Below are 114,856 nucleotides of genomic sequence, written 5' to 3'. Positions count from 1 at the left end.
GGCGTCTCTGCACACCGCCTCTACAAGTGGCTACGGGCTATCAAACCTGATAACAGCGAGCAGCATGCCCGGGATTTACTGGAAGCTAAAAGCGAGATCCTGAAACTCCGGGCGCAGCTAAAACGCACCGAAGAAGAACGGGATATCCTGAAAAAGGCCGCGCGGTACTTTGCAAAGGAGCCCGACTGAAGTACCGCTTTATCAATGAGCACCGAACTGTATGGGGTGTGATGACGATGTGTCGGGTACTGAATGTCGCCCGGGCCGGGTTCTATGCGTGGCTGCATAACCCTGTCTCGGCGCGTGATAAAGATAACCAGCGCCTGCTGATGCTTATCCGCGACTCATATTCCCTGAGCGGAGGCGTATACGGTTACCGGCGGGTTCATGGCGATCTGAACGAAATCGGGGAAACCTGTGGTAGAAACCGGGTGGGTCGGATCATGCAACTGGACCGGATTAAAGCTGTGCGCGGCTATAAAGCGCCACGTCGTATCGCTGGCAGGCCTTCAGTCGTTGCTCCTAATCTCGTGCAGCGGCAGTTCACCGTTGTCCGGGCCACCCAGGTCTGGGTCACCGATATTACTTATAGTGTGCCCGGAGTTCAGGGCGGGCATGGATGCTTAAATGAACCGCGAGTCTGTCTGGAATATTGAACCGGTAACTCACGATGAGAAACCCAACAATCCCACCGGGTGTGACGGTGGAGAACCTGAGCGGCAGTGACCTGCGGCATGCCCGCAGGGTGATGTAACCCGCTGACAACGGGGATTGAGGCGAGATCACTAAGCCGAGATGATCCTCAAGGTTAAGTACTGAAAGGCTGAAGAACATGAACCCGTTAATCCGCCTCTGTGGGTTGAAAACGTCACCACGGCCTACGTGATCTGACAGGCCGTGCAGGAGGAACTGGCAGTGATACGTAAGCACTGCCGGTCGAAGGTGTTTTGACATGTATGCGAAACACCGGGGCAGCAGCGTCTATCACGCTTGCGTTGCTGACTTCTGCCAACTTGCGGCAAGCAAGGATAAAGAGTGCGACGGGCAGCCTCCTCAGTATGCCTGAGTCCAGGCAGGTAAACCGGGGAAGGTCAGCGACGGATGTTAAGGGGGCATGGCTCCGATGACGCGCTGGCTGGCGGAGCTTCCGTAGTAGTCCGCGATGGGGAAAGCCCATTACATGGCGAAGGGAAGCAGTTTGAATGTGTTTGCGACGTGAATTAACTGACCTAACGAGGTGAAGACCTTTGATAATCAGCGAAATGCAACGCAAGCTTGCCACATGGGCAGCCACCGATCCGTCCCTACGGATTCAACGGCTGCTGCGTCTGATAACACAACCAGAATGGCTGGCTGAAGCGGCGCGGATCACGCTTTCATCAAAGGGGGCCCATACCCCCGGCGTTGATGGCGTGAACAAAACAATGCTACAGGCCAGACTGGCTGTTGAGCTGCAAATCCTCAGGGATGAATTACTCTCAGGCCACTACCAGCCCTTGCCCGCCAGACGGGTTTACATCCCTAAAAGCAACGGCAAACTGCGACCACTGGGTATCCCCGCGTTGCGGGATCGTATTGTTCAGCGGGCCATGCTGATGGCGATGGAGCCGATATGGGAGAGTGATTTTCATACGCTCTCATATGGCTTCCGGCCTGAGCGCAGTGTCCACCACGCGATCCGCACGGTGAAATTACAGCTCACAGACTGTGGTGAAACCCGGGGACGCTGGGTGATTGAAGGCGACCTGTCCAGTTACTTCGACACCGTACATCATCGACTGCTGATGAAGGCTGTACGCCGCAGGATCAGTGACGCACGTTTCATGACTCTGCTGTGGAAAACCATCAAGGCGGGACATATCGATGTCGGTCTCTTTCGGGCGGCCAGTGAAGGTGTACCACAGGGCGGTGTTATATCGCCGCTATTATCGAACATCATGCTGAATGAGTTCGATCAATACCTGCATGAGCGCTACCTGAGCGGGAAAGCCAGAAAAGATCGGTGGTACTGGAATAACAGTATCCAACGGGGCCGAAGTACGGCGGTCAGAGAAAACTGGCAGTGGAAACCCGCGGTGGCGTACTGCCGCTATGCCGATGATTTTGTCCTCATCGTCAAAGGCACCAAAGCACAGGCGGAAGCCATCAGGGAGGAGTGTCGGGGTGTGCTCGAAGGCAGTCTGAAACTCAGGCTGAACATGGATAAGACTAAAATCACCCATGTTAATGACGGCTTTATCTTTCTGGGGCACAGGATCATTCGCAAACGCAGTCGTTATGGCGAGATGCGAGTGGTCTCAACGATCCCGCAGGAGAAAGCCAGAAACTTCGCCGCATCGCTGACAGCACTGTTATCAGGCAACTACAGTGAAAGCAAAGTCGATATGGCTGAACAACTCAACCGAAAACTGAAAGGCTGGGCCATGTTCTATCAGTTCGTTGATTTTAAGGCCAAAGTCTTCAGTTATATCGACCGTGTCGTGTTCTGGAAGCTGGCTCACTGGCTGGCCCGCAAATACCGTACAGGTATCGCTTCCCTGATGAGGTGGTGGTGTAAATCACCGAAACCGGGTCAGAGCAAAACGTGGGTTTTATTTGGTAAAACCAATCACGGCAAGCTCAGCGGCGAAATACTGTACCGGTTGGTGGGGCAAGGCAAGAAGCTGTTCCGCTGGCGGCTACCCGAAGGTAATCCCTATCTGAGGACGGAGACCAGAAACACGTATACATCGCGCTTTACAGAAGTGGCAATGGCGTTCGCCAGCATTTAAATGGAGAGCCGGATGCGCTGAAAGGTGCACGTCCGGTTCGGGGAGGAGAGGCAGGGAAATAGTCCGACTACGCCCTGCCTCTTACTCTACTCAGGACCCACGAAGGCTGGCTGTATCTTGCCGTGGTTGTTGATCTGTTCTCACGCAAAATTATCGGCTGGTCCATGCAATCCCGGATGACAAAGGACATTGTCCTGAACGCACTGCTGATGGCTGTATGGCGGCGTAATCCCCAAAAACAGGTGCTGGTTCATTCGGATCAGGGCAGTCAGTACACAAGCCATGAGTGGCAGTCGTTCCTGAAATCACACGGCCTGGAGGGCAGCATGAGCCGTCGCGGTAACTGCCATGATAATGCGGTTGCAGAAAGCTTTTTCCAGTTGTTGAAACGCGAACGGATAAAGAAAAAGATCTACGGAACGCGGGAAGAAGCCCGCAGCGATATTTTTGATTACATCGAAATGTTTTATAACAGTAAGCGTCGGCATGGTTCTAGCGATCAGATGTCACCGACAGAATATGAAAACCAGTATTATCAACGGCTCGGAAGTGTCTAGATTATCCGTGGCGATTCACCCCTAGAAGAGGGTACGTGCTGCAACGTACAGAAAAGTGGCTAGTGATGAGACACAGTGTAGTTGGGAAATTCAACGAAAAACAAAATCATAAGGACTTACGTTCATGTTACATACTGCGAATAAAATGACTGTCATTGAAATCTCTGAGCCTGGCGGGCCAGAGGTTTTAACGCCCGTTCAGACAACGATTCCGGTGCCAAAGGCTGGGGAAATTTTGGTTCGCGTCAAGGCCGCAGGTGTTAATCGTCCTGACGTCATTCAACGCCAGGGTCATTACCCTATGCCTGACGACGTAACCCCTATTCCTGGTCTTGAGGTCGCTGGAACGGTTTCATCAATTGGTGAAGGCGTCACGGGCGTAAAGATTGGTGACCGAGTCTGTGCTCTGACGAATGGCGGTGGTTATGGTGAGTATTGCATCGTGCCGGAAAGCCAGACACTGCCGGTGCCAGACAGCATGTCAATGATAGCAGCGGCGGCACTTCCTGAGACTCTGTTCACCGTCTGGGCAAACTTGTTCAAGATTGGTGGCGCAACACAGGGTCAGAGTGTTCTGATTCATGGGGGAACAAGTGGTATCGGCACAACCGCGTTGATGCTATGCCGCGAAATCGGTATCGAGGCATATGCGACGGCTGGATCAGATGATAAATGCGATGTGATCGCAGAGCTTGGCGCTACGCCAGTCAACTACCGGACAACTGATTTTTCTGATTTCATTTTGAAGCAAACGGATGGCCGTGGCGTTGATATCATTCTCGATATAATGGGTGCATCCTATTTCTCCCGAAATATGAGGAGTTTAGGAATGGATGGCCGGCTGGTAATCATTGGCTTCCTTGGCGGAGCTTTCGCAGAACAAGTGGATCTGCAAGAACTCGCGTTGAAGCGAGCGGTTGTCACGGGTTCAACGATGCGAGCACGAACTTCGGTCGAAAAAGCCGAAATTGCCAACGACTTGCTTAAAAATATCTGGCCGATTCTCAATGCAGGTCGTTGCCATCCCATGATTCACAGCACATTCCCGTTACGCGAAGCAGCACGCGCGCATGCATTGATGGAGTCCGGCAAGCATGTTGGGAAAATTGTTCTTACGGTGAATTAGCTTTAAGCCCGACACAACTCCCACGTTAGGTCATCAGGAATATGACCATTTAAATATCCACCAATGTTGAGCCAGCATTTATTAATACGCTTATCGGGTGATAGTAATCAAATATCACAGGACACGATATGTGGCGACTAAAATATCTGATTTCGTTTTCTGGCTTTTCTATGGTGGACACAGTCTAACACATTCGCGGTAATGACTCCAACTTATTGATGGTGTTTTATGTTCAGATAATGCCCGATGACTTTGTCATGCAGCTCCACCGATTTTGAGAACGACAGCGACTTCCGTCCCAGCCGTGCCAGGTGCTGCCTCAGATTCAGGTTATGCCGCTCAATTCGCTGCGTATATCGCTTGCTGATTACGTGCAGCTTTCCCTTCAGGCGGGATTCATACAGCGGCCAGCCATCCGTCATCCATACCACGACCTCAAAGGCCGACAGCAGGCTCAGAAGACGCTCCAGTGTGGCCAGAGTGCGTTCACCGAATACGTGCGCCACAACCGTCTTCCGGAGCCTGTCATACGCGTAAAACAGCCAGCGCTGGCGCGATTTAGCCCCGACGTATCCCCACTGTTCGTCCATTTCCGCGCAGACGATGACGTCACTGCCCGGCTGTATGCGCGAGGTTACCGACTGCGGCCTGAGTTTTTTAAATGGCGGAAAATCGTGTTGAGGCCAACGCCCATAATGCGGGCGGTTGCCCGGCATCCAACGCCATTCATGGCCATATCAATGATTTTCTGGTGCGTACCGGGTTGAGAAGCGGTGTAAGTGAACTGCAGTTGCCATGTTTTACGGCAGTGAGAGCAGAGATAGCGCTGATGTCCGGCGGTGCTTTTGCCGTTACGCACCACCCCGTCAGTAGCTGAACAGGAGGGACAGCTGATAGAAACAGAAGCCACTGGAGCACCTCAAAAACACCATCATACACTAAATCAGTAAGTTGGCAGCATCACCCGGGATATGAACAAGCCAGAACCGCACTTTTCTAGCCTGTATCTCCATCGATGACTCATCGCTTTTTTACTGGATTGTGCCCGACTGAGAAGCTGCTAACTGGGGGCCGGTCGGAATGCTGTGGCGCTCAGTGCGGGTGTGAACGGCATTTATCTCTTACGAGCCAATCTCTATGTCGCTTTACAGATAAATCCGTTGACAGCGTGTCTGACGGGGGAATGTGGCGAGGTGATGAAGCTGTTTAATCGCTGTGGCTGGCTGAACTTGAGTCTGGTGACTCCCTGCCCCACCAGTATTCGCTGATGACCAGACAGGGAGTGCCAGGAAAGGGTGATTAGTGGCGGATCTGCGCCAGGTCGTCTTCAGTCAGACCAGTCATTTTTATGACGGTATTGCGGTCAATGCCGTTCTGGAGCATGGTTCGTGCAATTTTAAGGGTGGCTTCGCGCTCGCCTTTTTCAATGCCGCGTTGTTCACCGAGCTGAATCCCCTTCTCGATGCCCTTCTGTTCAAGCTGTTGTGCGATGGTCATAAGTGCGTCTCCGTGTTGCGGCACACGCTGTGCCAGTTCGCGTACAAAGGCTTCGGCGTCGGATGTTTCGCCTGCCTGCACTATATAGTGTACCAGCGATATCACCTGCGATGAAGACAAGTATCCCGCCAGCAAGATGGGTGCCAGCCGGTCGACCAGTTCTGCCAGGTCCCGCTGGTGAATATGCTTTTGCAGTAAAGTCAGGGCGGCCATGCTGCGATGGCCAGCGATTTCATCATCCGGAATGATCGTAACGTCTACCAGCGGGAAAGCGTTGCTGTAGAGTTTGCCTGCCAGCTCGGGAGCGTCAAATTCATCCAGCCAACGAGTAGAGTACGGATACGGGCTGCGCTTACCCGTATAGAACAGCACCGGTATCACCAGTGGCAGTTTTTTATGCCCTGCCTCCAGGTGGCGCTGCATGGCGGCTACCGCATAGCGTATGAGGCGGAAAGCCATATGTTTGTCCGGCGTTGACTGGTGCTCGACCAGAACATGAATATAGCCGTCGCCGGCTGTAGTTTTCAGGCTATAGAGGACGTCGCTGAAATACTGGCGGAGATCATCCTCAACGAACGAGCCTGATTCCAGTTTCAGCGTGCTGAGATCGCAGACTGCTCGCAGCTCTGCAGGCAGGTGGATTTCCATGAAATCCCGGGCAATATCCGGTTGCGTCAGGAACTGCCTGAACGTGGCATCGTGAGGAGTGGGTGTGCTGTTTTTCTTCTTCATCTGCCCTGGCTCTGAAAAATGACCCGGAGATGTTATCACAGCCTGGAAAAAGCTAATATTGGCGGTGAACGGAATTGCCATTCCTTCAGGGGGCCGTTCCGGGGTGGTTCGGTCCCCTCCCTAAACCATCTTTACTCATCATCAATTAGGCTTTGTTGAATAAATAAGATTTCTTGCGAACGACCCTGTAGCTGGCTGGATTTTCAGGCAATACGCACGCTTTCTGGCATCCCAGCCTTTGTCATCCTGTTCAACGCACGCACCATGGCCATAGCTTCCGCTACCTGACCATCGTAGTCACGCAGCGTCAGTGAATCTCCCAACAACTGCTTCATTCTGTACATTGCCGTTTCCGCTATCGAGCGACGGTTATATTCCGTTGTCCATTTCCACCGTGCATTGCTTCCGCTCAGCCGCTGATTAGCAACGGCACGGTTGCGGTCTGCGTACTCACCGGGCCAGTAACCTGCTCCTTTTCGGGGAGGAATAAGCGCGCTGATTTTTTTGCGGCGCAGTTCATCGTGACAGAGCCGGGTATCGTAAGCCCCGTCTGCCGCGGCTGCCCTGATTTTTCTGTGAGTCTGCCGGATAAGGCCCGGGAAGGCTTCTGAGTCCGTGACGTTATTCAGCGACAGGTCTGCACAGACAACTTCATGTGTGTTGCTGTCAACAGCAAGATGCAACTTTCGCCAGATACGACGGCGCTCTTTGCCGTGCTTTCTGACTTTCCATTCGCCTTCACCAAAGACCTTCAGCCCGGTGGAATCAATCACCAGGTGTGCGATTTCACCCCGGGTGGACGTTTTGAAACTGACATTAACCGACTTTGCCCGCTTACTGACACTGGTGTAATCCGGGCAGCGCAACGGAACGTTCATCAGGGCAAAAATGGAATCAATAAAACCCTGCGCAGCCCGCAGGGTCAGCCGGAATACGCGTTTAATCACCAGAACGGTGGTGATGGCGAGATCAGAATAGCGCTGGGGCCTTCCTCGTGATGAAGGCGTTGCCGACTCATACCAGGCCTGAATCGCCTCATCATCCAGCCAGAAAGTGAGGGAGCCACGGTTGATGAGAGCTTTGTTGTAGGTGGACCAGTTGGTGATTCTGAACTTTTGCTTTGCCACGGAATGGTCTGTGTTGTCGGGAGGATGCGTGATCTGATCCTTCAACTCAGCAAAAGTTCGATTTATTCAACAAAGCCATGTATATATTAGGTGATATGTTTCTAATCGAAAAAAACTGTGCACTGATAATAAAAGCTAATGTGCATATAGTGATATTGGACTACTATGAATTCGGTATATCTGAAACGAGTTCAAAGAGAGAAACGATGAGTACAGAACATAAAGTAGCTGTTGTTACTGGTGCGGGGCAGGGAATTGGTAAAGCAATCGCTCTCCGTCTGGCGAAAGATGGATTTCGTATCGGTAGTCTGGACTTCAATGGCGAAACGGCACATGAAACGGTGAGGCTTATTGAAGAAATGGGTGGCGAGGCACTGGCAGTAGCTGCGGATGTCGCAGATCGCGAACAAGTTTTTGCAGCAGTGGATAAAGTCGTTGCAAAGTTTGGCCGCCTGGATGTTATGGTTAATAATGCCGGTCTTGGCCCAACGACACCAATTGAGGAAATTACTCCAGAAATTTACCGTAAAGTCTTTGATGTTAACGTAGGAGGTGTGTACTGGGGTATTCAGGCCGCTGTGAAGTACTTTAAGCAGCGTACTCCGGCAAAAACGGGGGACATTATCGGTAAGATAATCAACGCCTCATCGCAGGCAGGCCAAGTGGGTAACCCTGATCTGGCCGTCTACGGCGCTACAAAGTTTGCTGTTCGCGGTATAACTCAGACAGCTGCAAAAGATCTGGCGAAATTTGGGATTACTGTGAACGCGTATTGCCCGGGAATTGTTCGCACCCCTATGATGAATGGTATCGCACAAAAAGTCGCAGATGAAAATGGCCAGTCTCTGGAATGGGGCCTTCAGCAGTGGGCGAAAAATGTTGCCCTCGGACGCATTTCTGAATCAGAGGATGTTGCGGCATGTGTTTCCTATCTGGCCGGTGTGGATTCAGATTATATGACAGGTCAGGCACTCATTATTGATGGTGGGATGGTATTTAACTGATCAGCATCTATACGCCCTGGTTGATTGGAATATCATAGTGTGCTTTTAGAAGCACACTTACTCTTTCGGTCAGTACAGACTTCAGAAACCAGAGGAGTGTTTTTATAAAAGTACACTGACAATTACTGCTCATCCCCAGAACAATCCTCAGCCTCATCGAGCATACTATTCAGAAAACGCCTTTGTTCTTCTGTCAGTTCCAGTGCGGCTTTGTTGAATAAATAAGATTTCTTGCGAACGACCCTGTAGCTGGCTGGATTTTCAGGCAATACGCACGCTTTCTGGCATCCCAGCCTTTGTCATCCTGTTCAACGCACGCACCATGGCCATAGCTTCCGCTACCTGACCATCGTAGTCACGCAGCGTCAGTGAATCTCCCAACAACTGCTTCATTCTGTACATTGCCGTTTCCGCTATCGAGCGACGGTTATATTCCGTTGTCCATTTCCACCGTGCATTGCTTCCGCTCAGCCGCTGATTAGCAACGGCACGGTTGCGGTCTGCGTACTCACCGGGCCAGTAACCTGCTCCTTTTCGGGGAGGAATAAGCGTGCTGATTTTTTTGCGGCGCAGTTCATCGTGACAGAGCCGGGTATCGTAAGCCCCGTCTGCCGCGGCTGCCCTGATTTTTCTGTGAGTCTGCCGGATAAGGCCCGGGAAGGCTTCTGAGTCCGTGACGTTATTCAGCGACAGGTCTGCACAGACAACTTCATGTGTGTTGCTGTCAACAGCAAGATGCAACTTTCGCCAGATACGACGGCGCTCTTTGCCGTGCTTTCTGACTTTCCATTCGCCTTCACCAAAGACCTTCAGCCCGGTGGAATCAATCACCAGGTGTGCGATTTCACCCCGGGTGGACGTTTTGAAACTGACATTAACCGACTTTGCCCGCTTACTGACACTGGTGTAATCCGGGCAGCGCAACGGAACGTTCATCAGGGCAAAAATGGAATCAATAAAACCCTGCGCAGCCCGCAGGGTCAGCCGGAATACGCGTTTAATCACCAGAACGGTGGTGATGGCGAGATCAGAATAGCGCTGGGGCCTTCCTCGTGATGAAGGCGTTGCCGACTCATACCAGGCCTGAATCGCCTCATCATCCAGCCAGAAAGTGAGGGAGCCACGGTTGATGAGAGCTTTGTTGTAGGTGGACCAGTTGGTGATTCTGAACTTTTGCTTTGCCACGGAATGGTCTGTGTTGTCGGGAGGATGCGTGATCTGATCCTTCAACTCAGCAAAAGTTCGATTTATTCAACAAAGCCCTGTGGCGATAAAAGACCCGGCCAGGTGCTCGGGTCTTTATCGAACTAAATATGCTTCAAGCGCGATCAGAAGGGAGCGTTGATATCCACCACGTTGATCAACTTGTGGTTGACGAACTCTTTCAGGCCTAAGTCGATCAGTTCACGACCATAGCCGGAGCGGCGGATGCCGCCAAAGGGCAAATCAGCCTTAACCATGGTGGGGTGGTTGACGAACATCATCCCGGTAGAGACTTGCTTGGCTACCGCCAGACCGCGCTGTTCATCGGCGGTGAACACAGAGCCACCGAGGCCGAAGGGCGAATCGTTGGCAATGGCAATCGCTTCCTGTTCATCCTTTGCCTTGAGGATCATGGAGACAGGGCCGAAGAACTCCCAATAGTAAGCCGGGTTGTCCGGGGTCACATTGGTAAGTATGGTCGGCTGTACAAAAGCGCCTTGCTCCGGCACTTTGGGACCAACTTCGGTAGCTGTGGCACCATGCTCAACCGCTTCACGAATTTTCTGCTTCACTTCATCGGCAGCACCCTGGGAAGACAGGGGCGCCAGAGTCGTGTTCGGATCCATAGGGTCACCGGCTTTAAGCGCGGCTACGCCTTTGGTATAGCCTTCCATAAACTTGTCATAAATGGCTTCCACCAGGATCATCCGTTTGGATGAAACACATACCTGACCGGCATTCCAGTGACGGCCGAATACCGCCCAATCTATGGTTTTCTCAAGCTCGGCATCTTCCAGCACGATAAAGGCGTCAGAGCCGCCCAGCTCCAGAGTGGATTTTTTCAGCGCCTTACCGGCCTGAGAGGCAATAACGGCGCCTGCACCTTCAGAGCCGGTCAGAGCCACGCCATGTACCTTGGGTGAGTTGATGATCTGCTCGACTTGATCCCGGGTAGCATACAGGTTCTGGAAGGCGCCCTGTGGCAGTCCGGCATCCCGCATCAGGCTCTCAAAAGCGGCGGCGCACTGAGGCACATTGGAAGCGTGTTTCAGCAGCAGGGTGTTGCCGGCAGAAAGTTGCGGAGCCAAGATCCTGGCTATCTGGTAATAGGGGAAGTTCCAGGGTTCAATGGCCAGCAAGACCCCAAGAGGTTCATTGACCAGCAGCGCTTCCCCTTCGGCGGGATCGGCCACAGGCAGTTTCTGCGGTGCCAGCAGTCTCTCGGCATGCTCGGCATAGTATTCGAGGATCTGCGCCGACAGTTCTACTTCGGCCTCGGCCTCTCCAATGACTTTACCCATCTCTAGGGTCAGCAGCTCTGCATAGCGGCGCTTGCTGTCTCTGAGCAGGGCTGCAGCCCGATTGAGTATTTCAGCCTTGTTGGCAAAAGAGGTATTGCGCCAACTCAAAAAGGCCTGGTGGGCCGATTCAATTGCCTCTGTGACTTCGGCATCAGTGGCATTGGGAAATTCTTTGATGAGCTCTCCCGTGAAGGGATTGATCGTTGCATATGTCATGTGTTCCTCCCAGCGTTGCAAGTAATAGGGTATTGATGCCAACTCCTGGCATCGGGTGAAAATGTTTGAAGTTATCGTGGGTTTTGCCCCCCAGAGGCGAGTGGCAAGAAAAAGCTCAAACCTTTCTACGCTTTAAATGGCGACATTTGTGTGATCTTGATCGCGGCAGCCGTCTCGGTGATTTTTAATCCTTTTTTGTTAATTCTTTGTTTTTAAAAAACTTAAAAACAGCATTGACCAACAAAAATGTAACTTATCGTTTTGATCTTGCGCAAGGGAAGATGCAACCCCTCGCTTTCGGGAGAGAGGTTGCATCCTTTGTATCTTGTCAGTTCTGGTGGCTATAGCGTTCGGCCATGGCATTGGCTGCGATCATTGCCTGATAGACATCATCGGCACTGACCGCCATAGGCATATTGCCCATGGTATCGCCTTCGGCGCAGGCGATTTCGGCAACTTTACGCCACTCCTCCTCACGGAATTGTTTCAGCCCCATATCTGCCAGAGTCAGCGGCAAACCCGCGGTTTTAATGATGCGGACAACATGGGGTCAGTTTGGATATAGAGAATTATTGTACTATAAGGGCTTCCCCGAACAGTCAACGCCGGTTTTTAATTTCTGTCTGTTCATCAATGAAAGGCAAGGGATAAGACTGCGCTACTATAAACGGTCATGCTGAATCGCTAGTGATTCGGACCCTGATGAAAGACGCTCGTGAGATCCTCCTTCGTTAATCGGATAGTGATATCCAGTAGGATATGCAGATACTTCTCACGGGGGTCTAACCCTTTACCATCAACAATTTACAGTTCAGTTACTACTCAGTTAAATTTTTCATGTTGTTGAATACAGTCTGAAGTCATCGCCGTAATGTAATGATGCCCAGCACAACCTCGCATTCTTGGCGGCGATTGCAACGACAGCACGCCAGTATCCCCGCCTACCAATCAACGAGCAGACCCAACGGCTAAACGGGTCCGTTCTATTCTCTGCCCCTACCATTACAGAACGGGCTCCCTGGACCAGTAGGGTTCGCAGATAGGCATCACCCGCTTTTGTTATCCTGCCAAGCTTTGATTTTCCGCCACTACTGTATTGTGATGGCGTTAGCCCCAACCAGGCTGCCAGTTGGCGCCCGTTCTTAAAATCATGGGCATTGCCAATACTGGCGACCAGCGCACTCGCTGTGGTGGGCCCAACACCTTTCAGTTCCATTAACTGCTGGCTGCGATGATCTGTTTTGGCCACACGAGATAATACCCTGTCATATTCGGCGATTTTCTCTTCAATATTAGTGACATGTGTCAATAGATCATCAATGTACAGCCTAACCTGTACTGGCAGAGTTTCCTTCTGGTCAGAAACAACATGACGCAGAGCATCAGTGCTTTGTGGGGCAATAACCCCGAATTCAGATATCAGGCCCCGAAGACGGTTATACGTTGCTGTTCTTTCCTGGATAAATCCCTGTCTTGTCCGATGTAAGCATTGCATTGCCTGCTGGCTTTCGTCTTTGACTGGTACAAAGCGCATATGCGGCCGCTGCACTGCCTCACAAATAGCTATTGCATCAGCTGCATCATTTTTCCCGGTCTTACCCGCCATGCGATAGGGTGAGACAAATTTCGGAGCCATCAACCGGACATCATGGCCATACTGCCTGAATAATCTTGCCCAATAGTGGGCACCCGAGCAGGCTTCCATTCCAATGACACAGGGAGGTAAACCTGCGATGAGTTCAGAAAGTGCTGCACGCGACACCTTGGGTTTAACCAGAACAGCTTTACCATTTTGGTCAATGCAGTGAACAGCAAACACATTTTTAGCAAGATCGATACCGACAGTGGTGATGGTCATAACGAATCCCTCTGGGTCAATGTTTATCCTATGATTGCACGAAAGTTAATCAGGCGCATATCCAGGGGAAGTCCCTTCCATTCGTTAAGCGTTTTAAGCGGCACTGTTGCAAATAGTCGGTGGTGATAAACTTATCATCCCCTTTTGCTGATGGAGCTGCACATGAACCCATTCAAAGGCCGGCATTTTCAGCGTGACATCATTCTGTGGGCCGTACGCTGGTACTGCAAATACGGCATCAGTTACCGTGAGCTGCAGGAGATGCTGGCTGAACGCGGAGTGAATGTCGATCACTCCACGATTTACCGCTGGGTTCAGCGTTATGCGCCTGAAATGGAAAAACGGCTGCGCTGGTACTGGCGTAACCCTTCCGATCTTTGCCCGTGGCACATGGATGAAACCTACGTGAAGGTCAATGGCCGCTGGGCGTATCTGTACCGGGCCGTCGACAGCCGGGGCCGCACTGTCGATTTTTATCTCTCCTCCCGTCGTAACAGCAAAGCTGCATACCGGTTTCTGGGTAAAATCCTCAACAACGTGAAGAAGTGGCAGATCCCGCGATTCATCAACACGGATAAAGCGCCCGCCTATGGTCGCGCGCTTGCTCTGCTCAAACGCGAAGGCCGGTGCCCGTCTGACGTTGAACACCGACAGATTAAGTACCGGAACAACGTGATTGAATGCGATCATGGCAAACTGAAACGGATAATCGGCGCCACGCTGGGATTTAAATCCATGAAGACGGCTTACGCCACCATCAAAGGTATTGAGGTGATGCGTGCACTACGCAAAGGCCAGGCCTCAGCATTTTATTATGGTGATCCCCTGGGCGAAATGCGCCTGGTAAGCAGAGTTTTTGAAATGTAAGGCCTTTGAATAAGACAAAAGGCTGCCTCATCGCTAACTTTGCAACAGTGCCTTTCGCCCTCATCCGGTTCATGACGGTCGGGCAGGGAGGCAATCTGAATATGGCGATACTGGCCGGCATATTCGGTAATAAGATGGCTTAAATTGCCGTCCACCTTCTGCGCGTGAAACAGATCTAACTGCACCGCCAGGTTCGGCCTGTCGACCCGTTTCACCATCGCCAGCGTCTGATATTGACTGTGGTAGAGATAGCCCGGTTTGGTCTGCGGATTCAGCGCTTCGATGAGTATCCGCTTGTCGTGGCGGGCAAAGCACTCCGCCGCGTAGCGCAGATTATCGATAAGCACGGCCTCGCAGGCTGCGCGATCCGCTCCCGGCGGCACCACGCCGGCCATGATATGCACCTGCGGGCAACCGAGCTGGCAGGCATACTCCAGCGCCAGCTCAATATCGCGTCGGGCCTCCGCGCTTCTCCCGGGGATGGCGGCGAGCCCCCATTCTCCGGCGTTGACGTCGCCGGGTGGGGTATTGAACAGCACCAGCTGCAGCTGGTTCTCCTGCAGGCGCTGTCTGATTTCCCCGGCGGCATACTCATAGGGAAACAGAAACTCAACGGCTTCAAATCCCGCCCGGGCAGCGGCGGCAAAGCGTTCCAGGAACGGCAGTTCGGTAAACAGCATGGATAAATTTGCAGCGAATTTTGGCATGGTTTTATCTCAGTTCTTTTACTTCGTCAGCGGTCAGGTAGCGGATCTCGCGGTTGCCGAGGGTAAATATCAGCCGTGCGGTCTCTTCCAGTTCCTCGGTATTGTTGGTGGCTTCGCGCAGCGATGAGCCAGTAACCACCGGTCCGTGGTTGGCCAGTAAAAAGGCGTTATAGCGGGGCGCCAGCCCGGCCAGCGCCTGGGCAATACGGTCATCGCCCGGCCGGTAGTAGGGAACCACCGGGACGTCGCCGACGCGCATCACCACATAGGGGGTAAAGGGGCGGATACAGTTGTGCGGATCGAGCCCCTGCAGGCAGGAGAGCGCGGTCAGATAGTGGCTGTGCAAGTGGACGATCGCCTTGCAGGCCGGGTTGTGCAAATAGACTGCCCGGTGAAAAGTGACCTCTTTCGACGGTTTGTCGCCGGAGATCCATTCTCCTTGCAGCGTCACCACCGACAACCGCTGAGCCTGCAGTTCGCCGAGGCAGGCGCCGGTCGGCGTCGCCAGCAGGTTGCCGTCCGGCAGCAGCAGCGACAGATTGCCAGCGGAGCCGGTGGCATAGCCGCGGCTAAATAACGAGGCGCCAATCTGCACCATTTCCTCTCGCAGTTGTTGCTCAGTCATGACGAAACTCCTGCTGGGCACGGGCAAAGAACTGGATATCGCCGAAGTTACCTGACTTCAGCGCCAGGGAGAGCGGCTGGCGGGTGTCACGCACCCAGGGCACGCCAGGGGAGATGGTCGGCCCAATATGGAACGCCTCAACCCCCAGGGTCTGCGCCACAATGCTCGACGTTTCCCCTCCGGCCACAATAAAGCGGGTAAATCCTTTCGCCTTCAGGGCGGCGGCAAGAGCGGCAAACAGCTGTTCCACCCGTTCGCTGCTGGCCTTGTCGCCATACTGCGCCTGGATCCGCTGCAGCGTTTGCGGCTCGGTGGTGGCATAGATCATCGGCGCCAGCGGCGCATCGCGCTGCGCGTCCACCCAGTCAGTCAGCGTCCTGACGTAGCTCTCCAGATCGGTAAAGCAGGCGCTTAAGTCGACGGCGCGGGCGGGGGCCTGTTGACGATAGGCCGCCACCTGGCTGTTGGTCATCACCGAGCAGGAGCCCGAGAGCACCACCGCCGGGCCGACCAGCGGCATGCCGGCCTGAGCGCTTTCACCCCGGGCGCCATGGCGCTGCGCCAAGTCGCGGGCGAGGCCGATGGCGAGGCCGGAACCGCCGGAGACCAGCTTCATCTCCCGCAGCGCCACGCCCTGGGTGAGCAGATCCTGTTCGCTGAGGGCGTCGAGCACCACATAGCGCACCGCCGGATCGTTGACTGCCGCCAGCGCGGCGGCGACCGCCTCCGGCCCCCGGTCGACAATCGGCCAGGCAATCAGCGCGGCTTTTCCGCGCCCCTGGCGCTCAATTAAGCGGCCCAGGTGCGCATCCTCCATCGGCGTCACCGGATGGTGGCGCATCCCGGACTCATTCAGCAGTTGCTCGCCGACGAACAGATATCCCTGATAGACCGTGCGGCCGTTAACCGGCAGCGCCGGGGAAATCACCGTCCGCGTCTCACCCAGCTCGGCCAGCAGGGCATCCAGCACCGGGCCAATGTTGCCCTGCGCGGTGCTGTCGAAAGTGGAACAGTACTTGAAATAAAACTGCTGACAGCCCTGGGCCTGCAGCCAGCGCAGGGCCGCCAGCGACTGGCTGACGGCCATTTCCGCCGGGCAGGAGCGAGTTTTCAGGCTGATGACCACCGCCTCGCTGGTCAGCGGAAGATCGCGGGTCGGCACGCCATTCAGTTGCACCGTCGGCATGCCGTTGCGCACGAGGAAGCTGGCAATATCCGTGGCGCCGGTGAAGTCATCGGCAATGACACCAAGCTGCATGTTGTCTCTCCTCACTGTTTATGGCCCGGCAGGGTGATGCCGTTGAAAATCTTGATCACCGCGCTGTCATCTTCCCGACCGAATCCGGCATTACTGGCGGAGGTGAACATATTCAGCGCGGTGGTAGCGAGCGGCAGCGGGAAGGTCAGCGCCCGGGCAGTGTCATTCACCAGCCCGAGATCTTTGACAAAAATATCGACAGCGGATTTTGGCGAGTAATCGCCATCCAGGACGTGCTGCATGCGATTCTCAAACATCCATGAATTACCCGCCGCGTGGGTGACCACGTCATACATCGTTTCGAGTGGGATCCCGGCGCGGGCGGCAAGCGCCATCGCTTCGGCGGCAACGGCGATGTGCACCCCGGCCAGCAGCTGATGGATAATTTTTACCGTCGAGCCAAGACCAATGTCGCTCCCTATGCGGTAGACTTTGCCGGCCACGGCGTCCAGCACCGGCGCGAGGCGGGCAAAGGCGGCATCGCTCCCGGAGGCCATCACCGTCATGTCGCCGGCGGCCGCTTTCACGGCGCCGCCCGATACCGGCGCGTCGAGCATCAATAGCTGGTACTCCGCCAGCGCCTCGGCAATGGCCTGAGCATCGGCGGAAGCGATGGTGGACGACACCATCACGACGGTGCCCGGCTTCAGATGGGCGGCGAGGCCGCTCTCGCCGAACAGGATCCCCCGCACCTGGGCGGCATTGACCACCAGCAGCACAACTGCATCCAGTTCCGCGGCGAACGGCACCGCGCTGGGGCCCGCGCCATTGGCGCCCGCCGCCAGCAGTGCGCGACAGTTGTCGGGATTGATGTCAACGCCCCAGGTGTTCAGGCCCGCCTGCAGGCAGGCGCGGGCGGCGCCCATGCCCATTGAACCCAGTCCAATCACGCAGACGTTAGTGTGTGCAGCCATGCTGGTCTCCTTGTGAACATTAGTTAATTAATGTGATTTAATGATAGAATAAAGCGTTATCATGTGAATTTATGTGAGAGTTATCACGAATAACCCACATGAATATAAAAAATTCACAGGCGGAAAGAGGCTGCACAACGGCGATTCTTGCCCTAAAATAGCCTAAAAACAGCGGCAAAGCGCGATAACAACACCGGGTGTCGCCAGGGCCGTAGCCTGGGTGGTGACGCCTGGTGTGAAAAAATGGTAAGGGGAGAGCGGTGATTCCAATAGAACGACATCAGCGTATTTTAGCCCTGGTGGAGCAGCGTGGGGCGGTAAGCATTAACGAGCTGACGGAGATCCTCGGCGTGTCCCATATGACCATCCGTCGGGACGTCAGTAAACTGGAGGAGCAGGGGCTGCTGGTCAGCGTCTCGGGCGGCGTGCGCGCCGTCAGCCGGCTGGCTGCGGAACCCAGTCATCTGGTGAAAAGCACGCTGCAGAGTGAGGAGAAACAGGCGATCGGCGCGCTGGCGGCGAGTCATATCGCTAAAAACAGTTGCATCTATCTGGATGCCGGGACTACCACCCTGGCGCTGGCGCGGGCGATCCTCGACCGGAACGATCTCCAGGTGGTCACCAATGATTTTGAGATAACCCAGCTGCTGATCGATGCCAGCCAGTGCGGCGTGATCCACACCGGCGGCACTCTGTGCCGGGAGAACCGCTCCTGCGTGGGCGAATCGGCGGCGCGTACGTTACGCCACCTGGCTATCGATACGGCCTTTATCTCCGCCAGCGGCTGGGACAGTCGCGGGATATTCACCCCTGATGAGAACAAGGTTACCGTCAAGGAGACCGTCAGCCAGGTCAGCGCGAGAAGCATCCTGCTGTGCGACAGTTCGAAATACAATCAGGTGGCCACGTTTATGGCGTTACCTTTGACCCGGTTCACCACCATCATTACCGACCGGCATCTTTCCGATGCCGCCGCCAGTCATATCGCCCGGCACGCCTGCGAGGTGCTGCGGGCCGGATAACGCGCGCGGCCACCGCCGGGTTAGCGTTGCCAGTGCTCGATCAGCGCCGCGCCGATCCCGGCGATTTGCTGATTTCGCTCGGCCATGCTCGCCGGGGTATCCCGCAGATAAATCACCACAATGCGCTCTGCTTTGTTATTCGGGCCAAGCAGGGCGACAATCCCGCGCGCACCCCGCTTGCTAGCTCCGGTCTTATCGGCGATAAACCAGCCCGCCGGCAGCACGGAGCGGATCAACGGTCCGGCGACCCGATCGTCCACCATCCACTGCAGCAGCTGCCGTTGCGAACGGGCGCTCAGACGCTGGCTGGTCAGCAGCTTGCGCAGGGTCGCGGCCATGCTGGCCGGGGTAGTGGTGTCGCGGGCGTCGCCGGGAAGCGCCTCATTCAGTTCCGTTTCCCAGCGGTCAAGGCGGGTGACGTTGTCGCCGATCTGGCGCAAAAAGGCAGTCAATCCTGCGGGGCCGCCGACGGTGGCCAGTAGCAGATTGGCGGCGCTGTTATCGCTCATGGTAATGGCGGCGGCGCAGAGTTCGCCGACCGTCATGCCGTCGGCAAGGTGTTTTTCGCTGACCGGCGAGTAGTCCACCAGATCCTGCTGGCGATAGTGGATCTTTCGCTCCAGCTGTTCGTCACCGGCATCCACCCGCGCCAGCACTGCGCCGCAGAGCACTACTTTAAAGGTGCTCATCATGGGAAAGCGTTCATCGGCGCGCCAGGCGGTCAGCGTGCGGCCGCTGGCCAGATCCATTTCTATCATGCCTACGCGGCCCGACAGCTGGCTTTCGCTTAGTTTAATTTGCTCAAGCGGCTGCGGGCTGGCGTGTACCGCCAGCGGCAGGGTGGCTAACAGGGAGATAATACACAGGCGAATATAACGCATAACCACAATACATCCTTGAGTGAGGGCCGATAAAGGCGAGTAAAGAAGCGACAAATAAGAATAACCCGGCGTTTTGCTGATTCACAATTCCTCTTTTTTCCTTCATCATTTTTCATCTTTTATTTCGAATAATCAATATCTAGCCCTGCCTAAGCACGCTATTTTTTGACTCAAGGCCGTGATGAACTATAAGAAAGTACTAAATACCGCACTCTGTCGGGCGTCGCTGTTTGCCGATCACCACGCCCGCCGGTCCCTGCGGTTCGCCAACGCTATATGCCATCCCGGGAGGAACTGGTGCACCCGATAATTAAGGTCATGCTGGTGGGCGGTAAGGCGGACGGGCTGTTGGTCAGCGTCGCCGATGACGCGACCGAAGTCTCGGTGACGCCTGCGCAGTACGGTGCGCTATCCGGGCAATCGTTGAGCTACCGAATTGTTAGCCAAACCATTGACGATGAACGCTATTTTTTTGGCGTTTTCAGCGACGCCCATCAGGATAGCGATAAGCTGACGCGGGTCGCCCTGACCCGTGGAATGAAAAAAATGTTCTGTTAAACCCTGCCCGAAAGGGGGCGTAAGAGGGTATGCCGGGCGCCGCTGTGCTACTGTGGCAGCCTTCTATTTCCAGGGCCGGACGCATAATGATTCAGTACATTCGTATTCAAAATTTTCGCTCAGTAAAGGATATCGCGCTGGAGCTCGGGCCGCTGAACATTGTCTTCGGCCCTAACGGCTGCGGTAAATCCAATATTTATAACGCCATCCACCTGCTGACCGCTGCCGCTGAGGGCAGGCTTTCGGGGTTTATCAGCGAAGAGGGCGGTCTGGAGAATATGATGTGGTCCGGGGAGCGTTCGCCCCTCGATCGTCACCCCCGCCGGCTGCAAATCGCCTGCCGGACCGACAGCTTCGATTATGAACTGCAGATAGGCTTCCCTGAAAAATTGCCCTATCCGACGCAATTCATGCTCGATCCTATCGTTAAAGAAGAGAATATCTGGCTGGCCGGCTACTCCCGCCGGCCTTCCTCCCGCGTACTGCAGCGCAAGAATCAGGCGGCGTTTCTCGTCGATGTCACCGGGGAGAAAAGTACTTTCACCGAGAGTATTTATGAAAATGAGTCGGTGTTCGGTCAGCTTGGCGAGCCGCACCGTTTTCCCGAAGTATCGCGAGTGCGGGAGACGCTGCGCCGTTGGCGGTTTTATCATGAATTCGCGATTGGCCGTCATTCGCCACTGCGTCAGCCGGCCGTGGGTTACCGTTCGCCAGTCCTCGACAGCGATGGCCAGAATCTCGCCGCCGCCTTTCAGACCATTGTCGAGATCGGCGCGGAGGAGATTTTGCATGAAATCCTTGCCGACGCCTTTCCCGGCTGCCAGTTTTATTGTGAAAACGAGCACTCGCGTTTCGCTCTGAAAATGCGTCGCGAAGGGATCCGCCGCCCGCTGCTGGCGGCGGAGATGTCCGACGGTACGCTGCGCTTTTTGTGCCTCGCCGTCGCGCTGCTCAGTCCGCGCCCGCCGGCGTTTCTGGCGATCAATGAACCGGAGAACAGCCTGCATCGCGACATGTTGCCCGCGCTGGCCCGGCTGATTATCGAGGCCTCGCGCTACAGCCAGATCTGGCTGACCAGCCACTCGGCGGAGCTGGCGGAGCTTATCGCCGCCGGGGCGCCTTGTCAGCGCTATGCGCTGGAGAATCGCGGCGGGGAGACGCGGATTGTCGAGTGAAGCCCGTCATCCCTGACGGGGGCGCTGGAGTCAGGCGGGGCTCTGCGTCTCTGCGGTCGGCAGCAGACGGTTGCCGCCGCGTAGGGTGACGAACGAGAGCAGGGTGAAGCTCAGGGTTATGCAGCCGAGGATCAGATAGGCCTGATGGAAGCCGACGGTGTCGTACATCCGGCCCACCCAGGCGGAAAGCACCACCCCGGACAGCTGTTTTGACAGATTAAAACCGATCAGGAACAGGGTGGCCGAGAGGCGCGGGTTAAAGGCGGAAGAGATATATTTAAAAGTTCCCACCAGCAGGAAGGGGATCTCAAACATATGCAGCATCTTGAGGATCACCACCTCGACTGCCGATGAGGCGAAGGACGACCCGAGAATACGCACCGACATGATCATCCCCGCGGTCAGCAGGGCGTTTTTGGCGCCGATGCGGTTAACGATGGCCGGCGCGCAGAACATGATCAGCGCGTTGAGCAACTCGCCGCCGGTGGTGACGAAGCCAAACACTTCGGTACCGCGCTGCGGACTGGCGAAAAAGCTTTTGAAAAAGTTGGCGAACTGCTGGTCAAACACGTCGTAGACGCTGGCGACACCCACCACATAGACGATAAAGCCCCAGAAGCGCGGCATACGCAGCAGCTCTGCCGCCGTACGCAGCGAAAAGGCCTGGCGATTGGCGCCCAGCGCCTCGATAACCTGGGCGCTGTTGCTGCTTTCCGGCCGCGACAGCCAGAGCAGCAGACCGAGCACCAGCGCAAAGCCGGAGGCGATCCAGAAGGTGATATTGGGATCGATGCCGAACAGCACGCCGGTTATCGAGGCGCATAGCGCCCAGCCGACGCAGCCTGCGACCCGCACTTTGCCATATTCAAAGCGGTTGGCCCGGCTGACGCGTTCGATATAAGCTTCCACGGCACTGTTGCAAATAGTCGGTGGTGATAAACTTATCATCCCCTTTTGCTGATGGAGCTGCACATGAACCCATTCAAAGGCCGGCATTTTCAGCGTGACATCATTCTGTGGGCCGTACGCTGGTACTGCAAATACGGCATCAGTTACCGTGAGCTGCAGGAGATGCTGGCTGAACGCGGAGTGAATGTCGATCACTCCACGATTTACCGCTGGGTTCAGCGTTATGCGCCTGAAATGGAAAAACGGCTGCGCTGGTACTGGCGTAACCCTTCCGATCTTTGCCCGTGGCACATGGATGAAACCTACGTGAAGGTCAATGGCCGCTGGGCGTATCTGTACCGGGCCGTCGACAGCCGGGGCCGCACTGTCGATTTTTATCTCTCCTCCCGTCGTAACAGCAAAGCTGCATACCGGTTTCTGGGTAAAATCCTCAACAACGTGAAGAAGTGGCAGATCCCGCGATTCATCAACACGGATAAAGCGCCCGCCTATGGTCGCGCGCTTGCTCTGCTCAAACGCGAAGGCCGGTGCCCGTCTGACGTTGAACACCGACAGATTAAGTACCGGAACAACGTGATTGAATGCGATCATGGCAAACTGAAACGGATAATCGGCGCCACGCTGGGATTTAAATCCATGAAGACGGCTTACGCCACCATCAAAGGTATTGAGGTGATGCGTGCACTACGCAAAGGCCAGGCCTCAGCATTTTATTATGGTGATCCCCTGGGCGAAATGCGCCTGGTAAGCAGAGTTTTTGAAATGTAAGGCCTTTGAATAAGACAAAAGGCTGCCTCATCGCTAACTTTGCAACAGTGCCGGGAGGACTTTCCGCAACCGGCCGTTCGATGCGGCACCGATGGCCTTCGCGCAGGGGTAGTGAATCCGCCAGGATTGACTTGCGCTGCCCTACCTCTCACTAGTGAGGGGCGGCAGCGCATCAAGCGGTGAGCGCACTCCGGCACCGCCAACTTTCAGCACATGCGTGTAAATCATCGTCGTAGAGACGTCGGAATGGCCGAGCAGATCCTGCACGGTTCGAATGTCGTAACCGCTGCGGAGCAAGGCCGTCGCGAACGAGTGGCGGAGGGTGTGCGGTGTGGCGGGCTTCGTGATGCCTGCTTGTTCTACGGCACGTTTGAAGGCGCGCTGAAAGGTCTGGTCATACATGTGATGGCGACGCACGACACCGCTCCGTGGATCGGTCGAATGCGTGTGCTGCGCAAAAACCCAGAACCACGGCCAGGAATGCCCGGCGCGCGGATACTTCCGCTCAAGGGCGTCGGGAAGCGCAACGCCGCTGCGGCCCTCGGCCTGGTCCTTCAGCCACCATGCCCGTGCACGCGACAGCTGCTCGCGCAGGCTGGGTGCCAAGCTCTCGGGTAACATCAAGGCCCGATCCTTGGAGCCCTTGCCCTCCCGCACGATGATCGTGCCGTGATCGAAATCCAGATCCTTGACCCGCAGTTGCAAACCCTCACTGATCCGCATGCCCGTTCCATACAGAAGCTGGGCGAACAAACGATGCTCGCCTTCCAGAAAACCGAGGATGCGAACCACTTCATCCGGGGTCAGCACCACCGGCAAGCGCCGCGACGGCCGAGGTCTTCCGATCTCCTGAAGCCAGGGCAGATCCGTGCACAGCACCTTGCCGTAGAAGAACAGCAAGGCCGCCAATGCCTGACGATGCGTGGAGACCGAAACCTTGCGCTCGTTCGCCAGCCAGGACAGAAATGCCTCGACTTCGCTGCTGCCCAAGGTTGCCGGGTGACGCACACCGTGGAAACGGATGAAGGCACGAACCCAGTTGACATAAGCCTGTTCGGTTCGTAAACTGTAATGCAAGTAGCGTATGCGCTCACGCAACTGGTCCAGAACCTTGACCGAACGCAGCGGTGGTAACGGCGCAGTGGCGGTTTTCATGGCTTGTTATGACTGTTTTTTTGTACAGTCTATGCCTCGGGCATCCAAGCAGCAAGCGCGTTACGCCGTGGGTCGATGTTTGATGTTATGGAGCAGCAACGATGTTACGCAGCAGGGCAGTCGCCCTAAAACAAAGTTAGGCATCACAAAGTACAGCATCGTGACCAACAGCAACGATTCCGTCACACTGCGCCTCATGACTGAGCATGACCTTGCGATGCTCTATGAGTGGCTAAATCGATCTCATATCGTCGAGTGGTGGGGCGGAGAAGAAGCACGCCCGACACTTGCTGACGTACAGGAACAGTACTTGCCAAGCGTTTTAGCGCAAGAGTCCGTCACTCCATACATTGCAATGCTGAATGGAGAGCCGATTGGGTATGCCCAGTCGTACGTTGCTCTTGGAAGCGGGGACGGATGGTGGGAAGAAGAAACCGATCCAGGAGTACGCGGAATAGACCAGTTACTGGCGAATGCATCACAACTGGGCAAAGGCTTGGGAACCAAGCTGGTTCGAGCTCTGGTTGAGTTGCTGTTCAATGATCCCGAGGTCACCAAGATCCAAACGGACCCGTCGCCGAGCAACTTGCGAGCGATCCGATGCTACGAGAAAGCGGGGTTTGAGAGGCAAGGTACCGTAACCACCCCAGATGGTCCAGCCGTGTACATGGTTCAAACACGCCAGGCATTCGAGCGAACACGCAGTGATGCCTAACCCTTCCATCGAGGGGGACGTCCAAGGGCTGGCGCCCTTGGCCGCCCCTCATGTCAAACGTTAGGTGGCTCAAGTATGGGCATCATTCGCACATGTAGGCTCGGCCCTGACCAAGTCAAATCCATGAGGGCTGCTCTTGATCTTTTCGGTCGTGAGTTCGGAGACGTAGCCACCTACTCCCAACATCAGCCGGACTCCGATTACCTCGGGAACTTGCTCCGTAGTAAGACATTCATCGCGCTTGCTGCCTTCGACCAAGAAGCGGTTGTTGGCGCTCTCGCGGCTTACGTTCTGCCAAAGTTTGAGCAGGCGCGTAGTGAGATCTATATCTATGATCTCGCAGTCTCCGGCGAGCACCGGAGGCAAGGCATTGCCACCGCGCTCATCAATCTCCTCAAGCATGAGGCCAACGCGCTTGGTGCTTATGTGATCTACGTGCAAGCAGATTACGGTGACGATCCCGCAGTGGCTCTCTATACAAAGTTGGGCATACGGGAAGAAGTGATGCACTTTGATATCGACCCAAGTACCGCCACCTAACAATTCGTTCAAGCCGAGATCGCTTCGCGGCCGCGGAGTTGTTCGGAAAAATTGTCACAACGCCGCGGCCGCAAAGCGCTCCGGCTTAACTCAGGCGTTGGGCAACAAGAAAACCGATATGAACGTACGCACTTGCACTGAATCTGACGTCGCCTCTATCGCAGTCGTATTTACTGAGTCTATTCATGTACTTGGAGCGTCTCACTATGACGCTTCGCAAAGGAATGCGTGGGCACCGCGTCCCGCAGATATAGAGGCTTGGTCAGCTCGCTTATCTGGCCTACAGACTCTTCTAGCAATTGAGGGAGATGCGGTTATCGGGTTCATCTCTTACGAGCTTAGCGGCCACATCGAGTTTCTTTACACCGCACCGGGTTCCGAGCGTCGGGGCGTCGCGTCTGTTCTGTACCGTGAGGTTGAGAAAGCCCTCCCAGGTGTTTCGCTCTTCACAGAAGCCAGTCTGGTCGCCAAGCCCTTTTTCCTGCGGCATGGTTTCAGTGTAGTTGAGGAGCAAAATGTCTCCCGTGGAGGCGTCATGTTCCGTAGGTATGCAATGCGCAAGGCAGTTGTCGCCCAACATGGCGCTCAAGCCGACCGGCCAGCCCTGCGGGCTGTCCGTCGGCTTAGCTAGGGCGTTAGAGCAAAAATGAACTGCGCACGCTGTGGCCGCCAGAATTTCGTAGATGCACATCGTTGCGCTCACTGCGGCCACCACTTCTTTGACGGTAGTGACGTGGTGAATCTTCTAGACAAGGCTCAGAAGCGCACTTGGTTAAGGCCGCGAAACATCGCCATATTCCTTGCGGCCTGGGCGCTACTGGTGGTGGAGATCGTCACCTACGCGGGTAAAGCGCCAAGTTCTCCTCAGGGCTGGGCGGCGCTCATACTGCTCGGGCCTATTGTGTACGTCGTACTAGCAACCTGTGCAGATACAATTTTTCGAAAGCCATGAATACAGTAAATCGCTCATGCTCTAACCAATGCTTCCAGCCGACGCTACGGCCTTACGGCCTCCGCGCGTCTGAAGCTGGGCGTTAAACATCATGAGGGAAGCGGTGATCGCCGAAGTATCGACTCAACTATCAGAGGTAGTTGGCGTCATCGAGCGCCATCTCGAACCGACGTTGCTGGCCGTACATTTGTACGGCTCCGCAGTGGATGGCGGCCTGAAGCCACACAGTGATATTGATTTGCTGGTTACGGTGACCGTAAGGCTTGATGAAACAACGCGGCGAGCTTTGATCAACGACCTTTTGGAAACTTCGGCTTCCCCTGGAGAGAGCGAGATTCTCCGCGCTGTAGAAGTCACCATTGTTGTGCACGACGACATCATTCCGTGGCGTTATCCAGCTAAGCGCGAACTGCAATTTGGAGAATGGCAGCGCAATGACATTCTTGCAGGTATCTTCGAGCCAGCCACGATCGACATTGATCTGGCTATCTTGCTGACAAAAGCAAGAGAACATAGCGTTGCCTTGGTAGGTCCAGCGGCGGAGGAACTCTTTGATCCGGTTCCTGAACAGGATCTATTTGAGGCGCTAAATGAAACCTTAACGCTATGGAACTCGCCGCCCGACTGGGCTGGCGATGAGCGAAATGTAGTGCTTACGTTGTCCCGCATTTGGTACAGCGCAGTAACCGGCAAAATCGCGCCGAAGGATGTCGCTGCCGACTGGGCAATGGAGCGCCTGCCGGCCCAGTATCAGCCCGTCATACTTGAAGCTAGACAGGCTTATCTTGGACAAGAAGAAGATCGCTTGGCCTCGCGCGCAGATCAGTTGGAAGAATTTGTCCACTACGTGAAAGGCGAGATCACCAAGGTAGTCGGCAAATAATGTCTAACAATTCGTTCAAGCCGACGCCGCTTCGCGGCGCGGCTTAACTCAAGCGTTAGATGCACTAAGCACATAATTGCTCACAGCCAAACTATCAGGTCAAGTCTGCTTTTATTATTTTTAAGCGTGCATAATAAGCCCTACACAAATTGGGAGATATATCATGAAAGGCTGGCTTTTTCTTGTTATCGCAATAGTTGGCGAAGTAATCGCAACATCCGCATTAAAATCTAGCGAGGGCTTTACTAAGCTTGCCCCTTCCGCCGTTGTCATAATCGGTTATGGCATCGCATTTTATTTTCTTTCTCTGGTTCTGAAATCCATCCCTGTCGGTGTTGCTTATGCAGTCTGGTCGGGACTCGGCGTCGTCATAATTACAGCCATTGCCTGGTTGCTTCATGGGCAAAAGCTTGATGCGTGGGGCTTTGTAGGTATGGGGCTCATAATTGCTGCCTTTTTGCTCGCCCGATCCCCATCGTGGAAGTCGCTGCGGAGGCCGACGCCATGGTGACGGTGTTCGGCATTCTGAATCTCACCGAGGACTCCTTCTTCGATGAGAGCCGGCGGCTAGACCCCGCCGGCGCTGTCACCGCGGCGATCGAAATGCTGCGAGTCGGATCAGACGTCGTGGATGTCGGACCGGCCGCCAGCCATCCGGACGCGAGGCCTGTATCGCCGGCCGATGAGATCAGACGTATTGCGCCGCTCTTAGACGCCCTGTCCGATCAGATGCACCGTGTTTCAATCGACAGCTTCCAACCGGAAACCCAGCGCTATGCGCTCAAGCGCGGCGTGGGCTACCTGAACGATATCCAAGGATTTCCTGACCCTGCGCTCTATCCCGATATTGCTGAGGCGGACTGCAGGCTGGTGGTTATGCACTCAGCGCAGCGGGATGGCATCGCCACCCGCACCGGTCACCTTCGACCCGAAGACGCGCTCGACGAGATTGTGCGGTTCTTCGAGGCGCGGGTTTCCGCCTTGCGACGGAGCGGGGTCGCTGCCGACCGGCTCATCCTCGATCCGGGGATGGGATTTTTCTTGAGCCCCGCACCGGAAACATCGCTGCACGTGCTGTCGAACCTTCAAAAGCTGAAGTCGGCGTTGGGGCTTCCGCTATTGGTCTCGGTGTCGCGGAAATCCTTCTTGGGCGCCACCGTTGGCCTTCCTGTAAAGGATCTGGGTCCAGCGAGCCTTGCGGCGGAACTTCACGCGATCGGCAATGGCGCTGACTACGTCCGCACCCACGCGCCTGGAGATCTGCGAAGCGCAATCACCTTCTCGGAAACCCTCGCGAAATTTCGCAGTCGCGACGCCAGAGACCGAGGGTTAGATCATGCCTAGCATTCACCTTCCGGCCGCCCGCTAAATATCTCCTTTTGGGTTGTTAATAAAACATCCAATAAGTTGACTGTGCGTGAAAAAGAAAGTTTTGTGTGATGGCGTTGAAGATCGCACCGTTAAGCTCTTATGTGGGATGGTGCAGAGCTCGACGACTACCGATAAAACGCAACCGCCGCAAACAGACAAGAAAAAGCCCCAACTGATAACAGTTGGGGCTTCAGTATTGTGATTGGTGGAGCAATAGCACCCTGAACCCAAAACCTTCTCGCTCAACCGGTAGTGGCTGATAACAACTCGTGAGGGCTATTGCGGGTTAAGCATTTAGCGATGTCTAGGGCCAGACTGGACGTCTGAACGCAAGCCGCTGATACTGTACATAACCACAGTATCAGCGGAGGATACCCATGTCGCTGGCAAGGAACGCCACGGCGAGTCAATCGCCCACTCAAACAAACGGTTACGAACGCCACCAACCCGACCAGACGCTGCTCTACCAGCTGGTTGAGCAGCACTACCCAGCCTTCAAAGCCTCACTCGAAGCCCAAGGTCAACACCTGCCTCGCTACATCCAACAAGAATTCAACGACCTCCTCCAATGTGGCCGTCTGGAGTATGGTTTCATGCGGGTTCGCTGCGAGGATTGTCATCACGAGCGTCTGGTCGCCTTCAGCTGTAAACGACGCGGCTTTTGCCCTAGCTGCGGTGCCCGCCGGATGGCCGAGAGTGCGGCGCTGCTGATAGACGAAGTCTTCCCCAAGGAGCCCATTCGCCAGTGGGTGCTCAGCTTTCCTTTCCAGCTACGCTTTTTGCTGGCTCGCCATCCCCAGCTGATGGGCCAGGTCTTGAGTATCGTCTATCGTACACTCTCAACTCATCTGATCAAAAAAGCCGGTTACACCAAAGCCTCTGCACAAACTGGCTCAGTGACTCTTATCCAACGCTTTGGCTCCGCGCTAAATCTCAATGTCCACTACCACATGCTGTTTCTCGATGGTGTCTATGCCGAAGATGACTATGGCAAGCAACGCTTCCATCGTGTCAAGGCACCCACTTACGATGAGCTGAATACGCTCGCTCACACCCTCAGCCATCGCATCGCTCGCTGCATGGAAAAGCGTGGGATTTTGGAGCGTGATGCCGAGAATACGTGGTTGACACTGGAAGAGGGCGAAGACGATACGCTGACTCAATTACATGGTGCTTCGGTTACGTATCGCATTGCCGTCGGCCCCCAGCAAGGGCGCAAAGTCTTCACCCTGCAAACCTTGCCAGGGCGTGAGGATAAAGCCGACTCAAGCAGTCGAGTAGCCAACCATGCTGGTTTCTCGCTACACGCCGGTGTGATGGCCGAAGCGCATCAGCGGGATAAGCTTGAGCGCTTGTGTCGCTACATTAGTCGGCCAGCGGTTTCAGAAAAACGTCTGGCATTAACCGCCAATGGGCAGGTGCGTTACGAGCTCAAAACTCCGTACCGCAATGGCACCACCCATGTGATCTTCGAGCCGCTGGACTTCATCGCCAAACTCGCTGCGTTGGTACCTAAGCCGCGAGTCAACCTCACACGCTTCCACGGCGTCTTTGCACCGAACAGCAAACACCGAGTTCAAGTAACACCCGCCAAGCGGGGCAAGAAGCCCGACAAATCGGAAGGTCTCGATACTAACTGGCGTGACAAGAGTCCTGCAGAGCGCCACCGCGCCATGACCTGGATGCAACGCCTCAAGCGAGTCTTCAATATTGATATTGAAGTCTGCGAACACTGCGGCGGTCACGTCAAAGTGATTGCCAGCATCGAAGATCCGAAGGTCATTGAGCAGATTCTCAAGCATCTGAAACAGAAAACAGCCAAGGCGAATGCCGCCAAGCAGCGTGAGCTGCCACCAGAACGAGCGCCGCCACTGACTCCCAGCCTGTTCGATCCATCACAGAGTCGTCTCTTTGACTGACGACCCCAAATCCAACACTGCTCAACACTGCCAACTTTTAAACGGGGCGGTGGGGCAGTTTGTATCTCTCGAGCTATCAGGCTAGAGATTTTACCGCCAAATCGAACCTTATTAGAGCGGTTTAGGCTGGACCGGCAGTTAAAATTGGGGCTTGAGCGGTAAACGAGTGAGGGAATTTCAGGTAAGATACTTCGGATGAGGAGCAAAAAGGTGGTTTATACTTCCTATACCCCTGCAAAGGTTGTTGGGAAGGCGCGAACCAACCCCATGTTTGCCTGCCTAGGCAAAGCTCGCCGAAAGAGTTAGCACCCTCCCTGATTAAAGGAAGCCGTATGGATATTATTGATAAAGTTTTTCAGCAAGAGGATTTCTCACGCCAGGATTTGAGTGACAGCCGTTTTCGCCGCTGCCGCTTTTATCAGTGTGACTTCAGCCACTGTCAGCTGCAGGATGCCAGTTTCGAGGATTGCAGTTTCATTGAAAGCGGCGCCGTTGAAGGGTGTCACTTCAGCTATGCCGATCTGCGCGATGCCAGTTTCAAGGCCTGCCGTCTGTCTTTGGCCAACTTCAGCGGTGCCAACTGCTTTGGCATAGAGTTCAGGGAGTGCGATCTCAAGGGCGCCAACTTTTCCCGGGCCCGCTTCTACAATCAAGTCAGCCATAAGATGTACTTCTGCTCGGCTTATATCTCAGGTTGCAACCTGGCCTATACCAACTTGAGTGGCCAATGCCTGGAAAAATGCGAGCTGTTTGAAAACAACTGGAGCAATGCCAATCTCAGCGGCGCTTCCTTGATGGGCTCAGATCTCAGCCGCGGCACCTTCTCCCGCGACTGTTGGCAACAGGTCAATCTGCGGGGCTGTGACCTAACCTTTGCCGATCTGGATGGGCTCGACCCCAGACGGGTCAACCTCGAAGGAGTCAAGATCTGTGCCTGGCAACAGGAGCAACTGCTGGAACCCTTGGGAGTAATAGTGCTGCCGGATTAGCTCTGGTTCTGAAATCCATCCCTGTCGGTGTTGCTTATGCAGTCTGGTCGGGACTCGGCGTCGTCATAATTACAGCCATTGCCTGGTTGCTTCATGGGCAAAAGCTTGATGCGTGGGGCTTTGTAGGTATGGGGCTCATAATTGCTGCCTTTTTGCTCGCCCGATCCCCATCGTGGAAGTCGCTGCGGAGGCCGACGCCATGGTGACGGTGTTCGGCATTCTGAATCTCACCGAGGACTCCTTCTTCGATGAGAGCCGGCGGCTAGACCCCGCCGGCGCTGTCACCGCGGCGATCGAAATGCTGCGAGTCGGATCAGACGTCGTGGATGTCGGACCGGCCGCCAGCCATCCGGACGCGAGGCCTGTATCGCCGGCCGATGAGATCAGACGTATTGCGCCGCTCTTAGACGCCCTGTCCGATCAGATGCACCGTGTTTCAATCGACAGCTTCCAACCGGAAACCCAGCGCTATGCGCTCAAGCGCGGCGTGGGCTACCTGAACGATATCCAAGGATTTCCTGACCCTGCGCTCTATCCCGATATTGCTGAGGCGGACTGCAGGCTGGTGGTTATGCACTCAGCGCAGCGGGATGGCATCGCCACCCGCACCGGTCACCTTCGACCCGAAGACGCGCTCGACGAGATTGTGCGGTTCTTCGAGGCGCGGGTTTCCGCCTTGCGACGGAGCGGGGTCGCTGCCGACCGGCTCATCCTCGATCCGGGGATGGGATTTTTCTTGAGCCCCGCACCGGAAACATCGCTGCACGTGCTGTCGAACCTTCAAAAGCTGAAGTCGGCGTTGGGGCTTCCGCTATTGGTCTCGGTGTCGCGGAAATCCTTCTTGGGCGCCACCGTTGGCCTTCCTGTAAAGGATCTGGGTCCAGCGAGCCTTGCGGCGGAACTTCACGCGATCGGCAATGGCGCTGACTACGTCCGCACCCACGCGCCTGGAGATCTGCGAAGCGCAATCACCTTCTCGGAAACCCTCGCGAAATTTCGCAGTCGCGACGCCAGAGACCGAGGGTTAGATCATGCCTAGCATTCACCTTCCGGCCGCCCGCTAGCGGACCCTGGTCAGGTTCCGCGAAGGTGGGCGCAGACATGCTGGGCTCGTCAGGATCAAACTGCACTATGAGGCGGCGGTTCATACCGCGCCAGGGGAGCGAATGGACAGCGAGGAGCCTCCGAACGTTCGGGTCGCCTGCTCGGGTGATATCGACGAGGTTGTGCGGCTGATGCACGACGCTGCGGCGTGGATGTCCGCCAAGGGAACGCCCGCCTGGGACGTCGCGCGGATCGACCGGACATTCGCGGAGACCTTCGTCCTGAGATCCGAGCTCCTAGTCGCGAGTTGCAGCGACGGCATCGTCGGCTGTTGCACCTTGTCGGCCGAGGATCCCGAGTTCTGGCCCGACGCCCTCAAGGGGGAGGCCGCATATCTGCACAAGCTCGCGGTGCGACGGACACATGCGGGCCGGGGTGTCAGCTCCGCGCTGATCGAGGCTTGCCGCCATGCCGCGCGAACGCAGGGGTGCGCCAAGCTGCGGCTCGACTGCCACCCGAACCTGCGTGGCCTATACGAGCGGCTCGGATTCACCCACGTCGACACTTTCAATCCCGGCTGGGATCCAACCTTCATCGCAGAACGCCTAGAACTCGAAATCTAACGTCCGTTCGGGCATCGAGGTCCATGTCGGGGTGGGACGGGCCCGTGGCTTCAAGATCACTTGCAGTCCGACCGCGATGTCTTGGTTGCGCGAGAGGTTGTCGATATCCTCCACTTCCATCATCAACCCTGGATAATGCCGCCGCCGTCATCGCCGCCGACGCCCGTGCCGGGCTTTTCGGGCCTGTCAGGCTTGCTCGGCCTTCAGCCTGCCTGGGCGAGATCTCCGGCGGACGGATTAACGGCGGAGCTTCGCCGCCTTTCGTGCGTGTGAAGGCCGAAGATAGTTCTCTCAAAAACATCCGTTTATGAGAGATACCAAATGTCATTTTCAGAAGACGACTGCACCAGTTGATTGGGCGTAATGGCTGTTGTGCAGCCAGCTCCTGACAGTTCAATATCAGAAGTGATCTGCACCAATCTCGACTATGCTCAATACTCGTGTGGGCTCTGTTGCAAAAATCGTGAAGCTTGAGCATGCTTGGCGGAGATTGGACGGACGGAACGATGACGGATTTCAAGTGGCGCCATTTCCAGGGTGATGTGATCCTGTGGGCGGTGCGCTGGTATTGTCGCTATCCGATCAGCTATCGCGACCTTGAGGAAATGCTGGCGGAACGCGGCATTTCGGTCGACCATACGACGATCTATCGCTGGGTCCAGTGCTACGCCCCGGAGATGGAGAAGCGGCTGCGCTGGTTCTGGCGGCGTGGCTTTGATCCGAGCTGGCGCCTGGATGAAACCTACGTCAAGGTGCGGGGCAAGTGGACCTACCTGTACCGGGCAGTCGACAAGCGGGGCGACACGATCGATTTCTACCTGTCGCCGACCCGCAGCGCCAAGGCAGCGAAGCGGTTCCTGGGCAAGGCCCTGCGAGGCCTGAAGCACTGGGAAAAGCCTGCCACGCTCAATACCGACAAAGCGCCGAGCTATGGTGCAGCGATCACCGAATTGAAGCGCGAAGGAAAGCTGGACCGGGAGACGGCCCACCGGCAGGTGAAGTATCTCAATAACGTGATCGAGGCCGATCACGGAAAGCTCAAGATACTGATCAAGCCGGTGCGCGGTTTCAAATCGATCCCCACGGCCTATGCCACGATCAAGGGATTCGAAGTCATGCGAGCCCTGCGCAAAGGACAGGCTCGCCCCTGGTGCCTGCAGCCCGGCATCAGGGGCGAGGTGCGCCTTGTGGAGAGAGCTTTTGGCATTGGGCCCTCGGCGCTGACGGAGGCCATGGGCATGCTCAACCACCATTTCGCAGCAGCCGCCTGATCGGCGCAGAGCGACAGCCTACCTCTGACTGCCGCCAATCTTTGCAACAGAGCCTCCGTCGCCATGCTCACCTCGCTTTGGTGCACACGAGTATTGAGCATAGTCGAGATTGGTGCAGATCACTTCTGATATTGAACTGTCAGGAGCTGGCTGCACAACAGCCATTACGCCCAATCAACTGGTGCAGTCGTCTTCTGAAAATGACACATGGCATCTGACATCAAGTTAGGGTATGCCTCAATCTGACGGCTGCGAACCGCCAGGGACAGGCGCAATGTCAGATTCTGTCGCGGCCTTGGCGCGTGCCTGGAAGCGTTCATAGCAATCCAGCCCGCAGAAATGTTCGACGTATTCCGCGCCTTCCGGGGTGAAGGCGGCATCGAGCGGAATTTCTTTGCAGCATACGCAGCAGGTGGTGCAACTGGCAGTGTTCGGGGCGTTTGCGTTCATGGTGGTACTCCTCCAGATTGGTAGCGAAGCTCAAAGCTGCCCACTCTCGGCTGGCTGGGAAGCGGTCATGATCTTCCCTTGAAGGCCCGCAGCAGCCGCGTCACAGACAGGACAAACAAGCCGGTCAGCGTGAGGGCTGCAATACCCCAGTGCTCCCCGATGAACGCGCCGGCCGTCGTGCCGGCTAGCACAATGGCGAGAATCGGCAAATGGCAGGGACAGGTGAGCACGGCCAGCGCGCCCCACAAGTAGCCGGTGATCGGTTTGTGCGTCTCAGACGGCAAGTGCTCTGGGCTGTTCATGGCAGACTCTCCGCGTGCTGTGCCGGTTCGGTTGGCATGGCGGCCAGTTGCATTTCGAGGCTGGCCAGGGCCTCGCGCCGACGCTCGACGAGTTGCCGCAACACGGCAAGCTGCGCAGACGCACCGTCACCGTCCGCAGCATCCAGCGCCCGGCACAGCCGCGCCAGTGCGTCCAGGCCGATACCCGCTTCGAAGGCAGCCCGTACAAAGCGCAGCCGTTGCAACGCGGTGTCATCGAACAAGCCGTAGCCGCCCGTGGTGTACGCGACCGGCCGTAGCAATCCGCGCAGCAGGTAGTCGCGCACGATATGCACGCTCACCCCGGCATCAAGGGCCAGCCGGGACACTGTGTAGGCGCTCATTGAACACCTCCTTTTCCTCATCCGGCGCAGCACGAAAGCTGCTTCACGTCCTTGCTGAAGGTCTGCGCCGCGAGCTTCAGCCCTTCGACCATGGTCAGGTAGGGGAACAATTGGTCGGCCAGTTCCTGCACGGTCATACGGTTGCGAATGGCGAGCACCGCCGTCTGGATCAGTTCACCCGCTTCCGGGGCCACCGCTTGCACGCCGATGAGCCGTCCGCTACCTTCCTCGATGACCAGCTTGATGAAGCCGCGTGTGTCGAAGTTGGCAAGCGCACGCGGCACGTTATCCAGTGTTAGCAGGCGACTGTCGGTCTCGATCCCGTCGTGATGTGCTTCCGCCTCGCTGTAGCCCACGGTGGCGACCTGCGGGTCGGTGAACACCACGGCCGGCATTGCGGTCAGGTCCAGGGCCGCATCGCCGCCAGTCATGTTGATCGCCGCACGAGTGCCGGCCGCTGCCGCCACATAGACGAACTGCGGCTGGTCGGTGCAGTCGCCGGCCGCGTAGATGTTCGGGCTACTGGTGCGCATGCCCTTGTCGATGACGATGGCCCCCTGCGCATTGACGGCTACCCCCGCCGCTTCCAATGCCAGGCTGCGCGTGTTCGGTGTCCGGCCGGTGGCGACCAGCAGCTTGTCGGCGCGCAATTCACCGTGCGTGGTGGTCAGCACGAATTCACCGTCCATATGGGCGACCTGGCTGGCTTGCGTGTGCTCCAGCACCTCGATGCCCTCGGCACGGAAAGCGGCTGTCACCGCCTCGCCGATGGCCGGGTCTTCACGGAAGAACAAGGTATTGCGCGCCAGGGCCGTGACCTTGCTGCCCAGCCGGGCAAAGGCTTGCGCCAGCTCCAGCGCCACCACCGACGAGCCGATTACGGCAAGGCGTTCGGGAATGGTGTCGCTCGCCAGGGCCTCGGTGGAAGTCCAGTAGGGTGACTCTTTCAAGCCCGGAATCGGCGGGACCGCCGGGCTGGCACCCGTGGCGACCAGGCAGCGGTCGAACATCACGACGCGCTCGCCACCCTCGTTCAAACTAACGATAAGGCTCTGGTCGTCCTTGAAACGCGCTTCACCGTGCAGAACGGTGATGGCTGAATTGCCGTCCAGGATGCCTTCGTACTTGGCATGACGGAGTTCTTCGACACGGGCCTGCTGCTGGGCCAGCAGCCGCTCGCGCAAGATCGTCGGCGGTGTGGGTGGCATGCCGCCGTCGAATGGGCTTTCCCGGCGCAGATGGGCGATGTGGGCGGCGCGGATCATGATCTTGGACGGCACACAACCGACGTTGACGCAGGTGCCGCCGATGGTGCCGCGCTCAATCAGCGTGACCTGCGCGCCTTGCTCGACGGCCTTCAGTGCTGCCGCCATCGCGGCTCCACCGCTACCAATGACGACGACCTGCAACGGGCGTTCGTTGCCACTGGGCTTATCAGCGGCCCCTATCCAGCCGCGCATCTTGTCGAGCAGGCCGGCGCGGTTGTCCGTCGGTGGCGCATCGGCAAGCGTTGCCTCGTAGCCCAGTCCGGCCACGGCGGTAGTCAGCGCATCCGATGACGTGCCCGCCTCAATGGCGAGTTGCGCTGTGCCCTTCGGATAGGACACCAGCGCCGATTGCACGCCGGGCACTTTCTCCAAGGCTTCCTTGACGTGAGCCGCGCACGAGTCGCAGGTCATCCCGGTGATTTTCAGGGTGGTCATGTATTTTTCCTTTTCTGTGGTGGCTACGGCTGTTGCCGTCAGCCACGTTGTTCTGGCAATTCACAGCTGTCCGGCCCGCAGCGGCGATGTGCTGGCGAGATGAAATCCCAGACCGACACCCCAACCATCAAGGCCAGGCCGACATAGAGCAGTCCACCGCTCTGCCAGCCGTAAGCCCGCATTAAAAACACCGCTGCCAGCACCAAGATCGGGCCTATCGTGCCGAGCGCCGTGCGTCGCCACTGTCGATGATTGAGCCAAGCGATAGCATTGGCGAGTAACGCGATGCCGGCGAACATCGGCAGCAGGATGCCAATGAATAGCCCCTCGTACTGGCTCAAGAAGCCCAGTCCGATGGCCGCGCCAAAGCTGGCGATGGCAGGAAAACAGGCGGCGCAGCCCATCGCGGAAACGACGCTGCCGAGCGCGCCGGTTTTGCCAGCGATGCGCGTGATGAGTCCCATGTGTCGCTCCCGAGTTCGGTTAACGGATCAGCGTTTGAGGCTGGACGGATAGCCCGCGTCCTCGGTCGCCTTGGTCAACTTCTGGACGTTGGTCTTGGCATCGTCGAAGGTGACGACGGCCTGGCGCTTGTCGAAACTTACGTCGGTCTTGCTCACGCCCTCAACCTTGGAAAGCGCGTGCTTGACAGTGATCGGGCAAGAGGCGCAGGTCATGCCAGGCACGGACAGCGTGACGGTCTGGGTGGCGGCCCACACGGGGGCAACAACGGCAGCGAGGGCGAGGGCGGCAAACAGTTTTTTCATGATGAACTCCTGTGATTAATAGAAAAATGGCATGACGTAGGGAAATCCGAGCGAGACCAGGACCAGCGCGGCCACGATCCAGAAAATGAGCTTGTAAGTAGCTCGCACTTGGGGAATCGCGCAGACCTCACCCGGTTTGCAGGCTTGCGCCGGGCGGTAGATGCGCCGCCAGGCGAAAAACAGCGCGACCAGCGCTGCGCCGATGAAGATCGGGCGATAGGGTTCCAGCACCGTCAGGTTGCCGATCCATGCCCCGCTGAACCCCAAGGCGATCAAAACCAGCGGCCCCAGGCAGCAGGCCGACGCAAGAATGGCGGCCAGCCCACCGGCGAAGAGCGCGCCGCGCCCGTTTTGTGGTTCAGACTTTTGTGGTTCAGACTTTTGTGGTTCAGACTTTTGTGGTTCAGACATACGCTTGTCCTTTCAAATTTGGTTTGGATAGCTTAAGCTTACTTCCGTAGTTATGTACGGAGTCAAGCGATATGCAAATTAATTTTGAGAATCTGACCATTGGCGTTTTTGCCAAGGCGGCCGGGGTCAATGTGGAGACCATCCGGTTCTACCAGCGCAAGGGCCTGCTGCCGGAGCCAGACAAGCCCTATGGCAGCATTCGCCGCTATGGCGAGGCGGATGTAACACGAGTGCGGTTCGTGAAATCGGCCCAGCGGCTGGGCTTTAGCCTGGACGAAATCGCCGAGCTACTGCGGCTGGAGGATGGCACCCATTGCGAGGAAGCCAGCGGCCTGGCCGAGCACAAGCTCAAGGATGTGCGCGAGAAGATGGCCGACTTGGCACGCATGGAGGCCGTGCTGTCTGAACTGGTGTGCGCCTGCCATGCGCGGAAAGGGAACGTTTCCTGCCCGCTGATTGCGTCACTGCAAGACGGAACGAAGCTCGCTGCATCGGCGCGGGGGAGTCACGGGGTGACTACGCCTTAGCGTGCTTTATTTTCCGAATTCTGAGACGACCCCTTGCTGAAAAGCTCGCGCCCATCAGGGTTGGCACAGGCGATCATGGAAGTGGGGCGCGTCAACAAGACGCTGTACCTTCTAAATTATATTGATGATGAAGATTATCGTCGGCGGATCCTGACGCAGCTAAACCGGGGAGAAGGCCGCCATGCTGTGGCGAGGGCGATCTGCTACGGGCAGCGCGGTGAGATCAGAAAGCGCTATCGTGAAGGTCAGGAAGATCAACTGGGTGCACTGGGCCTCGTCACTAACGCAGTGGTACTGTGGAACACACTTTATATGCAGGAAGCCCTGAGCTGGATGCGCAGGAATGGAGAAGAAACCGGGGGTGAAGATATCGTCCGGTTATCCCCACTGATGCACGGGCATATCAATATGCTGGGGCATTATACGTTCACGCTACCGGAGGATATTTTGAAGGGGGAACTGAGAGAATTAAATTTTAATTTAAACAATGAATTACCTTCTTAGCGTACGTTTTCGTTCCATTGGCCCTCAAACCCCTTTATGAAGTAAGAGATACAAAACGAGGCGGAAGAGAGTTAATGACTAGTATCAGGTTTGATCGCTGAAGCATATTTATAGTGGATATCCATAGCATGTCTAAATGCCGAAGACTCATTTACTAATCTTTTTTTATCAGAAGTTTCATTCTGTACAGATTTCACACGGCAATTCAGTTCGCCATTTTCATCAATAAACAGACTTTCCAAAAAATCAACAATAAACTGATGTGAGTCTTCATTAAGGCTATTTACAACCTTACCAGTCTCATCAAATCGTGAGTCCCAAACAGGTTCTACATTGTAGGCATCTATAAATTCTTGAGATGCTGTGACACACTGTCCGCCCTGATACTGCTGACTGGAGACATTAACAACGCGATTTACGTTGCCAAATGCTTTCTCTCTGGCCTGTACCTCAGTAGCGCCAACTCCGCATAGCTGGATAGTAATACTGTCATTTGTCGAATTAACATGGATAATCGCTTTCAATTCTAAAACCCTCTGTTTTATCTATTTCAGCCATAGACTAAATGCGTTGACTACTAATGATATATTGCGCGAGTTTGATGTTGAGACATACCATGTTGCTTGAAAGTTCCGGCATCATGCGGGATTCACTACGAATTAAATAGGGTTCCAGCCCCCCAGAATATGCCCCAGATGTTACAACGGTCAACTGGGCAATGGGATTATTTAGTTTACCTACTCCTGCCAGGATATCGTCCTCAACCGCAGCGATATAAACTGGGGAGGCAGCGATCACGTAATCATCAGTAGGCCTGGCTTCCATTAACGTCCCTATGGAATTCTCCGATCTTTCCTTCCCGAATGTATTTGTTAATTCCCGCCACCAATGGCGGTGACTGAACGGTAAATTATGAAAGGTGGCTTCATATACGTCGACGAGGTCCCGACTATTCAAAAAACCCAACCCGGCAGAGATCACCCACAACTCCAGGTTTTCCGTCGTCCGTAAAATCTCTTTTGCCGTTGACCAGTGATTCCCAGTATAGAGCGATAGGGCGGGTACCGGTGATGCACTTTGCGACCGTCTTATGGTCGCTGCCCAACTGGCCATAGCCTCTTCAGGTGTCTCTCCGGCCCGGATGCTCAGTTCCGCACGGGAGCCGCACTGGAAGTGCTTACCTTTGGTACAGGACGTTATTAGGTGTGTAATTCGCGACGCCGTCATTTTGTTGCCCTTAGCCCAATGTGTGCAATCACTGTCTATCAGTCGTAACAGCCCCTCATCCGTGATAACGACCAAAGAGGAGGCCCGAACAACTATCCCATTATACATTTAGTCATGCCTTTACTAATAACTAGTTACCACAAAAAAACCTCGCGAGGTGACGGTGTCACGCTTATTGGCCTTTTTTAGCTCACTTTATGTACTATGGGATTTAATTATCGGTAAATCCCATAGTTCAAATAGCACCCCCCATAGTGTAATTGCGGCTAAAACCCTTATTAATCAGTCATGTAGCGCAATGGTTGTGCATTCAGGGGATGCGATCGCCACTTAACGGGTTGCGGGTTGTTGGTCACCCGACATCTGTGTGCTAATCTTTTTCATCATTAGTCACTAGTAAAGGCTTCACTATATATGACGCTACGAGAATTTTTTTAACGAGAGAGGTGGATAGGCCAGTGAAAATCTCTCAGCCAAAACAGTGGGAAAAGGATCGTGAAATGAGCATGAATTCGCAGCCGGAACTGAAGTTGAGTACCCGTACCGAACAACTCGCCAGTAGTCGTGATGCCGCTATGCAAAAATTTCTGGACGGCATGACGCTGATTGCCGAAGCCTCAGCAATTTGCGGGTTTTCACTGTTTAACAGCAAAATTATGGCCCCTAATGCTTTTGGCCTTCCTGCGTCCCTGGCCGCAAGCATCGAGGAAGGGCGACAGCAAATAGACCGTAAGACATGGAACAATCTTTTTGAAGAAACGGGTATTGACCGATTCTGGAATCACAACCAGCGGGCAGAGTTCCGTGAGTCTCTCCGGAACGCTCCGCCAATTGCGTCGTTAACCGTAATCCGCAGTACATTGCGCCAGGCAGTTGCCATGCGCAGCATTACACTTGCTGAAGGGTTTGTTGATCTGCTATGCCAGCTTGATCGCCGGTATAAAACTAATGCCCAGCAATTTGTGATGCCAAAAAAACTGGTACTACGCGGCATTTTTCCCGACTCGAACATGATGAGATATAATGGCTTTTCTCAGGATAATCTCTTCTATTTAAACGACTTTGAGAATATCGTTTGCATCTGCTCCAATGCAGCAACACCGCCTGTCGGCAGTGGAATGAACATGTACGATCGGCTTGCTGTCTTACGGAAAACCGATTTTACGGGTGACATTACCGACCCGAAGGGCTGGAAGTGCCGATTGTTCGAAAATGGTAACGTCCATATCTCAGTTGAGTGTGAAAGCCTGCATAACGCACTGAATGACCTGATTAGCATTTATTTTGCCAACCAGATCCCGGCCAAAGGATAAGAATGATGACTGACAATGTAAATTTGATGAACGGGGATGAACAGACAGCGTCCAGTTTAAGTGAAGATACTCCAAAAACGCCCCCTCTAAGCCCCGAGTTACTGAAGAATTCCCCTTACTCGTCAATAGCTAAGGTTAAATATTTCACCGAGATTGAACAAATCTGCCTCGATAAGAGCATCAGCACCGAAAACCTCGACCAGTTTTTCAAAGCCCACTGGCTGCGGGATAAAATGGGGGGGTCTTTTGCCCGGGCTCAGGAGATGCTGGCGGCCTACAAGCAATACGTGGACGAGGTGCCCGAAGAAGCACGCGCGATTGAAATCCCTGACCAGATTAAAGATGCATTCAGTGATTTTACTGCGTTTATCACCTGGTACTTCCGCTTAAGCTATACGGCTATCCAGAGTGATAGCGTGAAAATTGCGAAGGCAGAAATTACTCAGTTACGGCACCGGAATGCTGAAATTCTGGAAGAACTGTCACAGTCGAAAGAACAGGCTACAGTCCTGAATAACGAAAAAGTTAACCTGATTAACCTGCTGGAGCAGCAGCGTGAACTCTCCAGTAAATTAGAAGATTCACTTCAGGAAGCAGAAGAAACTCTGGCAGGAACTCAAAGTGAATTACAGCATGCCCAAAACGAGATCCAGCTTTTACAGCAGACAGTAGGGACACTGAACCAGCAACTGAGTGAGCGCAAACAGGAACTGGCCTCGCAGCAGGAGTATCAGAAGCAGCTTAATGATGAAAATAAAGCGCAGCAGGTAGAGCTGACCGCCCTCAACAGCCAGAATGAAAACTTACAACGGACCGTGTCTGATTTAAAGTCCAGTGTCAGTCAGCTTGAACAGGACCTTTCTTCATCACAATCCCATGCCTCTGAATTGAGCTCATCTTTAGCCGAAAAGGACACGGCCCTGACGCTCGTCCGGTCGGAGCTCTCAACAGCTAAAGGGACGAATGAACAACTACGAGCTGAAGCACAACGCTTAGCTGATGAGAACCTGGTGTCCAAAAAGGTCCAAACAGATCTGACAGAAGAGCTTCAGCAGCTCAGGAATCAGATGATGTCCATGGAAGCGACACTCAATGCGGAAAAGACCATTGCAGAGTCTTTACGAGGAACAATCAAGCAGCTTACCGAAGCTATGACCGGCGTAGTTGCTATCAAACCTAAATCCCCAGGGGCATCAAAACCGCGAAACAAAAAGACGACATAACTGCTCCCGCCAGGAATTTGCTATAAACTTAAATTCCTGGCGCCCGTAGGCTCTTTATCCCGTCCGGAGGAGTTTACGTCCTTCCGATAGCATTTGGCTGATTTTCCCCGAGTCACTGATCTCAAGAGCATCAACCAGGCTAGTGATCCCGCCAACAGCTTGCTGCTGCGAAATAGCTCCCAGCTTATAGTCATCGAGTACTGCCGCCAAAAACGCTTTCAGTTTAACCTGTTCACTCATCGAAAGTATGTACGCCATTTTTAACCCCATTTTAAGGTTGTGATTCGGGTGAATTGTATTTTTTAGCTTCAGGGAAATGAGGGAGATCCTGGGATTCCGTCTTCTCCGTAGCATCCCAGTGCCACCATCCATAGGCCCCATATTCCTGGTTGTAATACGCCTTCTTAAGTTCCTTTCGCGCAAGATAGGCTGGTGTCGACATTCCGAAAACCTCCATCGGGAACGGCTTATCACTCCGGGTATCAAGTAAATAAAAATCGGGGAATACATCGCTCGCACTTGCGTCATACCGCATAGGCTTAACATAGTGCCGGTGTTCGGCATCCAGTTTACGGGATACAATCGCTTCGTATGAGGAGTCCAGAGGTATCCAGTTATCACTCACCAGCATAAGCACTATCTGATGAGCTCGTGCAGAGAGACCTCTAGTGGTCACAGATACGGGAGAGGTAAGTGCAAAAACAACAACTTTGCCACCATTTTTCCAGGCTGCATATTCCAGTGGGAATCGCCGCTTCACGCTATCCCAGTGCCCGTCTGAGTTAAAGAAGGTAAGGGGCATACCGCCGAAGTTACGCATAGGAAGAAACTTCAGTGGCTTCTCATGCTTTTCTGCGTCATAGCGCGGCAGTACTGATAGCAGCAGCAGTCGCTTGTCGCTCAGTTCTGCGGACGACAACAGCTTAACCTGCTCACTGGCCACTTTGCTTTTAGAGTCCGCCACCCCGATAAAGAGATGGTCGCCAATACACGCTCTACCTGATTTGACCTGCTTTGCGGCGTCCAACATCCGGTAGCGAACCAGCGAATCATTTCGCTTCCCGGCCATATTCGGATACCAGACATTAAGACCGGCTTCAGTCCACAACAGACTCAGAAGTCCGGACAGGGTCATTGAAGCCTGTCCACCTTCAGGTCGCTGGTTTTGGGGCGGGGTAGGAACCTCTGACTTTTCCGGCGGATCTTTCTCCGTCATGCCTATTCCGAGGCGTATTGACATGGTCCCCTCATTGTTGATGCGTACAACATTGCTGGCATAACCCTTTAACCCCGTATGCCTGGCATCAAGGTCGAAAAACACGCACGATGGATCATGCTCAGTGCCGGTATTTGCAGCCTTAATCAATATGAAGGTATCACTGTTTGGTAGCGACCGGACGTACAGACGCTTTGCGCCTTTGCCCCGGCATCCGCAGGTGATCACAGATTTCTGCCCGGACGTGTGGTGTGCTTTCTTTAGGGCCGACTGCCATCCCTTTACATACTCGTTCTGCGTCTGAAATTCAGCCGAGTATCGTTTCGTGTTTGGTTCGTCATCGTAAGCAATAAATACTGCAAACTTCTGGCCCATGGGACCTCCTGAAATTTAAAAGACTAATAGCCCAGCCATCTCAATACATCCTGCGCGTTGTACTCTTCCTTCTCACCCAACTCGGAAAAAAACACGTTGATGTCGCTGGCCTCAACGCCATGTTTAGCAAGCTCCTGGAGAGCCCTTTGTTTTGTAATAGTAAGATCTTCAGCTGAATCAAAATACGTCATCAGTACCTCCTGATGAAGGCGATAACTGAAGCAGGCTTACTCTTCCTGCCCAGGTTTTATCTGCGTGAATGTTAATATTTTGTGAATTAAACCATTACGTTACCCTGTTAAATCACACAGAAGAATGACTATGATGCCGCTTCAAACTCTCCCTTGAGCCGAGCCGAAACGGCAGTCTCAATACGGCTCCGAAGCAAACTGGCCACGGCCGCAAATACGTCGACGATGACCGAATTCCCGAACTGGCGATAGGCCTGCGTATCAGAGACTGGAATGCGAAAAGTAACTTTTCCCGGTTGCTCGAACCCCATAAGGCGGGCACATTCTCGCGGGGTTAAACGGCGTGGGCGCCTTGCCAAATTGACAGGATCATTAAAGTGCTTTTCGCCTATGCTAAAATCCCATCCCCGGTCTAATAAAATTTCAGATCCATCCCGATAATAGCGTGCGCTGAGTGTTCTGCAAACCACTGTTTCTATTGATGAATCTACCAAACCATAGCCAAATCCATTGCCTTTTGCCTGGTGCTTTTTAGCGTAGTTATAAAGGTATTCCCAGAGCTTTGGAGAAAGGATGTAACGGCTATCGACCTCAGCGTCCAGCAGCTCCCTAAGGGTTGGCCGTCGTGAAGGATAAAGAGCGGATACACCACTTAGCGAAAAGCCATCATTGAGTTTCAGATCACGGCGGAAACCGACCAGCACGATACGTTCCCGGTGCTGAGGTCTGAAGTTCTTACCGTCAATTATTTTGGGGTCCTTTGCTCCGTGAGCATCGGAGTCGGCAACATCGTAGCCGAGCTCATCAAGCGCATTCATGATGATGCGGAACGTATTGCCTTTATCGTGACTCTTCAGATTTTTTACGTTCTCCAGAACGAAAATGGCAGGCTGTTTGGCTCGGATGATCCGGGCAACATCAAAAAAAAGGGTCCCCTGGGTGTCGCATTCAAAGCCGTGCTTTCGGCCAAGGGAGTTCTTTTTGCTGACACCGGCAATACTGAACGGCTGGCATGGGAAACCTGCGAGCAAAACATCATGGTCTGGGATGGATGCATCGATAGAAGCATAGGCCTGGTCATCCGAAACATCGGGAAGATTACTGAGTGTAATGTCCCGGATATCTGAGTTGAAATGGTGCTCAGTCTCGTCACAGTACCAGTTTGCACTGTAAGTCCGTCGGGAGAACTGATTCCACTCACTGGTGAACACACATTTTCCGCCGATGGCGTCAAAACCACTCCGGAGGCCACCGATCCCAGCAAACAAGTCAATAAATCGGAAAAACTTCTGGTCATAGTCCGCTGGCCGAGAGGGGAGCAACGTTCGAAGATAACGATATCCTTCCTGGGTGATTTGGCATTCATTAACTGCACCTTTAATCTGGCGAATAAGCGTTCCCCTCGACCATTCGCTGCCGGTTGCAGCATTAAGTTGCTCAGCCAAATCCTTCACGTCGTAGATGCTTGCAACCTGCACCAGTAATTTATGGATAGAGGAAGGTGTCTCATCATTAAGCAATGCTGTTATTGCAGGCTCAGTTCTATCGTTGTACATCCTTACTCCGTGAAATGTGATTAATTTAGGTTCTCAGACTACCACGCGGTGAAAATTCAATTTTTTGTTAAAGGCCTTTATTTTCATCTCCTGTATTAAAATTTTTATCCACTCAAATTGCCTCCGTTAACAGAAAATCGCCGAGTTTCTAATTGGTACAATAAGCGCGTCAAATCACACGACTTATTTGTTACTACGAACCATCTAATTCAGGGAGAACGTATGACTCTTTTGAAAAAGTTACTTTTGCCGACATTAATCGTCCTTTTCCCGGTGGCAACTCTTGCTACCCAATCATCATTTGAAGCGAAAGTGGTAAAAATTATCGACGGGGACACAATCACCGCGCTCGATGGTCAGAATACAAACATCAAAATCCGCTTGTACGGTATTGATGCCCCCGAAAGTAAGCAGGCCTTTGGACAAAAGGCTAAACAAGCGTTGAGCTCCGCGATTGCTGCACAGAATATTACGGTAATAGACCACGGACCTGATATTTACGGCAGGATGCTGGGAACCATTTGGCTTGATGGTTATGACATAAACGCCTCAATGGTAGACAGTGGCTATGCATGGGTATACCGGTTTGACGGTAATGCCATCGTCCCAAACTATCTGAAATTCGAAGCTTCAGCGCAGAAAGCAGTTAAAGGCCTCTGGGTAGATCCGAATCCCGTTGCCCCCTGGGAGTGGCGCCAGCAAAACCAGAAACCTCAAAAGACGAAAAGCAGGGGGTGACCGCGATGACAAGACAACATCCTTTATTGAAAATTGCGCTTAATAACGATGGACATCTTTCGTGGCCAATTTTACCCGGACAAACTCAGCGCTGCCCAACGTGTCTGCGAGACGTTATTCCGGGTCCGGATGGGGATTTAGTACATCAAGTGGAGGAGGGCGTTAACCCCTGCACGCCATCTGTAGATGTTGTCATTTCAAAGTCGATCATTGAACTCCTCAGCGCAGGTGAGCGCCTATATGTTAACCCAGTTAAGAACGCGAATAGAACACTGGCCCCATCGTTTATCTTTCTGCACAAAGACCAGCAACTTCGACCATTTATAAATACGGACTATCAACCAGCAGGGGCCACCTGGAGAAGTGATAAAGGGAACAGACTTGGTCTTTTCTATATGGATGAGCGAGCGTCTAAAATTAATAAGGACCAGTTCGATTTTATTGCTGTAATAGACCCATCTACTTTTCAAGCAGAATTTGAGACCTTATGGTCCATGGGCGAATTTGATAACCCCCTTACCGCGTTACAGCACTCACTGGTTTCAGAGAATATGTCATCTGTCTGGGTGAAATGGCCTGTTAAAAACCTGCAATCGAGGAAAGAATCGGTGAAGTCCGATTACTGGTATGACTATTATACACCTCACTACCCAGAGGAGCAGGCAGCTTGCACGGCAACCGTGATTGGAATAGACGGAAATGTATCCGGGGAAACTATTTACATGCTCCAGATCGCCCTAGACCGGTCGACAGTTGAGTACCAGCTTGTAAAATCGCTAGGGGTCATATTGCTACTGGATAATACGGGAAATTTGGTATCGGAGGCGCAGCCTCACTTTGATATAATCATCAAAGCTTGCATCTCGGGCGTCAGAGACTTTGTACGTCAAAATCCTCGAATGCGGAGTGTGGAGCATCAGATTACCAGTGCAATGCCTGGTTAGTTAAATCATGAAGGATTTCCAATGACATGCAGCCGGTTGAGTTCTGATTCGATTGACGGGTTCACCTTTTTCATTTCGCCTCACGGTCAGGGATGTAGACTGTCTGTCGAACCTGAATACCGCCGCAATGGAACACAAAATTTCGATGGCTGGTTCCCTCGATATTACACTAAGCCACAATACGCTAAAGCAGCATTGACACGGTTTCTTGGGGAACCTGTTAATTGGTTGGATTGTAATGACCATAATTAGGGCTTTCAGACAGTTAGCCAACAAAAAAATCTTTAACTCACCAACAATATTGAGAATTACCAAATGGAAAATCTGGATGTTGTATCAGCGGTAGATTTTTACTTAGAAAAAGCATTTTATTTATTTGGATTCATAATGTTAGGTATGGCATGGCTTACTTTCCGTGCTGGTTCAACTTATCAGCATTTTAAAAATGCTGATAAGTTAGTCAGTGAAGGTAGAGGATCTTTCTCAAGCGGTGAAGAACCTGAAATGATCCGGCGACTTAAGTTCCAAACATTGATCTGGTACATTGCTAATTGTGTGGTGTTAGCACTATCCACTATTGTTTTTGGGTATCTATTTTATCTACTTCACAGTTAATCAAACAAGGAGATATTTTTATGCACGAGAATCAGGCACATCAAATAATTGACGCACTAAGTAAAGATAAGTATATCTACATTGCCCTTATGATTTTAGTCATTCACCTCTTGATGAAGCAAGTGAATAAACATCACGATAAGCTTGTAACTTCAAGGCGTATTTATGATGACCATAAATCTGGCAAAGCACTCGATGAAACACCAGCCGAAACCTTGACCATGATGAAAAAAAGCTTTATTTCCATCGTAGTTAACTTATTTTCAATTATTAGCGTCACGGTACTGGCTGCATGTTTTTTCATCTATTTTTAGTTCAGTAATGGTACAGATAGTTCCGCTGGTACCTATGGCGGTCTATCTGTATGAGTTTAAAAAATTTTTCTAGTAACGAAGGACCTAAAATGATTAGGTAAGAACGGGGTAAGCCCGTCCTATGTCCTGGATGGTGATAATGCAGGTTGCCCACAGGAAAATCATCATGGAAATCCCAAATCCCAAATCCCGTGCCAGTGCGTAATCCAAGAAGTAAAACGTAACCCATTGATTTATATGTCAATGCAGTTTTAAAATGTCACCTCTTTCTGCAAGATAGAAAGGGCACTTAAAGCTCATGTTTTGGTTGCGGTTCAACTTGTAAGGAGGTGTATAATTTCCTTGGGATTTTTCTAACAAAGAAGGATTACAGGAATGAGTGGGAATTACTGTGCATTTTATGTTGCTGAGCCTTTTCATGAGGGCGCTCTGGGAGCTCATGCTACGAAAGACTTCGTTTATTACAACACACTGAGAATGTGGAAAGGAGCGGACTCCGGTTTCCCTTTTACCAATTCACACGATACAACTTATAACGTTCGTGATGGCAGTAACTGGGAGCAAACTTTAATGCCTCGCCTCAGACAGCGTCTGCGGAATTCTAAGAATATTATTCTATTCCTGAGTGATCGAACTATAAATTCTCGCGCTCTACGAGAAGAAATTGATTACGGTATTAATTCCTTGGGGCTTCCTGTAATTGTAATATACCCTGACTATGACACAAAAGAAAGTTTGCTAGTTAACAACATTTTAAAGCAGCAAATACAAAATTTATGGTCTAAGATTCCCGCATTCAGAGATTCAATGCATTTAGTTCCCACGTTGCATATCCCAATGAATAAAGCTCTTATCAGACAATCACTGGCAGATAGTAAGTTTATGGTGAAAACCAAAACTGTTCCAGATGTATATAGATATAGCGCATAATGTAACTTAAGCGCCGATTGTGGCGCTTTGTTTTTGCATAGATATAGGAATATTAAATGTCTAAGGTTAGTCTCTGTGACAAGCAGGTTTTCAATGAGTTTAAGGGATATGCATCATTATTGTTCGGTTTTATCGGTGCAGTTGTTATTTTTGTCGACATTCCTGCAAATCAAAAAATTGCGGCAGGTTTAGCTTGCATTGCAGTGCTTATTATCGCCTATCTTTGGTTATGGTACAGAGCAAATAGCTTGAGGGAGATTAATCTAACCATTGAGGAAAGTACTGTTATCATTAAAACAGGAGATATCTTCAAACAGGAGGGTTTGAAAGCGATCGCTTTCAATGAATATTTTGATACTCAGGTTGATGAGCGAATTATTGCCGGAAGTAGTCTCAATGGTAAATTTATCAACGAACATTTATCTTGTACTGTAAGTGAGTTGGATGATTACATTAGTAACTATAGGTTCGATGCCGAAGAGATAAAAGATAGAAATGAGGAAAGGATTGAAGGTAAAAAGCAAAAATTTGAAATTGGCACTATTTGTGTTTATGGTGATTACATACTCACTGCGCTATCTAAGTTTGACGAGCACAATGTAGCTCATCTCACAATGCCTGAGTATTTAGGTTTTCTAATAAGTTTTTGGGATAAGGTTAATCGAGTCTATGCTCAAAAAAGTGTTTCTGTCCCAATCTTTGGGTCTGGACTTACAAGAATAAAAGGCCACAAAATTATCGATGAGCAAGATCTATTAAAGATAATGCTTTGGACTTTTAGGATAAGCGAAATGCGATTTAAACATCCAGCGAAATTAACAATAATGATCCATGAAGGGAAGATAGATAAAGTCAATCTTTTAGAATTAAAGACAGCAAGAAATGGCTTGTGATTAAATTAATGATGAAGGCCTAAGCAATGGCCTTCGTAAATTAAATACCATTGACAATCCATTCAATTGCACCAGGGGTGCGAATCCAGGATTTTAAATTATTATTCACGTAATATATGGCTTCATCCATTTCACCTAACGTAATATATCCACTGTTAGACTTGGGCTGTAATCTGCACTTCGATAACAAGCCGGGGATGTGTCTATTAGAATCAATCGCAGCTTTAGCGATATCATTGGCATCTGGGGATGACTGCCGGTAGGCGAGGAGGGCGCGTGTATACTGAAGAAACGGGCGCATATCCCCAGGATAATCGTCCAGTAGCAAGGCCAGATCATCCACCATTTCAAGCTCAAGGTAATAGTTCGCTAATAAATGACGAATCCCCTGGTTATCGTTCGGGTTGAGCTTCAGCATTTCGCGGCAGTGAGCCATAGCCGGATAAAAATTACCTGACTCCCATAAGGCCTCAGCCAAAGCTGCTTTTGCTCTCATATATGGACGTGTTTCGACAAATCCCCAGAAACGTCCTGCGAACTCCTGAAAATCCTCGCCAAGAGCAATGCTGGCTGCGTACAAAGCCGTCTCCAGATTCCCGATTTTTGACTCAGGAGGTTCTTGAGATAACTCGCAGTAGAATGAGTATGCGTCAGCACAGAGCGGGGATTTCTTGATAGCTTTTCTGATGAGTTTCAGCACAACGTCCAGGTCATCAGTTTCCCAGGCATCGAACATGAACTCCTGAGCCGCAGCCAGATCCAGATGTAATTGCTCAGAACTGACAGCATTTTTATACAAATCAACGCGCTTTTTAGTCGGGAATTTAATCATCTCAAGTATCCTTTTGGGGGCTCACTGTTCCGGTACTTTGCAGCACTGATGGTCGATTCTATCGCTTTGAACTTGCCACAAACAAGCTCGGGTCTGCCAGAACGGGATTGATAGCCCGGAGCTGTTCCTGGACGCGCACCTGAGCCTTACGGCTGGGCGATTTTTTGCTTCGTTCCCGTTTGCCTTCGCTTTCCCGCTCATCCTGTTTTACCTGAGCCAGTCTGAGTACAGTCCCGAGACGTTTGTTATCGACAATCTGCCCCTGGTCGACACAGGCCAGCTTATCAAATGCCTGGCACTTAAGGCTCCGGTGTCCATAGTGGAAGGCGAGGGTGCCATCGGGATAGTCCAGTATTTTAATTTTTTCACCGGCAAGACGGCTATTTTCTTCTGTTGGGTCCATGAGATAAAGGATCTTATCGTACTGGAATGTCAGTGATTTCGACACGGTACGAACATCATGCCAGGCAAAGATGTCTCTTAACTCACCGGGGCTTTCCTGCACCGGACGATGCAAATCTTTCGGGAACCTGGCCGGACGTGAGAATCGGCGGTTAAAGTCTGCAATGAAAGTGGCAAGCCAGGCATTTGCAGCCTCAATGCCGGTAATACCTTCCAGACGCATTTCTTTGATCAGTCGATCCTGAAGCGTCTGATTCGCACGTTCCACGCGGCCTTTAGCTTCAGAGCTGTTGGCACATATAAGCTCGATTGCCAGGTCATAGAGCACACGTCCGAACTGGGTAACGGTGGTATTGCGGTTCTCCGGACCACTGACGCGAAATATTGCGTGTTTGTCACTGTACAGCGATACCGGTTTCCCATGCTGCTCAATGTATTCCCGGGTTGCCAGCATGTAGTCAAAGGCTGTTTCTGACTCGCTGAACCGCAAATGCATCAGGCGGCCGGTGGCATCATCGATAAATACCAGAAGGCAGCATTTTGGCGCACGGCCTTCAAACCAGTCATGGTGGGAGCCGTCGATCTGGATAAGTTCACCCAGGCAATCACGCCGATGTCGAGGTTGATAAACCCGTGACTTGCGACGAGCATGCGGAACCCAGAGTCCGTCCGACGTCATCCAGTTGCGGACAGTCTCGATTGAAAGCCGGATATCATGACGCTCTCTGAGTTTTTCTGCGGCCAGTGTGGGTCCAAAGTCGCTGTAGTTTTCACGTATTAGCGTGAGTACGCGTAGTTTGAGAGATTCGGTCAACCGACGGTTGCTGGGTTGACCGCGTTTGCGGCTGACAAGTCCTTCAGCACCAGAAACCCGGTAACGATTGATAAGCCGTTGCGCCTGACGTTCTGAGATGCCAAGCTGTGACGCTGCATCGCGACGGCGTAGGCGCTTTTCACAAACAGCCTGTATCACTGGCAAGCGATGAATTTCTTTATCTGACATGGTCACCAACATCCGTTGAGTCCCTTAGAATTGCATTCAGTTTAGCTTACTCTAAGGTGACGTTTCTATCTGGATAAAAAGTGACATTACTAAATGGTTCTAACATTATAAGTGCGTATAACGTGGATTATGTTAACCCAAAAACGTTTAATTGTAATGGATAGTCGAGTTGGGTATACTTTCGGGAAGTACTTCAATTCATAATATACCCATGACTGAACTCGTTGAAAGTAAGCTGTGCCGAAAATGCAAGACTCTGAAGAGCTTGTTAGACTTCGGAATTGACCGTAAAAGTAAGGATGGCCATAAGACTCGCTGCCGCCAGTGCGTAGCTGGCGAAAACCGGTTGTATAAATTGAATAACCGCAATGTAGTCAATGCAGCCAAGAACCGGTATCGTCAACGCCATACCGCCGAAATGGCCGACTATATGCGTTTGTATCGTGCCAGGGTCCGTGGAAGCCAGCTGGCTGACCGCCACCGTCAGCACCTGGAGTTTCACAAAGAAGTGAATATTCAGCTTCAATTTAGGCTCGGAGCCATCATGGCCTCTCAGTTACTTCAGAATGACAAAACTATAGAGATTGAAAAGTTACTTTTAAAGTACCTTAAATCGCCTGAATCTGCTTCCGGAAGAAAGGCTCTTAATGAAGCTAGGGGAATCGCTTTCAGAGCGAAAATATCATATGAGGCGTTCAATACTCTTTTGAATACATTGAACAGATCACGAATTTAGATGCCCCGTTAGTATAAATCGTGTTTCTAAAGGCTTTCGTATGTTTAAAAAAGGAAAAAGCTTAATAGCTTTTAGTGATTAAAATTACTATGCAGGCGAAATAAATGAGCAGATTTTATGATTTCAATGCGTTAGAACTAATGGAAATGGCCCCCATATCTATCTTCAGTCGTAACAAAAATACTGAGATTTTCCTGGATGATCAATTATTAGAGCAGGAACGTCGCCATTGCCTGTCGGTTCATATTTTTTGCAGAAAGCTCGAAAGATTTGAAGAAGAATTTAACAGCAATAAAAGTTCCAGAAATCGCTTGGTTAAGTTCCTTGAATCACAAGAATGCGATTTTATCTATGATATAGCTAAAGAGTGGTCATCTTACAATTTACAAAAAGTTCCTCAAAGCACAACTTATACGTACTTGAAAACACTTGTCGAACACATCAACGAACTCAAAAGTAAGTTTGGCATTATGAGTTATGCCACTTATCACAACAATTACATTCATAACTTAATTACGACAATCAATGAAAACCTCGTAAATATTAATTATGATTTATCCCTTATTACATCAACAAAGCGAAATTGGAATCTTTATCGAACTGAATTCGGACTAATTCTAGCGAACGGGATTAGGAAAGTATTACTTATTGATAAATTAGAACATTTGAAAAACAAAGATCTTAAGCCGGGACTTATTTTCTTCATTACAACGCCAGTGTCACAAGATGTCTTGCAGGATTTATTTTCACGTCACCAGCCTTACATTATGATTTATAGGAATGAAAAAGGCATTATAAAAACAGTTGAACCACTTCATCTGCTTACCGATGCTCTTTATGAAATCATTTCACTGGCTTCAAATATTAAAAATAAAGACTCAATGTTCTTTGAACCTAAAAATAAGTTAACCTCTATTATTGAAGAATTGTTTGAGCTCCAGAACCTTTTTGAAGAATACATGCGCCAGAGTTTTATGCAGGTCAGATTAAGTGAAAGAAACACACAATATATATATAATAAAATCAGATCACTTAAACATCAAGCCAATCATCTTGAGTTTGGAAATACAGAAAAAATACGGACGCTCGCTTTTAAACTAGGTGTATTAGCTGATTCATTTAATAATTACGATGTTAAAAGCAAGACAATCGACCTTCTGCCTAATACTATTTTCACTGGCATTCAGAACATTACCAGCAACAGTAATTTGTATCGTGTGAAAAACGACATTCTGTTTTATGAAAATAACCTTACAGCATCATTATTAACCTGGTTGAAAGCAAGCCTTGAACTTAAAAAGTTTATGGTGGTCCAGGAAGATCAGATCGCAAACGGGCGAAGTGATATTTCTATTTTCTCTTCAGGTGTGAGAGTTTGCATTATCGAATCCAAGTTAATACAAGAACATTCCACCGAAGTGCCAATAAAATCTGTAATAACAAAAGGAATATTTCAACTTTATACAAAGTATTCAGACTCTGTTGCTCAGTCATTTATCGTTCTGCCTGACCTATATCTGGTGTTATTCTGCTTTGACCATAAATTTGTGAATATTCGTAAACACACTGAATCAGCGCTTGAAGACTACCAAAAAGAAAACAGAAATATTAAACTTGAAATGATGCACAGCACCCATCATCAAACCATACGCTTTAGCTTGCGAGAGTCTGGCGGAATATTTGCGGATAAAGTCGTTTATATTAACTTAACTATAGCAAATCTCAGGACAAAGGATAAAAATTGAGAGACACAATGGTAACAGTGAATAACACACCTATACATCTCTCTGACCTTAATGATGCCTTTTTAGCGGTAGACAGTGCAAAGCTGGAATGCGATGGGCATACTTTAATGCTCAGCCATGCCTTGATGGAGGCTAAGATCCCACATCTTCGCTTCCTTGGGAAAGTTACCGTTAAGGGATGTGATTTTGTGCTCTCCCCCCACTTATGGTTGCAAATCGACGGCTTCACGGTGGACTACCGCCTCCGGATGTGGATTAACCTTTTCTGTGGCCCAGATAAAGCCTCAGGGGCGCCCCATGGCATTTTCAGCAGCCTTCATTACCCGAAGCATCATTATGAACCACTGAGGCCAGCACCGTGTAATCTACTAGCCCCAAATCTGCTCGATTTAATTACCGATGGATTCGCCTCAAAAATCTGCATCCCGGAATCTACGTTGGCATGGTATTCGACAGGACAAATGAAATAATGTTATCCGGTAAATAGTAGATAACTCCGGTCGTTAGGAAAATTGGCTTTGATAGGGTTACTTCAGTTCTTTTAGCCACGACTTTCTTTCAAAGGATGAATGTGAAAATATTCCCGTTTGAGGTTCAAAACTCTATAGCCGTTTTGAACCATCTCAGATTGTAATTTTACCATCGAGCTCTTACTGGCGAAGGTTCCAATGGTGAATGCGGTAAATCTGCTTAACGGAACCATTCCGGATGTCGCATACGATCAGCTTTAATAACTTGCGTGTTCAATTCAATGACTTCCGTCGGTGTTAAAATTAAGGCATCTGGATTCGAAATTAATGGTCGTAGAACCACCTCCCCTTTTTTATCATCTTTAGAACCGTAGATATTAATTAGAAAATGCATGCGTTGATTTAATTCTGATTGACTTACCCATTGCCTAAAAGTCATCGTTTGCTTTACATAATTAATAATAAGAGGGGCCAATTCAGTTTCTTCCGTTTGTGACAAAGCCTTTTTATTTGACATTTTCTTAAGGATTTTACCTAGCTTTGCCACACACATATGAATGCTTAACGATGTGGAAATTTTAGTGGTGTTAAAATCCTCCTGTGAAATGGAAATCAATCCAACATACTGTTTATAACAATCGTAGACATAAATAAAGTGTGATGTAAATGGGGTTGAATGATTAAAAACCCCCAAATTCCAGCCATATTGCTCTACTGTTAAAGAACTAAAATCTTTGTCGTTAATGCTCATTTATACTCCTAAGCGTCATAATTTGATTGAACTAGATTGTACGAAAGCTGAGTTCTAACCTTTGTTTTTATTTCCAAACAAATATACCACATCCTATATCCATCTCTAATAACCTCAACAACACAATTTCTGAGTTTAATTATTTTCATGAAATCAATAATTATGGTTTGTTACCTAGTAGTTAAAGATGGTTGGACGACTTCATGAAATTTTAGAAGCCTTCTGTCCGAACTGAAAACCCTTGCGACTCAGAATAGATTCATGTTAAAACTCGATAATGTACTTTCACAAATTTTCGTATTTTCCTTATTCGAAAGGTTTTTATTGATCTGTGTGAATCAAGTGCTTTGTTCAAGGTACTTGTTACCTGATACTAAAATTATTTTAAACGGGATTCTAGCCTTACCATTGTTCTGTTTACCGGAGACATTATTCGTGACTGACAAGACATCTATTTTAGTTCTTACGCCAATCCTGGAGCTTGCAGAAGAAGCCCATAAGTCCTTAAAAGAGAACCTTAAGGAAATTGGAACAAGTGACACAACCGGAACATGCATGTTCGCATGTATATTGGTTTGTAAATTTGCACGACTCAGAGGCATGGTCGCAAGTATACGCGGCGGGAATGGTACAGATAATGGAGGTCTTTTCAATGAGTATGGAGGACATGGCCACTACTGGTGTGAGCTGAGTGCTGGAGGAATGACTTTTTATATCGATATTGCTGCCGAGCAGTTTGGATACCCTTCTTTCATTGTCAAAAATGCCAATGACGTGTCGGACTTTCCGCGATATATCCCCGGCAACCAAGCTACAGTAGATGAACACGTGAGGCTTGCGTACACTGAAGGGATTCAATAGCCCTGCATTTTGTACCAGTTAATGTCAGTGCAATTCTTACTGTCCCATACAGTTTATGATGCCGCTGAACTTCCGCGCAAAGTTCCTCAAATGGATGAGCGGGATTGAAAATAAAGAGATTTAAAAGCGGGTAATTGAGTTATAAAGGAATGTTATTTATGCATTCTTGAACCAAATACACCGCTTCAGAATGGATCGCCGTAATCTTACATTGTAGGACTTTTCTTCCAGCTACCAATTTGTTCATGAATCTGTCTTTCAATTCTTTCCACGTGAGCATATAGCTCAGTGTAACCAGGCAGATTTTTGCCAATATCACCTTCCCACTGACGCGTTAGCAGGCTGACTTTATCTTTAAGCGTGGATAGCTGATTGAGTTGCTTTTTGGCAATCACAATCTCTTCCGAGTATAAATTTTTCTTAGCCATAACAGTACCATACTTCATAAAATTTAACTTAGGTAACGACGGCTATCTTTTAACACAATTCATCAGTATTGCAACATCTAAGTACATTTTAATCATATGCAAATTATGGATTGGCCAGTATCCAGCACTGTCCCCGTGATGTATTCATGTTAGCATATCTCCCGCTGCGCTTACTTACCTTTGGAAAGTTACTTTTTTCCGAAGCACCTGCTAATAAGATACCGTCATAGTGTTATGCATAAAGTTATATTTATTGTTCAGTATGATTTATCTATTTCCATACTGAACTTTTAGCTTAATGTTGCTCACTTAGCTTCGGGCTCTGATGACGTAACGCTTTACACCTTCAGGCGGTTCGGGCCAATCTGAATTTTCTCGGGACTGATAATTACGGTTTCTGTATTTGATAAATGCCTCAGCCTGCTCGATATTATCCAGCCTATACTGAAGGAATTTAAATGCGTCATGAGGCATATTCCCTGTAAGATCTTCAGCAGTATATGAATCACCCGTCACATCATACCAGTGACAAAGTACCACTTTCTTACCGTCTGCATCATAGATCGCGTTAAAATAATCACTCTCAAATTCATAGACATTGACGGGTTGATAACCGTCTCCGGGCTCCTGCCTTGTGACTTCATTAAAATTTGGTAGGCCATCATCATCCAGCAAATCCGGCGTCAGATAAACTTTATCATTCCGACTGACCATTGCCATGTGACATGCCCATTGATCATTCAGCATTGTCGGGAATTCCTTTAAATCACCGGCATGCCAGTTAACAATCTCTTCTGGCCGTTTGACAACAAACCGCTCCAGTTTCTTTGCCTTTCCTTCAAGCAACACAAACCTCAGACCTGAGTTTTTCTCTGCCATCGACAGGACCCTTGCTCGCGCTTTATCCGGGCATTCATACCAACTGGTATACAACTCCAGCAACAGCTCCCGTGTGTCATCATCCCCTGCCCGGGCATACATCCATTGCTCCGTTGAGCATGTCCCTAATGCAATTAGCTGTAATGAGTTTCGTGACTTAATCAAGCCAACCGGGAGGAACATATCCGGGGTTGTTACGTATTCCGCGCCAGAGTTGGAGTTGCATGCAATATAAGCATCTCCCCACATCTCAAAAAGATCGCTATATTCCTCATGTCCCGACTTGCCCATGGCCCCTTTCAGTAATTCCGCACCTTTTTCGCACATTTCAAATAGCTTTTGTTTTTCGGCCCACGAACTGAATACCGGTTTCATGGAGTACCATTTCCTAGACTGCTCCTCATCTTCCCAAAGGGTAATTTCGGATGCCGAACGCTCCGGCATAGAGACCCAGGATCTGCTGGTTTCCCGAATGTTTCGTTTTCCGGTTGCATAGACAACACGATGGACCCACGCATGAGCTTCAAGTCTGTTATCACACTCATAGGGTTTAGGCGCGATAAACGCGACGTAATTCCCTGACGAGTTGACCCCGGCCCGAAGCAGTTGCGATCCGGACGCAGTTACCTGCTCCTGAATGACCGATGCCATTTCGCTTGCACCCTGAGTGAGCCTGTAAAGTTGATTCAGCAGGGCCTGGCGCCCTTTTTCGAAACGCATTCCATCATCAAGCGAAACGCCACGGTTACCGGTCTTCCATGAAGCAATGCACTGATGAATCAGTTCATGAATGTTCACCGGCAGGCGCAACCCCGAATCCTGCATTGCAGTCAGCAGATATTGCCGGTGCGGCAATTCTCTTTCACGTTCCTGCTCCAGGAATTTGATTGCGGCCTTAAAAAATCGAATGTAAAAAAGGTGGTTACTCCGGAATTTGCGCTGCTGGATAAAACGGTTCAGTTCCTCCGGGCCCACTGCATCCAGGCACAGATATGCAAGCTCTGCTTCTCCCCGGCGCCACGGCCTGTAGCCAGAAACGTTTACCTTACAGTTAAACATCTTATCTGTTCTGTAGCGCTTCACCGCCACATCAACTGCCAGACTATCTCCCTGACGATACACAACCGCAGCAGAGACATTATTCTCTGGTTCAGCGATGAAGGAGTACCCTGAATAGCTGCTGTCCTCTTTGACGGCACCAGGTGCTGTTCTGGGGGTCATAAGCTCACGCCAGTTGCAGAGCAGCCGCGAGCCCGGTTGCATATAGGAGTTTTTTTCACTAATAAATTCATCGAGCGTCTGCGAGTCTGGTGATGCCAGCAGCCCTGTGCCGTCTTCATCGTGCAGAAAATGGAAGTACCGCTCCTGGAAGCTCAGATTCAGGAAATTAGCCTTTTCATGCTTGGGATAGAACTGACCAAAGAGAGCCAGCCGCTGGTCAAGACCAAACAGCATGATAAGCAGACGTCGGTAATGCAGAGCCATCAGGTCATGGGATTTGAGACGATCGGTATAGGCCACATCTTCAAATTTGATGGTGGTACCGTCAAACCCACGAAAGTGGCCCTGCTGCTCATCTTCAGACGGAAATAACCGTGATGCTCCAAGATGGCTTTCCACCGGGGAATAGATTTGTTTGATGTTTTGCCCGTTGCGGACCATCAGAAACACGATGCTGTTCTTTTCATTGTATTCTGAATTCGCCCAGGTATCACCATAGTCAATAAATCTGCGGGTGGTTACCATGACGAGTACACATCGCTCAGTCGGAAAAATTTGCTCCACCAGCCCAGGGTTATCTTTTAGCGCCTTGTGGAATGCGGAAAGACTCCTGAAATCAAAGTGTTCGTCGATGTCACACCAGGCTGAAAGTTCCTCATCCACTACGAGCTTCTTCTGACACAGCGTCAGCGGAATGCTGCTGTCAGCTGGCTCGCCTTCAGCAATATCGACTACCGTCACGTTTTTGCCGACGAATAATTCCAGCGTGAGAACACCGGCCTGAATTTTGTTAGCCTGCTCAATGCCCTCCTGCGTTCCGGCCAACTTGGCAGCGGCCAGCTCCGCATAATACGGATGCATTTTCTCCAGCGCCCGGGTAATAGCACCGGTACGCGACGTAATAATGTTAGCTACGGCACCGGCAATCTTCCCTTCCCGTTCCGCGACTTTCGCCATCAGAGAAACCTGAGCTTCGGAAATTCCCTGAGAAAGGGCATTCTGCACCGTACCCAGCGCCATGGTAACTGCGGCATCTTCTGCATTTCTGACGACCGGAAGCATTCTGTCGTCTGACTCGCCCCCCCTTTTACTGGCCTCTTCGTCTTCGATCCTTTTCATAGCCAGTTCCCGGAGATCTGAGGGATTTTTCAGTGTTTCGGTGAGACGCATTTGCAGGTCAGCAACCTCGTCCTGAATGCCTTTGAGCTCTGACTGACGGATCGATTCATGGTCGGGCTGATATTCAAACAAGGCGAGAAAATCGGCCGTCAGAAACCGATGTTCATTCAGTTTCTTGTCTTTCGTTGATTTTGAGCCGTTCTCAGCAACGACTTCAACGTTTACCCATTCCCCGTAGTGCCGAGGGTGGGCACGAAGGATGACGGTATGCAGATTGTCATCCACGTACCGCAACGAGTTGATGAGGAGTGTATCCCCGGCCGCAATCGCCTCTGCCGGAATATCGACGAGGGCGGACCAGTATTGCCCCGCCAGCAGAGAATGAAAACGTTCAAGGCGATCAATGTTAGTTTTGCTGACCAGGCCACCCATTCACTATACCCTCCGAATTTGTTTGTTATAAGCATCATACCAGATTGGATTGTCAGCCAAATAACCTGAAGTACGGGAAGAGGTAAAATAATTAAAATTGAGCCTGTCCAATTTATCAGTTTTGAACATGTGGATTAAACCTTCGTTAATTAAATCATCGGGGAATGACTTCATATATTACATAGGAAGGAGTTGAATAGCCCATTAAGTCATATATTTTAGAGACAGAAGCTTAACGGGCGAAATATTTTTTTACAGTCAACCAACGTCAGATCATTTTTTGGACTGAACGATTTCCCAGTATCTCTCGTTAACACTGGTTTCACAGCGAGAAGGTATGTCAGACGGGGATCTTGATCGAGTAACAAATGCCTCGATTACATTTTTCCCTTCATCTGACACTTCGGCATCAGGTAATCTTCTAAGAGTCTCGTTTAGTATCTTAGTAGCCCCATCTCTCATCTTAACTGGATTAGTTTCTCCGAGAAGTTCACCACACATTTTTGAAACAGCTGTTGCGTGCCCAAAGACAGGTACTGGATCACTTTTTTTATTCTGTGTTTCGCTGGCATGAACAGAAAATACCAGTGAAAATATTCCTGCCAATACGATGCATTTAATTTTCATTTGTTTCTCCATGACTATCACCAAGTTAAAAACATAATTTTTATACCACAATATTTTCTCAACCATAAACAGCTATTTCTGGTTGTGGATCATAATTATTTCATCCCGGCGTTAAACTGACGCCGGGAACAGAATCCGGCCGGAATTTTCAAGGCATAGATAAATTGTTATCACGCCAATATTGATGCATGCCTGCAACCCATTGTTTCGAGATTGCCGACATCGTCTCTGCCAGGACACGCATACATTCAGGTGTGAATAACCGGACTGGCTCCCCCAAATCGTCACTCACAGTGATGATGTGCTCCAGGATGTTCCCGTGACATAAATTGTGACGAACCCTCACGATTTCCGCATAGGGCCTTTTCGGGGCACCTTCAGCAATCTTGGTCAGCAGATCCTGCTCCTCGGGAAACGCCAGCAGCGTCACCGGCATACCAGCCATGTGCGCCCTTCTCATTAGGGCATTACTGAGTGTGGCCATATCACTTAAATCCACCAGCGTTGCGGCTGGCTGCGAATGCGCCTGTGACTCCATCAGTTCAAGCGTCACCCTCAGTGAGGTTTCAATCCCGTTCAGGAAAGTTGTACAGGCAGCCAACCACAATTCAGCGTGAGTTGCCCGGGTAGCCTGGTCAAAAAAACAATCAATAACGGCTGTCGTGCTGTACGGCCAGTATGCTTCCAGGTCCCGTAACTGTGCCATGTGCTTCTCTAACGCCTCTGCAACCTCTACATCTACATCTACCGGATCGAAATCGTCGGTATCGATAGTCATAGGTAAATCCTGTTGTCAGTATCGTGAATGAAAATCCGCTGAACCATATCATACCCTTACATAAAATATGGCTTAGCGCCATTATATCTTTCCTAAATGCAGCGCCAGAGAGAACAGTTGCTAAACGCCAAATGAATCAGAACAACTGTTCCACGAACAGCCAGGTTGTGGGCCACAATTAGTTGACCACGGCATGGATAACAAGATGCAGTGTAAGACTGCGAGATCTTCATGGTCCAATCCAATTCTGACATGCTTTGAGTCACCCTCGTCAGATGATAAAATATGGAAAATTTATCTAATTCAAAAAGGGCTGCTTGTGGATAATTCATTTCGTGCAGAAATAAAGGTTCTTTCCGTTTTCGACTTTGATGGAACTCTTACCCGACATGACAGCTTTATCCCCTTTTTGCGCTTTGCCTTCGGTAACAGTGTCTTCACCCGCCGGTTGGTTAAACTCGCTCTTCCTACCCTGCGGTGTTTGAGTCGCAAACTAACTCGTGATGAACTCAAAGAAATTTTAATATCAACGTTTCTCACTGGTATCGAGGAAAAGTGGGTCAAGGAGAAAGCTGAAGCCTATTGCAACCTTTATTGGGGGCGTCTGATGAGAGCATCAGGCCTATTGGCCGTGGCAACGGAAGTTTCTAACAATGTTGAGGTGACACTCTGCTCAGCCTCACCGAGGCTTGTACTTGCTCCGTTTGCTGAACGACTGGGGATCAAGCTCATCGGTACAGAGCTGGAAAGCGTTAATGGTATCCTGACCGGGCGCATTACAGGGCACAATTGTCGTTGCATACAGAAAATTAACCGGCTGGAGTCTATTTACGGACCATTAGATCAGTATCATCTTCGAGCCTGGGGGGACACTCGGGGCGATTATGAATTGCTGGCAGCCGCCAAAGATGCCCACTGGCGGCACTTCCATCCTCGTTGGGACAGAAAAAAAGCTTTTATACACCGCTTAAAAAAGGAGTCGTTCAGGGTCTAAAATCGCACAACATGAACGTTTTAAATAATATACCGGGGCTAGCTTTCACAGTTGTCCATGACCAGTGTTTGGCCGTTGATACCTTTAAGACCCAGCTGGCTGGGTCTCTCGCCAGAGCCCTCTAATTAAGCTTTATCAGGAAGCAAGTTAAAGGATATTTAACCTTTTTGTTTCATCTATCCACGGTCTAAATTCTTCCAGTAAGTTATCGTATAATTTTTCATCGCTGATAGAGCCGAAGTCATCCATTGCAAAGAAATGGGTGTTATCAACGCGGCGGTCTGTAAAATCATCCAGGTTTTTCAGGATTCCGTAGCTAGATCCACCGAGGCCGACAAATTTCCAGAAGATCGGGAAGTTGGCTGAGCGCCGGATAGCATTCTTAATTGCTCCGGTCTTGCTTATCCCGCCATCGGTAATAAACACTATGTAAACCGGGATTTTTGAGTCTTTGAAGTAGTCGACAATTTCTTCCATTACCGGTGGTTCATTGTTAGTCCCACCAAGCCCCGGCAAATTTTCCCAGGCTGAACGCTTTCCGGATCCACGGATGGTCTGAATGTAATCGTCAAGGTTATCCAGAGTGACATTTGGATACTTCTTATGCTTCTCTCCAAAGCCCCAGACATCCATTTCGCCATCGTCATCGAACTGGGCGGCAAGGACGGCGATGCGATCCAGCACGGACTGAACGTTACCCTTACTGAACTGGCCACTCATTGAGCCGGACGCGTCAAGAACAAACGCAACTGCTGCCTCCAGGGTTTCCAGTTTATTTTTAGTGAGGCTGACTGAGGCCTTTTTAGCGAGACTTACAAGTCGCGGAGATTTTGTTTCGAGCTTCTTTTCCAGACTGATACGAGCAGGTTGTGCTGGCTGCGGAGCTGTCTGTGCAACATCAACACCATAACTCATCGCCAGGGGCTCAAGCCCACCGTTGAAACCGAGGCCAAGCGCCCGTAGCTTCCAACTGCCGTTATGGCGATACACCTCCGCCACGATAATAGCTTTCTCGCTGCGCCCTGCTGTTTCGGGATCAAACGATGCAATACCGGAGGCCTGCAAATTCAGATTCTGCAAGCCTGTAATAGTATCGCTTCCGTCTATCACGAGGGTTATGGCGATTTTCTGAACAGCCGAGGAAACGCGGTTAAGATCAATATGTACGCTTGATTGCTGCGTCCCTGCCGTCAGTTTTAAAGCCCCCTCCGGTGAACTCAGGTTATTGAAAAAGATGAAATCGTTATCACCGCTCACCTTACCTTGTGCGTTGAGCATGAAAACGCAGGTGTCGGGTTCGCCGTTAAAACCGGGACGTACCGGGTATCGCAAATTAAGAGTGACTGATGATGAAGATAGAAGGATATTTTGACCTGACTGTAATTGCATGACTCTGTTCCTTGTTTAGTAACCGTAGTCTCTGCCACCCTTTACCCGGGTTCTGGCCTGAAGTGCTGAAATACACTCATCGCGCTTTTGCTTGTTCGAAAAGTTGATGCGTCGGGATCCGAAATCACCATGGATATAGAAGTTGACACCTTTCTCGCGTGTGATATTCGATATTTTTCGAATCTCAATGCTGTCTTGCTCACCCATCCTGCTCAGAAACTTGAGACGAAGCCAGTCACCCAATCCCATATTGCCTAAATCTGCTGGAAGAATTATCGTTCTGTCATTGTCGTTAAAAATTATACCGAAATATTCTATGGCGATGCGTTCCGCCATTTTTTTCATTGGCCAGATCATTACAAGTGGATAGAGAACGAACATAACTCTTGCTATATAATGTGATATTTCTGGCGATACAAATTTGACGGGAAGCGCACTGAGTTGCAGAACGAGCACTGCTGAAACCACAATAACTGCGATAGAGGCACTTAACGTTTTAAAAATGACGCCAATATCATATACACGTTGAATGTTGGGGATAGCTGAATATTTTCTTTTTAGCTTTCGGTAGAAAAACATCCCGAATATCAGAAACGGCAGGAACACAAAAAAAGCCACAATAAAAAGTAGTATTACTGCTGAACCATCATCTTTTTTCTTTGCCATGTGCTAACACCTATAAAAAACCCCGGTGACAGCACCGGGGTTGAGTTTATTTTTATTATTAAATATTCACGCCGTGCTGGGTTGCCAGTGCAGATAACCCGCCAGCAAAGCCCTGGCCGACAGCTTTAAACTTCCATTCAGCGCCATGGCGGTACAGTTCGCCAAAGACCATTGCAGTTTCGGTTGAGGCGTCTTCAGACAGATCGAAACGAGCAATTTCCGCGCCGTTGTCGTTGTTGTAAACGCGCATGAAGCTGTTGCTCACCATGCCGAAGTTTTGTTTACGCGCTTCTGCATCATAGATGGTAACGGCAAACACCAGTTTTTTGATGTCTGCTGAGACTTTGGTCAGATCAATTTTGACCTGCTCATCGTCGCCGTCGCCTTCACCAGTACGGTTGTCGCCCTGGTGCTCTACTGCGCCATCAGGGCTGGTTTTATTATTGAAGAAAATGAAATGGGCATCTGACAGCACTTTACCGTCTTCACCTACTGCGAATACGGAAGCGTCAAGGTCAAAACCCTGACCATCGGTTACACGGGCATCCCAGCCCAGACCAACCATAGCGACATTCATGGTTGGTGCTTCTTTGGTCAGAGATACGTTGCCGCCTTTTACGAGAGAAACTGCCATTTTTAGCTCCTGCAAACAGTTGAATGAGGCTGAATTAACAGCCCCGGATATGAAAAGTTACTTTTCGATCAGGACGCGTTAATGCCGTACTGAGCACATACAGATGCCAGACCACCAGCATAACCCTGGCCTACTGCGCGGAATTTCCACTCACCATTGTGGCGATACAGCTCGCCAAACAGCATGGCGGTTTCAGTGGACGCATCTTCGGTCAGATCGTAGCGAGCGACTTCAGTCTGGTTATCGTCATTAACCAGACGAATAAACGCACCGGATACCTGACCAAAGCTCTGGCGACGAGCCTGAGCATCGTGGATGGTCACAACGAAGATGATCTTGTCAACTTCAGACGGGACGGCGTCCAGTTTAATTTTCAGCGATTCATCATCACCATCGCCCTCACCGGTGCGGTTATCGCCGGTGTGCGTTACGGAACCGTCGGATGACGTCAGGTTGTTATAGAAGATGAAATCTGAATCGCCGCGCACTTTGCCGTTTGAGGCCAGCAGGAATGCTGAAGCATCCAGGTCAAAGTCCTGACCGTCTGTTGAACGCGCATCCCAGCCAAGGCCCACCAGGACGTTTTTCATTGACGGAGCTGCTTTACTCAGGGAGACGTTCCCGCCTTTGGAAAGAGAAACACTCATAAAATAACCTCTTCGATTAGTAATTGTTCAGGTTAACACTTAAGGGGATTAACTCCCCTTTTCCTCAGATTCAGGTTTGCCCGGGAACATGACGCTTGCGAGAATGCCCAGCGCCAGTACACCCAGTACAACATACAGGCTGGTTGTAGCCGCAATGCTGTAACCATGATGCCAGATGTGATCGGTCGCATTCAGGCCGAGTTTTGCCGCGATGAAGAACAGCAGCACGATAACGGCCTTCTCCAGATGAACCAGGTACTGTTTCAGTGCCTCAAGGACAAAATACAGAGTACGCAGGCCCAGGATAGCAAACATCATGGCACTATAGACGATAAGCGGTTCACGACTGACGGCAATGATTGCCGGTACCGAGTCAAACGCGAACATTACGTCCGAGAGTTCAACCACAGCCACACACAGGAACAGCGGGGTCGCATATAGCGCCGCTTTTTTACCACGGCCAATGGTGACATCGCTGTTTTCTGGTTTCGCCAGTTCGGCATCCACTTCCTTCTGGTTAAGCAGGAAGGCATGCCCTCTGAGCTTCGGCCAGATAGGGAAGAAGCGTTTAACCATGCGGTAAGCCAGATGCTGGGAGTAATCCTCAATTTCATCATCGTCATCACCGCTTTTAAGCATCATGACCGCCGTCCAGGCAACGATAATAGCGAAGACAACTTCAACGTACGGCCCCAGACTCAGCAGGCTCGTACCGATGGCGACAAAGATGCCCCTGAAGACAATGGCACCAATGATCCCCCAGTAGAGAACACGGTGGCGATAACGATCCGGAACGGCGAACCAGGAGAAGATGGCCATCATGACGAACAGGTTGTCGACCGACAGCACTTTCTCCAGCGCATAACCCGTGACAAACAGACTGGCAACCTCAGCACCGTGGTGGATATAGAGGAAACCGGCAAATGCCATCGCAACCACAACCCAGAATACGGACCAGAGCGCCGCACTCTTAAGCGAGATTGGCTTGTCATCACGGTGCATAAACAGGTCAATAAAGATGGCACCGACTGAAAGCGCAATAAAAACAATGACCGTTTCAGTCGGGAAGCCGATGTGTGTGGAAACCATATTTTACCCTTAGGGATGTGGATCAGAGGCCAAATTCAGCCGGGTCGAAGCCCAACGCGATAGCGATCTCGCGGGAGGCCAGTTTCTCGTCCTGATCGAAGTTACCGTCACTTTTTGCAACGGCAATACCAACACGTAAGGCCAGCTGAGCGGCCTCAGGCTGATCTTTCAACGCCAGGATGTATTTCATGGTTTCGCCCTTGCCGATTTCAACATCGAAATCGAAGCTTGAAACCAGTTTATTGAAGAACTCGATCACCTCATTGGTATCGAATACCTTCAGCTCTTCTGAAGAGCGAAGAAAGCCCATCATTTTCTGCTTTTCTTCCGAACTCACGCCGTCACTCGATACGGCAATACGGGCACATACAGCAACGGTGCCGTGCATAAATTTTTTGTTTTTGAAACGACCAACCTGGCGGGTCAGTTCGTCCCGGCCAGAGTTAATGGCACCTTTTACCTTGTCGAAAAAGCTCATACCTGTTTCCTTTGTTGCTGTGTTATTTAGAACCGGCGCTCCAGCGAAATCCCCAGCCAAATGCCCGGTCCATTTCGTCCTGGCCTTTGAAGTACTGGTTGATACGCTCGACTTTAATCGCGCCGTTTTCATTTACGAGTCTGGCAATGGCGCACAATGTGCGACGGTTTTCACCTTCGGTGAGGCGGGTCTCAATGGGAGGCTGATCCGGCACATGAATGGTGACCACACCATCAGTCTTGTCCCAGCTGGGAATACCTTCATAAATAAAGGCGTAAATCAGCACTTCACGGATATGCTTCCATTCCCGGCCATTGATATGCAGCCACTCGCCGTCTGATACATCACCCGTCCGGTCATCTCCCTTGAGCTGAACATACGGTTCATCGCGATAATCACCGAATGCATTACCGAGCGCCTGAATGACCGATTTATACCCGTCCTGAAGCTCAACAAAGGCCCCCAGATCCAGGTCGATTCCTTTGGAGCCGAACATGCCTGCAAAGCCGGATTTGCCGCTGCCCCGGTGCCAGTTCAGGTTGATCCGGATTTCACCGAAGTTATCCCGTTTGGTCAGGCTGATTGCAGGCTTCTCTTTTGTCAGCGATACCTTGCTCAGGCTGATTTTTGTCTCAACTGGCGGAGGGGTTACAACCGGAGGAGTCGGGGCTGCGGGAGCAGGTTCGTCGGCAATATTTACGCCGAAATGCTCTGCCAGCGGTTTAAGTCCACCGTTGAACCCCTGCGCAACAAAGCGGAATTTCCAGTCATTATTACGACGGTAAAATTCACCCAGAATTAAGGCTGCTTCCTGACGGCCGCTCAGTTCGACACTGCCGCTAACCAGGCCGGTAGCCCCTTGCTCCACGTCGATGGAAAGATTACGAAGACCGGACACCGTCTGCCCACCGTCACAGGTCACGGTGAACGCAATTTTTTGGACATCAGGTTTCAGCCGGTTGAGCGCGACAGTAAAGGTTGAGTACTGGCCTTCACTGACCAGGCTGACGGTACCATCATCGTTACGTGGCTGACCATAGAACACCATGTCCGCATCACCCTGCACCTTCCCGTCGGCATACAGGCGAAACGCCGAAGCATCCACCTGGCCGCCCGAGGTGATCCGGACCCGCAACTCCTGGGCTGGAACGGGGGCATTGCCCCCCGGCGTCAGGTTCATTAGCGGATAACCGCTGAAACGATATCGGAGTGCATATCGTCAATTGTGCGGCCGCGACAGGCATGGCCAAGGGCGGTAAAGTCCCAGTTGCCGTTATTACGGTGCAGCGAAGAAATAACGATCCCGGTATGTGAGCCCTGCTCAGTCAGCTTGTAGCGAGCCAGCTCTTTGCCGGTTTGATCGACAACGCGGCAGAACGCGTTTTCGACGTCATTGAACGACTGACCACGGAAGCTGTTTACCGTAAACGCCAGGTATTCAACGTTTGCAGGCAGTCGGGAGAGGTTGACCTTAATCACTTCATCGTCACCGTCACCCTCACCGGTCAGGTTATCGCCACTGTGCACAACAGCGCCGCAGGTGGATTCCAGTTTGCGGAACCAGATGGTGTCAATTGTTTTACCGGTGCTGTCCATTAATACGCAGCCAGCATCGAGATCGATTGAGTCGTTGCCTCCAAACAATCCTCCAAGAAGACCTTTTTTCTTAACCGGATCCCAACCGAGACCGAAATGAAGCTGGCTTAATGCAGATGATTCTTTGCTGAGTGATACCGTCTGGTTCTTAACTAATGAAACCATGTTCTATTCCTTAAAATAGTAATGACCGAGACAATCAAAGGGTTGTTTATTAACTGACGAAGAAAATCATATCATGATGAAGTTCTCTGACAAGGGAAATTTTGGTAGTTTTCTGTAAAAACATAAAAAAGAAAACCTTTTCAGGGTGTTAATTTTCTATGTTTAATTTAAATATCAATACTTTATCTGGAATCCAAAAAATACTGACTCACTTCATAACCACAGAAGTTATTAATCATACTATGATTGACATGTAGCTTAGACACTCATAGACTCACTTCTCAATCATAAATTTGCATGACGTTCCGGATAATTAAAAAAAATGAACAAGAAAATTTGGTTTATGGAAGGTTTATCCTCCCAGCGAGATATTATTCAGGGGGTAAAATCATTTGCACAAAAAAATAATTTTGCCATTACCGTTTTTGCCTCCCACCGTAACGAAAGAAATGAAATCCTTTCCGTTGCCGATTATTCTTTGACTGAACCTGAAGATCCTCAAAAACGTCTCCAGTTTATTCAGGAAACCATTCAGACCTACGGCATCCACCATATTCATACTGGCCGTAACAGCCAGTGGTTTGAAGAACACCGTTCAGCCATTGAATCGACCGGTGCCACCCTTACTACCGGTGCAACGAGCGTCGACTGGTTAACTCTGGCTGACGAAAAAGTTACTTTTGCTCAGTTTATGGAGCAAAAGGGACTCCCGGTTGTACCATCCTGGAGGGTGAATACGCTGGCAGAATTAAAGACACACCTCGCGTCCCCGCCGTTCACTGACAGCCCGGTATGCGTGAAGCCGGTGACGGGTATCTATGGCATGGGATTCTGGCGCTTTGATGACAGTGCTTCGCCTATGGCCGTCTTTAATCATCCCGAACATCGTCTGGTCAGTCCGCAACAGTATATTGCAGCAGCATCAGCTGCTGAGTCGTTTAAACCCCTTGTTTTGATGCCGTACCTGCCAGGCCCGGAATTTTCCGTCGATATCCTCGCGGATAAGGGCGAAATACTCGCAGCCGTGGGACGCCGTAAGGAAGGGGCTATCCAGTATCTGGTAAACGAAGGTAGCGCCTGGGAACTGGCGTGTGACTGCGCCCGGGTTATGAAGGCCGACGGGCTGGTGAATGTTCAGACGCGAAACGATGTGAATGGCAACCCGGTGCTGCTTGAAACCAACATGCGTCCGTCAGGGGGGGTGGGTTATACCCTTCACAGCGGGGTGAACCTTCCTGGGTTATTTGCTGCCTTTAAGCTCGGTCTGATGTCTGAAGATATGGTGCGCCAGAGCGCTAAAAACACCTTTTCTCCGGTTGCGGTGAGAGCCATTACGGATGTAATTGCATACCCGGAATCACTCTCTAACCTTTTGAATTAAGGCGTGTTTATGTCTGATAACCTCGAAGATATGATTTATCGCCGTACCCTCTCATGCGGTACGATTCAGGTAATCCGCGATCAGGGTGAAGTTTCGCTCGATGACCTGTTTGATATCGCTGAAAGACGTAACCCGAAACGCGCCTTTCTGTTTGTCAGCAAAGTACTCGGCAGGCACATTCCCGTGCCACCCTCAGTCATGCGGCAGGCCTACAGACAGCTTGCCAGCCAGTTCCCCTCAACGCTGACAGGGCCCGTACTGTTTATCGGTATGGCTGAAACCGCCGTTGGGCTTGGGGCCGGTGTGTTTGATGAAGTGCGCCACCAGCATCGTGAATCTGTATATCTGACCTCTACCCGTCACCCGGTTGATGGCACGTTGCTTTGCGAGTTCAAGGAAGAACACAGCCACGCCACTGATCATCTGATCTATCTGCCAGATGATGAAGAGAAAAGACGTCGTGTTACCAACGCGCGAACGCTGGTTTTGATTGATGACGAGGCAACCACCGGTAATACCTTTATTAACCTGCTTTCTGCCCTGCGTAATACCGGCAAGCTTCAACATATTGAACAGGTTATCGCCGTTACGCTTACCGACTGGAGTGGCAAAGCCTTGTCCGAGCGCAGCACCTTACCCGTCACTTCTGTTTCTCTTGTAAGCGGTCAGTGGGGATGGACCACATTACCAGATGCACCGGTCCCGGACATGCCGAAAGTCAACGTAACTTCACGCGGAGAATGGGACATCCAGGGGAAACAGTCATGGGGTCGACTGGGGATGCTCGCACCTGCGGCCGATCTCGGCCATGAGGTTTCCGTCCGCAAAGGGGAGCGTGTTCTGGTTCTCGGGACAGGGGAATTCGTCTGGGAGCCGTTCCTGCTTGCAGAACGGCTCGAAGCTGCCGGGGCAAAGGCATTTTACGGTTCGACCACCCGCTCCCCTATCGCCGTTGGTTATGCCATTGAGTCCGCCATTTCCTTTACGGATAACTACGGGCTGGGCATCCCCAATTTTGTCTATAACGTCGCCCACCAGCAGTTTGACCGCATTCTTGTGTGTACTGAGACACCCGCAGAAAGTATTGACGCGCAGCTTCTTAAGGCGCTGGCTGAGGTTGCGCCCGTCGTGGAGATTGTTACCTATGAATAAACCCGTTGTTCTGAGCGACCTTGACGACACGCTCTTTCAGACCCGTCGTAAAATGGTGGACGAGCTGGCCCTGGAGCCATTCCGTACCGGTGCCGTTGATCGTACCCTGAATCCACGAAGCTTTATGACGGAAGAACAGTCCATGTTAGTGGACTGGCTTCTGGAGCAGGCTGAACTCATTCCCGTTACCGCACGGGGAACTGAAGAAATCAGCCGCGTACGGATCCCTTTCCACTCCTGGGCAATCACCACGCACGGGGCCGTCATTCTCACGCCTGAAGGCAACCCCGACGAGGAGTGGAAGGCCCATATGCTCGGCCAGCTGGCTCCCTATCAGGAAAAGCTGACATCGATGCAGCGACTGATAACTGAAATGATGGACGCAAAAGGGATTAATGCCTGGGCAAGACTGAACTTCGAATACGGTGAAACGGCGGTTTATATGGTGATGAAACACCGCGACAGCACCCGCCTTGACGAGCTCAATGCCATTGCAGATGAGATAGAAACGGTGTTTCCGACCGAGGGCTTCTACATCCACCGCAACAGTAATAACGTGGCCTGGCTACCCACCCCGGTTGAGAAAGGGCTGGCCGTCAGCTGGCTGCTTGAAAAACTTCGAGCTGAACGCGGCGTTTTCCCCGTAATTGGTCTGGGCGACAGCCTGAGCGATCATCGTTTTATGAAACTGTGCAGCTGGTTTGGCATCCCGCGTCAGAGTCAGTTTGCAGATGCCATTTCACAGCGAATTTTTGGAGAAAATTAAAATGCAGCCACATGAAACATTTACCGGCTCATACCAGCCCGGTGACGTGGAATTTCTGCTAAAGCCGGTTGTCATTGAGATGACGCCGGTTGATCAAAAAGAAGAGCTGATTCAGTCCGGGAAGAAACATTATTCAGACATGCTCAGCCAGGAGCCAGCACCAACACAATGGCATCTTGATTTGTTTCACCGGGCGCTGGATCGGGGCGCAGAGAGGCTTGCAAAAGAAGTCACACAGCTCGCTATTTCTCTGGCCGAACGCTTCGGTGATGAGCCCATTGTACTGGCCAGTCTTGTCAGAGCTGGCGTACCGCTCGGCGTTATGCTGCACCAGGCCCTGCGTGACATGGGGAAAACCTCATGGCATTACGGCATCAGCATCATCCGGGATCGTGGAATTGACGGTGCAGCACTCGACGTCATTGAAGAGCGGCATGGTACCAGCGGTATTGTCTTTGTTGACGGATGGACAGGTAAAGGCGCAATTACCGGAGAGCTTGTACGCGCACTGAAAGATCGCCCGGGCTATCCTGAGCAGCCGCGACTGGTTGTCCTGGCCGATCCCTGTGGCTGTTCCTGGCTTGCAGCAAGTGATGATGACTGGCTCATTCCTTTTGGCATCATGGGTGCGCCGGTATCAGGTCTGATCTCCCGGTCAGTATGGTCCTCTGAAGGATTACATGGGTGCATGGTTTGCGAGCATCTCAGTGAATTCGAATGCAGCCGGATGTTTGTCGATACCGTCGCTCATTTCCGTAAGAAGTTAACACCGACATCCCTCGCTCCCCTGAGCTGGAATACGGAGTCAGCCCGGATCTTATGGCAGACAAGTTGCGACGTTATCGCGTTCCTGGCCGATGAATTTAAAGTGGACAGCGTCAATCGTATTAAACCCGGTATTGCTGAAGCAACCCGGGCTGTATTGCGTCGGGTACCGGACCATATATTTGTGCGTTCTATTGACGACCCGGACGTTGCCTTGCTTGTAGGGCTTGCTCGTGAAAAGGGAATAGTTGTTACAGAAATGGGGGGAACCCTCGGCCAGTATCGGGCTGTAACCATTATCAAGAAGGTACTCTGATGAAAAATCGTCTTTCTCCCTGGAATCTGGGAGCCACGCTATACATGCCTGCAACACGGGAAGATATTGCTGATGCCGTCCTGCATGGGAAAATCCCGGGTTTGCGCTCTCTGGTAATTTGCCTTGAGGATGCTGTCAGTGAAGCAGACATCCCCATCGCCCTCAAAAATCTGGAGCACCTGCTGCACGAGCTCAGTAACAGCATGCGTAGCCTGGGTAAAAATGACTGGCCTCTGGTGTTCATTCGCCCCCGGCATGCCGACATGGGCAGATGGTTAAAAGCGCATTATGATCTTTCCGCTGTCGACGGGTTTGTGTTGCCGAAATTTACCCTCAGTTCGTTAGCTGAATGGTGGGATATCATGGGCGGGACTCACCTGTGCATGATGCCAACGCTGGAAACAGAAGACGTCTTTGACGTGGTTCAGATGCGCGAGCTGGCCACCCGTCTGGTGGAACATCCCTGCCACGACCGCATTATTGCGCTTCGAATCGGCGGCAACGATCTTATGAACGTTGTGTCGCTTCGCCGTCCCCGGGACCTGACGCTGTATGACAGCCCGATGGGCTACGTCATCAAAATGCTCGTTTCGGTCTTCGGCCCGCGTGATTTTGCCCTGACCGCGCCCGTATGTGAGCATATTGACGATCATGCCGTAATGGCCAGAGAGCTGGCTCTTGATATGGCACATGGGCTTGTTGGGAAAACGGCCATTCACCCGGGTCAGATAGAGGTCATTCAAAACGCGCTGATGGTCACTCAGGGTGAGCATTCTGACGCTCTGCGGATCCTGAACTCTACCCAGGCCGTGTTTAAGTCGCAGGGAGCAATGTGTGAACCCGCCACACATCGCCGCTGGGCGGCTGGCATTCTGGACAGAGCTAGTTTTTATGGGTTACAGAACGAGCAAAGCGCTGATGGAATCAGATTACTTACCGTGACCCAGCATCATTAAGGAAATCATAATGGGGTTCAGGTTCAGAAAGTCGATCAACATTATTCCTGGTGTTCGCCTCAACCTGAGTAACGGTGCACCGAGCCTGAGTGTCGGGCCGAGAGGTGCTTCCGTTTCTTTTGGAAGCCGGGGGACCTATGCCAATCTGGGCTTGCCCGGTACCGGGCTGAGTTACCGTACCCGGCTTGACCGGGCCGCGCGTTCCGGAGGTGGGAACCGGACGGCTACCGACCCGGGGCTCAGACAGGCGCTTGAGCAGGAAGCCGCTGATCTCATGTCAGCGGTGACCGCAATCCGTAATATTCACGAGCTGACGCCGGATCCCAAAACAGGCATCAGCTGGGCAGAGCTGGAAGCAGTATACCTGCATAACAGAACGTCGCCTTTTCAGGTTCCGGCACCGGTGCGTCCAGAAAAGCCAGACTATCTTGCATTGCCGGAAAAGCCTGCCGAGAGCGAAGGCATTAGTTTTCTGGGTAAATGGTTTGAATCGGAATCAGCTAAAGCTGAGCGCCACGCCGAAAATCTTCGCCGGTGGCAGCAGGAGCTGATTGATGTGGAGCGTGAGAATACCCTTCGACAGCACCGGTACCAGCAACAACGGACGGCCTGGGCCGAACAGTATGCAAACTGGAAGTTTGAGGCTGAAGAACATGAAAAACGGCTCGCCACGGCTCAGGCAGATGCCCGGCAGCAGTTCCGGACAGACGCCGCGTTTTTCGAATCATACCTGGCGGGTGTGCTGGCAGAAACTGAATGGCCGCGTGAAACGCTTGTTGCATTTGAAGTAAAGCCGGAGCTATCAGCAGTCCTGCTGGATGTTGATTTAGCTGAGATTGAAGATTTCCCTGATAAGATTTACGGCGTTAATGCCCGGGGCACGGAGCTGACGGAAAAAGCCATGACGCAAAAAGCCGTACGCGAAAACTATGCCCGCCACGTCCATGGCTGCTTGTTCCGCCTGGTCGGTATCGTTTTACATACGCTACCGTTCGACAACGTGATTGTGTCAGGCTTTACGCAACGGGTCAGTAAGCGGACCGGCTATCTGGAGGATGAGTATATCCTGTCCTGCAAATGCAGTCGCAGCCAGATGTCGTCAGTAAATTTTGCAGGCTTAGAACACATTGATCCGGTTGAAGCGTTAGGCGATCAACCGGTTATTCGAAAGATGAGCAGTACCTTCATTTTTCAGCCTATTGAACCACTAACCCTTTAAGCAGGCTAAATCTTACGATGCAATTAAATACCAGACAGGCCCGGATTTTTAAGCTTGCCAACTTACTGGGCACCGGCAAGCCCGTTTCCGCTGCCGACATTATAACCAGTCTGGAATGCTCAGAGCCGACATTAACCCGGGCACTCAAAGAGCTACGCGAGTCATATTCTGCGGAGATCAAATACAGCAAGGCAGGTCATTCATACCATCTCGTTAATCCGGGCCAGCTGGATAAAAAGACCCTTCGCCGGATGAATGAAGCGCTCGCACAGAATGCTGAACTGAAAACCGGTGAGTCCACAGGGAAGGTCGTACTCGATAAGGATAAAAAAACAGCCGTGTCATTATCGCTACGCATGCGGATTTTAAGAAAAATTGACCGTCTGGCTGCGCTGAGTGGCTCGACCCGAAGTGAAGCGGTAGAGAAGCTGGCTCTGCACTCCGTTGATGAACTGATAAAAGAATACAGCGCTAAAAAGTCCTGACGCTAAATCTCAGACCGGGGTGAAAACCCCGGTTTTGTCATATTTCACCTCTGTATCTGCGTGACGGAGTTTTGATCTATTCTCCTCCCGCAATGTCAGCAGCGCCTTTCTGCCTACAAAACCTGGTGTCTTGACATCCTCTTGTGCTACACATCAATCTTTGGGCGATTTACACTCCATTCATGCAGATCTGTGATGTATGATGATTTTCATACATAAGAAAGTTTATTTTTGCCGGAGTTTTTTTCAGAAATCTTATATTCCAGTACGGTCTGAATTTTTTTCTCTGATAAGAGGCCATTCACATGTCGGTAATTCAATGGTGGTTAACTTATTTCTTTAATGCCGCTTCTGAGTATTTAATCTCCACCCGACAGATGTCGTGCCGTTTTATCAAATCTACAAACTCTGGCCTCTTCCTGAAACTACTCTCCTCTTCCGATCTCTTAAGAAGGAATTACATTTGAGACGCTTACCCGTATATCTGCTACTCGACACGTCCGGCTCTATGCACGGAGAGCCTATCGAAGCGGTTAAGAATGGCGTTCAGACGCTGCTTACCACGCTGAAACAGGATCCGTATGCACTCGAAACGGCTTACGTGTCAGTGATCACCTTTGATTCTTCAGCCCGACAGGCAGTCCCCCTGACAGACCTCCTGAGTTTCCAGATGCCAGCACTAACAGCCAGCGGCACCACCTCTCTTGGCGAAGCGCTTACCCTGACGGCCAGCTCCATTGCCAAAGAAGTACAGAAAACGACGGCTGACACTAAAGGTGACTGGCGTCCCCTTGTATTCCTGATGACGGATGGAAGTCCGAATGATGACTGGCGTAAAGGCCTAAATGACTTTAAAGCGGCCAGAACCGGCGTTGTTGTGGCATGTGCAGCCGGGCATGATGCCGATACCAGCGTCCTCAAAGAAATCACTGAAATCGTGGTTCAGCTCGATACAGCTGACAGTTCGACGATTAAAGCTTTCTTTAAATGGGTCAGTGCGAGCATTTCGGTAGGCAGTCAGAAAGTGGAGTCCAGCAAAAAAGAAGTGATCGGTCTTGAAGACCTGCCACCACCGCCGCCAGAAGTAAACGTGGTCTTATAATTTTATTAATTAAGGGGATGTCATGTCTGTCAGTCTGAGCAAAGGCCAGGGCGTAAGCCTGAAAAAAAATGAATACGATCTCTCGTCCGTTACTATCGGCCTGGGTTGGGATATTAATGAGGAAAAGAAAGGTTTCCTCGGCGGGATCTTTGGTAAAAAAGAAGAAGAATACGACCTTGATGTGATCGCTTTCCTGTGTAATTCAGCCGGAAAGGTGACCGATCTCGGCAATGTGGAAAATGGTAAACCAACGCTTGTGAATGGCGATATCATCTTTTTCAACAGCCTTCGCCATAAGTCAGGAAATATCTGGCTGACGGGCGATAACCGAACCGGAGCCGGTGACGGTGACGATGAGCAAATTATTGTGCGCCTGAATTCCCTTGACGCTCAGTACGAGAAAATTGTGTTCATCGTTCAGATCTACAATGGTGAAAAGCTCCAGCAGCACTTTGGTAAAGTTCAGAATGCCTTCATCCGGGCAGTAGATGCCCGTAATATTGAAATGGCACGATTCGATCTTTCTGGCGGACCCGCCTTCGCCAGCCAGCGCTCCATGGTTTTTGCCGAGCTGATACGCGAGGCTACAGGCTGGAAACTCAGGGCAATTGGTGAGCCTTCAGAATCAGATTCGTTTGTCTCGCACCTGAGGAATTACATGTGATGCGCCGCCTGCCTGTTTACCTTGTTATCGACACATCCGGCTCGATGCGCGGTGAGTCCATCCATTCCGTTAACGTTGGAATTCAGGCGATGCTTAGCGCTCTTCGCCAGGATCCCTACGCCCTCGAAAGCGTTCATATCTCCATTATCACCTATGACAATGAGGCGCGTGAGTTCATTCCTCTCACGCCGCTGGAAGACTTCCAGTTTTCTGACATCGTTGTGCCAAGCGCAGGCGGGACGTTCACCGGTGCTGCCCTTGAATGTCTGATGCAGTGTGTTGAACGGGATGTACGTCGCTCAGATGGTGATACAAAAGGAGACTGGCGTCCTCTGGTATTCCTGATGACTGATGGAACCCCTTCTGATGCCCTGGCGTACGGTGAAGCGGTAAAAGCGATTCGCGGCCGGGGATTCGGATCCATCATTGCCTGCGCCGTTGGTCCTAAAGCAGGCCATGAGCACTTAAAACAGCTCACCGATAAGGTTGTGTCTCTGGAGACGCTAGATTCAACCGCGTTTGCAGGTTTCTTTAAATGGGTATCGGCCAGCGTGTCTTCCGGCAGCACAAGCGCGGGGATCAATAACGGAACTGATACCCTTCCCCCTCCTCCACCAGAAATCCAGCTGGTGCTCTGACAGACAGAAAGGTGCTGCTTTCCGGGCAGCACCTTTCTGTACAGCAACGTTTTCTGCTGGCCGTACCAGCCGTACGAGGAAAATTATGAGACGCCTTCCCGTGTTTTTTGTCCTGGACTGTTCAGAGTCCATGATTGGTGAAAACCTGAAAAAAATGACTGATGGTCTGCAAATGATCGTCGGAGATTTAAGAAAGGATCCACACGCACTTGAAACAGCCTGGGTTTCGGTAATCGCATTTGCCGGTGTAGCCCGTACGATTGTACCTCTTCACGAAATTGCCTCGTTCTACCCTCCCCGCCTTCCCGTTGGCGGCGGTACGAGCCTTGGGGCCGCATTGCGTGAGCTGACCGTACAAATTGATACCCAGGTCAGAAAAACCACTCATGAGGCTAAAGGCGACTGGAAACCCGTCGTGTATCTCCTTACCGACGGACGTCCGACTGACGACACAACCGCAGAAGTGAAGCGCTGGAAGGATCACTACGCGAGTAAAGTGAATCTCATTGCCGTTGGCCTGGGGCCGTCAGCGGACCTGAATACCCTGCGGCAACTGACAGAGAATGTCATGCTGTTCACCGAGTCTCAGGAAGGGGACTTTACCCGCTTCATCAAATGGATCACAGCCTCGGTTACGGCGCACAGCCGCAGCGTCGGAGACGACAAACAACCTGAGCTCAGCCAGACTGAATACATAGTCCGGCTGGCCAAGGACGAGCCAGTAAAAGCGTACGACGAAAACTGCGTTACGCTTACCGGCCGTTGCAGCAAGACCCGTCGTCCGTATCTGATGAAGTATGAACGGCCACCAGCAAGGATTTCCGGGCTCGATTTCAACCTGAACCTGAACAACTTTAATATTGCCGGATGCTATCCCATTGATGAGGACTATTTTGCGTGGTCAGATGCCACCGCTACCGATTTGCAGGTAAACACAAGCGAACTGCATGGTGTACCGGGTTGCCCCCACTGTGGTAATGCCAGTGCGTTTGCCATGTGCTCATGCGGGAAGTTGCTCTGCATTGATGGCCCCGATGACGTGATCTGCCCATGGTGTGAAAAAGGTCTTTCATTCAGCAATGATGGCGGAAACACTAACTTCGACGTAAACAGAGGGAGAGGTTGATGTCGCAAAATACGTCACTTGAAGAAAAGATTATCCGCTTAGTTCTGTCTGAGCTCAGCCACACCGCAGAAGGTGAGCGGCTTTCCCTTCCATCCCAGGATCCTGCCCTGTCTGCCGAGGTTATGCAGCTTATAAAGCGGATTGAGAACCTTGCAAAAGGTACCTCTGCACTGGTTAACGAAGGTGAGAACGAATCAGTGACTGCCCTCCCGCCTGCTCCAGGCCTTGCCGAAAAGCAACAGCCGGTCGGGACTGATGAGGATATGCAGGGAAACCACGCTATTGACAAAAAAGAGACGCAAACAGCCACAGTCAACGAAACCAGCCCTACATTGTGGAAATTGATGCCTTTTTACGAACTTCAGAAACCAGGAAAAAATGAAACTGAAAACCAGCCGTCTCCGATACTAAAACCTGGGCAGGTACCGGAAAGCCAGCATCGGACCGGGTCAGCAGTGCAATGTGTAATGCCCCCGACAGCGAGAATAACCATACCCAACGCCCGCGCAGGCGAACGTTTCTCTTCGCCGGTTGCCATCATACTGGATGAGGGTGGACGGGCGACGATAAGAGACGTTGTCTTTCCCCGGGACATTGGCTTGTCGTATAAAAAAGAACAAGGGTTGCTCACTGGCATACCCACTGAAATTGGCGATATTGAGCTTTCAGTACTGTGGTCATACACTTCGCACGACGAATGCGAAACAAAGTTACTTTTTGTAGTAAACCCGGATCCGAGAAGCCTGTGGAAGGTAATAGAACCACCAGCAGACACTCCCTACCCTAAGGCCCATCTGGACTCTGCTGGCCTGGTCAGAGATAACATATGTATTGCTGCCGCCAGTCGCCGGGGCCGCTCTCATGAGCATGCCGGGAGCTTCAGAGATGATGACTTCTATATCAACCACTGCCAGGAAACAGGATGGTCTGTCATGCTGGTCGCAGACGGGGCCGGTAGTGCAGTAAATTCCAGAGAGGGATCGCGAATTGCAGTCATGACGGCTGGCGATTACCTTTTCAATCAGCTCAGTGGAGTGAAAGGCGTCCGTTTAAAAGAGCATATCACGACTTGGGAAGGGAGCGATCAGCAGGCAACCATAAACGCCATGCTTCATCATTTTAAACAGGCAGCTACGCTCGCGGTCAACAGCATCCAGAACGAAGCCATTTGTGCAGAACAACCTGTGAAATCCTATTCAACAACCCTTCTTGCAACTGTAGCACTGCGAACTGAAAACGAGTTGTTTGCAGCTGCTTTCTGGCTTGGCGATGGTGCGATAGGTGCATACAGTCCTTCAGGTAAAGTCAGGATACTTGGAAATCCCGATAGCGGAGAATACGCAGGACAAACCCGCTTCCTTGACCAGAGCATTATCGCAGACCCATCATTTACTGGTCGCATCAGCGTGGGCAAATGGAATGACGTATCTCACTTGATCCTTATGACCGACGGCGTATCAGACCCTCTGTTTGAGACTGATAACGGGCTTCGCAGTGACGAAAAATGGACCCGTCTCATTAATGAGATCTCCCCTATCCTCGCAGACGCCAGTATTGCGTCTGAGGGGTTAGGCGACTGGTTAAACTTTTTCTCCACTGGGAACCATGATGACCGCACTATTGCGGTGTTGTGGTAAGGGATACGCTTTTTCGGTGATCAATATGGCAAATATCGTTACGTGTAAAACAAAGAACGGCGAAACAGTCCAGTATGTTGACGAGGTGATTGGTTCAGGCTCGATGAAGGATGTTTACTTTTCGCCTGATAAATCTTACGTCGTCGCTTTTTATCAAAAACCGCAGAATGAGCAGGCCCGGGATCGTATTGATATGATCACCGGCCGCTACAGGCAAAACATTTTTGGACAATCCGGTGGCGAATACTGGAAGGATCTGTTTTGTTGGCCGACCCACGTTGTTGAGCATGGGAATAAAATCGGTATCGTGGTTCCAACCTACCAGAACCATTTTTTCTTTAAATATGGTTCCAAAAACGATGATTTTCTGGATATTAAAGGCCGGGAGAAAGAAGGCAAATGGTTTGCCAGCGCCAGCAACCAGAATAAATTCCTCGATCCGCGTGAACGAGGCAATACGCTTACCTATCTCAAAGTCTGTCTGCTGCTGACAAGAGCCGTCAGAAGGATGCATGCAGCTGGCCTCTGTCACAGCGATCTCAGCTATAAAAACGTGCTGATTGATCCAGAAATGGGCCATGCCTGCATCATTGACGTAGACGGCCTAGTCGTTCCTGGAAAGTATCCTCCCGATGTGGTGGGCACTCCGGATTTTATCGCTCCGGAGGTGGTGAAAACCAGCCATCTTTCCAAAGAAGATCCGAACCGCGTACTGCCAAGCATTACTACTGACCGCCATGCACTGTCGGTGCTTATCTACATGTACCTGTTTTTCCGTCATCCGCTACGTGGCGGAAAAATACATGACATGTCGGATGAAGTGCGTGATGAAACCTTATCAATGGGTGAGAAAGCGCTCTTCATTGAACATCCGACAGACAAAAGTAATGCAGTCAAAATCAGTCAGTTATCCTCCTTTTCACTTCCCTGGGCTGACCCGGGTAAAATTCCTTACACCATCATGGGTCCCTACCTGACGTCATTGTTTGATCGAGCCTTCATCGATGGCTTACATGATGCCACAAAACGCCCTACCGCCGATGAGTGGGAAAGTGCCTTGGTTAAGACCGTTGACCTGATACAGCCCTGCCAAAACACGAAATGTGAACAGAAGTGGTACGTTTTCTCGGGTAAGACAAAGCCGGTCTGTCCTTACTGCGGTACGCCGTATAAAGGTAAGTTGCCAGTGCTTAATTTTTATTCTTCTCGTAAAGAAGGCAGCTATCGTCCTGACGATCACCGGTTGATGGTCTGGAGCGGGCAGTCTATCTATGCGTGGCATGTGAATCGTCTTATCGCGCCAAATGAACGTACAACGGATGCACAAAGGAAACGGGTTGGTTATTTTGTTTACCATAACGATCAATGGTGGTTGGTAAATGAAGGCATATCAGGACTAATGTCATTACCGGATAAGCGGCAGATTATGGTTGGGGAAAAAATAGAACTGAAGAATAACGCTCAATTTGTTTTGTCAAAAGAGGAAGGTGGCAGGCTGGTAGTCGTTCAATTAGTAGAAAACTAACAAATATCTCTTACCAGATTTTAGCTGTTACGGCATTGAGCCACTCATCGCGACTAATTCGATGAGCGGCCCGCCAAACGAGGCTGTGAAGCGCTTATGAAGGCGATGGATCGGTTTAACAAAGAGCTGCGTAGCTCTCTGTTCCTGCTTGGGGAAGGGATTCAGCAGGATTTCAGGGGGTAGCAGACCATACTGTCAATGTCGCCACGGTATACCACTCGCTGGAATGAGCTACTTGTCGTAAAAGCCTGACATCCATGCCAGTGTTACCCGGCATGGTCAGTTCTGGCATGAAAAGCTACTTTAACCACCACGGGCCTTCTGGATTGCGTATTTCAGGGTAGCTTCGTCGACAGCCCCCGGGATGAATGATGTCGTTGCAGCATCGGGTTTTTGCATGTTCATGATAATGAACCCTGGCGTTCCGCTGATCCCGAGAGCTTCCCCCAGTTGCATATTTCCGGAAATGACATTCTCATAGCGACTTTTTTCTCGATCGCTGAATGAGCTGTTGAACCCGGATTTATTCACCACCATGTCTAAATCACTGAGCGTAAACCCTCGCTGGTTGTTGAAGAATACATACGCGCTGGTCATCAGGTTGTTGTGGTACTTACGATACGCTTCAGCGCCAAATGCCTGGTACACATGCAGGCCTGTCGCCGCCCCCATCGCAGAAACGGGTTTCGAACCAGCGAAGATTGGAAATTCTTTAAAGAAGAATTTAACATCGCTGCTCTGGCTCAACACGGATTCAACGACCGGCGCTACCTTCATACAGAAATGGCACTGGTAGTCGAAAAACTCGATGACGGCGACGGCCGCATTATCCGGTCCAATGTTGGGAGTCTCTTTGGTCTCGAAGAGAGCCGGTGCGTAAGGGATGATCCGCTCAAGGGAGGCGTTGGTATTTTGGTTTTCAAGAGCCTTACCCGCTTCAAGCAGATACTGAGGATTTTTTACCAGATAGGTAGCCGCTACCTTTCCTACTTCATCGTTACTGGGGAGCTCAGTTTTAAAATATTTCGACGTGATATACACAGAGCCAGCCGTCGCAATCAACACAGAAATTAAAACAGACGCTACGGGTTTTAAATAATTTAATTTAGTCATAGCCACCTTTACGAATTCAACTTGTTAGTTATCAACCTGTGTTCGATTATACTGTCACAGCACATCGGAATTATTCGTTAAAGAACCCTTTTTGGAGGAATTAGAATGTTACGGCATTTATTCTTACTGACCGCCACAACGTTCTTATGTGGGTGCAGCTATCATTTCGGGAATGATGTTGATGCTTACGATTTAATGTCACGCCCGGTAGGCAACAAGAAATTTGAAATTGTAGCGCCTGATGACAGTATACAATCGCGCATGTTTGCAGCCCGGTTTGCGAGTGGATTAACGGGGATAGGGTTTAATATTTCCAACCATCTGCCCGACTATATTCTCAGATTCAGTTACAGTAAGACCCAGGAAAATATGCAATACAGTGAACAGCTGGTGACGGGCATAACCGGATATGTCGTCGAGAAGAAGACAACGAAAAAAGATAAACACGGGCAGACTCAGACGGACTATGACTATAAACCCGTCAGCGGGATCGTGGGGTCAGAGACGATATCACAGAGGCATTTCTGGCGCCGCCTTGATGTGGAAGTCTACCCTGCGGGGAAAGGGGCACAACAGGTTCTTAAAGTCAGTATGCAGAGCAATGCGCCAATCCCATCGGACAGCATTGCGTATTCCGCAATGATCGACGCTCTGGCCGGGAAACTGGATGCCCCGCTACGCTCCGGAAACTATGTCGCATCGGTTCCCTGGAACTAATGACCAGCACCGCAACGCCCAACCGCAAAGTGACTTTTCTCACCTGCATGCCGCACCTTTACCGGCCTCCTCTGTTGAAATCATAGAGCCGGTAAAGATCACCGATCGTCATTGCATCCACTTTGGACACGAACAAATACTCAAACTGCGCTTTCTGAATATCTGACACTGACGCATCGTCCAGCACCTCCTGGTAAAATCGAGCACTGATGCATCTCTCCGGATGCATGAACTGGTACCGACTCTGGAGAACCACCATTAGTAAAAACAGAATCAGCAGAACGAGAAGTAATATTTGGTTGGAGAGCTCCAGTCCCAGCGACACACCGATGGTTGCCAGGAAACAGAGAGTCCATCCGACCAGGGCAAAAGGAGCCTTTTGGATCTTTTGTTGGTAATAACGGAAGATCACCGGATCATTTAAATACCGCTTATCCGGTAATCCCGTTGCCCGGGTGACAATGCTGAGCCAGAGCGACATTTTCTAACCCCCAAATCGCGGATATACGGCGCTCTCAGGCCATACGTTCATAAAAGGCAACCAATGGCTGGGTGATGGGGTTTTGTACAAGCTCGGGGCGAATGACTTTCAGCTGCCTTACCGGCGCTAGCTCATCCGTCGGCTTCACGATTCCATTGCCCGGACCTTTCCGGGTACTGTCGGTGTTCACCTTTAGCCTGTCATTATTCAGATACGATTCAACCCGCTTAGACATGGCGTCGCTGGGGGATGATGCGTCATTAAGTTTTTTTAAAACCGCGTCTTTATCCGTCTGAGCCGCAGAGACCAGCAGTTCACTGCTGGCCTCAATGTCTGCGTTGCAGGACCCGAACTGGCATTGGGCCGCAAAGACGGGTTGAGTGCCAACCGCCACGAGCATTAACGTTGTCAGTATTACAGATTTCATAATCACCTCTTGCAGTCGTGAAAAGTCACTTTTGTGCGGTGCCCATGCGGGTCACCAGATTTTCCGGGCTCAACCAGCCGGTGAACAACTGAGGTTTACCCGACAGCGTTACCATGGTTGGCGTACCCTGAAGCGGAATAGTTGAAGCAACCTGGAAATGCGATTTGATAATATCGAGGCAGGCCGCGTCAGGCCGTCCTTCCGGAATGATTGATATCGAGCTCATTGCAGCATCCAGCGCATCATTAGGTTTGGCCGCACACCAGATTTTTGCCATATTCCCCGCGACCACGGAGTTCAGGCCTGCACGCGGAAAAGCGAGGAATTTTATTGAGATCCCGGCATCGAGATAGGATTGAAGATCATGATGTAGTTTCTGGCAATACCCGCAGGTTATATCAGTAAACACCGCCAGGCGATATTTTTCATTCGCCGACTTATATTCTATGGATTTTGTTTTAGCAGCAAACTCCCTGACGCCTTTCAGTATCGCCTGTTCCGTTGTATTCTCCACATCTTTGCCGTTAACATGAAACAAGCTCCCGGTAAAAATGTAATCACCATCTTTGCTGACGTAACTCACGCCTTCTCTTGAAATCACGGTATAAATATCTTTTACTGGGGATGGTTCAATATGCTCGATGGACAGCCCAACTTCTTTTAATTTCTTCAGTGCTGCATCAGGAAGCACGTCAGTTTTCACTGTCTGGGCATTCATGCTAAAGGCCGTACAAGATGCCAGTAATAAGAATGATGCCTTGATAGTCTTATTCATTTCAGCTCCTTTAATGGAGCATTAATACTATCATGCGAAAAAATCCTCCAAATTCGCTTAAGGGACAAAATTCCCTCCCTATAGTAAAAATTTTTAGCCCGCGATGTGGGAGAATATCCAGTATGTAATTCCAGTGGAGATTATCTCGTGTTTATACCACCAGCAGATGATGTGAAACCTATTCCCGTTCCTGTTGAAGTCTACACACAGTGCATTACCGATGCCTCCCGCTTTTTCGGGATTGATGCAGAATTGGTCTTTACGCTTTTTGATAATGAAGGCGGAAAAGTGGGAACGTTCAGCCGGAATAAAAATGGCACTTATGATATTGGACCTATGCAGATCAATTCGTCCAATCTGCCGGAAATACGTGGCCACTTTCCGTCTGTTACCTGGCGGGTATTGGCCTATGACGCCTGTGCCAGTTTCTGGGTAGGTACCTGGTGGCTTTACCGGAAAATTGTAGACCGAAATGGTAATGTATTTGAAGGGATTGCCGATTACAACAGCAAAACCCCTAAGGTCCGGGCGAGGTATATCTTTAACTTCATGGTCAAATACAATCGCCGGATTCAGGGCCGGAATGGCATGGACGAGTTATATCAGTGGACGCAACCAAAGACCCAGTACAACGGACATATTGTAAAAAATGTTCCGGAGTAAATTACCCCCCTACTCTCCAATTTATTGTTTAGTTGTTTTACGTGGCTGTGAACAATTCATCACTGAGCGAGTGAAACTGTCCCGTGAAAGAGGTTAGGTATGCTCCAATCAATATACGAATTCCTGTGCAAGATACGCTGTTCTCCACAGAAGCTTAGAAATAAAGACTTGGACGGGATCTTGCCTCAGGATGAATCAACAGCTGGCTTATGGGGACCTCTGCCATTAATCCATATTGTTCTTTTCCTGGATTTTGATGGTGTAATCCACAAATGTCAGAATGAATCTTTCGAACGGATGTATTTGATTGAGAAGTTACTTGATGCAAGTCCTTCAATGTTCATCGTTATATCAAGCTCATGGAGAGAATGCGGGAGTATTACCTACCTAAAGTCACTTTTCCGCTCGCCGTACAGAGACCGGGTAATTGGCGCAACCCCATCCCTGTGTCTACCCTCGGGGGGAATAGGGGTACGTGCAGCTGAATGTGAAGAATTCGTGGCCAGGCACCAGGTAAAAGCCTTTATCTGCCTTGATGACGATACGACCCTGTTTCCGCCAGAATATCCGCACCTGATCCGTACGGATTATTACACGGGGGTTAAAGAAAAGGACATAACGGATCTGATAGCCAGATATAACCTACTGATGGCCCGTTTTTATTAAAAAAGTAACTTTTCCACACACTCCGTTAAAAAAAACCATGATTCGCCATCTACCAAAAACACTGCATCAGTCGATCAGAAAAGTAACTTTTTCCTCAACTTTAATTTAGGCCAGTAAGCATTCACGTTTCTTAGGGTGGCGAGTGAACTGGATTTGGAAAGAGAATTTGAATCGTGATTAAGATAGTATCCTGTTTGACCATTGTTTTAAAACTGAACAAACCTTATCCAATGCTCAGTTAGCCGGTGTACTTTTCTCAGATTCGTGGTTTACCTTGAATAGCACTGCCGTGAATAGTTATTTTCCCCGGATGCAGGCATAAAAAAGCCGTGCCCAAAAAGAGCACGGCTTTTATCAGTCAGTATTCACTCCTACTTCTTATTATCATTCAGCCAGTTTTCAGCTCTCTCTATTCTCGACTGATACGGTTCGTTTGTATTGTTAAGGTCTGACTTCATAAAGTTAACGAACGCATCTGCTTTATCCGACCCGAAGCGTGGATCATCGGTCAGTTGCTGACGAATCGCACGCTCTGAGTTTTGTGATGCACTCTCATACGTCTTGATCCCATCACTTCCCATATCCTTATAACGGCTGGTCACCGCGCTCAGACCATCTGACATTTGCAGGTGGTTGCCAACCTTGCCCAATAACGAACTCGGCATATTTACCGGATTCGTTGCATCGTTTGCCAAAGATGCGGGCGTAGTCAGGACCCCAATACCTGAGAGCATGTCGTTTACGGGTTTTGCTCCGATAACGTCAAGCCCTCTGGCAACACTCTCCTGGCCCGATAAAAGCGTACTGCCAATCACACTACGTTCTGTATTGGACTCAATTTTATTACCAGCAAGGGTATCAATCGTGGTTTGGGTTCGTTGGCCAACGATCCCGCCGCCAGAGCCGCCTTCACCAAGATTCGCCCTTATTGCTGAATCAAGAGAGCCTGAAGCCTTGTTGTGCATGTTGAAACCTTCATGGATACTCTGGAGATCATTCATCCCCCAGCTAACGTTGTAGTGACCCAGCTCGGTGAGGAGGCTTTGAGTATCCGCTTTCAGTTGTTCTTTCTCAGCGCCGGTTGCCATTGTACTGGCCCCATAGGTAAACACGGCTTGTGCGGCCAGCTCCGCCCGTTTGTCATCCGGCTTTTTGGTTGGGTCATTTGCAACCCTGTCAAAATAATTCGGGAGGTTGTTTGATATCCCGCGTATCTGGCTATCTCCGTACATAGAATTCAGTTTTTCGCTGGTATTACCCATGCCTGAAGTAGCATGCTTGCCGCCTATACCAGTTTGAAGCTGGTCGAAAGTTTGGTTGGCGTTCTTAACGTCCTGCCCAGCCCCCTGAATTCTTCCCACGGTCTCATTAGTCACTACAGGGGTATTCTTATCCAACGACGAGAGAACACTTTGGTTTTCTTCGCTATAGGAGTTAGCTACATTACCTTTATGAATGCCCTGAATATCTTCTTTACTGACCGAGCCCACATTGTACGGCGTAACACCTGATTCGGTTTGTCCGCCAATATGTTGATTAGCATTCTGCTGGTTCTGTGCCAATCCAGCTTTCGCCTGAGCATCCAGACCTTGCCCTACGTCAGCAACACGATCGGCACTCATTACGCCGGAGGTATCTACATGGTCTGGTGTGCGCTCCTGCGCCTGTGCAATGGTATTAATACCCGATGCATCACCAGTGATTCGGTCAAGTTGATTGGTAATTGGCAGCATCTGTTGAGCGTTACCGCCGAAGTCAGCAACCAGCCCTTTAAGCAGGCTGGAGGTCTCACGCAGATCCTGCTTATTGCTCTCAGCCGTTTCACCCCTGGCAGTATCAATCGCAATTTTTTGCTCACTAAAGTCGCGTGTCGTTGCCACCAGCGCATCAGTTCGCTGGAGTTGTGATCCCAACTGAGTGCTGGCCTTAAATGTGTCATTGTAAGAATTGAATTTATCCATAAACGCATTCTCATCAAGACCATTTTTCCGTGCAAAATTACGCACATCATCATCGCTGAAGTTTTTATTACGAATAGAATCGGAGAATCTGTCTAGGTTGACAGACTGTCTTGAGTCGAGTGTCATGCCGGTATTAGCGCTGGCGTTCGTTGAAAGTGACGTCGACAGATTTTCGGCCATTGTCTGTGTTGCCTGGTTCATTTTTGATGCAGCTTCTTTGAATGCATTGGTCTGTGCAAACTGATCACTGTTTACCTGAGAAGCCGCTTTACTCATTTGTTCAGAAAGTCCTGAGTTTTCTGACAATTGAGTCGTAATAGCTTTATTCAAATCAGTTAAGAGGCTATCACTGCCTGAATTCGATTTTGAGATCCCTGAACCAACGGTACCCGATGCTTTCAGACCTAGTGAATCCATCACTTTCTGACCTATGCCCCCAGCCCCCCCTTTTCCAAGTTTTTCCTCGCCACCAAGTCCCAAACTTCCATTGAGGAGAAGGTTTGACACCACACCAGCTAATTGCTGCGAATTAATTCCGTGCTTCGCCCCTACGCTATTAGCGACGTTTGCACCGGCCTGGTCTGTATATGATTTCAAGTTTTGCAGATTCGAGGAAAATTGCTGGCCCGATTGCCCCGAACGACCAACTTCACTCATCTGATTGTAGGCCTGCTGGAATGAATTACTTGCTGCACTCATGACTGATGAGGTCATTGCCGCCCCTTGTCCCTGGCTTGACGCGATACTTGAACCTGCATTCCACGTACCGAGTCGGAAGTTACTGGAGTCCATGGCCCCGCCACCGCTGAACCCCTGCCCGGTGCTTGTCAGTGCTGTACGATTAACATCCCCAAATGATGATTTTCCGCTATTTGGCGCATCCCACACTTTCGGCGTGAGGTGGCTGGAGTCCACAGGTGCGGGTGGCGTAACTCCTTTCATCGCATTCATCATTGGATGAATGGATTGCGTCATCAGGAACAGCGTCAGGACTGGGATAAGAGCATAGAGCGCTGATGCAACTGATAAGTAAGAACTATATGTTTCGGCAAGCCCTGGTAAGCCCATCCAAGTCACCGCGTTACTCTGACTATTCAGTGTGCTCCATGTATCAAGATCCGCTGTTGCCACCTTCTTCACGTAGGCATTGACCATCACCGCAGTAATCGGCCACATATTAACGAAGAGAATCAACTGAAGATATTTTGCCGCTGCGGCAACACCGTTTCCGCCGAGTGCAAGCAGCATGAGCAATGCAAACGGAGCAACCATGTACGCAAACATTTCAAGAAACGCAATTGCCGCACCAGATAATTGCAGCCAGAGCTGCCCCTGAGATGCCATGGTATTCGTACGTTTTAATGATGCCTCAAACAGTTGCATATCCGAGGCCAGACCAAGTGGGGTTTTGTATTTACTGGCACCATTACGTAGCTCATTCATGATGAACAAAGAAAGCGTCGCGTCATAAGCGCCAATCGCCTTGCCATACATGCCGTTCGCCGACGCCATTACATCCGTGAAGCTCGATCCGGATGCGGCACCGCCCGCCTCTTCTGGGGTAAGAATACCGTTTGTTTGCCCAATCAAAGCAATCGTCTGTCGAGCCTCCGGGGTGCTCGTTACCTGTTTAACGGTCGACCAGACCTCTTCACAAGTCGCTGACTTTGAACTATTCACACCCACGATGTTAGCAGATGCGTTCTTCAGCGAACCTTTCATCGCCTGATTAATGCGTTCCATGCTTTCCGCGACATTTGAAGAGAAAATATCGTTAAAAATGGTTTCTTTCCCAGCGATTTTCGCGCTTGAGTTTTGTGTTCCCTTGAGGCAGTTATAGGCCAGTGATTGCACTGTCGCACACACGTTCATCGCACCTAATCCGCTAACTGGTTCGGGGAACGCTGAACAATACCCCTGGCTGTCCCCGCCCCATTGTAAGAATTTAACGAAGCGAATCATCGGGCCAAGAGTAATGTCATCATCAAGCGTGGTTGCGGCAAAGTCGATCGGCGCCAGCGGATCAAACGCCGTTTTATAGTCTTTGAGTAGGCCCTGGCTAAGGTTAGTGGTTACAGTTCCCATCGCCGCGATAAAAACAGGAATACCATCGACATTTCTCACTTCACCAGACTTAACCGATTCAATAGTCACATCCACGCGTACTATTGCCATCGAAAAAAGAATCAGCCCAAGAATCCATGAAAATATCGGCACCTCTGCTTTTGTCGGGTTCAACAGCCAAAGCCATGTTTTATAAAACAGGCTGGCTCCAGCCAGCACCGCTGCCGTGGTGAGAAATGCTTTTACACCGGTATATTGTGAGAAAATCAGGGCAATCCCGTTAAGGGCGGACCACACGAACTCGATATCACCTACTGTATAGATGTTGTAATCCATATCAGACCTCAGTTACCTGTGCCACGAAGACTTTCCATGAACGCCTTCCTCTTTAATCGGCGATCATCCCATGCTGAAATGACATCAGAGCTGTTACCTACCTGGCTACGGGTGAGCTCGTAAGCTGCTTTTACCTGATTGCTAAGGTTTTCAGATAACCGAGTCAGGTCCTGCCGCCGTCCGGAAAGTGATTCACTGGGGATATTCATAGCGCTGATCTTTGCTTCAACTTGCCGAAGCATGTTAATGACAAGGCTGGTGGCCGCTATTGCACTGATATCCTGGATATAGGCATAGCCTTCAGGGACATCAAAAGTCTGAAGAGAATCAAGAATTGTTGGGATGCCGATATAAGAAATAATGCGTAATTCATCATCAGAGATCCTGACATCGCTGATTGCCTTTGTTTGAACCTGAATTAGGAGGTCTGAAATCGTATCCTTCAGTCCTTTGAAACCACCATCCATCACTTCAGACATAACCAGGCATTGCGACTTTCTCGCTGAAGCAGGATCGGGTACAGGCGAACATTTGAGCATTTTTATGGAGCCACCAGCCGGAGGACCCATGATGAAATCCGATACCGTCATCGTCGATGGACGAACTTCCATCCCCGCTTTTTCACCTTTAGCATCCCAGTTGATAATCACAGTGCCGACAAGCGACATCAGCTGCTCTGCGAGTTTGTAGCCAGATAATTCAGTCACGCCACCGATATTCATAGAACCTTTATCGATGTCCATAAATGACATATAGAAAAGGTTTCCACTGAATTTTTCAGCAAACTCTTCAGGGTCTTTTGCTTTTACCTGGGAGGTCACAGTTTCTGGCGACTTGGTCATTGATGAACCGAAATCAGGCAACAATCCATTAAGAGTACCAAGCATTGAAGCTGGGCCGGAACTGACCGCATTCGCATACTGGCTGGGTGGTCCAACATTTTCAGAAAGAAACGAGTAAGTAGCGTTGCAGGAATCTTTGGCAAATTTGTTCAACGCCTGCAATTTGTTCTGGATATCATTAATAGTCGCAGCACAGTCAGCACAGATTGCCGATACCGCGACATTAAATGCATAAATCGCGGCCCCCTGCGCGATACCGCGAGCAACCTGCACCAACTGATCTCCGTTAATCATACTGAATGAACCGAGGAAAACATCGATGCCGTTACAGCCGACGGAAGCTTTGGGGAAAGACATTGAAACTAAATTGGTATTCACGTTTGTTGTGCGGTAGGAAAAAGAGCCGCCAACCACACCGGTACGGGTGGCCGTTTCAAAACTGGCCGGGCTGGTTGTCGTCATCATTCCATTAAAAATATTACGCATGGCGTTATCGGCACCGGCATTTGGTGCAATCATCGCCGTGCAAACGGCTAACGACAAAAGTAACTTTTTTGCACAAACATGGAGGTTAGCGCGCATATGGGCCTCCTAAACTGCCACCAACATTCAAGTAGTTCACAGGGTCCGCTGTAGGCATATCGTACCCTTCCAACTTCTGGTCCATTATTCGTTGCAATAAGAACGGGTCAGATTCCATTTCTGATTTATTCACTGTAATTACGCCATCCTCACCAATGGTATATTGGCGCTTAATATCTAACGTGGATTGGAATGAGGCATCATCAATCAGGTTCATGCCCTTTGCAGCCAGAATAATAGTATTCTTGAGCGCCTCAGCAGTGATCATACCTTCGCTAATTCGTTGCGCTGATGACCCGTCTTTCGACACAAGGAAAATAGTTGGCACTTCGCGGATTTTGAATTGATCAATAATCTGCGCATTAGGGACAGAGAAATCCTGGAACAACCCATTTTGTAATGGTCTGCCATCCATGCTGACAGGGAGAATGTCGACCGAATAGTAATTCTGCATAAACTGGAGGATTTGACTTTCTTCGTGGCAGAACTCACAGGTACTCTGGAAAAAGAAAAAGAGCCCGGATCTTGTGAAAATATCTTTCATTACCGTCTGCTGGTTTTTTTCCACAACCGTACGATGTGCATCCAAGGCAACCTTCTCAACCGGCTGTCTTCGTTTTTCAGACATCATTGGATTTTTAAGAAAATAATCTTTCGACTTATCCGAAAATCGCGTACCGATATCCAACATTAAACGTTGCGCTGTATAAAACCTCGATAAGTTTTCAGGGGTCGGATTATCCATTGCCTGAGTCAAAAGCCGGGGCATATTGTCCTTTAGCCACTTTGAATTAAGATCAATCTTTTCTTCTTGTACTGGCTGGGACGAAGATGCAACAGGAGGCGTAGTCTCATTAATTTCTTCCTCAGTTTTCCGGGCTGGGTCGTCATACCAGAAAAAACCTTTCTTAAAGGCTTGTCCTGACACAAATGGGGTGTCTTTGATAAGGGTCTGGTCTTCATTTGCATGGACGCCAGTTATAAACAAAGACATCAACACTAACATCTTTGAAGGCAGTAACGTTAATCGAGTCATTCACCGATCTCCTCATGGAATAGAGGTATGATGGCATAAAAAAAATCACCGGGAGTTCGATAACGGAGTAGATTTCATGCGTTAAAAAACCAGAAATGTGACGCCGACAAAGCCCCAAAAACGACAGTTCAACACAGTGTCCCGGTAAAGACATGGTCTGTAAGAGAGAAATGGATTAATTATATGACGGTACAGTAATGCAAATTCGCGTTGTCATTCAGACAACACTATCCAGATTATGAACGATCCCCGTACTTTGCTGGTTAACGCATAAGGGAATTTATACTTAATTGAATACCTATAAGAAACGAAATTGGCAGGCGCATCATAAAATCTGGACTTTTCAAAGACCGTAATGAATCAAAGAATGGCAATTCATGTTAGTTATACTTACAGAAAATGAACGTTGGAAGGATAGAGCAGACAAAAAAATACGGATGGTAGTAATATTTAACACAGTATGTTTTAGATACGTCAGAACGGAAGCCGTCTGAAAATAAACAGCAACATGAGGAACCATGTGTAACGGTATGCAAGCCAAAGATTTAATAGATAAAGACGACGCAGTCTTTAGATTTTTGGTCTCAGCTTAAAACCACTCACATAAAGTAATAGCTAATCTAACTCCTCCTGAGAATATCTCGCTATTGCAGAGACCGTTGACGACAATCTGCACCGAGGGCAATGAGTATCATTGGTATACGGGACAATGTAAGGCCGCTTGCATTTCGCACAAGTTTCGAGTTCCTCTATTTCTTTCATTGACGTGAGGATCTCAATGATTTTATTGACCTCAGGGGCGCAGACGAAATACCCAAGGTTATGCAGCACGCTCATGATTCGGTTGAAGTCAATATTGCGGAAGCTGGATTCCGGATGAATAGGATCAAAACCGAAGTAATTTACCGCGACATCAATAACCGCAGAAAATGCTCTGCGGTTATCCGAACGACGACTCCACCCTCGAATACCTTTTTTAACGTTTTGTTGAGGTTCCGATCTGAAATCAATATTTTCTGCAACATGGCTTCCATAAAGAATTCTTATTGAGTTTTTATTCGCACCAAGTGACATCGTTTTTGTAGCGCTCAACAACATGTTAGCTTTAGTTTGATCGACTTTAGCCATTTTTATTAATCCTTCAAGAGCACTTTATTTGCCAAAGAGTTGAACACATCCTGACGGTGGCATGTAAACATAGTGTCGTAACGCAATAGTTCCATTAAGTCGTCACTAACTTTACCCAAACGAATGTCGGCAGATAATTCGTATGCCCAGGCAAACACCTTAGATTTTAATGTTGCACTATCATCCCCCAACCCCGGTGTAAAGGCAATTATTCGTGGGAATAGAACGACATCGTTAATTGCTTTGAGTGATGACACACCAACATCTTTTATTGCATCTACGGTAGCAGGCTTTAATCCAAAAAATATACTGACAAACTCAGGTGCAAGCATTGACATAAAGAAGATCTGCATAAAATAATCATTTTGTATGTCTACACACTTGGAGCGTAACTGCTGAATTTTGCTCGGATTATAACAATCTTCCTGCCCATTCAACAAAGTAACTTTTTCCCCTGCATTGTAAATGCCGAAGTCAGTATCGTCACTGTCATATTCACGGATAACGTTAGTGTCACCATCAACAACGGCCATAAAAAATTTATCCCACGAGATCTCTTTACCTAAAGAACGTGGAACGAGGAAACTTCCGGGACGTGTTTCAACTTCGAATGCATTATCAGCCATTGCCCCAAACCCGGTTCCAAATAGACGGCGTTGCAGGAGTGGAGACCCTGTTTGATACATAGAATATCCGTGAATAGGCAATAACATTAGGAATGCACGGTAACTACGAATAATCGAAATCTCGGTACGTAATAGTTTACCGAGTAGGTTACGCGTTATGTTATCTGATTCTGACATGTGCGGATTGTCCTTGCGTCAATACAATTGTACTAATCTTCTACATGAAATTAAAGTTTGGTTTTTGAATGATGAAAAGTAACTTTTGGAATTTTAATACTGCCTATTTGAGTCTTAAAACTAACCATTCATCCATTGGCCTTACTTGTAACACTTTTTGACCAAACTAACCAGAATTTTATCAAAAAACCCTGCGCTTGCTAACGAAATTTTAATCGCTTAAAAAAATAGCAAAGCCCGAATCGTTATCGGCATTAAGCGGCAATAACATTAGCGAAAAAAGCGATTCAGGATGAATATTTTTCCGATTGATTAACATGACTACTACATAGGGTCACTTCTTGCCGAAAAGTGGTCCTATGAAGCCTCGACATAGGGTCACTTCTTTGTGAAAAGTGACCCTATGTAGCCAAGACATAGGGTCACTTTTTTTAAAAGTGGCACTATGCGCAAAAAACATAGGGTCACTTTTGTTTAAAAAGTGGCACTAGATATATGTATAACTTAGTAAGTAAAACAGCACTTTTCAGATCACGGTCTCAAAATACCCATGGCAGAAAAAGTTACTTTTCTGCCGCGCTTAAATGCGCCCATCTCAGCCGTTCCCGTGTTCATCTGGAGCTGCGCACTATCTGTATTCCTCACGCCTCCGAAGCCCCACCTCAAAATTCTCGATAAAAATCACGGAAAAAAGTCCTGTTTGTGAAAAAAAAATAAAAACCACTTCGGTATAGTGATTTCACATCAGGAGGTCACATGTCTAATTCGAAACTAATAAAGTCACTAGAATTATCACGCAGTTTGATGCGTTCACAAATCGAGGTTCTGCGGGAGGCAGCTGAAGACCTTTGCACAAATTACTGGATCGAGTGGAAAGAACGGAATCATCTGGAGATTAATTTACCCCGGCCTAACAATACGCTAAAGCGTGAGTATCTGGGTTCGTATGCGCCGAAAATTGAATTAATCGGTAATGCCAAAAAAGTTACAATCACCTGGCATAAGTTCAGCCCGTTTAAAACCAGGTCTCCCAGTCATATGTCGAAACGGATTTCTGCGATGAAAAGCGGAAAATATTCGAAAAGCTGCTTTGTTAATCATGCCTTCTGGGAATATGAAATGATCGAAAAAACGGAGGGAGTACTAGAACCCTACAGAGAATTACTTGAGTTCTATCATACTGCGTATATCGAACTGGGACGCAAAATCCGTAAATACTCAAAATCAGAGGTGGCACAATGACCGACGTAACAATTAATGAAAGCAAGCAGAAGACACCTGATGTAAATGCCCGCTCCTCTCAGACTCCTGAAGATAGCCGAAGAGCCACGCAAAGTAAAAATGAACATTACGGCATGGCAACAGTAACTATTACTCCAGGCACGCCAGACTTTAACCGATTTCTTACGGCACGGAATCGTTCCGTAATAAGAGGCTTTAATGATGTTAGCATTGCTATTTCATCATTATTCAGGACGGTTAATGCGGTAAAACACCCTGAATTGGTGCAGGCAATTCAGGACTGGTTTAATGAATTGCACGACGAAAACAATTTGATGAAGCAGAATCTGGAGGCCCACATCGCCACTATTAAGGTTGATGAAAGTGATCCATTCTTCTCATCAACTGAGTTTTCTCCGTTCAGATTTGAATCTGTCCAGTTAAACTTCAACAACCAGAACACGATGCGATTTTATAAGCACATCTTTGAAATGAACAACCTTCTGACCCAGATGTATAAATTCAACTCTCTGGGTCAGCTGCCGGTTAGCGATTACAACGTAATGGCGCACAATATTATCCGAAGTCTCAACATGTATATCGAACGGGTCAAAAAAACACTTAACGTGTCGCGCCGTGTAAAAGGTTCTTACAGTCCTGATGAGTTTATCGAAAAGGTAAAACAGTACAAAAGCGTGCAGGCATATATTGCTGCGGAACTATCTGGTAAACGCCAATAAGGATTATTTGATGAATTTCAGGGCGCTATTCCTAAGTATACAAAGAGTTTTAGGCATCTTCTCCAGTAGGGAGAATGATGTGGCTGAGTTAATGATGAAGGATGTTTCGAGTCTTTCACCATTTGCTCAGATTATAGGGGATCAGAAATACACTGTACCGGATCACCCGAATCTTGAAGTCCTGAAATTCATTGAGTACCCAACTCGGCCAGCTGGGATACAAACGTTTAATGAGCAGTCTATTCTTTCTCTTTACAGAGATAAACTGCACTCAATCTCTATGATGCTGGCAATAAGTGATGGAGACATCCGTGAGGATGCCTTTACCTTCACCAATCTGGTTTTAAAACCATTGATTGAATACATCCGTTGGATTCATTTACTTCCTGCTTCAGAAAACCACCACCATAATGGTATTGGCGGATTGTTGTCACATAGCCTGGAAGTTGCAATGATTTCTTTAAAAAATGCCAATCATTCTGAATTGCGCCCAATTGGGTATCAGGATGAAGAAGTCATTCGCCGAAAAGTATATCTCTATGCCGCTTTTATCTGTGGCCTTGTGCATGATGCCGGAAAGGTATATGACCTCGATATAGTAAGTCTGAATCTGAATGAAACTTTAACATGGGCGCCAAGCTCGCAAAGCCTGCTTGACTGGGCACGTGAAAACAATGTTGTCGAATATGAAATACATTGGCGAAAACGCATTCATAACCAACATAATATATGGTCAAGCGTTTTCCTTGAGAGAATATTAGATCCGGTCTGTATGTCATTCCTCGACCGTGTCAAAAAGGAGCGCGTCTATGCAAAAATGGTTACGGCACTGAATGTCTATAACGATGGCAATGACTTTCTGTCCAAATGTGTAAGAACCTCAGATTATTATTCAACGGGAACTGACCTTAATGTATTGAGGGACCCGATAATGGGTCTGCGGTCGAATGATGCTGCGGCAAGAGCAATAGGTACCATTAAGCATAACTTCACCAGTATTAATATTAATAACTATAAATCCAAACCCATGCACATCATTATTGTAAACGGTGAAGTTTACCTCAATGAAAACGCCTTCCTCGACTTTGTACTTAGTGATTTTGCGGCCCACAAGTTCAACTTCCCACAGGGGGATGCAGGTAAAACTGTACTAGTAGAGTCGCTGGTTCAACGGGGTTATGTTGAGCCTTACGATGATGAGCGTGTGGTTCATTATTTTATTCCCGGGACATACTCGGAAAATGAAATAGCCAGCATCTTCCGAAACGGTATCGGTAAGCTGGAATTTTATAATCTCCTGAAACTTCGCTGGATCGGGTTAATTTTTGACTCATATAAAATCCCGGATTCTGTTCCGGGCCTCTTCAGCGTTAATGCAAATAAAGATTTCATCTATATTGATGAACAGAAAACTGTAACAGAATACAGAAGGCCGGTCCCGGGTCGTGAGTCTGTTACCAGAGTAACGGACACCGTAAGCGACGCCATTGAAGATACTCCACAATACGGACTCAAACTCGTGAACGGCCCTGATGCCGACAGTGTCAACGGTAAAAGCAGTGAAAATACTGAAGCCATCACAGAAAGTGTGGAGGCGGCTGGCACGGATAAAGCAACCGATATTATTGATCCGCAGGTTACTACGCCAACAGATACAGCCGGAACAGGCGGCTTGGATGAAAAGGAACGGGTAGAGGAACATGAAGAGCAGAGTCAGATGCGTCTGGTCGAGCAGCTGCATGAAATGCTTCTGAGCGCCCCACTGCCCCACAACGCAGTCATTAATATTGATTCCGTACCTTACCTTAATCTCGATGCTGCTATTGCGTTAATCCCTGGTATTGATGAGGCGGCATTTTGTGATGGGCCCTTTTTCCAGCTGACGTACCGTGATGGATCACTGGATGGTATGTGGATAGTCCGTGACGTAAACAATCTACGCCTGATACAACTGGGGGATAACTGTGCTGGTATTCAGGTGAGTACCTCGGAACCCCGAACCACTTCTACGCTGAAGTCGCTTTTTGATACGTCAATGTACCAGCCGTTGGATATCCCTGAAAGTCCATCATTAAACGAAGCGGTTTCGCCCCCACAAACACCGCTTGATCTCCCTCCGGCGCGACTGAATACCCCCCAGGCTGTAGAGGCCAATTCGGTAGCTGAACAGATTAACGCCCACTCCGAACCGGAGACCGTCACTGCTTCTGAGTATGAGCAATATGGCCACCTGCTGGAAGAAACCCTAGATAGCGATAGTGAGGCATATTCTGACTTTATAGTCGCCGACAACTCTGTGGTTGAACCCCCCCAGCCTGAGGCGAAAAATAGCGATGTCGCCGAATTCCATGATGAAACAGACCAGGTCGTTGCGCCCGGTAAATTGAATGATCCTGAGGATACCAGAGAGCCACCAGCTCCCAATACAACCGGGAAAGAAGTAATTTTAACAAGTCCTGTGTCATCACAGGACCCTATAAAATCGGAACCCGCCGGGGAGAAAGCGAACCATCTATCTCCGGCCCTGGCTCGTCTGTTTGCGGTAAACACTCAAGCAGAGAAGAAGCATGAAAATCCGCCGGTCACGACTCCAGTGAAAGAAGCCTTTAATCGATCCAACTCTGCCACAGTTCAGGCTCCTATTGCCGTTGACCAACCTGGTGCAGAAGAAAAGGAGACACTGGAAGATTTTACCCTGCTAAGTGGCGGTGAAGTTACAGAACTTGAATACGTCGAAATTGCCACAATGCTTCACCACATTCTGACTAAGTTATCTGGGTCGTTTAAAAGAAAGCGGAAAAACCGATTCATGGTTTTGACCCAGAACACCTTTTTTCTGACCCAGTCATGTGTTGAAAAATACGGGACGCAGTTAAATGCGCCTGAGCTTTTTAACCAGCTTCCTCAATACCAGGTCACCTCCGGCGCCATAGTCAATACAAAATGTTTCGCATTCAACATGCCAACTCTGGTAGCCGCATCCGACCGGGCAAAGGTCGATATTGAGTTAATCATTAACACACTTAAAGATGTAGGGAATCTATAATGGCAAAATCAAAAAGGACCAACCTGCACGCCCAGGAAAACTTTTACAGGCCGATATTGGAGTACAGAAGTGCCTCAGTACTTTTAATTTGCGCCATAATAATGCTGTTTATGGGGTTTCGATCAGATGGGTTGAATATTGCCCCCATCATTTTGTATACCGCTGCCTTCATGCTTTTGGTTTGTTTGTACCGCTGTAAAACGGCATACCCTTATTTGATGGCGCACTGGCGCGTGTTTCAGCGCCAGATTATGTTTATTAGCCTTAAATCGCTCAGGTCGATCAACAAAAGTAACTTTTTCTCTAACGAGCGAAAGTACCGCCAGCTGGTACAAGAGTATAAAAAATCCAACCGTCAGGTACCGGACAGAAAAACCTACTTCTGTAACGGCTTTGAATGGGGTCCCGAGCATGCAGATCGCGCGTATCAAATTGCCAATCTCTCAAGCGATAAAAGAGAGATAGCCCTGCCATTTGCCCTAAACCCCATAGCGCGGCATTTTGAGGCGATGGCCAGATCCATGGGTGGCAGTAACGCCATTTTTGCTGTTGATAAACGGGCGCCAATTTTTGTTACCGAAGATAACTGGTTCGGCCATACCCTCATTACCGGAAACGTCGGTACCGGTAAAACAGTCCTTCAGCGGTTATTGAGCATCAGTATGCTGCATTTAGGCCACGTCATTGTGGTTATTGATCCAAAGAACGACGCAGATTGGCGGCAGTCACTTATGGATGAAGCGGCGGAACTTGGGTTGCCATTTTATAAGTTTCACCCTGCCCAGCCTTCTTCTTCAGTGTGTATTGATGTCTGCAACGCTTATACCAATGTTTCGGACCTCACCTCACGCCTTCTTAGTCTGGTTTCGGTTCCCGGGGAAGTTAACCCATTCGTACAATATGCCGAGGCTCTCGTTTCAACTGTGATCACCGGTCTGTCTTACACGGATAAAAAACCGTCGATATATCTCATTCATAAAAACATGAAAAGCCACATGGCAATCCTGAACCTCACCGTAAAAGTTCTGGAATGCTGTTATGCACGGCACTACGGGCCCGATGTATGGATGGAAAAGGTGAAATATTCTTCGAATGATACTCTACAAGTCCGCTTTAAGCGCCTTGTTGAATGGTTTTCTGCCCACTTCTTGAATTATGAAGGTGCCGAGCCCATTGATTGGATTGATACCGTCGGCCGGTTAGTAGATTATTCTTTGTCTGATCCTGAGCACATGTCAAAAATGACAGCGGGTATTATGCCGCTGTTCAGTCGTCTGACCGAACAACCACTGAATGAATTGCTTTCGCCGTCACCTAATTCACTCACTTCGCGTGAAATAGTCACTTCAGATGGAATATTCAGTACCGGAGGTGTTCTCTATATCTCGCTCGATGGTCTTTCCAACCCGGAATCCGCCCGGGCTATTTCGCAGTTGATAATGTCAGACCTGACGTCCTGCGCGGGTAGTCGCTATAACTCTGATGATGGTGATATGTCCTCACATTCAAGGATCAGTATTTTCGTCGACGAAGCACACTCCGCAATCAACAATTCAATGATAAACTTACTCGCTCAGGGTCGTGCCGCACAAATTGCATTGTTTATTTGCACGCAAACCATTTCCGATTTTATTGCAGCAGCAAACATTGAGACTGCAAATCGTATTACGGGTCTGTGTAACAATTACATTAGCCTGCGGGTAAACGACACCCCAACGCAAACGCTGGTTGTAGAAAACTTTGGTAAAAGTCCAATTAGTACAAATATGGTCACGTATACGACAGGATCAGAAACCACTTTGCCGCATAATAACTTCTCTGGTTCGATATCAGAAAGAAAGCAAACAACGCTGGAAGAAAGTATTCCGAAAGAGCTTTTAGGCCAGGTTCCAAAATTTCATATTGTGGCCAGACTTCAGGATGGTCGTAAAGTCGTCGGGCAGATCCCGATTGCCGTAAGTGAAAACTCGATGAGACCCAATACAACATTATTGGAGATGTTCCTGAAACCCGCCGGAAAAGTAACTTTGCGTCAGAATGTGGGTTTAGACTATTTAAATAAACATCTAAGGAAATTGCATTGATGGACGAGCAAATTACTCTGACACAAAATCAAATTTTCAGTTCATCTCTGAAAGTCAGTAAAAGCCGTTCGCTTGTTAAACGGCGTATGCAGTCATTAGGCCTGAAGTTTGCCGATTCGCAGGATGTTCGTGACCGTCTGGCAGGGATTGAAAAAGGTGCTTTGAAATCTGTGGGGCAATTTTGCCATGACAACGATGCTGAGTCTTTATCAGCGCTGGCTATTATCCTTTCCGAGCTTTTTCTGCTCCAAGGGGAACTGTCCACCAGCAATGAATACGGTGACCATGAAACAAGTTACTGGTCCGTAGCTCAGGGACCTTGTGATGAATGGGTTCAGTCTCTTCTTACGAGCGAAGACGGACAGCGAAAATTTATTGGTTTTCGCATTACATTCGACAATTCTGAAGAGCGCCGCCGCCTTGTTGATAAAAATTCAAAAATGCTGGGGAGTTATTTACTTCCCTATTTTGTCAATTTTACGAGTGCTGCATCGGCGTTTATTACGCTGCCTGACAGCGTCACGTTTAAACAAGTACAACGCAATAAGCCACTCATTCACCCTGAAACCACATTAAGTCACATTCTTACCATAGAAGACTCGGCGTTTCTCTCTCGTATCAAATTTAAACTAATCTCGGCGATTGACCGCCTGCCCGACCCGACCGGGCTATATGCCAATATGTTCAACCACATTATGGACCGGGCACTATTAACACACCTCGACCGGGAGCAAATTGATAGCCCTTGTGTGTGCAAAAAGGTCATCTCAACCTACGCAGACACCATGCTAACGCTCCCGGTATTTAATACAGGGATCACCGGGAGATACCGACACTGGACGCCCTGGGGGATTAATTTTGTTGAGTTTAGCCGTCAGGCTGCAAAGGAAAAAGCCTGTGTCTATGTTCCTGAACCCGGTCAAATTCATTGGAAAAGTCCGGAGCATAAGGAACTGGCTGAGTTCAGCCTGATCAACCACATAATCCCGCAGCAATACCACTGGTTGCTGGGTGTGCCAACAATCTGGCGAAGCCACTACCGTGACCATGGCGACCGATTAGACTTATTCAGGGAGTGGAGGGACGCAAATGGCTGCGGATAATTCTGCACGGGCAGTATTCATCAGAGGACTGCTTTTTTTAGGGATGATGCTTTATCTTATTTATAGTCTGGGCTTCCAGAATACTGACGATCTAAAGCAACAAATCACTCAGGAGGTGAACGCCAGTCGTAGCCTCATTTCTAATGACCGGTGGTTGTCGGTTATTGCAAATAGTGAAGCTACTTTGTCGACTCTGATTAATGACTATAAGCTGATCGAATATCTGAATACGATACTGATCCCGGAAACGACGAAACCTGCGCGTGGGCTGAATTACGTTGCAGAGAAGATGTCATCGGTAAACTACACTGTGGCAAAGAATCTCCCCTTGCTCATTTATCAGTCCATTTTCCGCTGGAATCTGATACTCGGCTGGCTGATTGTGTTTTCACCTTACTTAATTGCTATGCTCGCTGACGGCATGTATCAATGGAAATTAAAACGTTACGTTTTCGGTAATGTAACCGTTCAGTTTTACAGGATCTGGTTCAGAGCCTTCTGGATAATTGGTGCATTAACCTTTGTTTACCTCTCAATGCCTAATATGTCTCTTTTTAACAATATCGCTCAACTGTTCCCCCCTGTCGCATTGCTGATATTGGGAATTGCACTCAACCGCTTGTGGTCTAACTTTCAAAAACTTATGTAATAAGGTGGTCAGATGTTTAACCGTAAAAATAAGAAGTCACCTGCCAATATCAAAGAATCGCTTGATGAGAACGCTGACCGTTTTTATAAGATGTTCCGAATCCATACCACCTCAAAAGTGGTTATTTCCCTTCTGGCATTAGCAGCAGCAGGGGTTTCGGCCTTTAATATTTACGATAAGTATCAGGAATCAGAAGGACGAATGGATCATATTGCCGTCGTGCGCATATCGGGAGAAATGGGCACCGGGTCAGAGGCCGGTGACGGTTCTGTGATAGCCGCAGCACTGGCAAAAGCGTACAACAACCCGCATGCCAAAGCTGTCATTATCGAGGCGGAGTCAGGTGGTGGCGGACCTTCAGACGCGATTATTATTTATCGCCAGATTAATGCACTTCGAAGCCACCAGCAGAAGATTGAACGTATTTCACATGCGGAATCCGCAAGCAAGACCCGTAATACGGGTGATACCAGTGCTTCACGCTCGCAGGACGATATCAATGCCGAACAATCGAAACGCAATACCCTGGAGGTCCTCTCCGCCGGGAGTGGCCGTTTCATTGCCGATATGGAAACCAGCTATAAGCCTATTATCGTTAGCGTCAAAGGCATTTGTGCTTCAGCGTGCTACTACGCCGTGTCCCCTGCTGACGCCATTTATGCAGATAGCAGCGCTCTGACCGGCTCGATCGGCGTACGAATGGATCACTGGAACCTGTCCCGCGTCATGGATACGGTCGGTGTTAAAAATGAGCCGCTCACAGCAGGGGAATTTAAAGCTGCACTCGACCCTTATCATCCGCTTTCCGAGGCCACCCGGGATTTTATGCAGAAGCAAATCCTGGATTCCATGCATGAAAAATTTATTTCGGACGTTGAGCAAGGCCGGGGTTACAAACTAATTAGCCGCCCGGAGGCAAATGCTGTCGCTCTGTATTCCGGCCGGGTATGGACAACGCAGCAAGCAATCCAGTACGGTCTCATCGACGGTGACCTGACACCAGTCGAGGTCCGTTCGCGTCTGTCTCAAATGTATTCGACCACTACATTCAAAACGTACAACGAGCCGCAACGATCGCTTCGCTCCGCGCTCGGTATGTTAATGAGCCTGTCAACCAACATCGAAACGCTGGCGGGCACAACCTCCCGGTTACTTGATTCTGTTCAGGCCACCAGCTATCCGACGGTGAAATAAGATGGACGTGATCCTGATGGCGTGGCGGGTGATAGCAATAAGTATTATTGCCCTGGTACTCATTGTGCTTTATTGCTTGATGGGATTCGTATCGTCAGCCATTGCTGAACGCAGGACGGCCAAGCAAATTGAAGCGTACCTTCCTGATGATGCAGAAGGCCTTCTGAGCGATTTAACTCTGCCGGTTAGTGCCACTGGCACCACGCAGATTGATCACGTCCTTATCGCCTCTCATGGGCTCTACGTCATCGAGCAGAAGAACTATGCTGGAAAGCTCTATGGGAAGCTGGATGAAAGCCACTGGCGAAAATGGAAATCGTCAGGGACACTAAAGTTACAAAACCCGTTCAGGCAAAACTACGGTCACATCAAGGCCATTCAGTCTACATTACGCGCCAGCGAACTGGAGTGTATCAATGTTGTCATCATTAACGGGCCCTGCAAGTTTGAAGGTGAGAAGCCAGACTGGCTTTGCATGGGTATGGGTGATTTTGTTCGGAAAGTCACTGAGCGGCGCCAGTTAACTGTATTCAAGCCTGAGGCAGTAAGTTATATCCGTGGGGAGCTGAAGTTAAAGAGAAAGCCTCCTGGCCTTTATACTGATCTGGACCATATCCACAACGTTACCACCAGATACAAAACAACTATGCGATTGGAGCAGCGTATTACCTATAACCTTTTGCGCTTTCTTCGGAATCTACCGGGTAAAATATTCGGTTCGACAAAGTAAAAAAAAGCCCTGCTAATTTATGCGGGGCTTTTTTATGGATTCAACACCGGAATATTTTGCCATGCTTCCTGCATAATTTGCATGACCTCCCCAATGGGTAGCGACGGCCATAAGACTGTGTCAGTCATGATTACGCCAACCGGCTCACATTCAATGGGAACCAGAATTAAAATCACACGAGTCCCTTTAACCTGATACGCAAGATTAACTACCGCCTGTCTGTAGGTTGCCAGAACACCAGAACCGTACTCCGCTGGTTTGCTGGCCCAGTTCCGTACCAGAGCATAAGCCTGCGGCATATAACGATTATCCAGAACGCCCTGTGGCCGACGAAAAGGCACAATATCATCGGAGCGGTAGATAGTAGTGGTGGTTACGTTGGCCGTTGTCATTATTAAACTCCTCCCGTCCAACCCTATTAAATCTGAATGAATAGGGTTCAACTAACAGTTCCTAGTCGTGAAAACTGGCTAGTGTAGCTAGAATTTTTGTTCCATTTGTTGAGCTTCAAAATCTCTCGTTGCCTTCAATAATGAAGCGCCACTGTAGTACTCCGGTTCAGTAATATCATCCTCTTTATTCAACCATTGCGAGGCTGATTCATTGCCTGTCTTAACTGTACTCACATCGCTGCCTTGGTATTTGGGCAACATTACGGCATCCACTTCTTGATAAACGCCATTGCGTTTCACCAGGATTTTAACCGCTTTCGCTTTGCTGCGTTTTTCGCGCACTTTATTAACCAGATACAGCACGACAATCCAGCCTACCAGTACGTAAAGAAAAGTATTCATAATGCCCTCCTTTGTATGTGTCCATTATACCAGGTTCCGTCCCAGCCCAAATAGGTTCGGTGCATGAAAAATAGACTTTCCCGCTTGAATCTGCAAATCACCTCCGGCGTGCCTTTGCTGCCCCGAGAGATATTTTCTTTCCGGATGCGTCTGACAGATTCAGAAAAGGTACTTTTCTGCACGACGGATTTAATTTAGATTCTCTGACTTCACGCCCCACCAGCCAGAGCCCACGGCCGCAACCTTTACGAAAAAAACCGTCAAAATTACCAATGTCGATAGCTCCCCACCAGCGGACGCCTGCGAACAGCATCAATCACCACCACCCCCACATCCGCCACCAGCGTCACCACCACCCCCACATCCACCATCACCGCCTGAGGTATCGGGGGTAAAGAAGGAACCATTTCCGTCGGCAATCCCCCCTCTCTTACTATCCTGCGTATACCGACGCCCTTCGGTCTGGGAATGGCAAAGTGCCTTTTTATTACGGGCTCTCAAAAATAGACAGCAGAAAAGACATACAACCACATAGAGGGTTAAAACAATATGGAGAATCATAAGCACCAGTGAAATCCTGTGAGTCATCGTTAATTGTCTGAGTATTTATATCAAAGTCCCTCGCGCTTAATTTTTGCTAGCACGTCCCTTTTCTCTCGATCGCGAATTAAGATGGCTCAGTTCAGTTACAGACGACACACCGCAGGCATCCGCCAGGCATATCTACACGCAGGTCGGGAGGTCACGACGATTTCTTTCCGGATGCAAGATACCTTTTCAGTTCCCCGGCGCCATCTCGGCACCGGGCGAAACCATCTGCATGCGGGTCAGACTTATACCACCAGCTGTGGGCCCCGGGCAGACCCAGACTCCCTTCCCCGTTTGCCAGCACTGACAGCTGAGTCCATAAAAAGAAACCCGGAGTTACCGGGTTCTTGTGCTGATCAGCTGGCCTTCAGTCCGTGGCTTTGCAGGTGGCTATTGAGCGCATCATAGGCATCGGGTTCATAATTCCAGTTACGCCAGATCAGCTGGCGATCGTGGTCGCGATGATTACGGATGGCAATCTGGAAATGGCCTGCTGGCTGGAGGTTTTCGATAAAGACGTTCTGGTAACCGGCGGCAACGGCGCGGGCTTGAGCCAGTGATAACGGTGATTCGTTGCTGAAAAATCCGCTCATGGGCATTTCCTTCATAATGGCCAGGCCTGAGCCTGGCACTGGGTGTCAGGCCACAAGGCGTTTCGCGAGTTTAACGAAGTGATCTTGGTTGTTGTAGAGCGGCATCTGATAGGCCCGGTCTGAAATAAACATCCGGATCTGGTCAAACGTCATGCCGCAGTTAAAGCCGGTTTCGCTGACATTAGCCCGGGGAAAATCGGCGCAAAATTCGTTTAACACCTTCTCATGGACAATGCCGATATTAAGGAGTCCGGCAGGTCCGTTATCACGGAAAGACACCACCCGGAATGCACCGTACCAGCCCGACTGGCAGAAGAAGGTAAACGCCTGGTTCGCAAGTCCGTTAAACAGCTCGTAACGCAGGCTGGCACTTAGCGATTGACTGTCCAAGCAGTACACACGGTTGATGAAGACGCCTGGGTCGATATTTGCAGGGGTCTGCCCGTAAGCAATACACGGCATAGGCATTTCCGCAGTGTCTTTGTTATCACCAATTACTTTATATTGGGTGGCGATGATATCCGCCAGCATTGATCCACCAAGTGTGTTAATTGCTGCGATGTCGTTAATCTGAATATTAAGATTTTTCATATTTCACCTCGTCGTTTTTTATTATTATTCCACAATCGGTTTCGTGGCTAATAACCTGAAGTGAAATATTTAATAAATAATTCAGTACGACAGACACAAGCCGGTTGACCGTTCAAAAATGTCCTGTAAATGAATACCACAGACATCCAGATTAAAGCGGACAAGCTCTGCTTCATTATTTGAAGTAGAAAATAAATAAAAATCAAATCCACCTGTATTATCATCTTTGAAAATTCTGAAGGAATTATTATCAACAGCGTCGGCCAGTTCAACGTGAACGCCATAGCGCACTTCACCGTCGTCAAACTGTGCAATTCGGCGCACAGATTTAAGACGGACAAATTTCGCCAGCTCCAGTTCGGGCGCCTGGGAAAACGTCAGTGCCTCGAAGATGAGATCAGCCGTTTCATGTTGCTTCCTGCGGTCGAACTCAAACAAACCGCCACCGTTGTTGCGATAGACCGGCTGAAGCGCATTGACCAGGTTGAACGACTGCCGGTTCCTGTCATATCTGTACATTTAAAGGTACTCCAGACCTGCCAGCATCCACCAGCAGGACATAATGTGATTAGTGCCAGTCGGCGATCAGTTCTTCGCACTGCAAAAAGGATAAGCACTGCTGTGCCAACACGGGCAGTACGGCAATGTTGGGTAGGCGGTTGTAACACCAGGCGTTAAACAGCATCTGCCACGGACCGGCGTAGTAACCGGCCATTTTCTTTTTTTGCTTCGGAGTACGGCACGCTGAAATAGCCTGCTGATAGAGACTTTCATTTTCGGCACCTGAGCGTTGTTGCAGTGCCTTGTAAATAAAGGAATAGAGAGAGTCGGAACAATTAGATGCGTAAGCCAGACTGGTTTTCATAATACCTCCTGTTTTTTGGTATTATATAAAATTCGACCTGCTAGCTAATAACCTACACTGAATATATTTTTAAATTCCCATAAATATTAAATATGGACGAATGTGGATTTAAGCGTTGTAAATTATTAAAACCATATCTTATTCTACCATTATGTATTCCCTACAATACGCTTGCTAATTCGTAATTTTGCAGTTATTTGAATATCACCATCCTAAAAGCTGGTAGCCACCTATTTTCCCTCGGATGTAAGTTCACAATAACTCTGTTTATTGCCTGTTCAGTGGCGGTTAAGATTTATAAATGGGTGTGCCATTCGTCAAATCGGTATCCATGGGGTTTGCAGGTACTTATTAAAACGGATCATTCACCTTTTACGTTTACTGCAAACGAGCGTAAGAATTCAGTTGCAGCTCTGCGTCCGCCTGCTGTTGCAGCACGTCCATCACCCGGCTGAGCATGGTCAGCGCCTGGGAGGGGGAGCCGCCAAAAGTCACTTTAATTTCGTTGGTGGTGTGGTGCTGCTCCAGATCGAGAATATTCACTTCCACGTCTTCGCCCTTCTCATCCTTCGCCGTACACTGAATGCTGACCCGGGTCACAGGGTCCTTAACTGTCTGCAATGGTGCCTTCGTGCTGACGTTGATCGCGATATTCTTCATTACCCTGTTTCTCCTTGACCTGTGGTGGTAACCGACCCTACCGGGTGGAGGGTCGGTCAGAAAATCATGCCTGGCCCTGTTGCTGCTTTTCGGCATGCTTACGCAGGTACTGCGTGAGATTGCCGTGGGCTTCACAGATGGCATTCATCTCATCATTGGTCAGCACTAAGGTGTACGTATCGTCGCTGAGGTTCTTAGCGGCACGTTGTTCTGCTTCTTCCGCAATACGCGAAAAAAGCGGGATTGCCGTGTCCGCAATCGTCGTCACGGTCTTTTTGTTGAGTACGCTGGAGACCGATACAGTTTTAGGCTCTGGCGTTTTGATCGGATCTTTCGCCTTCGGCTCCGGGGTGTTTTCCGGAGTTGGCTCCGGGTTGGTCCCAACATTCCCGTCCACCAGCTGCGGCGGGGTGGTCTCATCCGTAGTACCTTCGACGGATGTTTGTTCCGTCACGGTGGTTTCAGGGGTGTTTGCGTTCGTTTCCTGCACGACCGGCGCTTTCGGCTGCATGGCTGCATCAATGTTGCCAGCTTTGACGAATTTAAGGGTTTTGGCCGTCGCCTTGCCATAGACGTCGATGGCTTTGGTGATATTATTCACGGCCTTATCGCCGCTGTAGAGATATTCATCCAGCGCGACATACATGCTCACTTCCCCTGTCACCAGCATAACCTGGAGGGCTTCAGGCAGGTCCAGGACGCGAACCATCTGACGCAGGTGCTGTTCTGTTTTACCGCGACGCTTGGCCAGTTCTGCGAACGTTTTAGGTTCTTCAGCATCTTCGACCATCCGTTTGATGGAGAGCGCCTCAGCCACGACAGACAGAGCCAGATTAGAGTTACCGTCCAGCGTAAACTGTTCGGCACTGGCGCGGCTACCGCGAAACTCCTCGCAGCGAATTAACGAAATCAGTTCACGCCCTTCCTCTGCCAGCTCGATGTTTGCCATAGCGGCGGCGCGGATACGACATGCCCCCTGACGCAGAACAGGACGACCATTCAGAACCTGCACGACGATAGCTGGTACGCTTAAAGGCTCAGACTTATAGGACTCTTTAAGACTGTTCAGGTGGGCTACCACGTGGGGTAAGGAGTAGTAGCTTTCTCCCATGCCAGCGGTACGGGTGTTAAAACCTTCTTCCTCTTCGACCACTGCCGGGTTGATGACCAGACCATTGCTTTTGCGTGCGCCGTTACCGGAACGCTCCAGGTAAGTGCGCAGGCTGATATCGTTGTTAGCGGTTTTTACATCATTTTCGATAGTGGACATTGTGGCCTTCCTTTTAAATTTTCGTTTAGGGTGGTTGTTCGCTACAACACAACAATACCAGGTTCGATTCATTTCCTAATAACCTGAGGCGAAAAAAAAAGTAACTTTTTTTCCCGGGGTAATAGTACGTGATCCGTCCGTTTTAATTTTTCGCTAAGGAGGCCAAATTTAACTTTAGTGTGAAATCGGGTACCAAAAAGCCGGAATTTATCGAAAAAGTTACTTTTCCGTCTGCAAGAACCCACAATAATGCAGAACCGTCAGCATGAAAGGTGTTACATGCGCTGAAGGGAAGATGAGTAAGAGGGGAACTGCGGCGTCACAAGGCATCTAAAGTTACTTTTCCAAAATATGGAATGGC

114 protein-coding genes and 11 pseudogenes (1 of these 125 cut by a window edge) are annotated in these 114,856 nt (G+C 50.0%); 63 read left to right on the top strand and 62 right to left on the bottom strand.

Going from position 1 to position 114,856, the window contains the following annotated elements:
* From C3F35_RS26330 to C3F35_RS26310, 4 genes and pseudogenes are all read left to right on the top strand, one after another.
* A pseudogene (locus C3F35_RS26330) lies at positions 1–590 on the top strand (IS3 family transposase); its annotated part reaches 96 nt to the left of the window's first position; the annotation flags it as partial.
* 672 nt (positions 591–1,262) lie between these two features.
* Positions 1,263–2,771: a group II intron reverse transcriptase/maturase gene (gene ltrA, locus C3F35_RS26320; RefSeq protein ID WP_001189111.1), complete on the top strand. Its 1,509-nt coding sequence runs from the start codon at positions 1,263–1,265 to the stop codon at positions 2,769–2,771.
* A gap of 80 nt (positions 2,772–2,851) precedes the next feature.
* Positions 2,852–3,328, top strand: a pseudogene (locus tag C3F35_RS26315) (IS3 family transposase); the annotation flags it as partial.
* Between the two features lie 124 nt (positions 3,329–3,452).
* Positions 3,453–4,454: an NAD(P)H-quinone oxidoreductase gene (locus tag C3F35_RS26310; RefSeq protein ID WP_000903281.1), complete on the top strand. Its 1,002-nt coding sequence runs from the start codon at positions 3,453–3,455 to the stop codon at positions 4,452–4,454.
* Positions 4,455–4,666: 212 nt separating this feature from the next.
* Here C3F35_RS26310 and C3F35_RS26305 read toward each other — a convergent pair.
* Positions 4,667–5,364, bottom strand: a protein-coding gene (locus C3F35_RS26305; RefSeq protein ID WP_223852547.1) for an IS1 family transposase whose coding sequence is annotated in 2 segments (ribosomal slippage) — positions 4,667–5,115 and positions 5,115–5,364 — 699 coding nt in all. Because the reading frame shifts where the segments join, the coding sequence is not laid out codon by codon here.
* Between the two features lie 160 nt (positions 5,365–5,524).
* Between C3F35_RS26305 and C3F35_RS27210 the strand changes: the two are divergent.
* Positions 5,525–5,757: pseudogene (locus tag C3F35_RS27210) on the top strand (DUF2913 family protein); the annotation flags it as partial.
* Here C3F35_RS27210 and C3F35_RS26290 read toward each other — a convergent pair.
* Together C3F35_RS26290 and C3F35_RS26285 are read right to left on the bottom strand one after the other, a co-directional pair.
* On the bottom strand, positions 5,754–6,683 hold the full coding sequence (locus C3F35_RS26290; protein ID WP_040113343.1) for an Rpn family recombination-promoting nuclease/putative transposase: 930 nt from the start codon (positions 6,681–6,683) through the stop codon (positions 5,754–5,756). The pseudogene C3F35_RS27210 and the gene C3F35_RS26290 sit on opposite strands and share 4 nt — an antisense overlap.
* Before the next feature lie 203 nt (positions 6,684–6,886).
* Positions 6,887–7,855, bottom strand: coding sequence for an IS5 family transposase (locus tag C3F35_RS26285; protein WP_000654811.1), 969 nt, complete (start codon positions 7,853–7,855; stop codon positions 6,887–6,889).
* 161 nt (positions 7,856–8,016) lie between these two features.
* Between C3F35_RS26285 and C3F35_RS26280 the strand changes: the two genes are divergently transcribed.
* On the top strand, positions 8,017–8,814 hold the full coding sequence (locus C3F35_RS26280; RefSeq protein WP_040113342.1) for a (S)-acetoin forming diacetyl reductase: 798 nt from the start codon (positions 8,017–8,019) through the stop codon (positions 8,812–8,814).
* A 261-nt stretch (positions 8,815–9,075) separates the two neighbouring features.
* Here C3F35_RS26280 and C3F35_RS26270 read toward each other — a convergent pair whose 3' ends face one another.
* The 4 genes and pseudogenes from C3F35_RS26270 to C3F35_RS26255 form a co-directional block, all read right to left on the bottom strand.
* Positions 9,076–10,044, bottom strand: coding sequence for an IS5 family transposase (locus C3F35_RS26270; protein WP_077255001.1), 969 nt, complete (start codon positions 10,042–10,044; stop codon positions 9,076–9,078).
* Positions 10,045–10,142: 98 nt separating this feature from the next.
* Entirely contained in the window at positions 10,143–11,534 is a 1,392-nt protein-coding gene (locus tag C3F35_RS26265; RefSeq protein ID WP_023205627.1) for an NAD-dependent succinate-semialdehyde dehydrogenase, read from the bottom strand.
* 328 nt (positions 11,535–11,862) lie between these two features.
* Positions 11,863–12,081: pseudogene (locus C3F35_RS26260) on the bottom strand (glycerol dehydrogenase); the annotation flags it as partial.
* 288 nt (positions 12,082–12,369) lie between these two features.
* Complete coding sequence (locus tag C3F35_RS26255) at positions 12,370–13,392, bottom strand: IS110-like element IS5708 family transposase (RefSeq protein WP_040113331.1); 1,023 nt, start codon at positions 13,390–13,392, stop codon at positions 12,370–12,372.
* 162 nt (positions 13,393–13,554) lie between these two features.
* Between C3F35_RS26255 and C3F35_RS26245 the strand changes: the two genes are divergently transcribed.
* The gene (locus tag C3F35_RS26245; RefSeq protein WP_001067855.1) at positions 13,555–14,259 is read left to right on the top strand and encodes an IS6-like element IS26 family transposase; all 705 of its coding nucleotides are present in this window, start codon (positions 13,555–13,557) and stop codon (positions 14,257–14,259) included.
* 53 nt (positions 14,260–14,312) lie between these two features.
* On the opposite strand, the pseudogene C3F35_RS26240 reads toward C3F35_RS26245, so the two are convergent.
* The 4 genes and pseudogenes from C3F35_RS26240 to ltnD form a co-directional block, all read right to left on the bottom strand.
* Positions 14,313–14,966, bottom strand: a pseudogene (locus C3F35_RS26240) (TIM barrel protein); the annotation flags it as partial.
* A gap of 4 nt (positions 14,967–14,970) precedes the next feature.
* Complete coding sequence (gene otnC / locus C3F35_RS26235; RefSeq protein WP_002210516.1) at positions 14,971–15,591, bottom strand: 3-oxo-tetronate 4-phosphate decarboxylase; 621 nt, start codon at positions 15,589–15,591, stop codon at positions 14,971–14,973.
* On the bottom strand, positions 15,584–16,849 hold the full coding sequence (otnK, locus tag C3F35_RS26230; RefSeq protein WP_011117368.1) for a 3-oxo-tetronate kinase: 1,266 nt from the start codon (positions 16,847–16,849) through the stop codon (positions 15,584–15,586). The genes otnC and otnK overlap by 8 nt, the downstream gene beginning before the upstream one ends.
* Positions 16,850–16,860: 11 nt before the next feature.
* Entirely contained in the window at positions 16,861–17,763 is a 903-nt protein-coding gene (ltnD, locus tag C3F35_RS26225) for an L-threonate dehydrogenase (RefSeq protein ID WP_002210514.1), read from the bottom strand.
* A gap of 260 nt (positions 17,764–18,023) precedes the next feature.
* Between ltnD and C3F35_RS26220 the strand changes: the two genes are divergently transcribed.
* Complete coding sequence (locus C3F35_RS26220) at positions 18,024–18,785, top strand: DeoR/GlpR family DNA-binding transcription regulator (protein ID WP_002210513.1); 762 nt, start codon at positions 18,024–18,026, stop codon at positions 18,783–18,785.
* A 20-nt stretch (positions 18,786–18,805) separates the two neighbouring features.
* On the opposite strand, the gene C3F35_RS26215 is transcribed toward C3F35_RS26220, so the two are convergent.
* Positions 18,806–19,666: an extended-spectrum class A beta-lactamase SHV-5 gene (locus C3F35_RS26215; protein ID WP_011117369.1), complete on the bottom strand. Its 861-nt coding sequence runs from the start codon at positions 19,664–19,666 to the stop codon at positions 18,806–18,808.
* Positions 19,667–19,963: 297 nt separating this feature from the next.
* Here C3F35_RS26215 and C3F35_RS26210 point away from each other — a divergent pair, with 297 nt between their 5' ends.
* Positions 19,964–20,224, top strand: coding sequence for a hypothetical protein (locus C3F35_RS26210; protein ID WP_001620096.1), 261 nt, complete (start codon positions 19,964–19,966; stop codon positions 20,222–20,224).
* Positions 20,225–20,310: 86 nt separating this feature from the next.
* Positions 20,311–21,399 carry an AAA family ATPase gene (locus C3F35_RS26205; protein ID WP_001620097.1) on the top strand — a complete coding sequence of 363 codons (1,089 nt, stop codon included), beginning with the start codon at positions 20,311–20,313 and terminating at the stop codon, positions 21,397–21,399.
* A 30-nt stretch (positions 21,400–21,429) separates the two neighbouring features.
* On the opposite strand, the pseudogene C3F35_RS26200 reads toward C3F35_RS26205, so the two are convergent.
* Positions 21,430–22,317 (bottom strand): annotated as a pseudogene (locus C3F35_RS26200) (oligosaccharide MFS transporter); the annotation flags it as partial.
* A 54-nt stretch (positions 22,318–22,371) separates the two neighbouring features.
* Here C3F35_RS26200 and C3F35_RS26195 point away from each other — a divergent pair.
* Positions 22,372–23,076, top strand: coding sequence for an IS6-like element IS26 family transposase (locus tag C3F35_RS26195; RefSeq protein ID WP_001067855.1), 705 nt, complete (start codon positions 22,372–22,374; stop codon positions 23,074–23,076).
* Between the two features lie 141 nt (positions 23,077–23,217).
* Here C3F35_RS26195 and intI1 read toward each other — a convergent pair whose 3' ends face one another.
* Positions 23,218–24,231, bottom strand: coding sequence for a class 1 integron integrase IntI1 (intI1, locus tag C3F35_RS26185; RefSeq protein WP_000845054.1), 1,014 nt, complete (start codon positions 24,229–24,231; stop codon positions 23,218–23,220).
* A 160-nt stretch (positions 24,232–24,391) separates the two neighbouring features.
* Between intI1 and C3F35_RS26180 the strand changes: the two genes are divergently transcribed.
* From C3F35_RS26180 to C3F35_RS26110, 13 genes and pseudogenes are all read left to right on the top strand, one after another.
* Complete coding sequence (locus C3F35_RS26180) at positions 24,392–24,946, top strand: aminoglycoside N-acetyltransferase AAC(6')-Ib3 (RefSeq protein WP_032488579.1); 555 nt, start codon at positions 24,392–24,394, stop codon at positions 24,944–24,946.
* Positions 24,947–25,021: 75 nt separating this feature from the next.
* Positions 25,022–25,486: an aminoglycoside N-acetyltransferase AAC(3)-Ia gene (aac(3)-Ia, locus tag C3F35_RS26175; protein WP_002089484.1), complete on the top strand. Its 465-nt coding sequence runs from the start codon at positions 25,022–25,024 to the stop codon at positions 25,484–25,486.
* Positions 25,487–25,604: 118 nt separating this feature from the next.
* Entirely contained in the window at positions 25,605–26,117 is a 513-nt protein-coding gene (locus tag C3F35_RS26170) for a GNAT family N-acetyltransferase (RefSeq protein WP_001102919.1), read from the top strand.
* A 412-nt stretch (positions 26,118–26,529) separates the two neighbouring features.
* Positions 26,530–27,321: an ANT(3'')-Ia family aminoglycoside nucleotidyltransferase AadA1 gene (aadA1, locus tag C3F35_RS26160; RefSeq protein WP_001206316.1), complete on the top strand. Its 792-nt coding sequence runs from the start codon at positions 26,530–26,532 to the stop codon at positions 27,319–27,321.
* A 163-nt stretch (positions 27,322–27,484) separates the two neighbouring features.
* Positions 27,485–27,832, top strand: coding sequence for a quaternary ammonium compound efflux SMR transporter QacE delta 1 (locus tag C3F35_RS26155; RefSeq protein ID WP_000679427.1), 348 nt, complete (start codon positions 27,485–27,487; stop codon positions 27,830–27,832).
* Positions 27,826–28,665 (top strand): sulfonamide-resistant dihydropteroate synthase Sul1, encoded by an 840-nt coding sequence (gene sul1 / locus C3F35_RS26150; protein WP_000259031.1) that lies wholly within the window; start codon positions 27,826–27,828, stop codon positions 28,663–28,665. Before C3F35_RS26155 ends, sul1 (C3F35_RS26150) begins: the two co-directional genes overlap by 7 nt.
* A gap of 404 nt (positions 28,666–29,069) precedes the next feature.
* Positions 29,070–30,611: an IS91-like element ISCR1 family transposase gene (locus C3F35_RS26145; protein ID WP_000050481.1), complete on the top strand. Its 1,542-nt coding sequence runs from the start codon at positions 29,070–29,072 to the stop codon at positions 30,609–30,611.
* A gap of 332 nt (positions 30,612–30,943) precedes the next feature.
* Entirely contained in the window at positions 30,944–31,600 is a 657-nt protein-coding gene (locus C3F35_RS26140; protein ID WP_012579084.1) for a quinolone resistance pentapeptide repeat protein QnrA1, read from the top strand.
* Positions 31,597–31,806: pseudogene (locus C3F35_RS26135) on the top strand (DMT family transporter); the annotation flags it as partial. The gene C3F35_RS26140 and the pseudogene C3F35_RS26135, both read left to right, overlap by 4 nt.
* A complete protein-coding gene (sul1, locus tag C3F35_RS26130; protein WP_000259031.1) occupies positions 31,800–32,639 on the top strand; it encodes a sulfonamide-resistant dihydropteroate synthase Sul1 in 840 nt (279 codons plus the stop codon). The pseudogene C3F35_RS26135 and the gene sul1 (C3F35_RS26130), both read left to right, overlap by 7 nt.
* A 127-nt stretch (positions 32,640–32,766) precedes the next feature.
* The gene (locus tag C3F35_RS26120; RefSeq protein ID WP_000376623.1) at positions 32,767–33,267 is read left to right on the top strand and encodes a GNAT family N-acetyltransferase; all 501 of its coding nucleotides are present in this window, start codon (positions 32,767–32,769) and stop codon (positions 33,265–33,267) included.
* A 320-nt stretch (positions 33,268–33,587) separates the two neighbouring features.
* A pseudogene (locus tag C3F35_RS26960) lies at positions 33,588–33,656 on the top strand (EAL domain-containing protein); the annotation flags it as partial.
* A gap of 117 nt (positions 33,657–33,773) precedes the next feature.
* Positions 33,774–34,538, top strand: coding sequence for an IS6-like element IS6100 family transposase (locus C3F35_RS26110; RefSeq protein ID WP_001389365.1), 765 nt, complete (start codon positions 33,774–33,776; stop codon positions 34,536–34,538).
* A 139-nt stretch (positions 34,539–34,677) separates the two neighbouring features.
* On the opposite strand, the pseudogene C3F35_RS26955 reads toward C3F35_RS26110, so the two are convergent.
* The 8 genes and pseudogenes from C3F35_RS26955 to merT form a co-directional block, all read right to left on the bottom strand.
* Positions 34,678–34,743 (bottom strand): annotated as a pseudogene (locus tag C3F35_RS26955) (EAL domain-containing protein); the annotation flags it as partial.
* 32 nt (positions 34,744–34,775) lie between these two features.
* Positions 34,776–35,003, bottom strand: a pseudogene (locus C3F35_RS26095) (DUF3330 domain-containing protein); the annotation flags it as partial.
* Between the two features lie 50 nt (positions 35,004–35,053).
* Positions 35,054–35,290, bottom strand: coding sequence for a broad-spectrum mercury transporter MerE (gene merE / locus C3F35_RS26085; RefSeq protein ID WP_001087807.1), 237 nt, complete (start codon positions 35,288–35,290; stop codon positions 35,054–35,056).
* Complete coding sequence (gene merD, locus C3F35_RS26080) at positions 35,287–35,652, bottom strand: mercury resistance co-regulator MerD (protein ID WP_001277466.1); 366 nt, start codon at positions 35,650–35,652, stop codon at positions 35,287–35,289. The genes merE and merD overlap by 4 nt, the downstream gene beginning before the upstream one ends.
* Before the next feature lie 17 nt (positions 35,653–35,669).
* Complete coding sequence (merA, locus tag C3F35_RS26075) at positions 35,670–37,355, bottom strand: mercury(II) reductase (protein ID WP_000209296.1); 1,686 nt, start codon at positions 37,353–37,355, stop codon at positions 35,670–35,672.
* 38 nt (positions 37,356–37,393) lie between these two features.
* A complete protein-coding gene (gene merC, locus C3F35_RS26070) occupies positions 37,394–37,819 on the bottom strand; it encodes an organomercurial transporter MerC (protein WP_000522996.1) in 426 nt (141 codons plus the stop codon).
* A gap of 27 nt (positions 37,820–37,846) precedes the next feature.
* Positions 37,847–38,122: a mercury resistance system periplasmic binding protein MerP gene (gene merP, locus C3F35_RS26065; protein WP_000732275.1), complete on the bottom strand. Its 276-nt coding sequence runs from the start codon at positions 38,120–38,122 to the stop codon at positions 37,847–37,849.
* Between the two features lie 15 nt (positions 38,123–38,137).
* Positions 38,138–38,533 (bottom strand): mercuric ion transporter MerT, encoded by a 396-nt coding sequence (merT, locus tag C3F35_RS26060; RefSeq protein WP_001294653.1) that lies wholly within the window; start codon positions 38,531–38,533, stop codon positions 38,138–38,140.
* A 71-nt stretch (positions 38,534–38,604) separates the two neighbouring features.
* Here merT and merR point away from each other — a divergent pair, with 71 nt between their 5' ends.
* Positions 38,605–39,060, top strand: coding sequence for an Hg(II)-responsive transcriptional regulator (gene merR / locus C3F35_RS26055; RefSeq protein WP_001166628.1), 456 nt, complete (start codon positions 38,605–38,607; stop codon positions 39,058–39,060).
* 33 nt (positions 39,061–39,093) lie between these two features.
* Positions 39,094–39,564 (top strand): annotated as a pseudogene (locus C3F35_RS26050) (Tn3 family transposase); the annotation flags it as partial.
* 71 nt (positions 39,565–39,635) lie between these two features.
* Here the strand turns inward: C3F35_RS26050 and C3F35_RS26045 are convergent.
* On the bottom strand, positions 39,636–40,088 hold the full coding sequence (locus C3F35_RS26045; protein ID WP_040115233.1) for a hypothetical protein: 453 nt from the start codon (positions 40,086–40,088) through the stop codon (positions 39,636–39,638).
* Positions 40,089–40,125: 37 nt separating this feature from the next.
* Complete coding sequence (locus C3F35_RS26040; protein ID WP_040113341.1) at positions 40,126–40,791, bottom strand: DUF6884 domain-containing protein; 666 nt, start codon at positions 40,789–40,791, stop codon at positions 40,126–40,128.
* Between the two features lie 458 nt (positions 40,792–41,249).
* Here C3F35_RS26040 and C3F35_RS26035 point away from each other — a divergent pair, with 458 nt between their 5' ends.
* Both C3F35_RS26035 and C3F35_RS26030 read left to right on the top strand, forming a co-directional pair.
* Positions 41,250–42,104 carry a DUF4942 domain-containing protein gene (locus tag C3F35_RS26035; protein WP_223866326.1) on the top strand — a complete coding sequence of 285 codons (855 nt, stop codon included), beginning with the start codon at positions 41,250–41,252 and terminating at the stop codon, positions 42,102–42,104.
* Between the two features lie 2 nt (positions 42,105–42,106).
* Positions 42,107–43,327 (top strand): hypothetical protein, encoded by a 1,221-nt coding sequence (locus C3F35_RS26030; RefSeq protein ID WP_032610436.1) that lies wholly within the window; start codon positions 42,107–42,109, stop codon positions 43,325–43,327.
* Positions 43,328–43,381: 54 nt separating this feature from the next.
* On the opposite strand, the gene C3F35_RS26025 is transcribed toward C3F35_RS26030, so the two are convergent.
* The 4 genes from C3F35_RS26025 to C3F35_RS26010 all read right to left on the bottom strand — a co-directional run bounded on the left by C3F35_RS26025 (position 43,382) and on the right by C3F35_RS26010 (position 46,665).
* Positions 43,382–43,585 (bottom strand): hypothetical protein, encoded by a 204-nt coding sequence (locus C3F35_RS26025; protein WP_024191726.1) that lies wholly within the window; start codon positions 43,583–43,585, stop codon positions 43,382–43,384.
* Between the two features lie 13 nt (positions 43,586–43,598).
* Entirely contained in the window at positions 43,599–44,918 is a 1,320-nt protein-coding gene (locus C3F35_RS26020; protein WP_040113328.1) for a DUF1173 family protein, read from the bottom strand.
* 23 nt (positions 44,919–44,941) lie between these two features.
* Positions 44,942–45,109, bottom strand: a complete 168-nt coding sequence (locus C3F35_RS26015) for a hypothetical protein (protein WP_016246550.1) — start codon at positions 45,107–45,109, stop codon at positions 44,942–44,944.
* Between the two features lie 128 nt (positions 45,110–45,237).
* On the bottom strand, positions 45,238–46,665 hold the full coding sequence (locus tag C3F35_RS26010; protein WP_015062959.1) for a DNA cytosine methyltransferase: 1,428 nt from the start codon (positions 46,663–46,665) through the stop codon (positions 45,238–45,240).
* Positions 46,666–46,887: 222 nt separating this feature from the next.
* On the opposite strand from C3F35_RS26010, the gene C3F35_RS26005 reads away from it, so the two are divergent.
* The 6 genes from C3F35_RS26005 to C3F35_RS25975 all read left to right on the top strand — a co-directional run bounded on the left by C3F35_RS26005 (position 46,888) and on the right by C3F35_RS25975 (position 51,099).
* Positions 46,888–47,403: a thermonuclease family protein gene (locus tag C3F35_RS26005; RefSeq protein ID WP_015062960.1), complete on the top strand. Its 516-nt coding sequence runs from the start codon at positions 46,888–46,890 to the stop codon at positions 47,401–47,403.
* A gap of 5 nt (positions 47,404–47,408) precedes the next feature.
* On the top strand, positions 47,409–48,347 hold the full coding sequence (locus tag C3F35_RS26000; RefSeq protein WP_015062961.1) for a hypothetical protein: 939 nt from the start codon (positions 47,409–47,411) through the stop codon (positions 48,345–48,347).
* Between the two features lie 315 nt (positions 48,348–48,662).
* The gene (locus C3F35_RS25990) at positions 48,663–48,962 is read left to right on the top strand and encodes a hypothetical protein (RefSeq protein ID WP_016246547.1); all 300 of its coding nucleotides are present in this window, start codon (positions 48,663–48,665) and stop codon (positions 48,960–48,962) included.
* 20 nt (positions 48,963–48,982) lie between these two features.
* The gene (locus tag C3F35_RS25985) at positions 48,983–49,276 is read left to right on the top strand and encodes a hypothetical protein (RefSeq protein ID WP_016246546.1); all 294 of its coding nucleotides are present in this window, start codon (positions 48,983–48,985) and stop codon (positions 49,274–49,276) included.
* 375 nt (positions 49,277–49,651) lie between these two features.
* Entirely contained in the window at positions 49,652–50,206 is a 555-nt protein-coding gene (locus tag C3F35_RS25980) for a TIR domain-containing protein (RefSeq protein ID WP_004862036.1), read from the top strand.
* A gap of 56 nt (positions 50,207–50,262) precedes the next feature.
* Positions 50,263–51,099, top strand: a complete 837-nt coding sequence (locus C3F35_RS25975; protein ID WP_004862033.1) for a macro domain-containing protein — start codon at positions 50,263–50,265, stop codon at positions 51,097–51,099.
* A 40-nt stretch (positions 51,100–51,139) separates the two neighbouring features.
* Here C3F35_RS25975 and C3F35_RS25970 read toward each other — a convergent pair whose 3' ends face one another.
* The 3 genes from C3F35_RS25970 to C3F35_RS26785 all read right to left on the bottom strand — a co-directional run bounded on the left by C3F35_RS25970 (position 51,140) and on the right by C3F35_RS26785 (position 53,862).
* Positions 51,140–51,931 (bottom strand): tetratricopeptide repeat protein, encoded by a 792-nt coding sequence (locus tag C3F35_RS25970; RefSeq protein WP_023205302.1) that lies wholly within the window; start codon positions 51,929–51,931, stop codon positions 51,140–51,142.
* Between the two features lie 58 nt (positions 51,932–51,989).
* The gene (locus C3F35_RS25965) at positions 51,990–53,336 is read right to left on the bottom strand and encodes an ISNCY family transposase (protein WP_077258062.1); all 1,347 of its coding nucleotides are present in this window, start codon (positions 53,334–53,336) and stop codon (positions 51,990–51,992) included.
* Positions 53,337–53,604: 268 nt separating this feature from the next.
* On the bottom strand, positions 53,605–53,862 hold the full coding sequence (locus C3F35_RS26785) for a hypothetical protein (protein WP_103216141.1): 258 nt from the start codon (positions 53,860–53,862) through the stop codon (positions 53,605–53,607).
* A 314-nt stretch (positions 53,863–54,176) separates the two neighbouring features.
* Between C3F35_RS26785 and C3F35_RS25955 the strand changes: the two genes are divergently transcribed.
* On the top strand, positions 54,177–55,817 hold the full coding sequence (locus C3F35_RS25955; protein WP_040113327.1) for a hypothetical protein: 1,641 nt from the start codon (positions 54,177–54,179) through the stop codon (positions 55,815–55,817).
* Positions 55,818–55,825: 8 nt separating this feature from the next.
* Positions 55,826–56,287, top strand: coding sequence for a hypothetical protein (locus tag C3F35_RS25950; protein ID WP_015062966.1), 462 nt, complete (start codon positions 55,826–55,828; stop codon positions 56,285–56,287).
* A gap of 220 nt (positions 56,288–56,507) precedes the next feature.
* Here the strand turns inward: C3F35_RS25950 and C3F35_RS25945 are convergent, their stop codons facing one another.
* Positions 56,508–57,038 carry a hypothetical protein gene (locus C3F35_RS25945; RefSeq protein ID WP_032610444.1) on the bottom strand — a complete coding sequence of 177 codons (531 nt, stop codon included), beginning with the start codon at positions 57,036–57,038 and terminating at the stop codon, positions 56,508–56,510.
* Positions 57,039–57,299: 261 nt separating this feature from the next.
* Between C3F35_RS25945 and C3F35_RS25940 the strand changes: the two genes are divergently transcribed.
* A complete protein-coding gene (locus C3F35_RS25940; RefSeq protein WP_015062969.1) occupies positions 57,300–57,899 on the top strand; it encodes a hypothetical protein in 600 nt (199 codons plus the stop codon).
* Positions 57,900–58,105: 206 nt separating this feature from the next.
* Here C3F35_RS25940 and C3F35_RS25935 read toward each other — a convergent pair whose 3' ends face one another.
* The 4 genes from C3F35_RS25935 to C3F35_RS25920 form a co-directional block, all read right to left on the bottom strand.
* Positions 58,106–58,327, bottom strand: coding sequence for a hypothetical protein (locus tag C3F35_RS25935; RefSeq protein WP_032610446.1), 222 nt, complete (start codon positions 58,325–58,327; stop codon positions 58,106–58,108).
* A 309-nt stretch (positions 58,328–58,636) separates the two neighbouring features.
* Positions 58,637–61,978: a hypothetical protein gene (locus C3F35_RS25930; RefSeq protein WP_032610447.1), complete on the bottom strand. Its 3,342-nt coding sequence runs from the start codon at positions 61,976–61,978 to the stop codon at positions 58,637–58,639.
* 273 nt (positions 61,979–62,251) lie between these two features.
* The gene (locus C3F35_RS25925; RefSeq protein WP_015062971.1) at positions 62,252–62,671 is read right to left on the bottom strand and encodes a hypothetical protein; all 420 of its coding nucleotides are present in this window, start codon (positions 62,669–62,671) and stop codon (positions 62,252–62,254) included.
* An 82-nt stretch (positions 62,672–62,753) separates the two neighbouring features.
* Positions 62,754–63,383, bottom strand: coding sequence for a hypothetical protein (locus C3F35_RS25920; RefSeq protein WP_032610449.1), 630 nt, complete (start codon positions 63,381–63,383; stop codon positions 62,754–62,756).
* A gap of 313 nt (positions 63,384–63,696) precedes the next feature.
* Between C3F35_RS25920 and C3F35_RS25915 the strand changes: the two genes are divergently transcribed.
* Complete coding sequence (locus tag C3F35_RS25915; RefSeq protein ID WP_032610522.1) at positions 63,697–64,377, top strand: HAD family hydrolase; 681 nt, start codon at positions 63,697–63,699, stop codon at positions 64,375–64,377.
* Positions 64,378–64,524: 147 nt separating this feature from the next.
* Here the strand turns inward: C3F35_RS25915 and C3F35_RS25910 are convergent, their stop codons facing one another.
* From C3F35_RS25910 to C3F35_RS25875, 8 genes are all read right to left on the bottom strand, one after another.
* Positions 64,525–65,766 carry a vWA domain-containing protein gene (locus tag C3F35_RS25910; RefSeq protein ID WP_015062974.1) on the bottom strand — a complete coding sequence of 414 codons (1,242 nt, stop codon included), beginning with the start codon at positions 65,764–65,766 and terminating at the stop codon, positions 64,525–64,527.
* Positions 65,767–65,781: 15 nt separating this feature from the next.
* Complete coding sequence (locus C3F35_RS25905) at positions 65,782–66,432, bottom strand: hypothetical protein (RefSeq protein ID WP_032610453.1); 651 nt, start codon at positions 66,430–66,432, stop codon at positions 65,782–65,784.
* Between the two features lie 58 nt (positions 66,433–66,490).
* On the bottom strand, positions 66,491–67,066 hold the full coding sequence (locus C3F35_RS25900; RefSeq protein WP_015062975.1) for a TerD family protein: 576 nt from the start codon (positions 67,064–67,066) through the stop codon (positions 66,491–66,493).
* 68 nt (positions 67,067–67,134) lie between these two features.
* A complete protein-coding gene (gene terD, locus C3F35_RS25895; protein WP_000116680.1) occupies positions 67,135–67,713 on the bottom strand; it encodes a tellurium resistance membrane protein TerD in 579 nt (192 codons plus the stop codon).
* 48 nt (positions 67,714–67,761) lie between these two features.
* Positions 67,762–68,802, bottom strand: a complete 1,041-nt coding sequence (gene terC / locus C3F35_RS25890; protein ID WP_000255079.1) for a tellurium resistance membrane protein TerC — start codon at positions 68,800–68,802, stop codon at positions 67,762–67,764.
* Between the two features lie 22 nt (positions 68,803–68,824).
* Positions 68,825–69,280, bottom strand: coding sequence for a tellurite resistance TerB family protein (locus C3F35_RS25885; RefSeq protein WP_000007448.1), 456 nt, complete (start codon positions 69,278–69,280; stop codon positions 68,825–68,827).
* 22 nt (positions 69,281–69,302) lie between these two features.
* The gene (locus C3F35_RS25880) at positions 69,303–70,460 is read right to left on the bottom strand and encodes a TerD family protein (RefSeq protein ID WP_040113326.1); all 1,158 of its coding nucleotides are present in this window, start codon (positions 70,458–70,460) and stop codon (positions 69,303–69,305) included.
* On the bottom strand, positions 70,460–71,041 hold the full coding sequence (locus C3F35_RS25875; protein WP_040113325.1) for a TerD family protein: 582 nt from the start codon (positions 71,039–71,041) through the stop codon (positions 70,460–70,462). The genes C3F35_RS25880 and C3F35_RS25875 overlap by 1 nt, the downstream gene beginning before the upstream one ends.
* Before the next feature lie 322 nt (positions 71,042–71,363).
* Between C3F35_RS25875 and C3F35_RS25870 the strand changes: the two genes are divergently transcribed.
* From C3F35_RS25870 to C3F35_RS27295, 14 genes are all read left to right on the top strand, one after another.
* Complete coding sequence (locus tag C3F35_RS25870) at positions 71,364–72,422, top strand: ATP-grasp domain-containing protein (protein WP_040113324.1); 1,059 nt, start codon at positions 71,364–71,366, stop codon at positions 72,420–72,422.
* 9 nt (positions 72,423–72,431) lie between these two features.
* Positions 72,432–73,574: a phosphoribosyltransferase domain-containing protein gene (locus tag C3F35_RS25865; protein WP_001282603.1), complete on the top strand. Its 1,143-nt coding sequence runs from the start codon at positions 72,432–72,434 to the stop codon at positions 73,572–73,574.
* Positions 73,567–74,340 (top strand): hypothetical protein, encoded by a 774-nt coding sequence (locus C3F35_RS25860; protein WP_001040062.1) that lies wholly within the window; start codon positions 73,567–73,569, stop codon positions 74,338–74,340. The genes C3F35_RS25865 and C3F35_RS25860 overlap by 8 nt, the downstream gene beginning before the upstream one ends.
* Before the next feature lies 1 nt (position 74,341).
* Positions 74,342–75,421 (top strand): cysteine protease StiP family protein, encoded by a 1,080-nt coding sequence (locus C3F35_RS25855; protein WP_040113323.1) that lies wholly within the window; start codon positions 74,342–74,344, stop codon positions 75,419–75,421.
* Positions 75,421–76,377 (top strand): HpcH/HpaI aldolase/citrate lyase family protein, encoded by a 957-nt coding sequence (locus C3F35_RS25850; protein WP_040113322.1) that lies wholly within the window; start codon positions 75,421–75,423, stop codon positions 76,375–76,377. Before C3F35_RS25855 ends, C3F35_RS25850 begins: the two co-directional genes overlap by 1 nt.
* A gap of 10 nt (positions 76,378–76,387) precedes the next feature.
* Positions 76,388–77,596, top strand: coding sequence for a DUF4236 domain-containing protein (locus C3F35_RS25845; protein WP_000506888.1), 1,209 nt, complete (start codon positions 76,388–76,390; stop codon positions 77,594–77,596).
* A gap of 17 nt (positions 77,597–77,613) precedes the next feature.
* Entirely contained in the window at positions 77,614–78,081 is a 468-nt protein-coding gene (gene terW / locus C3F35_RS25840; protein WP_001176767.1) for a tellurium resistance protein TerW, read from the top strand.
* Positions 78,082–78,544: 463 nt separating this feature from the next.
* Positions 78,545–79,183 carry a vWA domain-containing protein gene (locus C3F35_RS25835; RefSeq protein ID WP_001388628.1) on the top strand — a complete coding sequence of 213 codons (639 nt, stop codon included), beginning with the start codon at positions 78,545–78,547 and terminating at the stop codon, positions 79,181–79,183.
* A 22-nt stretch (positions 79,184–79,205) separates the two neighbouring features.
* Entirely contained in the window at positions 79,206–79,847 is a 642-nt protein-coding gene (locus tag C3F35_RS25830) for a TerD family protein (RefSeq protein WP_000116681.1), read from the top strand.
* Entirely contained in the window at positions 79,847–80,485 is a 639-nt protein-coding gene (locus C3F35_RS25825) for a vWA domain-containing protein (protein ID WP_001253658.1), read from the top strand. The genes C3F35_RS25830 and C3F35_RS25825 overlap by 1 nt, the downstream gene beginning before the upstream one ends.
* An 85-nt stretch (positions 80,486–80,570) precedes the next feature.
* Positions 80,571–81,611, top strand: a complete 1,041-nt coding sequence (locus C3F35_RS25820) for a TerY-C metal binding domain-containing protein (protein ID WP_040113321.1) — start codon at positions 80,571–80,573, stop codon at positions 81,609–81,611.
* Positions 81,611–83,248: a PP2C family serine/threonine-protein phosphatase gene (locus C3F35_RS25815; protein WP_040113320.1), complete on the top strand. Its 1,638-nt coding sequence runs from the start codon at positions 81,611–81,613 to the stop codon at positions 83,246–83,248. The genes C3F35_RS25820 and C3F35_RS25815 overlap by 1 nt, the downstream gene beginning before the upstream one ends.
* 25 nt (positions 83,249–83,273) lie before the next feature.
* Positions 83,274–84,773: a helix-hairpin-helix domain-containing protein gene (locus C3F35_RS25810; RefSeq protein ID WP_032610464.1), complete on the top strand. Its 1,500-nt coding sequence runs from the start codon at positions 83,274–83,276 to the stop codon at positions 84,771–84,773.
* Positions 84,774–84,971: 198 nt separating this feature from the next.
* Positions 84,972–85,025, top strand: coding sequence for a DUF4113 domain-containing protein (locus C3F35_RS27295; protein ID WP_223203177.1), 54 nt, complete (start codon positions 84,972–84,974; stop codon positions 85,023–85,025).
* A gap of 51 nt (positions 85,026–85,076) precedes the next feature.
* Here C3F35_RS27295 and C3F35_RS25800 read toward each other — a convergent pair whose 3' ends face one another.
* Positions 85,077–85,886, bottom strand: coding sequence for a DsbA family protein (locus tag C3F35_RS25800; protein ID WP_015062990.1), 810 nt, complete (start codon positions 85,884–85,886; stop codon positions 85,077–85,079).
* A 105-nt stretch (positions 85,887–85,991) separates the two neighbouring features.
* Between C3F35_RS25800 and C3F35_RS25795 the strand changes: the two genes are divergently transcribed.
* Positions 85,992–86,603 carry a hypothetical protein gene (locus C3F35_RS25795; RefSeq protein ID WP_015062991.1) on the top strand — a complete coding sequence of 204 codons (612 nt, stop codon included), beginning with the start codon at positions 85,992–85,994 and terminating at the stop codon, positions 86,601–86,603.
* 58 nt (positions 86,604–86,661) lie between these two features.
* On the opposite strand, the gene C3F35_RS25790 is transcribed toward C3F35_RS25795, so the two are convergent.
* From C3F35_RS25790 to C3F35_RS25780, 3 genes are read right to left on the bottom strand one after another with little or no spacing between them, the layout of a single operon-like run.
* Positions 86,662–87,084, bottom strand: coding sequence for a hypothetical protein (locus C3F35_RS25790; RefSeq protein WP_015062992.1), 423 nt, complete (start codon positions 87,082–87,084; stop codon positions 86,662–86,664).
* 34 nt (positions 87,085–87,118) lie between these two features.
* Positions 87,119–87,511, bottom strand: a complete 393-nt coding sequence (locus C3F35_RS25785; RefSeq protein ID WP_040113319.1) for a hypothetical protein — start codon at positions 87,509–87,511, stop codon at positions 87,119–87,121.
* 25 nt (positions 87,512–87,536) lie between these two features.
* Complete coding sequence (locus C3F35_RS25780; RefSeq protein WP_040113318.1) at positions 87,537–88,286, bottom strand: thioredoxin fold domain-containing protein; 750 nt, start codon at positions 88,284–88,286, stop codon at positions 87,537–87,539.
* 147 nt (positions 88,287–88,433) lie between these two features.
* Here C3F35_RS25780 and C3F35_RS25775 point away from each other — a divergent pair, with 147 nt between their 5' ends.
* Together C3F35_RS25775 and C3F35_RS25770 are read left to right on the top strand one after the other, a co-directional pair.
* Entirely contained in the window at positions 88,434–88,949 is a 516-nt protein-coding gene (locus tag C3F35_RS25775) for a lytic transglycosylase domain-containing protein (protein WP_032610469.1), read from the top strand.
* A gap of 99 nt (positions 88,950–89,048) precedes the next feature.
* Positions 89,049–89,615, top strand: a complete 567-nt coding sequence (locus C3F35_RS25770) for an HAD domain-containing protein (protein ID WP_015062996.1) — start codon at positions 89,049–89,051, stop codon at positions 89,613–89,615.
* Between the two features lie 371 nt (positions 89,616–89,986).
* Here C3F35_RS25770 and C3F35_RS25765 read toward each other — a convergent pair whose 3' ends face one another.
* The 5 genes from C3F35_RS25765 to C3F35_RS25745 all read right to left on the bottom strand — a co-directional run bounded on the left by C3F35_RS25765 (position 89,987) and on the right by C3F35_RS25745 (position 98,367).
* Positions 89,987–93,976, bottom strand: a complete 3,990-nt coding sequence (locus tag C3F35_RS25765) for a conjugal transfer protein TraG N-terminal domain-containing protein (protein WP_015062997.1) — start codon at positions 93,974–93,976, stop codon at positions 89,987–89,989.
* 8 nt (positions 93,977–93,984) lie between these two features.
* Positions 93,985–95,400, bottom strand: a complete 1,416-nt coding sequence (gene trhH / locus C3F35_RS25760) for an IncHI-type conjugal transfer protein TrhH (RefSeq protein ID WP_015062998.1) — start codon at positions 95,398–95,400, stop codon at positions 93,985–93,987.
* Positions 95,390–96,436, bottom strand: a complete 1,047-nt coding sequence (locus tag C3F35_RS25755) for a thioredoxin family protein (protein ID WP_040113317.1) — start codon at positions 96,434–96,436, stop codon at positions 95,390–95,392. The genes trhH and C3F35_RS25755 overlap by 11 nt, the downstream gene beginning before the upstream one ends.
* 615 nt (positions 96,437–97,051) lie before the next feature.
* Positions 97,052–97,564 carry a hypothetical protein gene (locus C3F35_RS25750; protein WP_015063000.1) on the bottom strand — a complete coding sequence of 171 codons (513 nt, stop codon included), beginning with the start codon at positions 97,562–97,564 and terminating at the stop codon, positions 97,052–97,054.
* A gap of 5 nt (positions 97,565–97,569) precedes the next feature.
* Complete coding sequence (locus C3F35_RS25745) at positions 97,570–98,367, bottom strand: trhR (protein ID WP_103793387.1); 798 nt, start codon at positions 98,365–98,367, stop codon at positions 97,570–97,572.
* Between the two features lie 756 nt (positions 98,368–99,123).
* Between C3F35_RS25745 and mobI the strand changes: the two genes are divergently transcribed.
* From mobI to C3F35_RS25705, 8 genes are read left to right on the top strand one after another with little or no spacing between them, the layout of a single operon-like run.
* Positions 99,124–99,609, top strand: a complete 486-nt coding sequence (mobI, locus tag C3F35_RS25740; RefSeq protein WP_015063002.1) for a conjugative transfer protein MobI(A/C) — start codon at positions 99,124–99,126, stop codon at positions 99,607–99,609.
* A complete protein-coding gene (locus C3F35_RS25735) occupies positions 99,606–100,328 on the top strand; it encodes a hypothetical protein (RefSeq protein WP_015063003.1) in 723 nt (240 codons plus the stop codon). The genes mobI and C3F35_RS25735 overlap by 4 nt, the downstream gene beginning before the upstream one ends.
* Before the next feature lie 10 nt (positions 100,329–100,338).
* A complete protein-coding gene (gene mobH / locus C3F35_RS25730) occupies positions 100,339–103,374 on the top strand; it encodes a MobH family relaxase (RefSeq protein WP_015063004.1) in 3,036 nt (1,011 codons plus the stop codon).
* Entirely contained in the window at positions 103,374–105,458 is a 2,085-nt protein-coding gene (gene traD, locus C3F35_RS25725; RefSeq protein ID WP_040113316.1) for a conjugative transfer system coupling protein TraD, read from the top strand. The genes mobH and traD overlap by 1 nt, the downstream gene beginning before the upstream one ends.
* Positions 105,458–106,561: a hypothetical protein gene (locus tag C3F35_RS25720; RefSeq protein WP_015063006.1), complete on the top strand. Its 1,104-nt coding sequence runs from the start codon at positions 105,458–105,460 to the stop codon at positions 106,559–106,561. Before traD ends, C3F35_RS25720 begins: the two co-directional genes overlap by 1 nt.
* Complete coding sequence (locus C3F35_RS25715; RefSeq protein ID WP_015063007.1) at positions 106,548–107,210, top strand: DUF4400 domain-containing protein; 663 nt, start codon at positions 106,548–106,550, stop codon at positions 107,208–107,210. The genes C3F35_RS25720 and C3F35_RS25715 overlap by 14 nt, the downstream gene beginning before the upstream one ends.
* A 12-nt stretch (positions 107,211–107,222) precedes the next feature.
* Positions 107,223–108,404 (top strand): S49 family peptidase, encoded by a 1,182-nt coding sequence (locus tag C3F35_RS25710; RefSeq protein WP_040113315.1) that lies wholly within the window; start codon positions 107,223–107,225, stop codon positions 108,402–108,404.
* A 1-nt stretch (position 108,405) separates the two neighbouring features.
* A complete protein-coding gene (locus C3F35_RS25705) occupies positions 108,406–109,134 on the top strand; it encodes a nuclease-related domain-containing protein (RefSeq protein WP_015063009.1) in 729 nt (242 codons plus the stop codon).
* A gap of 32 nt (positions 109,135–109,166) precedes the next feature.
* Here C3F35_RS25705 and C3F35_RS25700 read toward each other — a convergent pair whose 3' ends face one another.
* The 9 genes from C3F35_RS25700 to C3F35_RS25660 all read right to left on the bottom strand — a co-directional run bounded on the left by C3F35_RS25700 (position 109,167) and on the right by C3F35_RS25660 (position 114,495).
* Complete coding sequence (locus C3F35_RS25700; protein WP_015063010.1) at positions 109,167–109,526, bottom strand: hypothetical protein; 360 nt, start codon at positions 109,524–109,526, stop codon at positions 109,167–109,169.
* 87 nt (positions 109,527–109,613) lie between these two features.
* Positions 109,614–109,928 carry a hypothetical protein gene (locus tag C3F35_RS25695; protein ID WP_015063011.1) on the bottom strand — a complete coding sequence of 105 codons (315 nt, stop codon included), beginning with the start codon at positions 109,926–109,928 and terminating at the stop codon, positions 109,614–109,616.
* Positions 109,929–110,194: 266 nt separating this feature from the next.
* Positions 110,195–110,335: a hypothetical protein gene (locus C3F35_RS26780; RefSeq protein ID WP_154591402.1), complete on the bottom strand. Its 141-nt coding sequence runs from the start codon at positions 110,333–110,335 to the stop codon at positions 110,195–110,197.
* 537 nt (positions 110,336–110,872) lie between these two features.
* Positions 110,873–111,109, bottom strand: coding sequence for a DUF905 family protein (locus tag C3F35_RS25685; RefSeq protein WP_032610472.1), 237 nt, complete (start codon positions 111,107–111,109; stop codon positions 110,873–110,875).
* A gap of 45 nt (positions 111,110–111,154) precedes the next feature.
* The gene (locus tag C3F35_RS25680; protein WP_032610473.1) at positions 111,155–111,700 is read right to left on the bottom strand and encodes a hypothetical protein; all 546 of its coding nucleotides are present in this window, start codon (positions 111,698–111,700) and stop codon (positions 111,155–111,157) included.
* A gap of 81 nt (positions 111,701–111,781) precedes the next feature.
* Positions 111,782–112,219, bottom strand: coding sequence for a hypothetical protein (locus tag C3F35_RS25675; RefSeq protein ID WP_015063013.1), 438 nt, complete (start codon positions 112,217–112,219; stop codon positions 111,782–111,784).
* 49 nt (positions 112,220–112,268) lie between these two features.
* Positions 112,269–112,565, bottom strand: coding sequence for a hypothetical protein (locus C3F35_RS25670; protein WP_040113314.1), 297 nt, complete (start codon positions 112,563–112,565; stop codon positions 112,269–112,271).
* 378 nt (positions 112,566–112,943) lie between these two features.
* A complete protein-coding gene (locus C3F35_RS25665) occupies positions 112,944–113,225 on the bottom strand; it encodes a hypothetical protein (RefSeq protein WP_032610475.1) in 282 nt (93 codons plus the stop codon).
* A 64-nt stretch (positions 113,226–113,289) separates the two neighbouring features.
* Positions 113,290–114,495, bottom strand: a complete 1,206-nt coding sequence (locus C3F35_RS25660; RefSeq protein WP_032610476.1) for a DNA-binding protein — start codon at positions 114,493–114,495, stop codon at positions 113,290–113,292.
* Between the last annotated feature and the right edge of the window lie 361 nt (positions 114,496–114,856).

This window comes from Leclercia sp. LSNIH3 (genome assembly GCF_002935105.1).
GTDB lineage: Bacteria > Pseudomonadota > Gammaproteobacteria > Enterobacterales > Enterobacteriaceae > Enterobacter > Enterobacter adecarboxylatus.
The sequence above is the reverse complement of the archived record's forward strand: the minus strand, read 5'-3'. Positions and strand labels throughout refer to the sequence as shown.

Coding starts and splice junctions, on each gene's coding strand:
- C3F35_RS25785 (WP_040113319.1), bottom strand. CDS start 87,511: ATGAAATCTGTAATACTGACAACGTTAATGCTCGTGGCGGTTGGCACT.
- C3F35_RS25790 (WP_015062992.1), bottom strand. CDS start 87,084: ATGTCGCTCTGGCTCAGCATTGTCACCCGGGCAACGGGATTACCGGAT.
- C3F35_RS25870 (WP_040113324.1), top strand. CDS start 71,364: ATGAACAAGAAAATTTGGTTTATGGAAGGTTTATCCTCCCAGCGAGAT.
- C3F35_RS25670 (WP_040113314.1), bottom strand. CDS start 112,565: ATGAAAACCAGTCTGGCTTACGCATCTAATTGTTCCGACTCTCTCTAT.
- terD (WP_000116680.1), bottom strand. CDS start 67,713: ATGAGTGTTTCTCTTTCCAAAGGCGGGAACGTCTCCCTGAGTAAAGCA.
- C3F35_RS25885 (WP_000007448.1), bottom strand. CDS start 69,280: ATGAGCTTTTTCGACAAGGTAAAAGGTGCCATTAACTCTGGCCGGGAC.
- C3F35_RS26000 (WP_015062961.1), top strand. CDS start 47,409: ATGACAAGACAACATCCTTTATTGAAAATTGCGCTTAATAACGATGGA.
- C3F35_RS26780 (WP_154591402.1), bottom strand. CDS start 110,335: ATGGTTCCTTCTTTACCCCCGATACCTCAGGCGGTGATGGTGGATGTG.
- C3F35_RS25950 (WP_015062966.1), top strand. CDS start 55,826: ATGGTAACAGTGAATAACACACCTATACATCTCTCTGACCTTAATGAT.
- C3F35_RS26280 (WP_040113342.1), top strand. CDS start 8,017: ATGAGTACAGAACATAAAGTAGCTGTTGTTACTGGTGCGGGGCAGGGA.
- otnK (WP_011117368.1), bottom strand. CDS start 16,849: ATGCAGCTTGGTGTCATTGCCGATGACTTCACCGGCGCCACGGATATT.
- C3F35_RS25875 (WP_040113325.1), bottom strand. CDS start 71,041: ATGGTTTCATTAGTTAAGAACCAGACGGTATCACTCAGCAAAGAATCA.
- C3F35_RS26255 (WP_040113331.1), bottom strand. CDS start 13,392: ATGACCATCACCACTGTCGGTATCGATCTTGCTAAAAATGTGTTTGCT.
- C3F35_RS25880 (WP_040113326.1), bottom strand. CDS start 70,460: ATGAACCTGACGCCGGGGGGCAATGCCCCCGTTCCAGCCCAGGAGTTG.
- C3F35_RS26245 (WP_001067855.1), top strand. CDS start 13,555: ATGAACCCATTCAAAGGCCGGCATTTTCAGCGTGACATCATTCTGTGG.
- C3F35_RS26205 (WP_001620097.1), top strand. CDS start 20,311: ATGATTCAGTACATTCGTATTCAAAATTTTCGCTCAGTAAAGGATATC.
- C3F35_RS25920 (WP_032610449.1), bottom strand. CDS start 63,383: ATGACTATCGATACCGACGATTTCGATCCGGTAGATGTAGATGTAGAG.
- merC (WP_000522996.1), bottom strand. CDS start 37,819: ATGGGACTCATCACGCGCATCGCTGGCAAAACCGGCGCGCTCGGCAGC.
- C3F35_RS25910 (WP_015062974.1), bottom strand. CDS start 65,766: ATGCAATTACAGTCAGGTCAAAATATCCTTCTATCTTCATCATCAGTC.
- mobH (WP_015063004.1), top strand. CDS start 100,339: ATGAATTTCAGGGCGCTATTCCTAAGTATACAAAGAGTTTTAGGCATC.
- C3F35_RS25715 (WP_015063007.1), top strand. CDS start 106,548: ATGGCTGCGGATAATTCTGCACGGGCAGTATTCATCAGAGGACTGCTT.
- C3F35_RS25935 (WP_032610446.1), bottom strand. CDS start 58,327: ATGGCTAAGAAAAATTTATACTCGGAAGAGATTGTGATTGCCAAAAAG.
- C3F35_RS26145 (WP_000050481.1), top strand. CDS start 29,070: ATGTCGCTGGCAAGGAACGCCACGGCGAGTCAATCGCCCACTCAAACA.
- aadA1 (WP_001206316.1), top strand. CDS start 26,530: ATGAGGGAAGCGGTGATCGCCGAAGTATCGACTCAACTATCAGAGGTA.
- C3F35_RS25955 (WP_040113327.1), top strand. CDS start 54,177: ATGAGCAGATTTTATGATTTCAATGCGTTAGAACTAATGGAAATGGCC.
- C3F35_RS25975 (WP_004862033.1), top strand. CDS start 50,263: ATGTCTAAGGTTAGTCTCTGTGACAAGCAGGTTTTCAATGAGTTTAAG.
- C3F35_RS25780 (WP_040113318.1), bottom strand. CDS start 88,286: ATGAATAAGACTATCAAGGCATCATTCTTATTACTGGCATCTTGTACG.
- C3F35_RS25865 (WP_001282603.1), top strand. CDS start 72,432: ATGTCTGATAACCTCGAAGATATGATTTATCGCCGTACCCTCTCATGC.
- C3F35_RS25795 (WP_015062991.1), top strand. CDS start 85,992: ATGTTACGGCATTTATTCTTACTGACCGCCACAACGTTCTTATGTGGG.
- C3F35_RS25700 (WP_015063010.1), bottom strand. CDS start 109,526: ATGACAACGGCCAACGTAACCACCACTACTATCTACCGCTCCGATGAT.
- C3F35_RS25965 (WP_077258062.1), bottom strand. CDS start 53,336: ATGTCAGATAAAGAAATTCATCGCTTGCCAGTGATACAGGCTGTTTGT.
- C3F35_RS25815 (WP_040113320.1), top strand. CDS start 81,611: ATGTCGCAAAATACGTCACTTGAAGAAAAGATTATCCGCTTAGTTCTG.
- C3F35_RS25825 (WP_001253658.1), top strand. CDS start 79,847: ATGCGCCGCCTGCCTGTTTACCTTGTTATCGACACATCCGGCTCGATG.
- merD (WP_001277466.1), bottom strand. CDS start 35,652: ATGAGCGCCTACACAGTGTCCCGGCTGGCCCTTGATGCCGGGGTGAGC.
- C3F35_RS25665 (WP_032610475.1), bottom strand. CDS start 113,225: ATGAAGAATATCGCGATCAACGTCAGCACGAAGGCACCATTGCAGACA.
- C3F35_RS26040 (WP_040113341.1), bottom strand. CDS start 40,791: ATGACGGCGTCGCGAATTACACACCTAATAACGTCCTGTACCAAAGGT.
- C3F35_RS25990 (WP_016246547.1), top strand. CDS start 48,663: ATGGAAAATCTGGATGTTGTATCAGCGGTAGATTTTTACTTAGAAAAA.
- C3F35_RS26310 (WP_000903281.1), top strand. CDS start 3,453: ATGTTACATACTGCGAATAAAATGACTGTCATTGAAATCTCTGAGCCT.
- C3F35_RS25945 (WP_032610444.1), bottom strand. CDS start 57,038: ATGAGCATTAACGACAAAGATTTTAGTTCTTTAACAGTAGAGCAATAT.
- C3F35_RS26010 (WP_015062959.1), bottom strand. CDS start 46,665: ATGTACAACGATAGAACTGAGCCTGCAATAACAGCATTGCTTAATGAT.
- traD (WP_040113316.1), top strand. CDS start 103,374: ATGGCAAAATCAAAAAGGACCAACCTGCACGCCCAGGAAAACTTTTAC.
- C3F35_RS26020 (WP_040113328.1), bottom strand. CDS start 44,918: ATGGGCCAGAAGTTTGCAGTATTTATTGCTTACGATGACGAACCAAAC.
- mobI (WP_015063002.1), top strand. CDS start 99,124: ATGTCTAATTCGAAACTAATAAAGTCACTAGAATTATCACGCAGTTTG.
- C3F35_RS25745 (WP_103793387.1), bottom strand. CDS start 98,367: ATGTCAGAATCAGATAACATAACGCGTAACCTACTCGGTAAACTATTA.
- C3F35_RS25755 (WP_040113317.1), bottom strand. CDS start 96,436: ATGACTCGATTAACGTTACTGCCTTCAAAGATGTTAGTGTTGATGTCT.
- C3F35_RS25705 (WP_015063009.1), top strand. CDS start 108,406: ATGGACGTGATCCTGATGGCGTGGCGGGTGATAGCAATAAGTATTATT.
- sul1 (WP_000259031.1), top strand. CDS start 31,800: ATGGTGACGGTGTTCGGCATTCTGAATCTCACCGAGGACTCCTTCTTC.
- C3F35_RS25695 (WP_015063011.1), bottom strand. CDS start 109,928: ATGAATACTTTTCTTTACGTACTGGTAGGCTGGATTGTCGTGCTGTAT.
- C3F35_RS25660 (WP_032610476.1), bottom strand. CDS start 114,495: ATGTCCACTATCGAAAATGATGTAAAAACCGCTAACAACGATATCAGC.
- trhH (WP_015062998.1), bottom strand. CDS start 95,400: ATGCGCGCTAACCTCCATGTTTGTGCAAAAAAGTTACTTTTGTCGTTA.
- ltnD (WP_002210514.1), bottom strand. CDS start 17,763: ATGGCTGCACACACTAACGTCTGCGTGATTGGACTGGGTTCAATGGGC.
- C3F35_RS26120 (WP_000376623.1), top strand. CDS start 32,767: ATGGACAGCGAGGAGCCTCCGAACGTTCGGGTCGCCTGCTCGGGTGAT.
- C3F35_RS26025 (WP_024191726.1), bottom strand. CDS start 43,585: ATGGCGTACATACTTTCGATGAGTGAACAGGTTAAACTGAAAGCGTTT.
- C3F35_RS26005 (WP_015062960.1), top strand. CDS start 46,888: ATGACTCTTTTGAAAAAGTTACTTTTGCCGACATTAATCGTCCTTTTC.
- C3F35_RS25940 (WP_015062969.1), top strand. CDS start 57,300: ATGTTAAAACTCGATAATGTACTTTCACAAATTTTCGTATTTTCCTTA.
- otnC (WP_002210516.1), bottom strand. CDS start 15,591: ATGACTGAGCAACAACTGCGAGAGGAAATGGTGCAGATTGGCGCCTCG.
- C3F35_RS25860 (WP_001040062.1), top strand. CDS start 73,567: ATGAATAAACCCGTTGTTCTGAGCGACCTTGACGACACGCTCTTTCAG.
- C3F35_RS25845 (WP_000506888.1), top strand. CDS start 76,388: ATGGGGTTCAGGTTCAGAAAGTCGATCAACATTATTCCTGGTGTTCGC.
- C3F35_RS25810 (WP_032610464.1), top strand. CDS start 83,274: ATGGCAAATATCGTTACGTGTAAAACAAAGAACGGCGAAACAGTCCAG.
- C3F35_RS25710 (WP_040113315.1), top strand. CDS start 107,223: ATGTTTAACCGTAAAAATAAGAAGTCACCTGCCAATATCAAAGAATCG.
- merE (WP_001087807.1), bottom strand. CDS start 35,290: ATGAACAGCCCAGAGCACTTGCCGTCTGAGACGCACAAACCGATCACC.
- C3F35_RS26015 (WP_016246550.1), bottom strand. CDS start 45,109: ATGACGTATTTTGATTCAGCTGAAGATCTTACTATTACAAAACAAAGG.
- C3F35_RS25675 (WP_015063013.1), bottom strand. CDS start 112,219: ATGTACAGATATGACAGGAACCGGCAGTCGTTCAACCTGGTCAATGCG.
- C3F35_RS26140 (WP_012579084.1), top strand. CDS start 30,944: ATGGATATTATTGATAAAGTTTTTCAGCAAGAGGATTTCTCACGCCAG.
- C3F35_RS25820 (WP_040113321.1), top strand. CDS start 80,571: ATGAGACGCCTTCCCGTGTTTTTTGTCCTGGACTGTTCAGAGTCCATG.
- intI1 (WP_000845054.1), bottom strand. CDS start 24,231: ATGAAAACCGCCACTGCGCCGTTACCACCGCTGCGTTCGGTCAAGGTT.
- C3F35_RS25850 (WP_040113322.1), top strand. CDS start 75,421: ATGAAAAATCGTCTTTCTCCCTGGAATCTGGGAGCCACGCTATACATG.
- C3F35_RS25770 (WP_015062996.1), top strand. CDS start 89,049: ATGCTCCAATCAATATACGAATTCCTGTGCAAGATACGCTGTTCTCCA.
- C3F35_RS25720 (WP_015063006.1), top strand. CDS start 105,458: ATGGACGAGCAAATTACTCTGACACAAAATCAAATTTTCAGTTCATCT.
- merP (WP_000732275.1), bottom strand. CDS start 38,122: ATGAAAAAACTGTTTGCCGCCCTCGCCCTCGCTGCCGTTGTTGCCCCC.
- C3F35_RS26195 (WP_001067855.1), top strand. CDS start 22,372: ATGAACCCATTCAAAGGCCGGCATTTTCAGCGTGACATCATTCTGTGG.
- C3F35_RS25905 (WP_032610453.1), bottom strand. CDS start 66,432: ATGGCAAAGAAAAAAGATGATGGTTCAGCAGTAATACTACTTTTTATT.
- C3F35_RS25900 (WP_015062975.1), bottom strand. CDS start 67,066: ATGGCAGTTTCTCTCGTAAAAGGCGGCAACGTATCTCTGACCAAAGAA.
- terC (WP_000255079.1), bottom strand. CDS start 68,802: ATGGTTTCCACACACATCGGCTTCCCGACTGAAACGGTCATTGTTTTT.
- ltrA (WP_001189111.1), top strand. CDS start 1,263: ATGCAACGCAAGCTTGCCACATGGGCAGCCACCGATCCGTCCCTACGG.
- C3F35_RS26265 (WP_023205627.1), bottom strand. CDS start 11,534: ATGACATATGCAACGATCAATCCCTTCACGGGAGAGCTCATCAAAGAA.
- C3F35_RS25925 (WP_015062971.1), bottom strand. CDS start 62,671: ATGGTTGAGAAAATATTGTGGTATAAAAATTATGTTTTTAACTTGGTG.
- merA (WP_000209296.1), bottom strand. CDS start 37,355: ATGACCACCCTGAAAATCACCGGGATGACCTGCGACTCGTGCGCGGCT.
- C3F35_RS25735 (WP_015063003.1), top strand. CDS start 99,606: ATGACCGACGTAACAATTAATGAAAGCAAGCAGAAGACACCTGATGTA.
- C3F35_RS26215 (WP_011117369.1), bottom strand. CDS start 19,666: ATGCGTTATATTCGCCTGTGTATTATCTCCCTGTTAGCCACCCTGCCG.
- C3F35_RS25970 (WP_023205302.1), bottom strand. CDS start 51,931: ATGATTAAATTCCCGACTAAAAAGCGCGTTGATTTGTATAAAAATGCT.
- C3F35_RS25680 (WP_032610473.1), bottom strand. CDS start 111,700: ATGAAAAATCTTAATATTCAGATTAACGACATCGCAGCAATTAACACA.
- C3F35_RS25750 (WP_015063000.1), bottom strand. CDS start 97,564: ATGGCTAAAGTCGATCAAACTAAAGCTAACATGTTGTTGAGCGCTACA.
- sul1 (WP_000259031.1), top strand. CDS start 27,826: ATGGTGACGGTGTTCGGCATTCTGAATCTCACCGAGGACTCCTTCTTC.
- C3F35_RS26155 (WP_000679427.1), top strand. CDS start 27,485: ATGAAAGGCTGGCTTTTTCTTGTTATCGCAATAGTTGGCGAAGTAATC.
- C3F35_RS26030 (WP_032610436.1), top strand. CDS start 42,107: ATGATGACTGACAATGTAAATTTGATGAACGGGGATGAACAGACAGCG.
- C3F35_RS25930 (WP_032610447.1), bottom strand. CDS start 61,978: ATGGGTGGCCTGGTCAGCAAAACTAACATTGATCGCCTTGAACGTTTT.
- merR (WP_001166628.1), top strand. CDS start 38,605: ATGCAAATTAATTTTGAGAATCTGACCATTGGCGTTTTTGCCAAGGCG.
- C3F35_RS26290 (WP_040113343.1), bottom strand. CDS start 6,683: ATGAAGAAGAAAAACAGCACACCCACTCCTCACGATGCCACGTTCAGG.
- C3F35_RS26110 (WP_001389365.1), top strand. CDS start 33,774: ATGACGGATTTCAAGTGGCGCCATTTCCAGGGTGATGTGATCCTGTGG.
- C3F35_RS25685 (WP_032610472.1), bottom strand. CDS start 111,109: ATGAGCGGATTTTTCAGCAACGAATCACCGTTATCACTGGCTCAAGCC.
- C3F35_RS25765 (WP_015062997.1), bottom strand. CDS start 93,976: ATGGATTACAACATCTATACAGTAGGTGATATCGAGTTCGTGTGGTCC.
- terW (WP_001176767.1), top strand. CDS start 77,614: ATGCAATTAAATACCAGACAGGCCCGGATTTTTAAGCTTGCCAACTTA.
- C3F35_RS25830 (WP_000116681.1), top strand. CDS start 79,206: ATGTCTGTCAGTCTGAGCAAAGGCCAGGGCGTAAGCCTGAAAAAAAAT.
- C3F35_RS25855 (WP_040113323.1), top strand. CDS start 74,342: ATGCAGCCACATGAAACATTTACCGGCTCATACCAGCCCGGTGACGTG.
- C3F35_RS25980 (WP_004862036.1), top strand. CDS start 49,652: ATGAGTGGGAATTACTGTGCATTTTATGTTGCTGAGCCTTTTCATGAG.
- C3F35_RS26170 (WP_001102919.1), top strand. CDS start 25,605: ATGAACGTACGCACTTGCACTGAATCTGACGTCGCCTCTATCGCAGTC.
- C3F35_RS25985 (WP_016246546.1), top strand. CDS start 48,983: ATGCACGAGAATCAGGCACATCAAATAATTGACGCACTAAGTAAAGAT.
- C3F35_RS25800 (WP_015062990.1), bottom strand. CDS start 85,886: ATGACTAAATTAAATTATTTAAAACCCGTAGCGTCTGTTTTAATTTCT.
- merT (WP_001294653.1), bottom strand. CDS start 38,533: ATGTCTGAACCACAAAAGTCTGAACCACAAAAGTCTGAACCACAAAAG.